This is a genomic window from Enterobacter sp. RIT418 (assembly GCF_003057745.1).
Lineage (GTDB): Bacteria > Pseudomonadota > Gammaproteobacteria > Enterobacterales > Enterobacteriaceae > Enterobacter.
Window position 1 is genome coordinate 1 of record NZ_QBJD02000018.1, and the last position, 90,950, is coordinate 90,950.

General features: G+C 57.0%; 83 protein-coding genes, 1 tRNA gene and 1 riboswitch. Of the genes, 42 read left to right on the forward strand and 42 right to left on the reverse strand.

What is annotated here, in order from left to right:
- From DBY73_RS18465 to DBY73_RS18480, 5 genes are all read left to right on the forward strand, one after another.
- The coding region (locus tag DBY73_RS18465) for a hypothetical protein (protein ID WP_220092932.1) at window positions 1-370 on the forward strand (370 nt) is incomplete at its 5' end.
- On the forward strand, window positions 325-609 hold the full coding sequence (locus DBY73_RS22130) for a hypothetical protein (protein ID WP_146745793.1): 285 nt from the start codon (window positions 325-327) through the stop codon (window positions 607-609). The genes DBY73_RS18465 and DBY73_RS22130, both read left to right, overlap by 46 nt.
- A 54-nt stretch (window positions 610-663) precedes the next feature.
- Window positions 664-1,038, forward strand: coding sequence for a YadA-like family protein (locus DBY73_RS18470; RefSeq protein WP_146745794.1), 375 nt, complete (start codon window positions 664-666; stop codon window positions 1,036-1,038).
- A 524-nt stretch (window positions 1,039-1,562) separates the two neighbouring features.
- Window positions 1,563-2,891 carry an HNH endonuclease signature motif containing protein gene (locus DBY73_RS18475; protein ID WP_112012511.1) on the forward strand — a complete coding sequence of 443 codons (1,329 nt, stop codon included), beginning with the start codon at window positions 1,563-1,565 and terminating at the stop codon, window positions 2,889-2,891.
- Complete coding sequence (locus DBY73_RS18480; protein WP_112012512.1) at window positions 2,881-3,078, forward strand: hypothetical protein; 198 nt, start codon at window positions 2,881-2,883, stop codon at window positions 3,076-3,078. Before DBY73_RS18475 ends, DBY73_RS18480 begins: the two co-directional genes overlap by 11 nt.
- A gap of 186 nt (window positions 3,079-3,264) precedes the next feature.
- Here the strand turns inward: DBY73_RS18480 and DBY73_RS18485 are convergent, their stop codons facing one another.
- On the reverse strand, window positions 3,265-3,858 hold the full coding sequence (locus tag DBY73_RS18485; RefSeq protein ID WP_112012513.1) for a hypothetical protein: 594 nt from the start codon (window positions 3,856-3,858) through the stop codon (window positions 3,265-3,267).
- 51 nt (window positions 3,859-3,909) lie between these two features.
- Window positions 3,910-4,007: riboswitch (TPP riboswitch) on the reverse strand.
- A 413-nt stretch (window positions 4,008-4,420) separates the two neighbouring features.
- On the opposite strand from DBY73_RS18485, the gene DBY73_RS18490 reads away from it, so the two are divergent.
- The 4 genes from DBY73_RS18490 (at window position 4,421) to DBY73_RS18505 (ending at window position 9,043) form a co-directional block, all read left to right on the forward strand.
- Window positions 4,421-5,389, forward strand: a complete 969-nt coding sequence (locus tag DBY73_RS18490) for a YadA C-terminal domain-containing protein (RefSeq protein WP_181573259.1) — start codon at window positions 4,421-4,423, stop codon at window positions 5,387-5,389.
- 80 nt (window positions 5,390-5,469) lie between these two features.
- On the forward strand, window positions 5,470-5,838 hold the full coding sequence (locus tag DBY73_RS18495) for a hypothetical protein (RefSeq protein ID WP_112012515.1): 369 nt from the start codon (window positions 5,470-5,472) through the stop codon (window positions 5,836-5,838).
- Window positions 5,839-6,181: 343 nt separating this feature from the next.
- Complete coding sequence (locus DBY73_RS18500) at window positions 6,182-7,558, forward strand: diaminobutyrate--2-oxoglutarate transaminase (protein ID WP_112012516.1); 1,377 nt, start codon at window positions 6,182-6,184, stop codon at window positions 7,556-7,558.
- A gap of 18 nt (window positions 7,559-7,576) precedes the next feature.
- Window positions 7,577-9,043, forward strand: coding sequence for an aspartate aminotransferase family protein (locus DBY73_RS18505; protein WP_112012517.1), 1,467 nt, complete (start codon window positions 7,577-7,579; stop codon window positions 9,041-9,043).
- A 33-nt stretch (window positions 9,044-9,076) separates the two neighbouring features.
- On the opposite strand, the gene DBY73_RS18510 is transcribed toward DBY73_RS18505, so the two are convergent.
- Window positions 9,077-9,592, reverse strand: coding sequence for a protein disulfide oxidoreductase (locus DBY73_RS18510; protein WP_112012518.1), 516 nt, complete (start codon window positions 9,590-9,592; stop codon window positions 9,077-9,079).
- A gap of 70 nt (window positions 9,593-9,662) precedes the next feature.
- Entirely contained in the window at window positions 9,663-10,583 is a 921-nt protein-coding gene (locus DBY73_RS18515; protein ID WP_181573260.1) for a LysR family transcriptional regulator, read from the reverse strand.
- Window positions 10,584-10,705: 122 nt separating this feature from the next.
- On the opposite strand from DBY73_RS18515, the gene DBY73_RS18520 reads away from it, so the two are divergent.
- Window positions 10,706-12,484 (forward strand): adenine deaminase C-terminal domain-containing protein, encoded by a 1,779-nt coding sequence (locus DBY73_RS18520; RefSeq protein ID WP_112012520.1) that lies wholly within the window; start codon window positions 10,706-10,708, stop codon window positions 12,482-12,484.
- Between the two features lie 20 nt (window positions 12,485-12,504).
- Window positions 12,505-13,848, forward strand: a complete 1,344-nt coding sequence (locus DBY73_RS18525) for an NCS2 family permease (protein WP_112012521.1) — start codon at window positions 12,505-12,507, stop codon at window positions 13,846-13,848.
- Here the strand turns inward: DBY73_RS18525 and DBY73_RS18530 are convergent.
- The 3 genes from DBY73_RS18530 to DBY73_RS18540 are packed head-to-tail and all read right to left on the reverse strand — an operon-like array spanning window position 13,845 to window position 17,631.
- Window positions 13,845-16,043: a polysaccharide biosynthesis tyrosine autokinase gene (locus DBY73_RS18530; RefSeq protein ID WP_112012522.1), complete on the reverse strand. Its 2,199-nt coding sequence runs from the start codon at window positions 16,041-16,043 to the stop codon at window positions 13,845-13,847. The two genes, DBY73_RS18525 and DBY73_RS18530, sit on opposite strands and share 4 nt — an antisense overlap.
- Window positions 16,043-16,492 (reverse strand): protein tyrosine phosphatase, encoded by a 450-nt coding sequence (locus tag DBY73_RS18535; protein ID WP_112012523.1) that lies wholly within the window; start codon window positions 16,490-16,492, stop codon window positions 16,043-16,045. Before DBY73_RS18535 ends, DBY73_RS18530 begins: the two co-directional genes overlap by 1 nt.
- Complete coding sequence (locus DBY73_RS18540) at window positions 16,492-17,631, reverse strand: polysaccharide export protein (RefSeq protein ID WP_112012524.1); 1,140 nt, start codon at window positions 17,629-17,631, stop codon at window positions 16,492-16,494. Before DBY73_RS18540 ends, DBY73_RS18535 begins: the two co-directional genes overlap by 1 nt.
- Window positions 17,632-18,098: 467 nt before the next feature.
- On the opposite strand from DBY73_RS18540, the gene DBY73_RS18545 reads away from it, so the two are divergent.
- Window positions 18,099-18,431, forward strand: coding sequence for an RcnB family protein (locus DBY73_RS18545; protein WP_112012525.1), 333 nt, complete (start codon window positions 18,099-18,101; stop codon window positions 18,429-18,431).
- Window positions 18,382-18,861 (forward strand): GNAT family N-acetyltransferase, encoded by a 480-nt coding sequence (locus tag DBY73_RS18550; protein WP_112012526.1) that lies wholly within the window; start codon window positions 18,382-18,384, stop codon window positions 18,859-18,861. Before DBY73_RS18545 ends, DBY73_RS18550 begins: the two co-directional genes overlap by 50 nt.
- 76 nt (window positions 18,862-18,937) lie before the next feature.
- On the opposite strand, the gene apbC is transcribed toward DBY73_RS18550, so the two are convergent.
- Window positions 18,938-20,047: an iron-sulfur cluster carrier protein ApbC gene (apbC, locus tag DBY73_RS18555; protein ID WP_112012527.1), complete on the reverse strand. Its 1,110-nt coding sequence runs from the start codon at window positions 20,045-20,047 to the stop codon at window positions 18,938-18,940.
- 137 nt (window positions 20,048-20,184) lie between these two features.
- Here apbC and metG point away from each other — a divergent pair, with 137 nt between their 5' ends.
- A complete protein-coding gene (gene metG, locus DBY73_RS18560) occupies window positions 20,185-22,218 on the forward strand; it encodes a methionine--tRNA ligase (protein ID WP_112012528.1) in 2,034 nt (677 codons plus the stop codon).
- Window positions 22,219-22,324: 106 nt separating this feature from the next.
- Here the strand turns inward: metG and DBY73_RS18565 are convergent, their stop codons facing one another.
- Genes DBY73_RS18565 through DBY73_RS18575 form a run of 3 tightly spaced genes read right to left on the reverse strand, consistent with a single transcriptional unit; the run spans window position 22,325 to window position 25,241 of the window.
- Window positions 22,325-22,795 carry a DUF1456 family protein gene (locus tag DBY73_RS18565; protein ID WP_112012529.1) on the reverse strand — a complete coding sequence of 157 codons (471 nt, stop codon included), beginning with the start codon at window positions 22,793-22,795 and terminating at the stop codon, window positions 22,325-22,327.
- A 47-nt stretch (window positions 22,796-22,842) separates the two neighbouring features.
- On the reverse strand, window positions 22,843-23,562 hold the full coding sequence (gene btsR / locus DBY73_RS18570) for a two-component system response regulator BtsR (RefSeq protein ID WP_112012530.1): 720 nt from the start codon (window positions 23,560-23,562) through the stop codon (window positions 22,843-22,845).
- Entirely contained in the window at window positions 23,556-25,241 is a 1,686-nt protein-coding gene (locus tag DBY73_RS18575; RefSeq protein WP_112012531.1) for a sensor histidine kinase, read from the reverse strand. Before DBY73_RS18575 ends, btsR begins: the two co-directional genes overlap by 7 nt.
- Before the next feature lie 218 nt (window positions 25,242-25,459).
- Here DBY73_RS18575 and mlrA point away from each other — a divergent pair, with 218 nt between their 5' ends.
- Together mlrA and DBY73_RS18585 are read left to right on the forward strand one after the other, a co-directional pair.
- Window positions 25,460-26,200, forward strand: coding sequence for an HTH-type transcriptional regulator MlrA (gene mlrA, locus DBY73_RS18580; RefSeq protein ID WP_112012532.1), 741 nt, complete (start codon window positions 25,460-25,462; stop codon window positions 26,198-26,200).
- A 69-nt stretch (window positions 26,201-26,269) separates the two neighbouring features.
- Window positions 26,270-26,383 (forward strand): protein YohO, encoded by a 114-nt coding sequence (locus DBY73_RS18585; protein ID WP_010433613.1) that lies wholly within the window; start codon window positions 26,270-26,272, stop codon window positions 26,381-26,383.
- On the opposite strand, the gene DBY73_RS18590 is transcribed toward DBY73_RS18585, so the two are convergent.
- From DBY73_RS18590 to bglX, 5 genes are all read right to left on the reverse strand, one after another.
- Window positions 26,358-27,095 (reverse strand): ABC transporter permease, encoded by a 738-nt coding sequence (locus DBY73_RS18590; RefSeq protein WP_112012533.1) that lies wholly within the window; start codon window positions 27,093-27,095, stop codon window positions 26,358-26,360. The genes DBY73_RS18585 and DBY73_RS18590 overlap by 26 nt on opposite strands.
- Entirely contained in the window at window positions 27,079-28,029 is a 951-nt protein-coding gene (locus tag DBY73_RS18595) for an ABC transporter ATP-binding protein (RefSeq protein ID WP_112012534.1), read from the reverse strand. The genes DBY73_RS18590 and DBY73_RS18595 overlap by 17 nt, the downstream gene beginning before the upstream one ends.
- Window positions 28,022-29,179, reverse strand: a complete 1,158-nt coding sequence (locus DBY73_RS18600) for an ABC transporter permease (RefSeq protein WP_112012535.1) — start codon at window positions 29,177-29,179, stop codon at window positions 28,022-28,024. The genes DBY73_RS18595 and DBY73_RS18600 overlap by 8 nt, the downstream gene beginning before the upstream one ends.
- 12 nt (window positions 29,180-29,191) lie before the next feature.
- Entirely contained in the window at window positions 29,192-30,109 is a 918-nt protein-coding gene (locus tag DBY73_RS18605; protein ID WP_112012536.1) for an ABC transporter substrate-binding protein, read from the reverse strand.
- Between the two features lie 139 nt (window positions 30,110-30,248).
- Window positions 30,249-32,546, reverse strand: a complete 2,298-nt coding sequence (bglX, locus tag DBY73_RS18610) for a beta-glucosidase BglX (protein ID WP_112012537.1) — start codon at window positions 32,544-32,546, stop codon at window positions 30,249-30,251.
- A gap of 189 nt (window positions 32,547-32,735) precedes the next feature.
- Here bglX and dld point away from each other — a divergent pair, with 189 nt between their 5' ends.
- Together dld and DBY73_RS18620 are read left to right on the forward strand one after the other, a co-directional pair.
- Window positions 32,736-34,472, forward strand: coding sequence for a D-lactate dehydrogenase (gene dld / locus DBY73_RS18615; RefSeq protein WP_112012538.1), 1,737 nt, complete (start codon window positions 32,736-32,738; stop codon window positions 34,470-34,472).
- Between the two features lie 124 nt (window positions 34,473-34,596).
- The gene (locus DBY73_RS18620; protein ID WP_112012539.1) at window positions 34,597-35,151 is read left to right on the forward strand and encodes a GNAT family N-acetyltransferase; all 555 of its coding nucleotides are present in this window, start codon (window positions 34,597-34,599) and stop codon (window positions 35,149-35,151) included.
- 96 nt (window positions 35,152-35,247) lie between these two features.
- Here DBY73_RS18620 and pbpG read toward each other — a convergent pair whose 3' ends face one another.
- Complete coding sequence (gene pbpG / locus DBY73_RS18625; RefSeq protein WP_112012540.1) at window positions 35,248-36,168, reverse strand: D-alanyl-D-alanine endopeptidase; 921 nt, start codon at window positions 36,166-36,168, stop codon at window positions 35,248-35,250.
- A 166-nt stretch (window positions 36,169-36,334) separates the two neighbouring features.
- Complete coding sequence (locus DBY73_RS18630) at window positions 36,335-36,922, reverse strand: Yip1 family protein (RefSeq protein ID WP_112012541.1); 588 nt, start codon at window positions 36,920-36,922, stop codon at window positions 36,335-36,337.
- Between the two features lie 156 nt (window positions 36,923-37,078).
- Between DBY73_RS18630 and DBY73_RS18635 the strand changes: the two genes are divergently transcribed.
- Window positions 37,079-37,651 (forward strand): DedA family protein, encoded by a 573-nt coding sequence (locus DBY73_RS18635; protein WP_112012542.1) that lies wholly within the window; start codon window positions 37,079-37,081, stop codon window positions 37,649-37,651.
- Between the two features lie 24 nt (window positions 37,652-37,675).
- Here DBY73_RS18635 and mdtQ read toward each other — a convergent pair whose 3' ends face one another.
- Window positions 37,676-39,094, reverse strand: a complete 1,419-nt coding sequence (gene mdtQ, locus DBY73_RS18640; protein WP_112012588.1) for a multidrug resistance outer membrane protein MdtQ — start codon at window positions 39,092-39,094, stop codon at window positions 37,676-37,678.
- A 331-nt stretch (window positions 39,095-39,425) separates the two neighbouring features.
- Window positions 39,426-40,358 (reverse strand): tRNA dihydrouridine(16) synthase DusC, encoded by a 933-nt coding sequence (gene dusC, locus DBY73_RS18645; RefSeq protein WP_112012543.1) that lies wholly within the window; start codon window positions 40,356-40,358, stop codon window positions 39,426-39,428.
- A 178-nt stretch (window positions 40,359-40,536) separates the two neighbouring features.
- Between dusC and DBY73_RS18650 the strand changes: the two genes are divergently transcribed.
- The 4 genes from DBY73_RS18650 to sanA all read left to right on the forward strand — a co-directional run bounded on the left by DBY73_RS18650 (window position 40,537) and on the right by sanA (window position 43,480).
- Window positions 40,537-40,935, forward strand: coding sequence for a CidA/LrgA family protein (locus DBY73_RS18650; protein ID WP_112012544.1), 399 nt, complete (start codon window positions 40,537-40,539; stop codon window positions 40,933-40,935).
- Complete coding sequence (locus DBY73_RS18655; RefSeq protein ID WP_112012545.1) at window positions 40,932-41,627, forward strand: CidB/LrgB family autolysis modulator; 696 nt, start codon at window positions 40,932-40,934, stop codon at window positions 41,625-41,627. Before DBY73_RS18650 ends, DBY73_RS18655 begins: the two co-directional genes overlap by 4 nt.
- A gap of 128 nt (window positions 41,628-41,755) precedes the next feature.
- A complete protein-coding gene (gene cdd / locus DBY73_RS18660; protein ID WP_112012546.1) occupies window positions 41,756-42,640 on the forward strand; it encodes a cytidine deaminase in 885 nt (294 codons plus the stop codon).
- Window positions 42,641-42,766: 126 nt separating this feature from the next.
- The gene (sanA, locus tag DBY73_RS18665; protein ID WP_112012547.1) at window positions 42,767-43,480 is read left to right on the forward strand and encodes an outer membrane permeability protein SanA; all 714 of its coding nucleotides are present in this window, start codon (window positions 42,767-42,769) and stop codon (window positions 43,478-43,480) included.
- A 92-nt stretch (window positions 43,481-43,572) separates the two neighbouring features.
- On the opposite strand, the gene mglC is transcribed toward sanA, so the two are convergent.
- From mglC to DBY73_RS18705, 7 genes are all read right to left on the reverse strand, one after another.
- Entirely contained in the window at window positions 43,573-44,583 is a 1,011-nt protein-coding gene (mglC, locus tag DBY73_RS18670) for a galactose/methyl galactoside ABC transporter permease MglC (protein WP_112012548.1), read from the reverse strand.
- A gap of 15 nt (window positions 44,584-44,598) precedes the next feature.
- On the reverse strand, window positions 44,599-46,119 hold the full coding sequence (mglA, locus tag DBY73_RS18675) for a galactose/methyl galactoside ABC transporter ATP-binding protein MglA (RefSeq protein WP_112012549.1): 1,521 nt from the start codon (window positions 46,117-46,119) through the stop codon (window positions 44,599-44,601).
- Window positions 46,120-46,198: 79 nt separating this feature from the next.
- A complete protein-coding gene (mglB, locus tag DBY73_RS18680) occupies window positions 46,199-47,197 on the reverse strand; it encodes a galactose/glucose ABC transporter substrate-binding protein MglB (protein WP_023312468.1) in 999 nt (332 codons plus the stop codon).
- 295 nt (window positions 47,198-47,492) lie between these two features.
- Complete coding sequence (gene galS / locus DBY73_RS18685) at window positions 47,493-48,515, reverse strand: HTH-type transcriptional regulator GalS (RefSeq protein WP_112012550.1); 1,023 nt, start codon at window positions 48,513-48,515, stop codon at window positions 47,493-47,495.
- Between the two features lie 155 nt (window positions 48,516-48,670).
- Window positions 48,671-49,828 (reverse strand): DUF418 domain-containing protein YeiB, encoded by a 1,158-nt coding sequence (gene yeiB / locus DBY73_RS18695; RefSeq protein WP_112012552.1) that lies wholly within the window; start codon window positions 49,826-49,828, stop codon window positions 48,671-48,673.
- Window positions 49,829-49,846: 18 nt separating this feature from the next.
- Window positions 49,847-50,515 carry a GTP cyclohydrolase I FolE gene (gene folE / locus DBY73_RS18700; protein WP_112012553.1) on the reverse strand — a complete coding sequence of 223 codons (669 nt, stop codon included), beginning with the start codon at window positions 50,513-50,515 and terminating at the stop codon, window positions 49,847-49,849.
- Window positions 50,516-50,617: 102 nt separating this feature from the next.
- Window positions 50,618-51,766: a YbfB/YjiJ family MFS transporter gene (locus DBY73_RS18705; RefSeq protein ID WP_112012554.1), complete on the reverse strand. Its 1,149-nt coding sequence runs from the start codon at window positions 51,764-51,766 to the stop codon at window positions 50,618-50,620.
- A gap of 137 nt (window positions 51,767-51,903) precedes the next feature.
- On the opposite strand from DBY73_RS18705, the gene fghA reads away from it, so the two are divergent.
- Complete coding sequence (gene fghA, locus DBY73_RS18710; RefSeq protein WP_112012555.1) at window positions 51,904-52,737, forward strand: S-formylglutathione hydrolase; 834 nt, start codon at window positions 51,904-51,906, stop codon at window positions 52,735-52,737.
- A gap of 103 nt (window positions 52,738-52,840) precedes the next feature.
- Here the strand turns inward: fghA and cirA are convergent, their stop codons facing one another.
- The 3 genes from cirA to yieE all read right to left on the reverse strand — a co-directional run bounded on the left by cirA (window position 52,841) and on the right by yieE (window position 57,537).
- Window positions 52,841-54,811 carry a catecholate siderophore receptor CirA gene (gene cirA / locus DBY73_RS18715; protein WP_112012556.1) on the reverse strand — a complete coding sequence of 657 codons (1,971 nt, stop codon included), beginning with the start codon at window positions 54,809-54,811 and terminating at the stop codon, window positions 52,841-52,843.
- A gap of 229 nt (window positions 54,812-55,040) precedes the next feature.
- Window positions 55,041-56,510, reverse strand: a complete 1,470-nt coding sequence (locus tag DBY73_RS18720; RefSeq protein WP_112012557.1) for an amino acid permease — start codon at window positions 56,508-56,510, stop codon at window positions 55,041-55,043.
- 160 nt (window positions 56,511-56,670) lie between these two features.
- Window positions 56,671-57,537, reverse strand: coding sequence for a DNA-binding transcriptional regulator YeiE (gene yieE / locus DBY73_RS18725; protein ID WP_112012558.1), 867 nt, complete (start codon window positions 57,535-57,537; stop codon window positions 56,671-56,673).
- A gap of 97 nt (window positions 57,538-57,634) precedes the next feature.
- On the opposite strand from yieE, the gene DBY73_RS18730 reads away from it, so the two are divergent.
- Window positions 57,635-58,681: a YeiH family protein gene (locus tag DBY73_RS18730; protein WP_112012559.1), complete on the forward strand. Its 1,047-nt coding sequence runs from the start codon at window positions 57,635-57,637 to the stop codon at window positions 58,679-58,681.
- A gap of 64 nt (window positions 58,682-58,745) precedes the next feature.
- Window positions 58,746-59,603: a deoxyribonuclease IV gene (gene nfo, locus DBY73_RS18735; protein ID WP_112012560.1), complete on the forward strand. Its 858-nt coding sequence runs from the start codon at window positions 58,746-58,748 to the stop codon at window positions 59,601-59,603.
- 45 nt (window positions 59,604-59,648) lie between these two features.
- Here the strand turns inward: nfo and fruA are convergent, their stop codons facing one another.
- From fruA to fruB, 3 genes are read right to left on the reverse strand one after another with little or no spacing between them, the layout of a single operon-like run.
- Window positions 59,649-61,334: a PTS fructose transporter subunit IIBC gene (fruA, locus tag DBY73_RS18740; RefSeq protein ID WP_112012561.1), complete on the reverse strand. Its 1,686-nt coding sequence runs from the start codon at window positions 61,332-61,334 to the stop codon at window positions 59,649-59,651.
- Window positions 61,335-61,350: 16 nt separating this feature from the next.
- On the reverse strand, window positions 61,351-62,289 hold the full coding sequence (fruK, locus tag DBY73_RS18745; protein ID WP_112012562.1) for a 1-phosphofructokinase: 939 nt from the start codon (window positions 62,287-62,289) through the stop codon (window positions 61,351-61,353).
- A complete protein-coding gene (gene fruB / locus DBY73_RS18750; protein ID WP_112012563.1) occupies window positions 62,289-63,419 on the reverse strand; it encodes a fused PTS fructose transporter subunit IIA/HPr protein in 1,131 nt (376 codons plus the stop codon). Before fruB ends, fruK begins: the two co-directional genes overlap by 1 nt.
- 358 nt (window positions 63,420-63,777) lie before the next feature.
- Here fruB and setB point away from each other — a divergent pair, with 358 nt between their 5' ends.
- Window positions 63,778-64,959: a sugar efflux transporter SetB gene (setB, locus tag DBY73_RS18755; RefSeq protein WP_112012564.1), complete on the forward strand. Its 1,182-nt coding sequence runs from the start codon at window positions 63,778-63,780 to the stop codon at window positions 64,957-64,959.
- Here the strand turns inward: setB and DBY73_RS18760 are convergent.
- Window positions 64,956-65,210, reverse strand: a complete 255-nt coding sequence (locus DBY73_RS18760; protein ID WP_112012565.1) for a YkgJ family cysteine cluster protein — start codon at window positions 65,208-65,210, stop codon at window positions 64,956-64,958. The genes setB and DBY73_RS18760 overlap by 4 nt on opposite strands.
- Before the next feature lie 164 nt (window positions 65,211-65,374).
- Here DBY73_RS18760 and yeiP point away from each other — a divergent pair, with 164 nt between their 5' ends.
- The gene (gene yeiP / locus DBY73_RS18765) at window positions 65,375-65,947 is read left to right on the forward strand and encodes an elongation factor P-like protein YeiP (protein ID WP_006176435.1); all 573 of its coding nucleotides are present in this window, start codon (window positions 65,375-65,377) and stop codon (window positions 65,945-65,947) included.
- A gap of 116 nt (window positions 65,948-66,063) precedes the next feature.
- Here the strand turns inward: yeiP and uxuA are convergent, their stop codons facing one another.
- Entirely contained in the window at window positions 66,064-67,254 is a 1,191-nt protein-coding gene (gene uxuA, locus DBY73_RS18770) for a mannonate dehydratase (protein ID WP_112012566.1), read from the reverse strand.
- A gap of 206 nt (window positions 67,255-67,460) precedes the next feature.
- Here uxuA and DBY73_RS18775 point away from each other — a divergent pair, with 206 nt between their 5' ends.
- The 9 genes from DBY73_RS18775 to yejF all read left to right on the forward strand — a co-directional run bounded on the left by DBY73_RS18775 (window position 67,461) and on the right by yejF (window position 79,100).
- Window positions 67,461-68,927 (forward strand): fructuronate reductase, encoded by a 1,467-nt coding sequence (locus tag DBY73_RS18775; RefSeq protein ID WP_112012567.1) that lies wholly within the window; start codon window positions 67,461-67,463, stop codon window positions 68,925-68,927.
- A gap of 121 nt (window positions 68,928-69,048) precedes the next feature.
- Complete coding sequence (locus DBY73_RS18780) at window positions 69,049-70,029, forward strand: GTP-binding protein (RefSeq protein ID WP_112012568.1); 981 nt, start codon at window positions 69,049-69,051, stop codon at window positions 70,027-70,029.
- A gap of 40 nt (window positions 70,030-70,069) precedes the next feature.
- Entirely contained in the window at window positions 70,070-70,786 is a 717-nt protein-coding gene (locus DBY73_RS18785) for a phosphatase PAP2 family protein (protein WP_112012569.1), read from the forward strand.
- Window positions 70,787-71,198: 412 nt separating this feature from the next.
- Entirely contained in the window at window positions 71,199-71,768 is a 570-nt protein-coding gene (gene mepS / locus DBY73_RS18790) for a bifunctional murein DD-endopeptidase/murein LD-carboxypeptidase (RefSeq protein ID WP_112012570.1), read from the forward strand.
- Between the two features lie 184 nt (window positions 71,769-71,952).
- On the forward strand, window positions 71,953-73,509 hold the full coding sequence (locus tag DBY73_RS18795) for a cyclic di-GMP phosphodiesterase (RefSeq protein WP_112012571.1): 1,557 nt from the start codon (window positions 71,953-71,955) through the stop codon (window positions 73,507-73,509).
- 65 nt (window positions 73,510-73,574) lie between these two features.
- A complete protein-coding gene (locus DBY73_RS18800) occupies window positions 73,575-75,380 on the forward strand; it encodes an extracellular solute-binding protein (RefSeq protein WP_112012572.1) in 1,806 nt (601 codons plus the stop codon).
- A gap of 9 nt (window positions 75,381-75,389) precedes the next feature.
- Window positions 75,390-76,484, forward strand: coding sequence for a microcin C ABC transporter permease YejB (locus tag DBY73_RS18805; protein ID WP_112012573.1), 1,095 nt, complete (start codon window positions 75,390-75,392; stop codon window positions 76,482-76,484).
- Entirely contained in the window at window positions 76,484-77,509 is a 1,026-nt protein-coding gene (locus DBY73_RS18810) for an ABC transporter permease (RefSeq protein ID WP_112012574.1), read from the forward strand. Before DBY73_RS18805 ends, DBY73_RS18810 begins: the two co-directional genes overlap by 1 nt.
- Before the next feature lies 1 nt (window position 77,510).
- Window positions 77,511-79,100, forward strand: a complete 1,590-nt coding sequence (gene yejF / locus DBY73_RS18815; RefSeq protein WP_112012575.1) for a microcin C ABC transporter ATP-binding protein YejF — start codon at window positions 77,511-77,513, stop codon at window positions 79,098-79,100.
- Window positions 79,101-79,103: 3 nt separating this feature from the next.
- On the opposite strand, the gene DBY73_RS18820 is transcribed toward yejF, so the two are convergent.
- The 3 genes from DBY73_RS18820 to rsuA form a co-directional block, all read right to left on the reverse strand.
- Entirely contained in the window at window positions 79,104-79,448 is a 345-nt protein-coding gene (locus DBY73_RS18820; protein WP_112012576.1) for a YejG family protein, read from the reverse strand.
- Window positions 79,449-79,778: 330 nt separating this feature from the next.
- On the reverse strand, window positions 79,779-80,975 hold the full coding sequence (locus DBY73_RS18830) for a Bcr/CflA family multidrug efflux MFS transporter (RefSeq protein ID WP_112012577.1): 1,197 nt from the start codon (window positions 80,973-80,975) through the stop codon (window positions 79,779-79,781).
- A 15-nt stretch (window positions 80,976-80,990) separates the two neighbouring features.
- A complete protein-coding gene (rsuA, locus tag DBY73_RS18835) occupies window positions 80,991-81,698 on the reverse strand; it encodes a 16S rRNA pseudouridine(516) synthase RsuA (RefSeq protein WP_112012578.1) in 708 nt (235 codons plus the stop codon).
- 151 nt (window positions 81,699-81,849) lie between these two features.
- Here rsuA and DBY73_RS18840 point away from each other — a divergent pair, with 151 nt between their 5' ends.
- Window positions 81,850-83,610, forward strand: a complete 1,761-nt coding sequence (locus DBY73_RS18840) for a DEAD/DEAH box helicase (protein WP_112012579.1) — start codon at window positions 81,850-81,852, stop codon at window positions 83,608-83,610.
- Between the two features lie 125 nt (window positions 83,611-83,735).
- Window positions 83,736-84,020 carry a 50S ribosomal protein L25 gene (gene rplY, locus DBY73_RS18845; RefSeq protein WP_112012580.1) on the forward strand — a complete coding sequence of 95 codons (285 nt, stop codon included), beginning with the start codon at window positions 83,736-83,738 and terminating at the stop codon, window positions 84,018-84,020.
- 51 nt (window positions 84,021-84,071) lie between these two features.
- Here rplY and yejK read toward each other — a convergent pair whose 3' ends face one another.
- Window positions 84,072-85,079, reverse strand: coding sequence for a nucleoid-associated protein YejK (gene yejK / locus DBY73_RS18850; protein ID WP_112012581.1), 1,008 nt, complete (start codon window positions 85,077-85,079; stop codon window positions 84,072-84,074).
- 134 nt (window positions 85,080-85,213) lie between these two features.
- On the opposite strand from yejK, the gene DBY73_RS18855 reads away from it, so the two are divergent.
- From DBY73_RS18855 to DBY73_RS18865, 3 genes are all read left to right on the forward strand, one after another.
- Window positions 85,214-85,441, forward strand: coding sequence for a YejL family protein (locus DBY73_RS18855; RefSeq protein WP_112012582.1), 228 nt, complete (start codon window positions 85,214-85,216; stop codon window positions 85,439-85,441).
- A gap of 19 nt (window positions 85,442-85,460) precedes the next feature.
- Entirely contained in the window at window positions 85,461-87,221 is a 1,761-nt protein-coding gene (yejM, locus tag DBY73_RS18860) for an LPS biosynthesis-modulating metalloenzyme YejM (RefSeq protein WP_112012583.1), read from the forward strand.
- A 72-nt stretch (window positions 87,222-87,293) separates the two neighbouring features.
- Window positions 87,294-87,370: transfer RNA gene (locus DBY73_RS18865), tRNA-Pro, on the forward strand.
- A 425-nt stretch (window positions 87,371-87,795) separates the two neighbouring features.
- On the opposite strand, the gene DBY73_RS18870 is transcribed toward DBY73_RS18865, so the two are convergent.
- The 4 genes from DBY73_RS18870 to DBY73_RS18885 are packed head-to-tail and all read right to left on the reverse strand — an operon-like array spanning window position 87,796 to window position 90,826.
- A complete protein-coding gene (locus DBY73_RS18870; RefSeq protein WP_112012584.1) occupies window positions 87,796-88,317 on the reverse strand; it encodes a hypothetical protein in 522 nt (173 codons plus the stop codon).
- A complete protein-coding gene (tssI, locus tag DBY73_RS18875) occupies window positions 88,317-90,281 on the reverse strand; it encodes a type VI secretion system tip protein TssI/VgrG (RefSeq protein WP_112012585.1) in 1,965 nt (654 codons plus the stop codon). Before tssI ends, DBY73_RS18870 begins: the two co-directional genes overlap by 1 nt.
- Window positions 90,282-90,306: 25 nt before the next feature.
- Entirely contained in the window at window positions 90,307-90,588 is a 282-nt protein-coding gene (locus DBY73_RS18880; protein WP_112012586.1) for a type II toxin-antitoxin system RelE/ParE family toxin, read from the reverse strand.
- Complete coding sequence (locus DBY73_RS18885) at window positions 90,578-90,826, reverse strand: plasmid stabilization protein (protein ID WP_112012587.1); 249 nt, start codon at window positions 90,824-90,826, stop codon at window positions 90,578-90,580. The genes DBY73_RS18880 and DBY73_RS18885 overlap by 11 nt, the downstream gene beginning before the upstream one ends.
- Window positions 90,827-90,950 lie beyond the last annotated feature (124 nt).

Here is a 90,950-nt window from a genome sequence, read left to right on the forward strand (position 1 = left end):
GAAGAATTACCTCATTACAAAATCAATATTAAAAAAGAGAGTTATACTAATGAAACCGTCAATAATTGCCGGTGTGATTGCTATTGTTCTTTCTTCAAATGTCGATGCTGTAGAGTATATTGATAACGCTGGTACTGGTGATAATGCTTCTACTGTCATTGGTGAAGAAGATAATGCTTCAACTATCACAGCTTCAAATAATGCGGGTGCAATTGAAAGTGATAATGCAAGCACTGGTTACAATGAAACATCCACTGAGGGTAAAGGTATTGATGATAACGCCAGCACAGGCTACAACGAGACATCTACAGAAGGTAAAGGTGTGTGGGTGATAACGCTTCTACAGGTGAAAGTGATAATGCTTCTGTAGGTGATAAAGATGTTGTTATAGGAAGCGGAGATAACGCCTCTACTTCTACTACTGTAAGCCAAAGTGTAAACAATTACGGCGTTAAAACTAATTCTGCTGGCGTACCAGTAGATAAAACACCCTCTTCTACGCCGTCTAACACATCAGTTACTACGGCTGGCGCATCACATCTTGATAGCAACATAACATATCAGGAACGTGAAGCAGCAAAACAAAAAGAATTGCTTAACCAGTTATAAGCACGAGTTGATAACGGGAAAGATGGCGTAAACGGCGTGAATGGTAAGGATGGTGTGAGCACTACCGTAGTAGATCATGAATCACAAGCCGCTATTCTGTCGCATAGCCATAGCATCAGCACCATGCAAGCACATCAAGAATCATTTGAGCAAAGCACTAACAATCACTTTGCATCAATTGAGAAACAGCAGGATGCAGATCGCAAAGAGTACAGAGCGGGTATTGCTGGTGTAGGCGCTATTGCTGGCTTGCATTACGTTGAAGCTGATAACTCTGTAGCTATCGGTGCTGCAAACTTCCGGGATCAGCAAGGCTATGCTTTGGGCTATCGTCATAAGTTCTCTGATAACGCCGCTGCTACTATCTCTGCTGCTGGTACAACTAATGATGATGAAGTTATAGCTGTGAGTGCTGCAATAGGCTGGTGATAGTTTTTAATTCTATGCCCTTTAATTAGGGCATTTTATTAAGCACTATTGAGAATGTGATTACAGGTTATCCACTGTTCCTATCTAAGAATCTGAATTTTCTGGTTCTACAGTGATTTTTGAATTATCATCGTCGGATATGTTTGATTTGAAGAGGATGATGAATAATTCATGATATAAGAGGATGTAAAGAAAGAGGTTATTTAGCTTCCCTTTGACTAATGTGGTGGTTTGTTGAAGTTTGTCATTACTAGATAGCCTCTTTCTCTATAAGATATAACATGATTAAATATATTATATTAAGCGCCCTACTTTATCTAATCTGCATTTCTTTGGGTTTTATTGCAGGAATTGAGTATTCTGACATGAGTTATGATGTATGCAGTGATGTTATCATTAAGTGATGAAACTAAGCTATCAAGATAAACCATACAAGATATGGTTTTTAAGCCTTTCCCCTTCCTTTTCATAAACCCCTAGATTAAAATTAGAACAACATATCATAGTTGAGGGGTGTAAACGTCATGGCTAAGGCACAGCTAACACGCATGGAGGCAATCAGAGCACATGCAAAAGCTTTACGTGAAGGTTTGCCCCCTGATCCACATGTTATAGCTGTATTGAATGCTACAGATAGTGGTTTGCCTTTTGATGGAGGTAAGAAGCCAACTAGATCAACATCGCATAACACCGTAAAACCTGTATCTAGTCGTGATATATCAATTACAGTTAATAAAAAACAGCCCAAGAAAAATAGAGTTGTTGCTGAAGGTCATATTAAATATACATATAATAATGATTACGTAGGTAAAAGAAAGCGCGTTAAAGCATTAAAAAATTCAAGTCTATACACACCTAAAACCCCTATCAAACATATTCAAGCAGGGGAATCAGGACTAACAGCTATGAATCTTGTTAAATGCCCTGCCTGCTCTATATTCATTAAAGCCGATGCTCTTGATCATCATATGCAACATAATCATAAAAATTATGTTGTAAAACGTGTATTAGAGCCAAAAGAAATTATTGATGTAAGTCATATCATCGATGATATTAAAGCTGAAAGTAAAGAATCCAATAAAGCAGATAATACTAAAGTAATTGTTGAAAAAGCAAAAGAACCTATTAAAACAGAAGAAAAGAAAAAACGTTATTTCAATAAAGATGTTTATCGTAAAGCTATTCTTAAAATGACGCAAAGCGACGCATGGAAGTTAGCGACGGATGAAGAAAGATGTATTGCTTTTCTAACTAAAGATTTCGGCGATTCTATCGAGACTCATTTACATCCAATTACTACAGGCAGCGTATACAGTGTTTTAGAAGCTGCTGAGGTAATAACAGCCCCTTTAGAAGAACCTGTAGAACCTGCAAAACCTATAAAAATCAAAGAAAGCTTAGAAGCCTTAGCCCAAGAATTTCCGCTAGATAACGTGGTTGACGTGAAAGCTACAGGGCGCGTAATTGAAATTACACATAAAGCTAGATCCGCTAGCGATCAAGCAAGCTTTAGAAAGCGTGTGTTAGCTAATTTTAAGGGGAAATGTGCTGTAACTGGTTACGCTCTTCCGGTACTTGAAGCTGCACACATTGAAAACATGTGTGAAGGGCAAGATATGAGTACAAACAATGGATTAGCCTTAGAACCAACTTTACACCGTTTGCTAGATGCTGGTTTGATGGGGATTGATCCTAACGGATTAACGATTCACTTTGCTGTTGAATGTTTCCATAAGGAAGCTTTTGAAGGTAAAACACTACAACCACACATTGTTAAACTTGATACAAACAAATTGTTAGTTAAGTGGAAAGAGTTTTTAACTAATTTAGAGAATAGTAATAATGAAAGGTAAATTAATTAACGCTTTCAAAAAAGTGAATGAAGTGCTTGTTGATTTCTGGGGTTACATTGCAGCTATGGCTTTTATTCTTAAAGCTTTTGAACACACTGATAAGCCTGTACACCCTTTAACATATTTTGCTATATACGTTGCTGTACAGAAATTTGTAGCCATTTGTATAAAGTATAAGATTATTTAAATAAACATCAATTTTATAGAGATAATCGTAATATATATTCCTGTATGGGCTACTACATTGATAGTTATTGCGTTTGCATTTTTCATTATAAAAATGAAATTTCAAATCATTAAGTTAAACGTGAAGACTTTAGAGCTTCAAAGTAAATATAAAAGAGAACATTCTAACTTAGAATACACAGTGCAGTTACGTACCATGCGAATAGCTCTTAAAGGTATTGTCGTCACATTCTAAGCGTTCTTTAACGCTCATTTTGTTGTATGGCGGTTTACGTGCATCTGGTAGCCCTTCAATAAACTCCATTACACGATCCATTACCTTACGGGTAATCTCATATACATTGAAATCATGACCCAATAAGGCTAAGAGAGCTTCAAAAGAACGTTCATTCTTCTTAGCCTGTTCGACGTTCCAACCTTCACCTTTATCAACTTTGTATTGTTTAAAATGTTTCAAGGATTCACCGAGGGATAAGTATTTGACGTTAACTACAGGCTTGTGAACCACCTGAGCAACGTTAGAGGGAACCACGATAAAGGGAGAAGTATTAACTTCACCTACTTTGAGTAAATCATCTATTAAGGTGTTTAATCCTTTTAATGTCAAAGTACCCTTTTTGAATCGCAGTATTTGAGGTGTGATGATGACTATAAGTTCAGACGCTTCACGGAAACTATCAGTGAGTAAAGACTTACGGAAAGGTGCGCTATCCGGTAGCCATACCTGAACATAATAGACGCCAGATCTTTGGAAGGAGTAGCGTAAAGTTTGCTTGTTCACCTAGTACAATTCCTATTACAGCAAGGATTAGAAATTGTGTAAGTGATTAATTTAAATAGAGATTAAAAAATCTACGTTGGCATTATCCAGATCAGATAATACGGGTATTTCTCAGCCTTCATTTAAGAAGGGCACCCCGAGTCAATTGTTGACCATTTGTAGAGTAATACCCTGCTCTTTGCAAGCCCTTATTTCATTCGTTATATTTACTCTTTTATTCTGTGGATATTCTGACCCCTCTCTATTCCGAATGAAAACGGGTCATATATCTTTCGAAAACCAGTCAATCAATATATTGATTTATATGAATTTTTATATTATACAAGATTAATCCCAAGCCAAACAAATCACAAATTTTAGTGATCTGCATCAAGATCTTATTAATGAATCAGAGGGATAGTAACGCCACTTAATTACTCCATATTCTATAAATACGCAGCCGCAATGGTTGTCTTTATCTATGAGTAGAATCTGCCATTTATTTAAAATGGCTGGCGTAATTAAGCCCATATAAATTATAGAGATGATAGCAATGTTACAAACCAATAAGGCCATAATTATTATGGCTTCTTTTAGTGCGTTCAGTGTAAACGCTTCCACTCCGGCTTCGGACGTTTCGCTCAATTCGGGCGGCAATGTCGAAATAGCCATTGATCAGCTTGCAGGTCAACTTTCCGGCCTGTCGAGCGACGTCTATAGCGCTGGGCAAACCGATAAACGCCACGATCTGCAGATCTCAATTGCGCAGGATACGGCTAACGACGCCAGCACCAAAGCGAACGTCGCGCAGCTTAACGCCAGACTGGCCGGTGCTGCGGCTGCTGGGGCGGACAAAACGGCCCACACGGCGCTGGCCGCGGCGGGAAATGCGCAAATCACCGCCGACCTGAACGGTAAAAACATACATGCTAATACCACCAGCATTCTGACGAACGTTGCGGACATCGCTGAAAATAAAAAATCAATCAGCGCCAACACCAGCGCGATAGACGGAAAGGTCGATAAGAGTACGTTTCAGGCGGACCGCGATCGTCAGGATAAGGCGACTCAGAGCGCGGCTGATAAGGCGAACCAGGCGTATAGCAAAGGCGCTTACGCGCAGCAGCTGGCGGTGGATGCACAAACCGTAGCCACCGCTAACCGGGCAGCCCTGGCGCGCGTGCAGTCCCGCAGCCGGGCCAACAGCGATGCGCTGCAGGCGCAGGCGGGCCAGCTGCAGAATCATGAAGAACGTATTACCTCTCTGGAGGGGGCGACCAACGCGCAGTTTGGCGCCCTGAAAAATGAGGTTGAGGAGAACCAAAAAGAGGCCCGAAGCGGCTCGGCGGCGGCCGTCGCGATTGCCTCTATGCCGCAGGTCGAGCAGGCGCAAACGGTGATGTTTTCCGCCGGGGCGGGCACCTTTAAAAGCGAATCTGCGGTGAGCGTCGGCGCCTCTTTCCATGCCGGAAACGCCATCGTCAAAACAGGATTCAGTACCACGACCAACGATGACTTTGCCGTGGGTGCGGGCGTCGGGGTTGGGTTCTGATCGTTAATACGATAAGCACCGATTAATTACCGATTTAAACGGCGGTATTAATCTTTACGCTTTTAAATAGCAGGAAATATATGAACAAGTGGTTAACCGCATTATTTTTTATCCTGACGCTCTCGGGCTGCTCACACCGCGCCCTTAGCGAAGGCGAACGTGCCGCAATGCTGCAGGCCTCTGAGAAACAGGCGCTGGAAAATGCCCGGGCGCAATATCCGGTACAAAAAGCGCAGGCGGCTAAAAAAGCGTTCATAAAGCATTACGATAATATGGAAATTAAGCGCGGCAGCGACGGTATCTTAACCGTAGACGGCAAGCCAGCCGCGGTGATTGAAACCACGGAAAGCGCGACCGTTTACAGCCAGGGGATTTTCGACATCATTGTTTACAAAAGCGGCAAAGTGGCCGTAAACAAGAACGGCGTTTTCGATGGCTTTGCCCGGTAGTTGATCTTATAAACAGCGCGTTAAGGGACTAACGCGCTGCTGCCCCTTTTTTACCCGCGATTTCCCCCGCTTCGCTGGGCCTTTTATTGATTATTTTTGTAACAAACTACGCCCCGACTTCACCGCGCAATTGACTGTTTTTATTCAATGATATTTCTCCAGATTTCACGCGCTTCATGGTGGGGTGCGGTTCCTTTACGTTTGTCATAAAACCGCAAACAAATTAACCATTGAGCCCAACCTCAAAAGGCTCTATATTGGCGGCGTTTTTTCAGGCCCCATCTATTTTTTATACTATTTATTCAATCGTGGCGCATAGCGAAGCCGCGGTTGTAGGAGAGATATGATGACGGATAAAGTCCGTATTGACACTGTAGATGCCCACAAAAGCAACGAAACCTATCTGGCCCGTCAGGCCGAGTTTGAATCTAACGTCAGGAGTTATCCGCGCAAGCTGCCTTTAGCGATTACCAAAGCAGAAGGCGTGTGGATCACCGATGCAGATAATAAAGAATACCTTGACTGTTTAGCCGGCGCAGGCACCCTCGCGCTGGGCCACAATCATCCTGATGTGCTGAAAAGCATCCAAAATGTCATTACCAGCGGCTTGCCGTTACATACCCTCGATTTGACTACGCCGTTGAAAGACGCGTTTTCCGAATATCTGCTCTCTCTGCTGCCAGGCCAGGGCAAAGAGTATTGCCTGCAGTTCACCGGCCCATCCGGCGCTGACGCCGTTGAAGCCGCGCTGAAGCTGGCGAAAAAAGTCACCGGCCGCAGCGGGATTATCAGCTTCTCCGGCGGCTACCACGGCATGACCCACGGCGCGCTGTCCGTGACCGGCAACCTGTCTCCGAAAGAAGCGGTTGACGGCATGATGCCAGAAGTCCAGTTTATGCCTTACCCGCACGAGTACCGCTGCCCGCTGGGCATCGGCGGCGAAGCGGGCGTGAAGGCGCTGACCTACTACTTCGATAACCTGATCAACGACGTTGAAAGCGGCGTGCGTAAACCTGCCGCGGTGATCCTGGAAGCGGTTCAGGGCGAAGGCGGCGTGAACCCGGCTCCGGCCGAATGGCTGCAGCGCATCCGTAAAGTGACGCAGGAACACGGCATCCTGCTGATCCTTGACGAAGTGCAGGCGGGCTTTGCGCGCACCGGTAAATTCTTCGCCTTCGAACACGCGGGCATTGAGCCAGACATCATCGTGATGTCCAAAGCCGTCGGCGGCGGTCTGCCGCTGGCAGTACTGGGCATCAAAAAGCAGTTCGACGCATGGGCGCCTGGCCACCACACCGGCACCTTCCGCGGCAACCAACTGGCGATGGCAACCGGCCTGACCACGCTGAAAATCCTGAAAGACCAGAACATCGCGGGCAAAGTGGCCGCACAGGGCGAATGGCTGAAAGGCCAGCTGAAAGAGATGGCGAAACGCTATCCGGTTATCGGCCACGTTCGCGGTCTGGGCATGATGATCGGCATTGAAATCGTGAAGCCAAACGAAGCGGCTGATCATATGGGCTGCTTCCCTGGCGACGGCGAGCTGTCTGCCCTGATCCAGAAGAAGTGCTTCGAAAACGGTCTGATTCTGGAGCGCGGCGGCCGTAACGGTATCGTTCTGCGCCTGCTGCCGTCCCTGCTGATTAGCGACGACGAGCTGAAGATCTTCCTGGATAAATTCGAGCAGGCGCTGCTTGCTGCGGGCGTTCGCCCGGCGTAACCGGAGTTGTTGATTACGATGTCTGATTCAAACCCAATTTTGTTCTCCTCTGCGCAGAGCATCGACGCTTACCAGCAGGCGATTGAACAAAGCACTCAGGCTGTGATGCAGTGGCTGAAGCAGCCTGAGATGTATCAGGGCAAAACGGTCGCTGAGCTGCGCGACCGCATTACGCTGGATTTCAACCCGAAGGGGCTGGGCAACGAAGCGGCGATTGAACGCGCCGTGGAGTTCTTCCTGAAAGACAGCCTGTCCGTTCATCACCCGCAGTGCGTGGCGCACCTGCACTGCCCAAGCCTGGTCGTGAGCCAGGCGGCGGAAGTGCTGATCAACGCCACCAACCAGAGCATGGACTCCTGGGATCAAAGCCCGTCCGCAACCATCATTGAGATCAAGCTGATCGAATGGCTGCGTACCCGCGTGGGTTATCAGGCTGGCGACGCGGGTGTCTTCACCAGCGGCGGTACCCAGAGCAACCTGATGGGCCTGATGCTGGCGCGCGATGCGTTCTTCGCGCGCCAGGGCCACTCCGTTCAGCAGGACGGTCTGGTCGGCGATCTGCGCAAGATTCGCGTGCTGTGCTCCGAAAACGCCCACTTCTCCGTGCAGAAGAACATGGCGCTGATGGGGCTGGGCTACCAGTCCGTGGTGCAGGTGAAAACGGACGAGTTCTCGCGCATGGATCTCAGCGATCTGGCGGCGAAAATCGAGCAGTGCAACGCCAACGGCGAGCAGATTCTGGCGATTGTTGCGACCGCAGGTACCACCGATGCCGGTGCTATCGATCCGCTGCGCGCGATTGCCGAGCTGGCGGCGAAGCAGAACATCTGGGTGCACGTTGATGCGGCCTGGGGCGGCGCGCTGCTGATGTCCGAGCAGTATCGCCACTACCTGGACGGCATTGAGCTGGTGGATTCCGTTACCCTGGACTTCCACAAGCAGTTCTTCCAGACCATCAGCTGCGGCGCGTTCCTGCTGAAAGAAGCGCGTCACTATGAGCTGATGCGCTATCAGGCGGCCTACCTGAACTCGGAGTTCGATGAAGAAGCGGGCGTGCCTAACCTGGTCTCCAAATCGCTGCAGACGACGCGCCGCTTCGACGCGCTGAAGCTGTGGATGAGCCTGGAAGCGCTGGGCCAGGAGCAGTACGCGGCGATTATCGATCACGGCGTGACGCTGGCGCAGCAGGTTGCGGCCTACGTGAAGGAGCAGCCTGCTCTGGAGCTGGTCATGCAGCCGCAGCTGGCAAGCGTACTCTTCCGCTTCCGCCCGCAGGCGCAGCTGGACGATGCGGGCGTTGCCCTGCTGAACCAGAAAATCGGCGATGCGCTGCTGGAATCCGGTCGTGCCAACGTTGGCGTGACCGAGCACAACGGCATCACCTGCCTGAAGCTTACCCTGCTGAACCCAACCGTGACGCTGGAGGACGTTAAGGTCCTGCTGTCTCTGGTTGAACGTACCGCGCAGGAAGTCATGGCCAAGTAATGTCAGCCCCTCTCCTTACGGAGAGGGGTTATTTTATCGCCCCGCCCACCACATCCGTACTTTCATTCCCCAGTAGCTCGTCCAGCCGGTTGTCGTGCTGACCACCTGCCCTTTTGACACAATCACCAGCGTTGGCGTGACGCTCACCTGCCACTGCTGCGACAGCGCCCCGCGCGCATCGTTAATCACCGGCATCGTAAGCCGTTTCTTTTCCACCCAGCGCGCAAGCTTCGCGTCATCGCCGGAGCGCAGCGCGATGCTCACCACGTTCCCGCCCTCTTTCGCCATCTTATCGACCGCTGGCGTCGTAAAGCGGCAAATGCTGCACCAGGTCGCCCAGACGTAAATCAGCAGCGGCCGCTCCTGGCTGAGCGCGGCGATATCGAACGTCCTGCCGTCGATGCTCTGCATCGGCGTCGCGCTGAAGCTGGCGGGCAAATCAGGTTTGCGGTATTGGTCCACGCCCCACATGACGGCCAGCGCCAGCAGAACGATAATGATCCCTTCTCGCGCCCAGCGGCGGAGCTTAGCGAATGTGCGGTTTTCCATGTTGACCTCGTGAGTAGACGAGGGTCATCTTAGCGAGCATTGCGCCGCCCCGCTGTAAAGAAGTGTCGCGTCAGGTTGCGCGCAGGGTTTCCAGCATCAGCGCAAAGCAGGATTCAATCAGCGGAGGCAGCGCCTGCGGCGCGCGCATCAGGGCCACCGTGCGGGCCAGCGCCGGCTGCTGAAGATGAACGACCTTAAGCTGCGGGTCCTGAAGATGGGTCGTATAAAGCTGGGGCAAAATAGCCACCGCGAGCCGGGAGCGCACCAGCCCGTACAGCGTTTCGATATAATCCACCTGATAGCGCGTGCGTAAAGAGAGGCGGTGGCTCTCCGCCAGCGCGTTGACCAGGCGCTGAATATTGCCTTTCGTGAAGACCGCGATATCACGGCCGGCCAGCTGCTTCCAGGGCAGGTGGGCCGAGGCGGCCAGCGGATCGTCCCGATGGACCACGGCAACAAACGGATCTTCCTGAATCGGAAACACGTCCAGATCGTCGGACACGCTGTTATCGAGCGCGCCTATGCCGAAATCAATCTGCCCTTTCAGCAGCTGCGCCACCAGCCCATCGTTGGTTTGATCGTGAAACTCGACCTTCAGGCGAGGAAACGCCTGCGCCAGCGCCTGCGGAAGCTGCGGGAATAAGATCGAACCGACGGAGGGGATCAGGCCGATCCGCACCGTACCGTCGCCGCCGGCCTGCACGATCCGCTGCATATCCTCGAACGCAAGCTGCGCGACGCTGACCACCCGCTGCGCGTGCGGCAGGATGGCATTGCCCAGCTCGGTTAGCGTCACGGCAGAGGCGGTACGGTTAACCAGCTTGCCGCCCAGCACCGTTTCAATTTGCCGCAGGGCGCTGCTGAGCGCGGGCTGGCTAATCGCCAGCCTGCTGGCCGTATCCGTAAAATGCCGCAGCTCGGCAAGGGTGACAAAGTACTGAAGCTGCCGAAGAGAGAGCGCGGGCAAGCGCTGCCAGGGTTCCGTCATCATTTTCTCTTTCACGCGTCGCAGAATAACCCGCGGTTATCGGGTGATAAATTTTATCAGCTAGGCAAACGTTTGCCGGGTGCATAGAGTAGCGTCATTATTTTGAAGCTGGAACCGTTTATTGCATGACTGCCGAAACCCGACGCCGCGCCGTACAGGCCGCGCGAGGCGAACTGCCTTTTGACCTGCTGCTCACCCAGGCCCAGATTATCGATATGGCGACCGGCGAGATCCGCGACGCCGACGTCGGTATCGTCGGCGAGCTGATTGCCAGCGTACACCCGCGCGGCAGCCGCAGCGATGCGCTTGAGACGCACGATCTCAGCGGGCTTTACCTTTCTCCGGGCCTGATGGACACGCACGTCCATCTTGAAAGCTCGCACCTGCTGCCCGCCCGCTACGCGGAAATCGTGCTGGCGCAGGGCACGACGGCGGTTTTTTGGGACCCTCACGAGCTGGCGAACGTGCTCGGCATTGACGGCGTTCGCTTTGCGATTGAATCCACCCGCAACCTGCCGCTGCAGGTCATGGTCGCGGCACCATCGAGCGTGCCGTCTACGCCCGGGCTGGAGATGTCCGGCGCGGACCTTAACGGCGATGAGATGACGACCCTGCTCGGCTGGCCCGACGTGCGCGGCGTGGCGGAAGTGATGGATATGCACGGCGTGCTGAACGGCAGCCCGCGCATGATCGACATTCTGCAGGCGGGCCTGGAAAGCGGAAAGCTTATCGAAGGGCACGCCAGGGGGCTGAGCGGGGCGGATTTACAGGCCTATCTCGCGGCGGGCGTGACGTCCGATCACGAGCTGACCTCCGCGGACGATGCGCTGGAAAAACTGCGCGCCGGCCTGACGCTCGAAATCCGCGGCTCGCATCCCTACCTGCTGCCCGATATCGTGAAGGCCCTGAAAACTCTGCCGCATCTCTCCTCGCAGATCACGGTTTGTACCGACGATGTGCCCCCCGATATGCTGCTGGAAAAAGGCGGCATTATCGCCCTCCTCAACCTGCTGATTGAGCACGGGCTGGCGGCAACCGACGCGCTGCGCTTCGCCACGCTGAACGCCGCCATTCGCCTGCAGCGCAACGATCTTGGGCTGATCGCTGCCGGACGACGCGCGGATCTGGTCGCGTTTAATTCCCTGGATAAGCTGGCCGCTCGCCGGGTTTACGCCGGGGGCAAGCTGATTGCCCGCAACGGGGCGATGACTGAGCCAGTGATATCCCCCGCGGCCTCATTGCCGCGCGATACCCTGCGGCTGTCTGCGCTCGCGGCTGATGATTTTCAGCTTCGCATCGAAGGTGCCAGCCACGGTATAGCCCGCCTGCGCCACATCAGCGGCGCGCGGTTTACCCGCTGGGGCGAAGTTGAAGTTAACGTCCACAGCGGACGCGTTGAAGTACCGGAAGGATTTAGCCTGATTTGGGTACAGCATCGCCACGGTCGCCATCAGGCCAAACCGCAGATTGCCCTGCTGGAAGGCTGGGGAGAGCTGCGCGGCGCGATAGCCACTAGCTACTCGCACGATGCCCACAACCTGGTCGTGCTGGGACGCTCGCCGGAGGATATGGCGCTGGCGGCAAACGCGCTGATTCAAAGCGGGGGCGGCATGGCGCTGGCGCAGCGCGGGAAGATTATCTCGCACGTCGCGATGCCGATTGCCGGGATGCTGTCCGAACTGCCGCCGTCCGAGCTGGCGCAGCAGTTCCGCACGCTTCGCGATCGCAGCAGCGAGATTGCCGACTGGGAGCCGCCGTATCGCGTCTTTAAGGCGATAGAGGGCACGTGTCTTGCCTGCAACGCCGGGCCGCATTTGACCGACCTTGGATTGACCGACGGCACCACGCGCCAGATTGTCGATCCGCTCATTTCGTACCGGGAAACGCCGGACGCCACGCAATAATACTGAAGGAGAGCCGGATAATGGCCGACAATACCGTTAATACGCCAGCACCAGGGAGCTGGCTTGAGCGCCGTTTCGCACTGCGAGCGCGCGGGAGCACCGTACGAACAGAGTGTCTGGCCGGCATTACCGGCTTTCTGGCGGCCGCGTATCTGCTGGTGGTGATCCCCGGGCTACTGGCCGTGGGCGGAATGGACAAAGGCGCCGCAACGACCGGCACCATTCTGGTATTTGTCGCCGGCACGCTGCTGATGGCGTTTTACGCGAACCTGCCGTTTATCGTCGGGCCGGGCATCGGCGGCTCGGTGCTGGTCGGCGTGACGCTGGCGGGAAGCGAGGGTATTGGCTGGCAAATCGGCCTGGGCATTGCCTGCTGGTCGGGCATTTTGTTCTTTTTGCTGACGCGCTTCGGGCTTCGCGAAGTGGTCACGCGCTCGGTACCCCAGTCCATTAAGCTGGGCCTGACCGCGTCCATCGGACTGTTTGTCGCCGTGCTCGGTTTCAGAAACGCGGGGCTGGTGCTGGCAAACGCGAAAACGAACGCGCTGATGCTCGGGGATTTCCTCTCACCCGCCGCGCTGGTGGCACTGTCCGGGCTGTTTCTGGCCATCGCCCTGCAGGCCCGCCGCATTCCGGGCGCTATCCTGTGGGCCATTCTGTTCGCCACGCTCGTCGGCATCCCAATGGGCGTGACTAAATTACCCGCCAGCCTTATCGATGCCCCCCACTCGCTCACGCCGGTGCTGGGCCAGATCGACATGATCGGCGCGCTTAACATCGCCTTCCTGCCGTTCCTGTTCGTCTTTTTCGCGTCCGAGTTTTTCTCCACCATGGGGACGACGCTGGCCGTGGGCGGCGAAGCGGGTTTGCTGGACGACGAAGGCAATATGCCGCATATCAATCGCCCCTTTATGGTGGACTCTATTGCGGCCGCGATTGGCCCTTGGGTGGGTATTCCGGCCGCAACGGCGCTGATTGAGTCTTCCGCTGCCGCAGAAGCCGGGGGCAAAACCGGCATGACCGCGCTGGCCGCCGCCGTGATGTTCCTGCTGATGCTGCTGTTTACCCCGGTGGCGCTCATGTTCCCTAAAGAAGCGACCGCGCCAGCGCTAATTCTGATTGGGCTGAACATGTTCAGCGGCCTGCGAAAAGTCGATTTAGCGAACTTCACCGACGGCCTGCCGGTGCTGATGATGGTCATGATTACGCTGATTGCCAACAGCTTCGGGACGGGCATCGCGGGGGGACTGCTGTTTTACATTGTGATCAAGGCGATTGCCGGGAAATGGCGCGAAATCCCCGTTGGTCTTTGGGTTCTCGCCATTCCCCTGGTCTACTACTTTGCCACGCTGGTGAGGCACTAGCGCTCGCGTGATTTACGTTCCGGATTATAGCTGTAGTCGTAGTGGCTATTTCCGGAGCTGTAATAAAGCGCGGCAGATTTCACGATATCGTTGAGAAGCATACCGCTGACCCTGGCACCCACCTGCTGCAGGCGTTTTATACTGTTCTCGACCTCTTTCGAACTGGTTTTATCGAAACGGGTGACGAGAATGAGCGTCGCCGCCGCTCTGGCAATCAGGGCGGCATCGGTGACGGCAAGCACCGGTGGCGTATCAACAATGACCATATCGTAATGCTCATCCGCCCATGCCATCACGGCATGTAGCCGCTCGCTCAGCAGCAGTTCAGAAGGAAGATGCGGGTCCGGGCCGCGCGTCATCACGTCAAAACCCCCCTTCTGGTAGCGCTGAATTGCGTCCCGATGCTCGCAGGCTCCTTCAAGCACGGAGGACAACCCGCGCTGGTTGCTGAGGTTAAAAATATTATCCACATAGCCAGCGCGCATGTCGGCGTCGATAAATAGCGTTTTTTTCCCCGCCTGCGCGGCAATCGCCGCCAGCGACGTGCTGACCAGAGTTTTACCACAGTCCTGAGTCGGCCCGGTAAACATCACCACGCTGTTCATGGTGTCCATCATGGTGAAGTGTAGGCTGGTTCGCAGCCCCCGGATTGCCTCAACAAACATATCCGCAGGCCGGTCCACGGGCAGGAAAGGGATATCCGAGGTTTTATGCTGCCAGTGCGAGCTAAAGGGGACCTTGCTGCGCAGGTGCGTTTTTTTCCATAGCCATGCGGATCGCGGCAGCGTTGCCAGAACGGGGATCCCGTGCACCTCAAGCTGTTCAGAGGTGGTGATACCGCGTTTAAGCGCCACGCGCACCAGCACGCCGCCTGCGGAAACCATCGCCCCAAGCAGCACGCCCATCACCACGATCAGCATCTTTCTGGGTTTTATCGGATCGGGTTTGGTGACCGCAGGGTCGATGATGCGCACATTCCCAATCGCGCTGGAACGAGAAATATTGAGCTCCTGCTGGCGCGTCAAAAGCTGCTGGTAGATTTCACGCCCGGACTCTACGTCGCGGCTGAGACGTATAATTTCCTGCTGCGTGGAAGGCATGCTTGAGACGCGACTATTTAATCGCGCCCGTTCCTGCTCAAGCGTCTTGCGTTTGTCCTGCAGTGCGCGATAGGTTGGGTGATCCTTTTTAAACAGCTGCGAGATCTCCGCTTCGCGGAAGGTGAGCTCGTTAAGCTGGTTTTCGACGTTGACGACCCGATCCAGCACCGATTTCGCCTCAAGGGTTAAGTCAACGGAATCGCGCTTTTTCCGGTAATCATTCAGGCGAACCTCTGCCTCATTCAGTTCACCGCTGATTTTGGGCAACTGATGCTGCAGGAAAGCCAGGCTGCGGGCGTCATGTGCCTGCTGGCGGGCAACGTTTTGACGCAGGTAGCTTTCCGCGATCGTATTCAGCTCCAGCGCGATGCTATCCGGATCGTGGCCGGTTAACGTCAGGGTGAGCATGCCGCTCTGCTTCGCCGATTCAGTGACCGTCAGGCGCTTTTGAAGCGAATGGATAACGTCAAGCCGGGGCAACGATTTCAGGGTGAACTGCGTTCCTGGCTCGGCATCAAGCGCTGTCACCAGCAGCGAGACGCCCTCTTTCGCCAGCGGTTTACCTACCGTTCCCTGGGCACGGAGATTTTCACCTTCAAGTAAATACTCCCCCGCACCAAGTGCGGTCAGGATAAGCTCCTGACGCTGCCCTTCCGCCAGAGGAATATGCAGCCCTTCGACCGCAATAGCGCCTTCTTTATGCCCCTGCATCCACTTCCACAGCGGGCCCACAATCGGCAGCATACGCTGGCGTACCTGCCGAGTCAGCCCAAGCTTGTCGACGGTTTCCCCAAGGATCATGCGCGATTTAAGCAGCAATATCTCCGGCGCTACGTCGGGTGAAAGGCCAGAATCAAGCTGGCTTAAACTTTTAAGCAGGCCGTTTTCCTGTTTCGCCTCGATTTGGATCAGGGCATCCGCCTGGTACACGGGCGTTGAAAAACAGGCGTACATTGCGGAAAAAGCGGCAAACAGAAGCGTAATGCTTAAAATGATAACGCGGTGGTCGATCATCTCGCCGAGCAAGCGAATCAGATCGATCTCACCTTTTTGGGATGAGACAGCCCCATAGCTGTCAGTGGTGTAAGACGACATTAATGCTTCATTCCTTGTTGACCCAAACGGCGAGCCCATTCCTGACTGGCTTTGCCCAACTGCTCGAAGACGTATTCGAACGTTTCACGACTTTTACAGTACGGATCGGGGATGTTTTGCTGCTCCAGCCAGTGGCCAAAAAGCAGTGATTTACCCCGGGTTTCCGGTGCGATATCGGCGATATAGCGAAGATGTTCTGACTCCATCACCAGAATAAGATCGGACGTCTGCATCAGGCTGCGCGTTAGCCTGCGCGCCACGTGCCCGTCGAGCGAGATGCCGTGGCGCATGGCAACGTCCCTCGCACCGCTGTCCGCCGGGCGCCCCTCAAGGCCCATCACCCCCGCGGAGGTGACCTGCTTGCCCGGCAGAAGCTGTCGCAACAGCCGCTCCGCGATGGGAGAGCGGCAGATATTTCCGGTGCACACCACCAGTATCGAATTGAACATTACTGCGGCCACGAGCGAATATTGCGGACGGTTTCGGTCAGGTCGTGCACGCCGCTGATGGTTGGAACAAGCTGTGAGATCACGCGATTCCAGCGCGAAAGCGGCGCCGTGGTGACATAGACAATGTCATAGGGTTCCAGCTCAAACTCCGTGCCCATCACCATTGCCGACGCATCTTTGGCGTTAAGCTGGTAGATATTGGCAATTTTGTCCGAACGTTCTTTTTTCGGGATTGAGCGAATGACGAAGATCCCGGTGGCATCGGCCATATCCTGATTCACACCGCCCGCATTGCCCAGCGCCTCCGCCAGCGTCATACCGCTGCGATCCATTTTAAGCGTGCTCTGCTTAACCACTTCCCCCATCACGAAGACCTTCAGCGCATCGTTACGTGGGATAAAGAGGATATCGCCAGGATACAGCAGTTTGTTTTGCGAAAGATCGCCGTGCTGCATTAGCGCATACAGTGAAAGCCGTGCGTCCTTGCCGTTGTGCGTGAGCACGACGTTTCGCCAGTCGGCATCGGCGGAGAGCCCCCCCGCAGCGTTAACCGCATCCATGACCGTCAGCGGGATATTGGTAATGGCCTGCTGGCCCGATTTTGCCACTTCACCGGTGACATATGCTTTTTGAGAACGGAAAGACGCAATGCTGACGTCGACCTGGGGGCTTTCGATAACCCGCTCCAGGCGCGCGGCAATCTCATCGCGGATCTCAGCCACGGTTTTCCCGGCAACGTGCACCTTGCCGACGTAAGGATAAAAGAGCGTACCATCTGCATTAACCCAGTTACCGGCATCGCTTGCGCTACGATATTGTCCTGCAGGCGTGGTGAGCTCCGGGTGGTCCCATACCGTTACCGTCAGGATATCACCCGCGCCGACGCGGTACTCCCACGCTCTGACCTGGTCATCAAGGTTAGGATTTTGCTGAGATTTCAGCATCGGTTTGCGCATTTTTTCAATCAGGCCGGGCGTAATCGGGTAGACGTCGACATGATTATCAATTTGATAATCAGCGGCGCCCGACGAGGCAATATTCTTCCCTGTTACGCTTAAATTTTGCCCGGGAGAAAAAACACAGCCGGTTAACTGACTAATAACGAGAAATATAATCGAAAGTGGCGTTGTGTTTTTCATTTATATAATTAGTTCTATTGTCATTGCGGTCAGTCCTTAACCGACAAGCCAGGAGCAACAGCAATTAAAACCCATGATTATCATTTTAATCAATGATTTACGTGTGAAGAAATAGATATATTCAGCTCCACGGTTCGCAGGTAATGTTACGAGAAATGCTAATGCGGGGGCTGAATGAAATAACGTCAAACATGTATGACGCGCAATTTTAAGTCTTCTGAACAGGGAATGCATTCGCAATATGATATAATTTCGAACGAGCCGTAATTTTTCAGAATTGATTTATATAACGATAATTCTCATCACAAAAATAGAAGTCATCCATTCAGCAAAATAATACCCAACCCCATAATCGCTACACAAAACCGTCCATTTTTGTTACATTTTTTTCAAACACACTACTGCGTGATACTTAAAATAGGCTCACAGCTGTTCCATCTGTCCGTAACGATTTCACTGGAGAAAAAATGGCTAAGCGCAAACTGCTGCTTCTGGGTGTTCTACTGTCTTTAGCGGGTGCTGCCTGCGCTGCTCCGCAAACGGCGTCCGCCCCTTCCGGCATCAAGGCCTATGAAGAACAAGAGTTCATTGCCGACTTCACCAAATTTAAGATCGGCGATACGGCACCTGCTCAGTACCAGACCCCGGAGTACACCATTAAACAGTACCAGCTGCGCAACCTCCCGGCACCGGATGCGGGTACGCACTGGACCTATATGGGTGAAAACTACGTGTTGATTAGCGATACCGATGGCAAAATTATCAAAGCGTACAACGGAGACATCTTCTATCACCGCTGATAACGTTCGGATCCGCCCGTGGCAAGAGAGCGATCGTCCTTTCCTGCGCACGCTCTACCTGCATGCCCGACGCGACGCCTGGCCGTGGCTGGACGGAGATGAATGGCAGCTTGAGGATTTCGATGCGGCGACCCGCGATGAAGAAATTTGGGTTGCCGTTCAGAACGGGCACCGTCTGGGGTTCGCCTCCGTCTGGATGAACGATAACTTTCTTCACAATCTGTTTATCGATCCGCCGTACCAGCGTCTGGGCGTCGGGCGCTTACTGCTTGAACAGGTGCAGAAGACGTTTACCAGCACGGGGTCACTCAAATGTCTGGTGAAGAACAGGCGGGCTGTGGAATTTTACCAGCGGCACGGCTGGCACATTGAGGCGAAGGGTGATTCTCCGGACGGAGAGTATTATCTGATGCATTACCGCTTGCGTTAACGTCGGGTGGCGCTGCGCTCTGCGATAACCCGACCTACAAAACCGTATTTTGCAGGCCGGGTAAGGCCAAGAGAAATTACACCGCGCGGAAGGCAATTTCACCCGGAATCACTTCGCCCTGCCAGTAAAGCTGCGCCGCAACGCGCCCCGCCAGCTGACGATAGATTTCCGCAAACTCGCTGTCCGGACGGCTCACCACCGTCGGCTTCCCGCTGTCGAGATCTTCACGCAGCGTGATGTGCAGCGGCATCTGGCCCAGCAGCTGAGTGTGGTACTGCGCGGCCAGTTTTTCTGCGCCGCCGGTGCCAAAGATAGGCTCATGGTGTCCGCAGTTGCTGCAAATATGCATGCTCATGTTTTCGACGATGCCGAGGACAGGGACTTCCACCTTCTCAAACATCACGATGCCTTTTTTGGCGTCAATCAGCGCAATGTCCTGCGGCGTTGTCACCACAACCGCGCCCGTCACCGGAATGTTCTGCGCCAGCGTCAGCTGAATGTCACCCGTGCCCGGCGGCATGTCCAGCACCAGATAATCCAGATCCGGCCACAGGGTCTCCTGCAGCATCTGCATCAGCGCTTTGCTGGCCATCGGGCCGCGCCAAACCATGGCGTTATCGTCGGTGACCAGATAGCCAATCGAGTTAGTCGCCAGCCCGTGCGCCATAATCGGCGCCATGTGGGTACCGTCCGGCGACGTTGGGCGCTGGTTTTCCGCGCCCAGCATGTTCGGTACCGACGGGCCGTAAATATCCGCGTCCAGAATACCCACCTTCGCCCCTTCGGCCGCCAGCGCCAGCGCCAGGTTTACCGCGGTGGAGGATTTCCCCACCCCGCCCTTTCCGGAACTGACGGCGATGATGTTCTTCACGCCGTTCACGCCAGGCTGGTTTTTTACGCGCTTGAGCGTGGCAATGCTGTGGCTCAGCTTCCAGTCAATCGCCTTTGCGCCCGTGATGCGCAGCAGCTCAGAGCTGGTTTGCTCTTTCAGGGTATCGAACGCGCTGGCCCAGACGAACGGCATTTGCAGTTCGATGTGCAGCGTATCGTCCATCCACGCCACGTGATGCAGCGCTTTCAGCGCGGTGAGATTGTGCTTCAGGGTTGGGTGCTGAAAATTAGCCAGCGTCCCGGCAACCATTGCTCGTAAAGCTTCCGGTGATTTGGCCTGGGATTGAGAACTCATCCCGACTCCTTTGTTCTTGTGAATAAGACCGTAGATGAACAAGTTTACCTGAAAGGCCGTGGTTTGTGCTTACTTAATAATGCCCCATTTGGTAATATCAAAAACCCTTTTCACTGTTAAAAGAAGTAATGCCTACTATGACTCAAGTCGCGAAAAAAATTCTGGTAACGTGCGCCCTGCCGTACGCCAACGGCTCAATCCACCTCGGCCACATGCTGGAGCATATCCAGGCTGATGTCTGGGTCCGTTACCAGCGAATGCGCGGCCACGAGGTCAACTTCATCTGCGCGGACGATGCCCACGGCACGCCGATCATGCTGAAAGCCCAGCAGCTGGGGATCTCCCCCGAGCAGATGATTGCTGAAATGAGTCAGGAGCATCAGACCGATTTTGCCGGCTTTGACATCAGCTATGACAACTATCACTCCACGCACAGCGATGAGAACCGCGAGCTGTCGGAGCTGATCTACACCCGTCTTAAAGAGAACGGTTTTATTAAAAACCGCACCATCTCTCAGCTGTACGATCCGGAAAAAGGCATGTTCCTGCCGGACCGTTTCGTCAAAGGCACCTGCCCGAAATGTAAATCTCCGGATCAGTACGGCGATAACTGCGAAGTGTGCGGCGCGACCTACAGCCCGACCGAGCTTATTGAGCCGAAGTCCGTGGTGTCCGGCGCGACGCCGGTGATGCGTGACTCCGAGCACTTCTTCTTCGACCTGCCCTCGTTTAGCGAAATGCTGCAGGCGTGGACCCGCAGCGGCGCGCTGCAGGAGCAGGTGGCAAACAAAATGCAGGAGTGGTTCGAATCCGGCCTGCAGCAGTGGGATATCTCCCGCGACGCGCCTTACTTCGGCTTCGAAATCCCGAACGCACCGGGCAAATATTTCTACGTCTGGCTGGACGCGCCAATCGGCTACATGGGTTCCTTCAAGAACCTGTGCGACAAGCGCGGCGACACCGTAAGCTTTGACGAATACTGGAAGAAAGATTCCGACGCCGAGCTGTACCACTTCATCGGCAAAGACATCGTTTACTTCCACAGCCTGTTCTGGCCAGCGATGCTGGAAGGCAGCAACTTCCGTAAGCCAACCAACCTGTTCGTACACGGCTACGTGACGGTGAACGGCGCGAAGATGTCCAAGTCCCGCGGCACGTTCATTAAGGCCAGCACCTGGCTGAACCACTTCGACGCGGACAGCCTGCGCTACTACTACACCGCGAAGCTCTCTTCGCGCATCGACGATATCGACCTCAACCTGGAAGATTTCGTGCAGCGCGTGAACGCGGACATCGTCAACAAGGTGGTTAACCTGGCCTCCCGTAACGCGGGCTTTATCGCCAAGCGTTTCGACGGCGTGCTGTCTGCCGAACTGGCCGATCCTGAGCTGTTCAAAACCTTCACCGACGCCGCCGCTGCGGTTGGCGAAGCCTGGGAAAGCCGCGAGTTCGGCAAGGCGATTCGTGAAATCATGGCGCTGGCTGACGTCGCAAACCGCTACGTTGACGAGCAGGCGCCGTGGATTGTCGCGAAGCAGGAGGGCCGCGACGCTGACCTGCAGGCGATCTGCACCATGGGTCTGAACATGTTCCGCGTGCTGATGACCTGGCTCAAGCCGGTGCTGCCTCAGCTTTCTGAACGTGCTGAAGCGTTCCTGAACACCGAACTGACCTGGGACGCGATCCAGCAGCCGCTGCTCGGCCACAAGGTGAACACCTTCAAGGCGCTGTATAACCGCATCGAGATGAAGCAGGTAGAAGCCCTGGTGGAAGCGTCAAAAGAAGAGGTCAAAGCTGCCGCTGCGCCGGTGACCGGCCCGCTGGCTGACGATCCGATTCAGGAAACCATCACCTTTGATGATTTCGCGAAGGTCGATCTGCGCGTGGCGCTGATTGAGAACGCGGAGTTCGTTGAAGGTTCTGACAAGCTGCTGCGCCTGACGCTGGATCTGGGCGGCGAGAAGCGCAACGTCTTCTCCGGCATCCGCTCAGCCTACCCCGATCCGCAGGTGCTGATTGGTCGTCAGACGGTGATGGTAGCCAACCTGGCGCCGCGTAAAATGCGCTTCGGCATCTCTGAGGGGATGGTGATGGCCGCGGGCCCTGGCGGGAAAGATATCTTCCTGTTAAGCCCTGACGAAGGCGCGAAGCCGGGTCAGCAGGTGAAATAATAAAAAAGCCGGATGCATAATCCGGCTTTTTTAATGGCATTTTGTTTTCTGCCTCTCCCCGTGGGAGAGGGTCGGGTGAGGGCAACAGGCCGCACCCATTCCTTCATTACGCCTTCGCGTTATGAACCCGCTGCGTCAGCCCGCGCAGGAAATAGCGCAGAAACTGATCGCCGCACTCGCGGTAGTTTTTATGGTCCGGCGCGCGCATCATGGCGGTGATTTCCGGCATCGAGACGCGGAATTTTTGTTGGGTCATCATCGCCAGGATATCGTCAGTTTTCAGTGAAAACGCAATGCGCAGCTTTTTCAGCACCGTGTTGTTATTCACGCGGCGCTCGAGCGCAAGCTCCGGCGCGGAGTCATCTTTGCCGCGCTTGTCGTAGATAAGCCCGTTCAGAAAGCCGGACAGGATAATATCCGGGCAACGAACAAAGCCCTCTTCATCTTCTTTGGTCGTCCAGGTATCAAAACTCGCGGACGTGGACTCCATGTCGGAAAGCGCAAGAATACGCACCATGTCGTTGTTGTTGGCTTTCAGGGTGTAGCGCAGGCTACGAAGTATGTCGTTACTCAGCATGTGTGCCTTTATCTGTCGATGATGCAATGGCGCGCAGTGTACCAGTTTTACAGGCCGATCGCCTCTTTCAAACTTTTCAGATAGCGGCGGCTAACCGGCACCGTCTGTCCCGCGCGCAGCACCAGCTCGGCCTGCCCGTTTTCTTCCAGCCGAATTTCCTTCAGGTGCGCCATGTTCACCAGATACTGACGATGGCAGCGGATAAGCGGCGTGCGGCTTTCGAGCGTGCGCAGCGTCAGCTCGGTGAAACCTTCATTCCCTTCGGCGCTGGTCACGTAGACGCCGCTCAGGCGGCTGCTGACGAACGCCACGTCGTCCATCTGCAACAGGTAAATACGGCTGTGCCCGGTGCACGGAATGAACTTGAGCGGCTGCTGGTTTTCCGGCAGCAGCGTAACGTCCTGCACGGAGCGCTCCTGGCGCAGGCGGTTGAGCGTTTTGTCCAGCCGCTGCTCTTCAATCGGCTTGAGCAGATAGTCGAACGCATGCTCCTCGAACGCCTTCACGGCGTATTCGTCGAACGCCGTCAGAAAAACGATATACGGCCGGTGCTCCGGGTCAAGCATGCCGACCATCTCCAGCCCGCTGATGCGCGGCATCTGGATGTCGAGAAACAGCACGTCCGGGCGCAGCTTGTGTACCGCCCCGATGGCCTCGATGGCGTTTGCGCACTCACCCACCACCTCGATATCACGCTGCTCCTGCAACAGCACGCGCAGGTTTTCTCGTGCCAACGGCTCGTCATCCACAATCAGCACTCTCAGCATGCGTTTTCCTCCAGCGGCAGTCGTAAGGTAATGCGGGTAAAGCGGTCCGGCTCGCAGGCAACGGCAATGCCACACCCGTCGCCAAAGTGGGCGCGCAGGCGCTTGTCCACCAGGCTCATGCCTAAGCCTCCGGAACCGGTGGGCTCATAAAGCCCGGCGTTATCCTCAATATCCAGCACAAGATGGTGGTTAAACCGGCTGGCGGAAATGGATATCTCCCCTGTCCCCAGCAGCTGCGAGGTGCCGTGCTTGATGGCGTTTTCCACAATCGGCTGCAGGGTAAAGGCCGGAAGATGCTGGTACGCCAGCTCGTCCGGTACGGATAAGGACACCTGCAGGCGCGACTGAAAGCGCGCCTTCTCAATCTGCAGGTAGGCATTGACGTGTTCAATCTCATCGGCCAGGGTCACGATCTCCGACGGGCGCTTGAGGTTTTTTCGGAAAAACGTCGACAGGAACTGCACCAGCTGGGCCGCCTGATCGCTGTCGCGACGAATCACCGCCTTCAGCGTATTCAGCGCGTTGAACAGAAAATGCGGGTTAACCTGCGCGTGCAGCAGCTTAATCTCTGACTGGGTCAGCAGCGCCTTCTGCCGCTCGTACTGGCCGGCCAGAATTTGCGCCGACAGCAGCTGCGCGATCCCCTCTCCCAGGGTGCGGTTGATGGAGCTGAACAGCCGGTTTTTCGGCTCATACAGCTTGATGGTGCCCATCACCCGCTGGTTTTCACCGCGCAGGGGAATGACCAGCGTTGAGCCAAGCTTGCACTGCGGATGCAGCGAGCAGCGGTACGGCACTTCATTGCCGTCGGCGTAAACCACCTCGCCCGTTTCAATGGCGCGCAGCGTGTAGGCGGACGAAATGGGCTTGCCGGGTAAATGGTGATCGTCGCCGGTGCCGGTAAAGGCCAGCAGCTTTTCGCGATCGGTTATTGCTACCGCACCGATATCCAGCTCCTTATACAGCACCTGCGCCACCTTCATGCTGTTCTCTTCATTGAAGCCCTGGCGCAGTATCCCTTCCGTCGACGCAGCCACCTTCAGCGCCGTGGCGGAAAATGCCGAGGTGTATTTCTCAAACATCGCGCGCTTGTCGAGCAGAATACGCATAAACAGCGCGGCGCCGACGGTATTGGTCACCATCATCGGCGCGGCAATGTTGCTGACCAGATGAAGGGCATCTTCAAACGGACGGGCAATCAGCAGGATGATCGCCATCTGCGCCATCTCGGCCACAAAGGTAATCGCCCCCGCGGTGATCGGGCTAAACACCTTGTCCGGGCGGCCGCGCTTGATCATGTAGCTGTGAACCAGCCCGCCGAGCAGCCCTTCGACGATCGTCGAAATCATGCAGCTGAGCGCCGTCATGCCGCCCATCGAGTAACGGTGCAGGCCACCCGTCAGGCCGACAAGCCCGCCCACGACGGGGCCACCGAGCAGCCCGCCCATGACCGCGCCTATCGCGCGCGTGTTGGCAATGGAATCTTCGATATGGAGACCAAAGTACGTCCCCATAATGCAGAAAATAGAGAAGGTTACGTAGCAAAGCAGCTTGTGCGGTAAACGAACGGTAACCTGCATCAGCGGAATAAACAGGCGCGTTTTGCTCATCAGCCAGGCAATGACCAGAAACACGCACATCTGCTGAAGCAACAGCAGCACCAGATTGAACTCGTACATACTCGGGAACCGCACCTTCTAAAAACGCGTAACATACACTGAAGGGGGAAAACTTTCTTTGAAGCAGTCCAAAAAAGCTGAAATTCGTGTCCGCTATCACATCTTTTGCCGAACATCGCGCACGCTTCGTATAATTTGTACAAAAAAGAATCAATTCTTCCTGGTTCGGCAAAGTGGGTCTACAGTTAAGCTGGGGACGCGCAGGCCAGGGGGCGAATATGGCGCTTTACACGATAGGTGAAGTGGCACTCCTTTGTGATATCAATCCCGTCACGCTCAGGGCGTGGCAGCGGCGGTATGGATTACTCAAGCCGCAGCGAACGGACGGCGGACATCGCCTTTTCAATGATGCCGATATCGACAGGATCCGGGAAATCAAAAGCTGGATCGATAACGGCGTGCAGGTAGGCAAAGTGAAATCCCTGCTCTGCCAGGACGATCCCGACACGCAGCGCGTCTGGCGCGAACAGCAAGAAACCCTGCTGCGCCTTCTGCAGGCCGGTAACCTGCAGCGCCTGCGCGCCTGGATTAAGGAGCAAGGGCGCGATCACCCGGCGCAAACGCTGATCGTACAGCTTTTTATTCCCTTACGCCGCCGCCTCCAGTGCCAGCAGTCCACGCTGCAGGCGCTCCTGAGCATGCTCGACGGCGTGCTTATCAACTATATTTCGGTCTGCCTGGCCTCCGCGCGAAACAAGAGCGGAAAAGATGCGCTGGTGGTCGGCTGGAACATTCACGACACCACCCGCCTGTGGCTTGAAGCGTGGATCGCCACCCAAAAAGGCTGGCGTGTCGACGTGCTGGCCCATTCGCTCGCCCAGCTGCGGCCCGAGTTTTTTGACGGCCAGACGCTGCTGGTCTGGTGTGGCGAGGTTCCCACCGCCTCCCAGCAACAGCTGCTGGCCGAGTGGCGGGAGAATGGCTATCCGGTTTACGCCCTGGGGCCGGATGAGTCGTAACGGCATTTAATGGTTCATTAACAGCTGCGCTTCACCGTATAATTGTTCCGTTAACAACAGGAGCACATGATGAAGGCAACCAAACTGGCCGTAATTACCCTTTTCGTTCTGATGGCCGTAAGCGGCATTGGCGGCGTCATGCTGGCGGGCTACTCGTTTATTGTTCGCGGCGGTGTCGGCTGAGATACGCGGCCAATCGTTCGAACAGGCGGTCGACGACGATCGCCGCCAGCGCCACCAAAATCGCCCCCTGCAGAATATAGGCCGTATTAAACCCGCTCAGGCCGATAATAATCGGCGTGCCCAGGGTGTTTGCCCCCACCGTTGACGCGATAGTCGCCGTGCCAATGTTGATAATGACCGACGTGCGGATCCCCGCGATAATGACCGGCGCGGCGAGCGGCAGCTCAACTTTCCACAGCCGCTGGCGGGCGCTCATCCCGACCCCTTCGGCCACGCTCAGCACGGACGGCGGTACCGCCGCTATCCCGGCCAGCGTCCCCTGTAAAATGGGCAGTACGCCGTAGAGAATCAGCGCGACAAGCGCCGGCTCCTGACCAAAGCCCATGACCGGTACCGCAATCGCCAGCACCGCCACGGGGGGAAACGTCTGCCCCATCGCGGCGATGGTCTCGACCAGCGGACGAAATTCCCTGCCCTGCGGCCGCGTGACCGCAATTCCGGCGCCCACGCCGAGCAAAATGGCCATCATGCTGGAGAGTGATACCAGCCAGAAATGGGCCAGCGTCAGGTTAACGAAGCTCTCCTGCTGATAAACCGGGCGCGGCAGCCCGGGAAAGAGCGCGCTAAACAGCCCCGCGCTGTGCGGCATCAGAAACAGCAGGGCAACAAAAAGGCCAATCAGCCAAAGCAACGGATCACGCGCCCACTTCACCCGCCACCTCCCCTGTCAGCAGATCGCGAAAGTGCAGCGCCCCGCAGGTCACGCCCTGCTCGTTTGCCACGGGCAGCACCTCGCACCGTCGGGCGACAAACGCTGATAGGGCATCGCGCAGGCTCATCTGCGCCCGTAGCGGCTCTCCCGCCACCGCCTCGCTTTGCGAGCGCATATACTCCCCGACGGTTCTCAGGGAGAGCAGCCGGACGCCCAGCTCGCTGCGGCCAAAAAATTCGCGCACAAAATCGTTTGCCGGGTGCGTTAGCAGCTCAAGCGGCGAGCCCTGCTGCACCACCTCCCCCTGGTCCATCAGGATCAGGCGATCGCCCAGGCGCAGCGCCTCGTCAATGTCGTGCGTGACCAGCACAATCGTGCGCCCAAGGATGCGGTGAATGCGCGTCATCTCGGCCTGGAGCGCGCCGCGCGTGACCGGATCGAGCGCGCCAAACGGCTCATCCATCAGCAGCACCTGAGGGTTCGCGGCCAGCGCGCGCGCCACGCCCACGCGCTGCTGCTGCCCGCCCGAAAGCTGGTGCGGGTAGCGGTCGCGCAGCGCAGGCTCCAGCCCCAGCAGCGCCATCAATTCGTCCACGCGCTCCTGAATCCTGGCCTTCGTCCATTTTTCCAGCTGCAGCACGGTGGCGATATTCTGCGCGACCGTCCAGTGGGGGAAGAGGCCGATGGACTGAATGGCGTACCCCATGCGGCGGCGCAGCTCCAGCACCGGCAGGCTGCGGATCTCTTCGCCGGCAAAGCGGATCTGGCCGCTGTCGTGTTCCACCAGCCGGTTGATCATCTTCAGCGTGGTCGATTTACCCGAACCGGAGGTGCCAATGAGCACGGAGAAAGCCCCTTCCGCAAAGTGAAGGTTCAGGTGGCTTGCCGCCGGGCGGCCCGCGAAGGTTTTACTGACATCATGAAATTCAATCATTGGCGCTTCTCCTGAGCAGGGCGAGCCACAAGGCAAACAGCGCATCCAGCACGACCGCCAGCGCGATGGTGGGCACTACGCCCAGTAATACCAGGTCCAGCGCGCTGCTGAGCAAGCCCTGGAAGACGAGCGCGCCAAAACCTCCCGCGCCTATCAGCGCGGCGATAACCGCCATGCCGACGGTTTGCACGGTGACCACGCGCAGGCTGCGGACCAGCAGCGGCAGCGCGAGCGGAAGCTGGATTTTCCAGAAGCACTGGCGCGCGCTCATGCCCATCGCGTGGGCGCTTTCCAGCACGTCCGGGGCCACCTGGCCTAGCCCCGCCACCACGCCGCGCACCAGCGGCAGCAGCGCGTAAAGCACCAGGGCGATAAGCGCAGGCGTGAGTCCGGTTCCGGCTACGCCTAGCGATCCCAGCACGGGAAAGGACTTTACCAGCCCCGCGAGCGGCGCAATCAGCAGGCCAAACAGCGCAACGGAGGGAATGGTCTGGATGATGTTCAGCACGGTAAATACGCTGCCCTGCCGCGAGGGATGCCGGTAACACCACATCCCCAGCGGCACGCCGATCAGCAGCGCGGGGAAAAGCGTACCGAGCAGAATGGTTACATGCTGCGCCAGCGCGTCGTCGAACACCTCCTGGCGGTTGGCGTACTCCTTGAGCAGGGAAAGCGCGTTCAGCTCGCCGCTGAACAGCAGCGCAAGCGGCAGGATCCAGATCTGGGCGTTTAGCACCCAGCGCCAGGCGGGCATCGTTACCAGGCGGCGAATCGCGTCGCTGCACGCCAGAAGGCACAGAGCGAGCCAGAGCCACAGGCCGCTGCCAACCGAGGTTCGCGCAAGCGGGCTTTCCGCCGAGGCCATGTGCGTAGCCGCCAGCCCGGCGCTCCAGAACAGGGTAACAAAGAGGAGCTCACAGAGGATAAGCGTCAGCCACAGGGCGGCGCGTCCCGGCAGGAGCGACAGCGCGATCGCTGCCGCCAGCGACATCACGATGGCGACCGGCATGAACGGCCAAATCTCCCACAGCAGGCGCGGTTCGCCCGAGACCAGACGATTGGGCGCAACGTTTACAAACGGAAGCGCGACGGCTGCCGCGGCCACGCAGGCCAGCAGCAGCAGTACGCGATTATGACATTTTATTGGCACAGCCTTTCCCTGTTACTTCACGAGCCCTTGCTGCTTCAGGAAGTCGGCGGCCACTTTTTTGGCGTCCAGCCCCTCAACGGCAATGCTGGCATTCAGCTGCTGCAGCGTTTTCTCATCCAGCTTTTCGAAAACCGGCTTGAGCCATTTATCCATGTCGGGATAGGCTTTCAGCACCGCTTCGCGCACCACCGGTGCCGGAGCATAGATCGGCTGAACGCCTTTCGGATCGCTCAGCGTTTGCAGCCCCAGCGCCGCTACGGGGCCGTCGGTGCCGTAGGCCATCGCGGCGTTCACGCCGGAGGTTTTCTGCGCCGCGGCTTTGATGGTGACCGCCGTGTCGCCCCCGGCCAGCGAAAGCAGCTGCGACTGATCAAGCTTGAAATCGTAGGCTTTTTCAAAGGCAGGCAGCGCGTCGGGGCGCTCGATAAACTCGGCAGAGGCGGCAAGCTTAAAGTCGCCCTTCTCTTTCAGATAGCGGCTCAGATCCTCCAGCGAAACCAGCTTGCCCTTCTCGGCGAGGTCTTTACGCACCGCAATGGTCCAGGTGTTGTTGGCCGGCGCAGGCGTGAGCCAGACCAGCTTGTTCTGCTCGGCGTCGAGCTTTTTGACCTTCTCATAGCCGGCTTTGGCATTTTTCCATGCCGCATCGTTTTCATCCTTGAAGAAGAATGCGCCGTTGCCGGTATATTCCGGGTAGATGTCCAGCTCGCCGGAGGTGATTGCGCCGCGCACCACGGGCGTTGTCCCCAGCTGTACCTTATTGATCGTTTTCACCCCGTGGCTTTCAAGCACCTGCAGGATGATATTGCCCAGCAGCGCCCCTTCGGTATCAATCTTTGAGCCCACCTTCACCGGCTCCGCTGCCTGTAAAGGCAGGCTTAGCGCCGCCAGCAGCACCGCTGAGCCTACTATCCCCTTTGAAATCGTCATCTACTTTCCTCAGTTTTGCCGCCTTTTTCAGAGGCTTGAAAGAAAAGCGTAGCTTAAAACGGCAGGTTTAACCGTCAAAATGCCTTTTTAGCATAAGGTAAGAGGCATCCCCCGGAGCCGGGGGATGCGGGGGAGGAGATTACAGCAGCTCGAACTCGCCTTTGTTGACGCGCGCGGAGTCCACGCCGATAAAGACGTTGAATTTGCCCGGCTCGGCGTCGTACTTCATCTGCTGGTTCCAGAACTTCAGCGCGTTCACGTCAATCGGGAAAGTGACGGTTTTGGTTTCGCCCGGCTTGAGCGTGACCTTATCAAAGCCGCGCAGCTGCTTGACCGGACGGCTCATCGACGCCGTCACGTCCTGAACGTACATCTGAATGACCGTGGCCCCCTCGCGTTTGCCGGTGTTGGTCACCTCCACGCTGGCGGTCACGTTACCGTCACGCTTCATGGTCGGCGCAGACATTTTCACCTCCGAGACCTTGAAGGTGGTGTAGCTCAGGCCGTAACCAAACGGATACAGCGGACCGTTCGCTTCATCAAAGTAGCGCGAAGTGTACTTGTTCGGCTTGTCGGCGTTGTACGGACGGCCGGTGTTCAGGTGGCTGTAGTACACCGGGATCTGCCCGACGGAGCGCGGGAAGGACATCGGCAGCTTGCCGGACGGGTTGTAATCGCCGAACAGCACGTCGGCAATGGCGTTGCCGCCTTCGGTGCCCGCAAACCAGGTTTCAAGAATCGCGTCGGCCTGCTGGTCTTCTTTCACCAGCGCCAGCGGACGGCCGTTCATCAGCACCAGCACCAGCGGCTTGCCGGTGGCCTTCAGGGCCGCAATCAGGTCGCGCTGGCTCTGCGGAATGGTGATATCGGTACGGCTGGACGCTTCGTGCGCCATGCCCTGCGCTTCGCCCACCACGGCAACCACCACGTCAGACTGCTTCGCGGCGCTGACAGCCTCGTCGATCATCTCTTTTGGCGAGCGTGGGTCAACCTTAACCGCCTCTTCGTACTGGTTGAGGAAGGTGACGATATCGTTATCGTCTGTGACGTTCGCGCCCTTGGCGTAAACCACTTTCGCGTTTTCACCCACGGCGTCTTTGATGCCGGTCAGCACGGTGACGGACTGATCGGCCACGCCCGCGGCGGACCAGCTGCCCATCACGTCGCGCTTGCTGTCGGCCAGCGGGCCTACGACGGCAATGGTGCCGGACTTTTTCAGCGGCAGCGTGTCAAGACGGTTTTTCAGCAGCACCAGGCTTTCACGCGCCACCTCGCGCGCCTCTTTGCGGTGCAGGCGGCTTTCGGCGTTGGTGTCCGCCGGGTCAGACTCTTTTGGCCCCAGGTGGCTGTACGGATCGTTAAACAGCCCCATGTCGTATTTCACGTTCAGCACGTGGCGGGTCGCGTCGTCCAGCTCCGCCATCGTCACCTTGCCGCTCTTCACCAGGCCCGGCAGGTATTTGCTGTAGTATTCGTCGCTCATGCTCATGTTGATGCCGGACTTGAGCGCCACGCGCACCGCGTCTTCCGGGTCGGAGGCGGTGCCGTGCTTGATCAGCTCTTTGATCGCACCGTGATCCGAGACGGTAATGCCCTTAAAGCCCCACTGGTCGCGCAACACGTCTTTCAGCAGCCACGAATCGGAGGTCGCCGGCGTGCCGTTCAGCGAGTTCAGCGCCACCATCACCGCGCCGCTCCCCGCGTCCAGCCCCGCCTTGTACGGCGGCATGTAGTCGTTGAACAGGCGCTGCGGGCTCATGTCGACGGTGTTGTACTCTTTACCGCCCTCCACCGCGCCGTAGGCCGCAAAGTGCTTAACGCTGGTCATCACCGAGTAGCGGTCCGCCGGGCTTTTGCCCTGCATCGCTTCCACCATGGTTTTGCCCATCGTGGCCGTTAAATACGTGTCTTCGCCAAAGCCCTCCGAGGCGCGGCCCCAGCGCGGATCGCGGGAGACATCCACCATCGGCGCCCAGGTCATGTTCAGGCCGTCGTCCGCCGCTTCATAGGCGGAAACGCGCCCGACGGTTTTGACCGCGTCGAGGTTAAAGGAAGAGGCTAAACCGAGGCTAATCGGGAAAACGGTACGCTGCCCGTGCAGCACGTCGTAGGCGAAGAAGAGAGGAATTTTCAGGCGGCTGAGCGCCATCGCCTGATCCTGCATTTTGCGGATATCCTGGCGGGTAACGGTGTTAAAGATCGCGCCCACCTGACTTTCTTTGATCATCTCCCGGATGGCCTCTTTCGGGTTGTCCGGGCCGACGCTGATAAGACGCAGCTGGCCGATTTTCTCATCGACCGTCATTTTCTTGAGCAATTCCGTGACGAACGCGTCCCGGGCTTCAGGCGTAAGCGGGTGATTGCCAAACATATCATCTGCCAGCGCGGGCTGCAGCGCCAGGCTGACGGCGACACCTACAGAACATATCCATTTCATGTCGTTTTACTCTCTCATCATTAACCGCCGGAAGAACGCCACCGGACCGTGCGAAAAGCGCAGTGTGCCATAAACCCTCTTTCGCTTGCAGGGTTATTCTCTGATTTTTCTGATGAATAGTAGACCGCTCAACAGTTAATCGCGCTATGCTTTACAGCGAGAAATTTGCCCCACCACAAGGAGTGGAAGATGTCTTCTGTTCGAACTGACGATAACAACGCTTTTATTAACGAACTGTCGCGCCTGGTTGGCTCCTCTCACCTGCTTACCGACCCGGCAAAAACGGCCCGCTACCGTAAGGGCTTCCGCTCCGGCCAGGGCGATGCGCTGGCGGTTGTTTTCCCCGGCACGCTGCTGGAGCTGTGGCGCGTACTCAGCGCCTGCGTCGCCGCCGACAAGATCATTTTAATGCAGGCCGCCAATACCGGCCTGACGGAAGGCTCAACGCCGAACGGCAACGACTACGATCGCGACATTGTGATTATCAGCACGCTGCGCCTCGATAAGCTTCACCTGCTGGACAAAGGCGAGCAGGTGCTCGCCTTCCCCGGCACGACCCTCTATTCGCTGGAGAAAGCGCTTAAGCCGCTGGGGCGCGAGCCGCACTCCGTGATTGGCTCCTCGTGCATCGGCGCGTCGGTGATCGGCGGGATCTGCAATAACTCCGGCGGTTCGCTGGTGCAGCGCGGCCCGGCGTATACCGAGATGTCGCTCTTTGCGCGGATCGACGAGAACGGCAAGCTGACGCTGGTCAACCACCTGGGTATCGACCTGGGCGTGACGCCGGAGCAGATCCTGAGCAAGCTGGATGACGATCGCGTGAAGGATGAAGACGTGCAGCACGACGGCCGCCACGCGCACGATCATGATTACATCACCCGCGTGCGCGACATTGAGGCCGACACCCCGGCGCGCTACAACGCCGATCCGGATCGGCTGTTTGAATCCTCCGGCTGCGCGGGCAAGCTGGCGGTGTTTGCGGTGCGTCTCGATACCTTCCCGGCAGAAAAAAAGCAGCAGGTCTTCTACATCGGGACTAACCAGCCGGAAGTGCTCACCGAAATTCGTCGCCATATCCTGGCCGAATTTACCCACCTGCCGGTGGCGGGCGAGTATATGCACCGGGATATTTACGATATTGCCGAGCGCTATGGCAAAGATACCTTCCTGATGATCGACAGGCTCGGCACCGACAAAATGCCGTTCTTCTTCACCATGAAGGGGCGTACCGACGCGATGCTTGAGAAAGTGCCGCTGTTTAAGCCCCACTTCACCGACCGCTTTATGCAGAAGCTGGGCAACGTCTTCCCGGCACACCTGCCGGAGCGGATGAAAACCTGGCGCGATAAGTACGAACATCACCTGCTGCTAAAAATGGCCGGAGACGGCATCGAGGAAGCGCAGGCCTGGCTGACCGAGTTTTTCAAAACCGCCGAAGGAGATTTCTTCGCCTGTACCCCTGAAGAGGGCAGCAAAGCCTTCCTTCATCGTTTTGCGGCAGCGGGCGCGGCAATTCGCTATCAGGCGGTACATTCCGAAGAGGTGGAAGATATCCTGGCGCTGGATATCGCCCTGCGTCGTAACGATACCGAGTGGTTTGAACACCTGCCGCCGGAAATTAACGATAAGCTGGTGCATAAGCTCTATTACGGCCACTTTATGTGCTACGTATTCCATCAGGATTACATCGTCAAAAAAGGCGTTGATGCGCACGCGCTGAAAGAGGAGATGCTCGCCCTGCTTCACGCGCGCGGCGCGCAGTACCCCGCGGAGCATAACGTTGGCCACCTGTATAAAGCCCCGGAAACGCTTACGCGTTTTTATCGCGAGAATGACCCTACAAACAGTATGAATCCCGGGATTGGTAAAACAACGCGGAAGAAATACTGGAAAGAGGATGTTGAAACCGAGCAGCGCGACGCGTAAGCCCCTGAATCCGGACTACCGCTATATTTGAGAGATTGTTAAGCGCTCCTTAAACGTACTAGAGTAGCAGCCTGTCGCCGGAGAAACGCTTCTCCGGCATTGCATCACGAGGAGCAGGCACATCATGTCGGCTGTTGATACTTTGTCCGAAAGCGGAGTGGTTGTGCGCGATGCCCTTCCCGATGACGTGCATGCCATCTCCGCCATTTACGCGTGGCACGTTCTTCACGGCCGCGCATCGTTCGAGGAAGTTCCTCCTACCGTCGACGACATGCGCCAGCGCATAAAAAACGTCAGCGATAGCGGCCTGCCCTGGCTGGTTGCCCTCTATCGCGGCGTCGTGGTCGGCTATTGCTACGCCACGCCCTATCGTCCACGCCATGCCTATCGCTACACCCTCGAAGAATCCATTTACGTGGATGCCAGCGCCACCGGACGAGGGCTAGGCTCAACGCTGTTAAGCGCGCTGATCGAGCGCTGCGAACAGGGCCCGTGGCGGCAAATGATCGCCGTGGTGGGAGACGGAAACAATAACGCGGGGTCGCTGCGGCTGCATAAAAAACACGGCTTCGTGGTGGTGGGCCAGCTGCGCAGCGTAGGCTACAAAAAAGGCGACTGGCGGGATACGCTGATCATGCAGCGATCGCTCAATGAGGGCGACTGGACGCTGCCGGAATAAACGCTGTGCGGTCTGGTGCCCTCACCCCGGCCCTCTCCCACAGGGAGAGGGAGAAAACATAAAAAACGGTAACCTGGGTTACCGTTTTGCGTTTACCTAATCGTTCTGCGCGGTCGCCATCTGTTCCGCTTTCTGCTTTTTGTACGTCAGCGCCGCGGCCGGCACCGGCTGTACCTTCCCTGTCTCGATCCAGGTGCGCAGGCGGCTGGCATCCGCAAAGTGGGTGTATTTGCCAAAGGCGTCCATCACCACCAGCGCCACCGGCTTGCCGTTGAACACGGTACGCATCACCAGACAGTGGCCCGCCGCGTTGGTAAAGCCGGTTTTGGTTAGCTGTATGTTCCAGTTTTCGCGGTAAACCAGATGGTTAGTGTTGCGGAACGGCAGCGTGTAGGAGGGATTGGCGAACGTCGCCATATCCTCACGGGTGGTGCTGAGCTGGCCGATCAGCGGGTACTGCTTGCTGGCAATCAGCATCTTCGTTAGGTCACGCGCCGTCGACACGTTGTGGATCGACAGGCCGGTAGGCTCAACAAAGCGGGTGTTGGTCATGCCCAGGGATTTGGCTTTGGCATTCATCGCGCGAATAAACGCGTCATATCCGCCCGGATAGTGGTGCGCCAGGCTCGCCGCCGCGCGGTTTTCTGACGACATCAGCGCCAGCAGCAGCATGTTTTTACGGCTAATTTCGCTGTTCAGGCGCACGCGAGAGTAAATTCCCTTCATCTCCGGCGTATGGCTGATATCCACCTTCAGCGTTTCGTCCAGCGGCAGCCGTGCGTCAAGCACCACCATCGCCGTCATTAATTTTGTGATTGAGGCAATCGGTCGCACCAGATCGGGATGGCTGGCGTAGATCACCTTATTGGTGTTGAGATCGACAATCATCGCGCTGCCGGACGCAATTTGCGGTTGAGCAGCCGGCGCGGCGGCTGTCGCGGCTGCCATCGCGGGCACGGCCGCAGACGCACCGAGGATTAGCGCAAGGCTAAGTATAGAGACACGGAATTTCAGCATGGTGAGACTTCTGATAGTGAATCAGGCACGTATTGACGTACGCCGCCTGCGCGTATGAAAAACGCAGGCTGGCCAGGGCATCATAGCGGGCACCGTGAAATGTCGCCAGCGGATAATCATGAACGGATGCTGCGCTGCTGGCAATTGCGCCAGCAGCGCAGTGAGCTTAGAAAAGACGGTATCCGTAGCCCCACAGAATCACCGTCAGCGCCAGCAGCGCCTCCAGAACCAGCACGCCGATAGCCAGCGTTGAGCTGGAGAAGCTCAGGCCCTCTTCTTTATTGATATTCAGGAACGTGGGCACGCCCAGATACAGCAGATACCCCGTGTAAAAGAGCGCAAGCGTACCGATCAGCGCGCACAGCCAGACCAGCGGATAGAGCGCAACAATGCCGCTTAAAAACAGCGGAGTCGCGATATATCCGGCGAAAATCATACAGTTTGCCAGAGACGGACGTTGAGGAAAGTTACGCGCCATCCAGTGGATCACGCGCCCCATTACGGCCACGCCCGCCAGCATGACGCCGTAGAACAGAATGGCCAGGTAGAGCCCGGTAAACCAGGAGAGCTTAACCACGGTGCCATCACCGAAGTTCCAGCCGATTTGCGTGGTGCCAATGAACGCGCAAATCACCGGCACCGCCGCCATCAGCAGCACGTGGTGGGTATAGTGATGCGCAACCGTTTCGTTCTCATTTCTGATCACGTGCATTTCACGATCGGGATGGGAGAAGAGTCCCCAGACATGGTTCATAACGCCCCCTTGTTGTCGGCCCGTCATCGATACCTCAAGTATAATGCAGGCTTTAGATTATTTTATGTACAACGCTAAATTTGCCTCTGATGCCGCGCTATTTATAGATGGGGTGTATCATTAACGGAGGAGAAACAAGGAGACGACGCGTACTTAATGGATATCAACGGTCTGATTGAACAATACGGATACGCTGCGCTGGTGATTGGCAGCGTGGCGGAGGGCGAAACCATCACGCTGTTAGGCGGGGTTGCAGCGCATCAGGGATTGCTCAAGTTTCCGCTGGTGGTTGCCGCCGTAGCGCTGGGCGGCATGATTGGCGACCAGCTGCTCTACTTTCTGGGATTACGCTTTGGGCCTACCCTGCTCAAGCGCTTTTCGAAGCATCGCAAGAAGATTAACCGGGCGCAAAAGCTGATCCAGCGTCACCCTTATCTCTTTGTGATTGGCACCCGCTTTATGTACGGCTTTCGTATCATCGGGCCAATACTGATCGGCGCAAGCCGCCTGCCGCCGAAAATCTTCCTGCCGCTGAATATCCTCGGGGCCATCGCCTGGGCGCTGATTTTCACTACGCTCGGCTACGTCGGAGGCGAAGTGATAGGCCCGTGGCTGCATAAGTTTGACCAGCACGTGAAGCACTGGGCATGGCTGATCCTGGTGGTTGTGGGGGTGATTGCGGTGCGGCTGTGGCTAAAGCACCGGGAGAATAAGCGGGATGGGGATTGAGTAAATCACCACATCCTCCCCTTTTCACCCCTGACGATAACCGCCGCCCAGCGCGGAGGTGAGCTGCAGGGTGGCGTCCAGGTACTGCTCCTTTAAGGCCAAGCCGGCGATCTTTTCCTGAAGCACCGGGATTTTCGCCTCGCTGACGCGCGATCCCGCAATCAGCCCTGCGCTAAAGCGCGCCTGCGCAAGCGCAACCACCCGCGCGGCGTCGCGCTCTACGCGCTGATGCTGCTGACTTTTGCGGGTTAAGGTCTCAACTTCACTGGCGGTGCGCGCCACCTGGTTTACCGCATCCACCACCGCCTTGTTGTAATCCGCAACGCTGAGGTTGTTTTGCGCCTGGGCGATATCCAGCTGCGCGTTGAGGCGACCGCTGTCGAAAATCGGCAGCGTGAAGCCTCCCGTCACGCCCATCTGCTGCGCGGAATGGCGAAACAGATCGCTCAGGTGCAGCGCATCCTGCTGCAAAAATGCCATCAGGTTAACATCGGGGTAGAACGCCGCCCTGGCCGCATCGACGTCATTCATCGACGCTTCGATATACCAGCGGGCTTCCTGAAGATCGGGGCGACGCGCCAGCAGCTCGTAGCCAAGCGTCGTAGGCAAAGACGCCTCAACGGTCGGCAGCTCGCGGCGCGTGAGCGTCACCGATGCCGTATTGGTCAGCGCCTGGAGCCGCGCTTCAATGGCCTTCATCTTGCCCGCGGCGTCGGCCATGCGCTCTTCGGTTTTGCCTGCGTCAATGTCGGTTTCGACACCTTGAACGGACGAGGCGATCCCGTGCTGATACAGCTGTTTATCCGCCGAGATAATATTATTCTGCTCCTGGCGAATATCGCTCAGCACGCCGTAGATTGCCGCCTGCGTTTGCCACTCCCAGTAGAGCCGCGCCACGCTGGTCGCGAGCAGCTGGCGGGTCTGCTCCAGCTCCGCCTTTTGCGCGTTTACTTTACCTATTCGCGCCGCAACCCGGTCGCGGTTTTTCCCCCAGAGATCCAAATCCCAGCCCGCCGTCAGGCCGAACGTGCCGTTGGTGTACCACGGGCCGGTGGTCCCCGCCGCTGGATCGGTCAGCGCAAACGGCCCCATTAAGCCTTCTGCAGACATTTTCTGGCGCTCAACGTCAGCAGAAAAATCAATCTCGGGGCCGTCGGCGGCCATCGCGGCTTTCGCCTGCGCTTCGGCAAGCGTAATGCGCTGCCGGGCAATCGCCATATCCGGCGCATCGCCTAGGGCTTTCGCAACCAGTGAATTTAGAAGAGGATCGTTATAGTCCTTCCACCACGCGCTTTTCGGCCAGTCGGCGCGGTTCAGATGTGCGTTAACGCCAGCGGCAACCGGCTGCGTTTTGATCGCGGTAATCGTGGGATGCTGCGGCGCGCACGCCGCCAGCGTGAAGACCAGAGGCGTCGTCAGGGCTAAAAGAAAAGAACGTTTCATCACGTCAGGCACTCAAAAATGAAAGGCGCAAATTACGCCGGGTGCCATTCTTTTTTTTAGTAACCCGTGGCAATCCACACGTTGTCATACAATCACATAACCGGAAAATTATTTATCAAATCAATCAATAGATTAAACGCATTCTCGGCAATTATGATTTAGCGCGCCGAGGGGCTGCTACACTTTATGTGACAAACATGCACAGGAGAGGCAAATGAAGATATTACTTTGGATTATTTTGATTATTTTTCTGATTGGGCTGTTGGTGGTAACCGGCGTATTCAAGATGATATTTTGAGTGAACGGCCCGGCATTGCGCCGGGCCGTTTCGTTATTTGGACTGGATCACGCTGGCAATATCGGCCGAGGTTTGCAGCGTGCGGATCTCCTGAAAAAGGCCCAGCGCTTCGCTGTACTCCTTACGCAGATAGCTCAGCCACTGCTTAATGCGCGCAACGTGATACAACCCGGTATCACCCTGCTTTTCGAGACGGCTGTATTTCTGCAGCAGCGTGACGACGTCCGCCCACGGCATGCGCGGCTCGTTATATTTCACTACCCTGCTCAGGTTCGGCACGTTCAGCGCGCCGCGGCCTATCATCACCGCATCGCAGCCCGTCGCCTTCAGGCAGGCCTGCGCGCTGTCATAATCCCAGATTTCGCCGTTGGCAATCACGGGAATGGAAAGCCGCTTGCGGATTTCGCCAATCGCCTGCCAGTTAATGCGTTCGGCCTTATAGCCATCTTCTTTGGTACGGCCATGCACCACCAGCTCGGTGGCGCCCGCCTGCTGTACCGCATCGGCAATCTCAAACTGCCGCGCGTCGCTGTCCCAGCCCAGCCGCACCTTAACCGTGACCGGCAGATGAGACGGCACCGCCTCACGCATCGCTTTTGCGCCGCGATAGATAAGCTCCGGATCTTTCAGCAGGGTCGCGCCGCCGCCGCTGCCGTTCACCAGCTTCGAGGGGCAGCCGCAGTTGAGATCGACGCCGTAAGAGCCCAGCTCAACCGCGCGGGCGGCGTTTTCCGCCAGCCATTCCGGATACTGCCCCAGCAGCTGGATGCGCACCAGCGTGCCGGAGGTAGTACGGCTCTGGCGATGCAGCTCCGGGCAGAGCCGATAGAACGATTTTGCCGGCAGTAGCATATCCACCACGCGTAAAAACTCCGTCACGCAGAGATCGTAATCATTTACCTCGGTCAGCAGCTCGCGCACGAGCGAGTCGAGCACGCCTTCCATAGGGGCCAGCAAAACACGCATATCAGTACCTGTAAAAAAAGACGCGCTATAGTTGCATGTAAACTGAACCCTGTCTATTTGTGGAAATGCCCGACGTTCCGTTTTGGAATGTCTGGTATGCTCAAAATTCATGTTGTGATCCGTGGCACATTTCAGGGTTTAATTGTATGATGAATGCGTTTCAGCAAGGACTTTCACCATGAGTAAATCATTGAATATCATCTGGCAATATCTGCGCGCATTCGTTCTGATTTATGCCTGTCTGTACGCCGGGATCTTCCTCGCCTCCCTGCTGCCTATCACCATTCCCGGCAGCATTATCGGGATGCTGATCCTCTTCGTGCTGCTGGCGCTGCAGGTTATTCCGGCGAAATGGGTTAACCCAGGCTGCTTCGTGCTTATCCGCTACATGGCGCTGCTGTTCGTGCCCATCGGCGTGGGGGTCATGCAATATTACGATTTGCTGATGGCACAGTTCGGGCCTATCGTCGTCTCCTGCGCGGTCAGCACGCTGGTGGTCTTCGTGGTGGTGAGCTGGAGTTCGCACATCGTTCACGGTGAACGCAAAGTGGTCGGGCAGAAAGGAACCAAACAATGATGGCTAATATCTGGTGGTCGCTGCCGTTAACCCTGGCGGTATTCTTCGCCGCACGCCGGCTTGCGGCGCGGTTGAAAATGCCGCTGCTTAATCCGCTGCTGGTCGCAATGGTGGTGATAATCCCTTTCCTGCTGCTGACGGGCATCCCCTACGAACGCTACTTTGCCGGAAGCAAAATTCTCAACGATCTGCTGCAGCCGGCCGTCGTGGCCCTGGCGTTTCCTTTATATGAACAGCTGCATCAGATCCGCGCCCGCTGGAAGTCCATCATCACCATCTGCTTCGTGGGCAGCCTCGTGGCGATGGTCACGGGGACATCGGTGGCGCTGCTGATGGGAGCATCGCCGCAGATCGCCGCTTCAATCCTGCCGAAATCGGTCACCACGCCCATCGCCATGGCGGTAGGCGGCAGCATCGGGGGGATCCCCGCCATCAGCGCCATGTGCGTGATTTTCGTCGGCATCCTCGGCGCGGTGTTTGGCCATACCCTGCTTAACGTGATGAAAATCCACACGAAAGCGGCGCGTGGCCTGGCAATGGGTACCGCCTCGCACGCGCTGGGTACCGCGCGCTGCGCCGAAGTAGACTACCAGGAGGGGGCATTTAGCTCGCTGGCGCTGGTCATCTGCGGGATTATCACCTCGCTGATTGCGCCGTTTGTCTTCCCGGTTATCCTGGCGGTAGTGGGCTAAAATTTGCGATGCGTCGCGCAAATTTCATTTTGATTTCATAAGTTGCATAAATTATGTGATTAATATCACAAATAAGACCTTAGCGGCTCCGTACACTACCGATCCATTAACCGTTATGAGGCAATGCCATGCACCCACGTTTTCAATCTGCTTTCGCCCAGCTCGCAGTGAATTTGCAATCAGCCCTGGCCCCGGTTCTGGCGGATGAGCATTTCCCCGCCCTGCTGACCGCTGAGCAGGTCGCGACGCTTAAAGAAGCAACGGGGCTGGACGAAGACGCGCTGGCTTTTGCGCTGCTGCCGCTGGCTGCCGCCTGCGCGCGCGCCGATCTTTCACACTTTAACGTGGGTGCCATTGCACGCGGCGTGAGCGGAACCTGGTACTTCGGCGGGAACATGGAGTTCCTCGGTGCGACCATGCAGCAAACCGTTCACGCAGAGCAGAGCGCCATCAGCCACGCCTGGCTGCGCGGTGAAAAATCCCTGCGCGCCATTACCGTTAACTACACCCCGTGCGGCCACTGCCGCCAGTTTATGAACGAGCTAAACAGCGGGCTGCAGCTGCGCGTTAACCTGCCGGGCCGCGAGCCGCGCACGCTGGGGGATTACCTGCCCGACGCCTTCGGACCGAAAGATCTTGAGATCAAAACGCTGCTGATGGACGAGCAACACCACGGTTTCGCCCTGTCCGGCGATGACCTGAGCGAAGCCGCTATCGCTGCCGCGAATAAGAGCCACACGCCGTACAGCAACTCGCAGAGCGGCGTGGCGCTGCAGTGTCGCGATGGCCGCATCTTCACCGGTAGCTATGCCGAAAACGCCGCGTTTAACCCAACGCTTCCTCCGCTGCAGGGCGCCCTTAACCTGCTGAGCCTCAACGGCTATGACTACCCGGATATTCAGCGCGCCGTTCTGGCTGAAAAAGCCGACGCGCCGCTGATCCAGTGGGATGCCACCGCCGCAACGCTCAACGCGCTCGGCTGTTCAACACTCGAGCGCGTCCTGCTTGCGTAATCCTGTCGGCGGGCAGAAATGCCCGCCCCTGTGATGAAAAACCCTTCAGTTGATTCTCTGTTTCTTGCGCTTACCGGGCGGGTAAAGTAGCCTGAGTGAACTTTCATCCACGAACGAGCCATCTCCATGTTAAAGCGCGTGTTTTACAGCCTGTCTGTCCTGGTCGGCATACTGCTGTTGATCGTGCTTGGCCTCGACCGCTGGATGAGCTGGAAAACCGCACCGTACATTTTCGACGAGCTGCAGGATCTTCCCTACCGCCAGGTCGGCGTGGTGCTCGGCACCGCCAAATACTATCGCACCGGCGTGATTAACCAGTATTACCGCTACCGTATTCAGGGCGCGCTGAACGCCTATAACAGCGGGAAGGTTAACTACCTGCTGCTGAGCGGCGATAACGCCCAGCAAAGCTATAACGAGCCGGTAACGATGCGTAAGGACCTGATTGCCGGCGGCGTCGATCCGGCAGACATCGTGCTTGACTACGCCGGCTTCCGCACCCTGGACTCCATCGTGCGCACCCGCAAGGTCTTCGACACCAACGATTTCATCATCATTACCCAGCGCTTCCACTGCGAGCGCGCGCTGTTTATTGCCCTGCACATGGGCATTCAGGCGCAGTGCTACGCCGTGCCGTCGCCGAAGGATATGCTCAGCGTGCGCGTGCGCGAGTTTGGCGCCCGCTTTGGCGCGCTGGCCGATCTGTATCTCTTCAAGCGCGAGCCGCGCTTTTTAGGCCCGCTGGTGCCGATCCCGGCAATGCACGAGGTGCCTGAAGACGCGCAGGGTTATCCGGCGGTCACGCCCGAGCAGCTGCTGGAGTTGCAGAGGAAACGCTAACCCTACACTCGCGATGCTGTAGGCCCGCTAAGCGCAGCGCCATCGGACAAAAAAGGCCCGCTACGTGAGCGGGCCTTTTCATTTTTAAGCACTTATTTCTTACGCGCGTACTTCAGTGAATCCAGGGCAACCGCGAAGATGATAATCGCGCCCTTGATGATGTACTGCCAGTACGGGTTCACGCCGATGTAGGTCAGCCCGTAGTTGATGACGGTAAAGATAATCACACCGGTCACCACGCCAATTACCGTACCGACACCGCCGCTGAAGGAGACGCCACCCACCACGCAGGCTGCAATCGCATCCAGCTCGTACATGAAGCCAAGGTTGTTGGTCGCCGAACCGATGCGCCCTGCTTCCAGCATCCCGCCGAAGGCGTAGAACACGCCGGACAGGGCATAAATCATCAGCAGGTTCAGCGCAACGTTTACGCCGGACACTTTCGCCGCTTCCGGGTTACCTCCGATGGCGAAGATATTTTTGCCGAAGCGGGTTTTGTTCCACAGCACCCAGACGAAGGCCACCGCAATCAGCGCATAGAACGTAATGTACGACAGGCGGAAGCTGCCGAGCGCCACGAAGCCCTGGGTGAAGGTCGAGAAGCCGCTGTCGAAGCCGGAAATCGGCGACGCGCCCACGAAGTCGTAATACAGGGAGTTGATGCCGTAAACGATAATCATCGTGCCGAGGGTGGTGATGAACGGCGTCACGTTGAGGTAGGCGATGATAATACCGTTGATCAGGCCAATCACCGCGCCGATGGCGCATACGATCAGGATCACCACGAAAATCGGCATGGTCGCCATTTCCGGGAACACCTTGTTGGCATTTTCCATCGACTGCAGCAGCGTGGCGGCGATAACCGCCGCGAGGCCAACCTGACGCCCGGCCGAAAGGTCCGTCCCCTGGGTAACGATAAGCCCCGCCACGCCCAGCGCGATGATAATACGCACGGAGGACTGGGTCAGAATGTTACTCAGGTTCAGCAGGCTTAAGAACGTAGGGTCCTGGAAAATAATAATGGCCAGCAAAACTAAAAGAACGACGTAAATACCGCCTTCTTTCAGATAAGTGAGAAAACTTTTTTTATTTAACGCACTCATGAGGAGCCCCTGATCTTAAAGGTGCAAAGACGCAAGACGCAAAATTTCGTTTTGCGTTGTCGTTTTGGTGTCAACAATACCGGCAACGAGACCATTGCTCATTACCAGAATACGATCCGTGATCCCTAACAGTTCCGGCATTTCGGAAGAGATAATAATGATCCCTTTATTCTTTTTCGCCAGCTCGGCAATCAGCTGGTAAATTTCGAATTTTGCCCCTACGTCGATGCCGCGCGTTGGCTCGTCCAGCATCAGAATTTCCGGCTGGGTTAATAGCCAGCGGCCAATAATGACTTTCTGCTGATTACCGCCGGAAAGAGAGCCAATCTGCGTGCGGTGGCCCGGCGTTTTTACGCGCATTGAGTCAATCACCCACTGGGTATCGCTCTTCATGCGGGAATTATCCAGCAGTCCAATTTTGCTCTTGTAGTTACGAATATTCGAAATTAACGAGTTAAAGTTAATATCCAGATACGCATAAATACCGGTTGAGCGGCGCTCTTCCGTCACCAGCGCAAAACCGTTATTAATGGCTTCGTTGGCGTTGTGGTTATTAATTTTCTTGCCGTGCAGCGTAATCGTGCCGCCGGACTTCTCGCGAATGCCAAACAGGGTTTCGACGATATCGGTACGCTTGGCGCCCACCAGCCCGGCAATACCCAAAATTTCGCCCTTGTGCAGGTCGAAGGAGACGTCGCGAATGGACGGCTGGCGCAGCGAGGTCAGGTTGCGCACCTCGAGGATCACCTCTCCCGGCGTGTTCTCTTTGTCCGGGAAGCGCTGGTTCAGGGAGCGGCCGACCATCATGGCGATGATCTTGTCCATATCCAGCCCTTCCAGCGGCTGGGTAGCAATCCACTGGCCGTCGCGCAGAATGGTGATTTCGTCGCACAGCTGGAAAATCTCTTCCATCTTGTGGGAGATATAAACAATCCCGCAGCCGCGATCCTTCAGCTTGCGAATAATGGTGAAAAGGTGGTTAACCTCTTTTTCCGTTAATGACGAGGTCGGCTCATCCATAATGACGATTTTGGCATCATAGGAGAACGCTTTCGCAATTTCGATCATCTGCATCTGGGAAACGGATAATGTTCCGACGCGGGCGCGCGGATCGATATCAATATCCAGCTCGTCAAAGATGGCTTGGGTGTCGCGGTACATTTTGTCCTGATCGACAAAGACACCTTTGGTTGGATAACGGCCCAGCCACATATTGTCCATAACCGAGCGTTGCAATACCAGGTTTAGCTCCTGGTGAACCATCGAGATACCGTTTTCCAGCGCTTCTTTCGCCGAATGGAAATCGATCTCTTTTCCCTGAAAAAGAATACTGCCAGAATCTTTTTGATAGATCCCAAAAAGACATTTTAATAACGTTGATTTACCGGCGCCGTTCTCCCCCATAAGTGCATGAATAGAGTGGGGACGTACCTTTAAATTAACATTATCAAGCGCCTTAACGCCGGGAAAAGACTTGTTGATACCGCTCATTTCTAACAAGTATTCGCCTGACGACTGAGTAGGTGTGCTGACCATAATTATACCTTGTTGGCCTCGCATATCGCGTTATAAAAGGGCGCAACGAATTGCGCCCAGTGAAGACATTTCAAATAACTTATTTACCGATAAACTCGGCCAGGTTGGACTGGTCTACGCCCACGTAAGGTACGCGAACGATTTTATTTTCAATTTTCCAGCTGGTGCCGTCTGCCGCGCCTTTGCCGTCGGCCAGGTTTTTCGCCAGGTCGAAGGTGGCTTTCGCCTGGTTGTTAGCATCGTTCAGCACGGTACCGGCCATCGCGCCGGATTTCACCAGCGCCAGCGCTTCCGGCAGCGCATCCACGCCGAACACAGGAATAGAAGATTTATTGTGTGCTTTCAGCGCTTCAACCGCGCCCATTGCCATCGCATCGTTGTTGGCGATAACCACTTCGATTTTGTTGGCGTTCGGGCCGGACAGCCATGCGTCCATCTTATCTTTTGCCTGGGCGGTGTCCCACATGGCGGTATCGAGCGCCAGCTGCTGGGTTTTCAGGCCTTTGTCGTTCAGCTCTTTGATCACGTAGGTGGTACGCGCTTCAGCGTCCGGGTGGCCCGGCTCGCCCTTCAGCAGCACAAACTGAATCTGCCCGTCTTTGTTCAGATCCCAGTTCGGGTTCGCCGCCCAGTGTTTCGCAATCAGGTCGCCCTGAATAATGCCGGACTCTTTAGAGTCGGTGCCGACGTAGTACGCTTTATCGTAGCTATCCAGCGCCTTGCGGGAAGGTTCTTTGTTAAAGAAGACGATCGGCACGTTTTGGCCGCGCGCTTTTTCAATTACCGTGCCTGCTGCAGCCGGGTCAACCAGGTTGATTGCCAGCGCTTTCACGCCTTTTGCCAGCAGCACGTCAATCTGATCGTTTTGTTTGGACTGATCGTTCTGGGAGTCATTCATCAGCAGCTGTACGTCTGGCGCCGCTTTCGCATCTTTCTCGATGGCTTTACGCACAACGGACATAAAGTTGTCGTCGTACTTATAGATGGTCACACCAATACGGGTATCCGCGGCGTGCGCAGCGGCACCAAAAAGCATGCTTGCCATAACAGCAGACAGAGTTAACACCTTCTTATTCATGGTATCTCCGGTTTTTTTTATGCAGGGTAGTTCTGATGAATAACGATCGGCGGGCAGATGTTAAAGAAACGTTACCGATCGCCGAAGTTCACTTATAAAATGCTTATCTTCCGTGGTCTGTAACGCTCCAGAAATGCGTTTTTTTGGATGTTTCCGGCACGTTTGCTATGGTCAAAGTGAATAATCACCGTTACATAGCGTTTCAGCCCCTAAAACGCTGACATCATAGTCAGCAGCTTGTTAAGATACTGTGAATTTACTCACAGATTGAAAACGGTTACATCACACCGTGTAATCAGTTAGTGATCGAAACCACAGTTTGCCGAATGGATACCGAATGACGCCGCACTAAAGTCGGCATAAAACAGTGCGTTGCGCCCCGATCCTGCAGCCCTGCCGCCCCCTGTAACGCCAGCTCTGTAGCCAGTTTCGCCATCGAAGCAATCGGGTAGCGCACCGTCGTCAGCTGCGGGTCGGTGTAACGGGCAATGGGGATGTCGTCAAAACCGATCAGCGACAAATGCTGCGGCACCACAATGCCGTTATCCTTCAGCGCGGTGAGCGCCCCTGCCGCCATGCTGTCGTTGTAGGCAAAAACGGCCGTCAGCTGCAGGTTGCGGCCCAGCAGCTCTACCATCGCCGCCTCGCCCCCCTGCATGTCCGGCGTACCGGTTCCCGTCCAGCTCTCAAGCGGCGTGATGCCGTGCTCTTTCAGGGCGGTTTGCCACCCCTCGCGGCGCATGTCATCGTCTTCGATACGGTGGCTGGAGGCCAGATATCCGACGCGCTGATGTCCGTTGTTGATCAGCATCCGCGTCGCCATCATCGCGCCGCTGACGTTGTCCAGCCCCACGCAGCGGTGCGCGTAGCCGGGCACGATGCGGTTGATCAGCACCATGCCGGGGATCTGCTCCATAAAGCCGGAGAGCTCTTCGTCGCTAAGGGCTTTTGAGTGGACGATCAGGGCGTTACAGCGCTGGCGAATCAGCACCTCAATGGCATGCCGCTCTTTTTCAGCCTCGTGGTAGCTGTTGCCGATCAGCACGTACTTTCCGTGCTGCTGGGCAACAACGTCCACCGCCTTAACCAGCGCGCCGAAAAAGGCGTCGGAAACGTCCATCACCACCACGCCAATGGTATCGCTCACCTGCGTGGCCAGCGCCTGCGCGTTGGCGTTGGGCCGATAGCCCAGCTGCGAAACGGCTTTCATCACGGTTTCGCGGGTTTCAGGGCTGACGAGCGCGCTGTTGTTCAGCACGCGAGAAACGGTAGCAACGGAAACGCCCGCCAGACGGGCGACGTCACGAATGGTGATCATATTCACCATCCTTAAAAGAATTGCAGCAACGCACGGACACCCCCTGTGTTTAGCAAGGAGGCTATTCTGGCAGCACGAGAAAAGGGACTGCGTGAAGAAGCTCACACAGATGAAAACGCTTACATCCGTTTTGTTAATGATTGTGATCCAGATCGTTATCTGGATGTATTACGCAATGATACACCCGCAGCACGCGCGGTTAATTGCCGCCACGCCCACTCCAGCGGCCCCTGGCGGAAATAGCGCAGCCAGAAAACGGAAAACAGCACGTTAACAATCCAGACAGGAATAACGAACGCCAGCAGCGCAAGCCGGTTGAATTTCATAAAGAGGCCGAATTGATAAAACAGGGTGGTGCAAATCAGCGTTTGCAGAATGTAATTGCTTAACGCCATGCGGCCCACGCAGGCCACGGCAGCCACCGCGCGCAGGCGGGACAGCTGCGGCCAGAAGCCGTACATCAGCGCCGCGTAGCCTATCGTCTGGAACGGGGCGCTTAGCTCGCGCGGAGCCTGAAGCAAAAACGCGCACCAGCGATAGTCCCAGTGAAGATGCCATTGCGCTATCACCGCCGGAAGATTGATCAGCACGCCGAGCAGCACCAGCCCCGCGCCGACGCGACGGTAGTGCCGCAGGCTAAATTCCCCCTTCAGCCAGCCGGTGCGCATCAGGGATGCGCCCATCAGCATCATCCCCGCAAGCTGCCAGCCGTACTGCGCGCCGAGCGCCAGAAGATTATCCCCCAGCATATCCGCGCGGTTGCTTATCGCTTCCGTTCCACCCTTCAGCTTCCAGAACTGTTCATACTGGAGGTTGGCGGCGTCCGGGACCCACGAGCGGTTCGTTGCATCACCTGAAATCAGCCCAAGCAGCAGCAATACGCCAAGCCCCATGACGTAAAGCATTACGCCGGTGTTAAACAGGCTTTTGACGCTGTGCGCATCGCGTATCAGGCGCCAGCAAATCAGCCCTACCAGGCCGTAGGCCAGCAGAATATCCCCGTCCCAGAAGAACAGGCCATGAATAAACCCGAGGATGACCAGCAGCGTCAGGCGCGACTGGATCCAGCGCGTGCCCCGCTTGAGCAAAAGCTGCAGGCCCGCGCCAAACAGCAGCGCGAAGAGCGTCAGGAATTTGACCTGCGCAAAGAGATCGAGCACCGCCCACGTCCAGGCATCGCTGGGGGTGATGTCGCCATACCAGGCGGGATTAAGATAGGCGGCCTTTGGCAAACCAAAGGCGCTGATATTCAGCAGCAGGATACCGAGAATGGCGACGCCGCGAACAAAATCGAGCGTGACGTTTCGCTCCATGGTCCCTGCCCTGTCTGATTAGTTGTGGTGTCGCACCGCGCGCAGAAATTCCTGGCGGGTATTCTGGCTCGACTTAAACAGCCCACCCAGCGAGGTGGTAGTAGTGGCGCTGGTCGCATCGCGCACGCCGCGCGCCTTCACGCAGTAGTGCACCGCGTCGATAGAGACCGCCACGTTGTTGGTGCCCAGCAGCGTTTGCAGCGCCGTCAGGATCTGCTGCGTCAGGCGCTCCTGCACCTGCGGACGCTGGGCGAAGAACTGCACGATGCGGTTAATTTTGGACAGGCCAATCACCGTATCTTTTGGAATGTAGGCCACGGTCGCTTTGCCGTCGATGGTGACGAAGTGGTGTTCACAGGTGCTGGTGAGCGTGATGTCGCGCACCGTGACCATCTCATCGACCTTCATCTTGTTTTCGATGACGGTGATTTTCGGGAAATTAGCGTAATCCAGGCCGGAGAAGATCTCATCGACGTACATTTTCGCGATGCGATGCGGCGTCTCCATCAGGCTGTCGTCGCTCAGATCGAGATTCAGCAGCTGCATGATCTCGGTCATATGCCCGGCGATAAGGCGCTTGCGGGTTTCATTATCCAAATCCTGAACCGGCGGACGCAGCGGCGTTTCAAGACCGCGCGCAACCAGCGCTTCATGGACCAGGGCAGCTTCTTTACTGAGTGATGACATTCTTTTCTCCTGCAGGTGTGGCGTCTTTTGCCCTCGTTGTGGCAAAAGTGTGCGCTCATTGTGCGTGAGGCGGCGCACATAATCCAGTATTCACGGCGATAATTATTGCAATCGCTGCTGCCTTTCGGGCTGACGGTTCCAGACCAACGCCCCGCCGATAAACAGCGCGAGGCCAGCCAGACCCAGCGCCGGCTCCAGCCGGTGCGTGAGCCAGGTGGAGAGCGCGGAGGTCATTGGGCCAACCAGCTGCCCGATGGCGTAACCGGTGGTCAACAGCCCCGCCATATAGCGGGTATGCTCGGGCGCCAGCTCGCGGCCATACAGCAATGAAAGCTGCACGGCGCAGAGGAAACCGCCGCCGACCAGCAGCCCGCCGGTCAGCAAACCGCCAATTCCAGGCAGCAGCCAGGCGGCCAACACGCCGATGCCCTGAAGCCAGAGCACGATCGCCAGCCTGCGGTTGGACGTTGAGGTATGCCGCAGCGCGATGCTCAGCGCAATCCCCAGCACGGCGGCGGCGCCGAAGAGCGGCCAGACGAACTGGGCAAAGAGGCTGCCGGGAAAACGGGCGACCGCCATCTGCGATAAAAACGTGGCCGGAAGGATATAGCCAAACCCGGCCAGGCTGTAGCTCCACACCAGCCTTTTTAGGTCAGGCGTGAGGTGCAGCGGCTCGGGGGCCGTTCCCGGGCGATGTAGCTGGCCCGCCCGCGGCAGATAGCGCGCCACGACGGCGATCAGCACCAGCGCCAGCACGCCGTAGATTTGCCACGCGGCGCCGGCGGAGAGCGATCTGGCCTGAATATAGACCGCGAGCAGCCCGCTCAGGGCGATGCCTGCCCCCGGCCCGGCGAAGACCGCCGCGCTCAGCCCCGGCTTGCCCAGCTGCCCAAGGCGCTCGTTGGTCCAGGCGGCGATCAGCACCATCGACCAGCCGCTCATGCAGCCAATCACAAAGCGCAGAAGCCCGTGCACAACGGCGTTATCCGCCGCCGCGGACAGCAGCGTCAGCGCGACGGCCCCGATAATGCCGAGCCACAGCCGCGCTTCGACAAAGCGATGGGCGCGCATGGCGTCCCAGGCGCCCGCCAGATAGCCAAGGTAGTTCATCGCGGCCACCAGGCCCGCGCTGGTCAGGGTGAGCTGCCCGGCGGCAATCATCAGTGGAACCTGAGGCGTAAAGGCAAATCGCCCTATCCCCATCGCCACCACCAGAACCACGAAGCCGCTCAGGGCAATACGCAACGCCATGACCTTTCCAATTGTTAAAAATAAGTTAACTGATGATGCAACATCCTTGCGCCCGACGAAAGTGAAAGTTACTCACAGGCCAATGAAAACTCTGTATTATTGATTTAACAAATAGTCATCCGTAAAAGGAGCCCTGCATGGAACTGCTCGAAGAGCACCGTTGTTTTGAAGGACGACAGCAGCGCTGGCGCCACGACTCCAGCACGCTTAACTGTGCCATGACGTTCAGCATTTTCCTGCCGCCTGAAGCCGGAGCGAAGCCGCCCGTCCTGTACTGGCTGTCAGGCCTGACCTGCAACGACGAAAATTTCACCACCAAGGCGGGCGCGCAGCGCATCGCGGCCGAGCTGGGCATCGCGCTGGTGATGCCGGATACCAGCCCGCGCGGTGACGACGTTGCCGACGACGCCGGTTACGACCTTGGAAAAGGCGCCGGTTTTTACCTCAACGCCAGCCAGCAGCCGTGGGCGACGCATTACCGCATGTATGACTACGTCCGTGACGAACTGCCTGCGCTGGTTCAGGCCGAGTTTAACGTGGGCGATCGCTGCGCCATCAGCGGGCACTCGATGGGCGGACACGGGGCGCTGATCCTGGCCTTGAAAAATCCGGGGAAATTTACCAGCGTATCGGCTTTTGCGCCGATCGTGAACCCGACGCAGGTGCCGTGGGGGCAAAAGGCATTCACAAACTATCTGGGTGAAGACACAGAAAAATGGCGGGAATGGGACAGCTGCGCGCTGATGCTGGCCAGCCGTGAAGACGATGCAATCCCAACGCTTATCGACCAGGGCGATGCGGATCAGTTCCTCGCCGCGCAGCTTCAGCCCGCGGTGCTTGCCGAAGCCGCGCGCCAGAAAAACTGGCCGCTGACGCTGCGCATCCAGCCGGGATACGATCACAGCTACTTTTTCATCGCCTCGTTTATTGAGGATCATCTCCGCTTCCACGCGGCGCATTTGCTGCGGTAAGTGCGGCGGGTCTCGCCCGGTGGCGCTTCGCTTACCGGGCCTACAAATTTGTGCTATTGAGTAGGCCGGGTAAGGCGAAGCCGCCGCCCGGCACATTACGCAATCAGAACTTATAATCCACGCCCACGAAGTAGCGGCGGCCGTCTTCGGTATAGCTGTAGTCATCGCGGCTGAGATCTTTATCCAGCAGGTTCTGCACGCCGGCGCGCAGCTTCACGCTTTTTGTTGCCTGCCACGCCGCGCCCGTATTCCAGACTACGTAGCCGCCCGGCGTCGCCGCACCGGAGGTCACCGCGCGTTTCTCACCGGTGTAGTTTCCCTGAACGTAGAACGACCAGTCCTGCGTCGCCTGCCAGTCTACGGTGCCGTTCGCCGTGTGGAACGGCAGCTCGGACAGCGGCTTGTTCCCGCCGTTGCTGATGTCGCGACCGTCGTTGTAGGTGTAGTTCAGCGTCACCTTCCAGTCTTCGGCAACCGGGAACTTCAGCTCGGTTTCCACCCCGCGGATGCGCGCCTTATTGACGTTGTAATAGCGGAAGATAGGTTCCCCGTCGGCGTTCAGGCCCACGTAGTTCGGGTAGCCTTTTGCCTGATCGACGCTCGCCGTGCGGTTGACGCTGATACGATCATCCACGTTGTTCTGGAAGGTAGTGATGCTGGCCTGTACGCCCTCTAACCAGCCCTCTTCGCCGCTGTAGTAGAGGCCAAACTCGAAGCTTTCGCTGGTTTCCGGCTTCAGGTCCGGGTTACCGACAATTTGACAGGCGCCGCGGCAGGAGTTGGACACCCAGTCCGGGCTAAGCTGCAGCAGCGACGGCGCTTTAAACGCGGTTGCCCAGCCTCCTTTCACCGTCACGGTATCCGTCGCGTTATACACCAGGTAAGCACGCGGGCTCCAGTGGTCGCCGTAGGTTTCATGGTCATCCATGCGGATGCCGGTGGTCAGCGCCAGCGGTTCAAAGATACGCCACTCATCTTCCAGGAACAGCGCGTACTGGCTTGCTGACGTATTGCTGCTGGAGCCACCCGTCATGTTTATAGGGTCTTTCAGCTTGTCGTGACGCCATTCGCCGCCGAACGTCAGCATCTGGTTGATTTCGCCCAGCGGCAGCACGTATTTGCCATCAACGGCGTTGCTCTCGGAGGTGATAGCGCTGCTGTTGCCGGGGTTTTTGTTATCCACTTTTTCGCCGTAGAACTTCAGCTCGCTGTTGCCTACGCCCCAGCGGCCATTGTGGCTCAGGGAATAGTTCTGACGCTCAAGGCGGTTTTTATCAAGAGAATCCGAATCGCGATCCTGACGGTCAAAGCCGTAGCCCGCGGTGAAGTCGTGGTCTTCCGTCGGCGTCCACGCAAACTCTACGTTCGCATCGCGGCTGGTAAAACCTTCGATGCGCGGCGTTTGGCCGCTGGCGTCGCTGGATGATTTTTGCTGGTCGTCTTTTTCACGCTTTGAGACGCTGCCGTAGGCCTTCAGCCCCAGCACGCCGTCCACCAGCGGTCCGCTGGTAAAGAACTGGCCGCTATGGGTGTCGCCGCGATCGCGATGCTCCTGAATCGTGCTGTCGGCGCTCAGGGCTCCCGTCCACTTCTGGCCGATTTTTTTGGTGATGATGTTCACCACGCCGCCCAGGGCGTCGGAACCGTAGAGGGAGGACATGGGTCCGCGAACCACTTCGATGCGCTCGATCGCATCCACCGGCACCCAGTTCAGGTCAAAATCGTTATGGCGAAACACGGCGTTACGCGAGCTTACGCGTTTGCCATCGACCAGAATCAGCGTATAGCTGCTGTCCAGACCGCGAATACTTACCCCTTTTCGGTTGTCCCCTTCGTTCGTCAGCTGTACGCCGGGCACGTCCCGCAACACATCTTTGAGGTTCTGAACGGGCTTACGATGCAAATCTTCCTGAGTAATGACGCTAATACTCGCCGGTGCATCCTTCAGGTTTTGCTCGGTAGCCGCTGCCGTTACAACCATTGTGTCGCCGGATTCTGCTGCGATGACAGGCAGAGCGAGGGACATTGCAGACGCGCAGAGTCCTCCCCTGACGATGGGATTCAACCTAAACATTCCATTTCTCCATGAGGTAAATACAGCTAAATCAAATCATTACTGCTCACAGTGCTTTGCACCCCGCCCGCTTCTTCGGCAGGTCGGTCATCTTCTACAAATTTTCGTAACGATAAAGCAAACGATAACTATTATCAATTGAATTGTTAAAAAATATATCTGCACTGCACAGTGTGGAGACAAAAAAAAGCCCGCTCAAATGAGCGGGCCAGAAAGAGAGGAAGTGCGGTTATTGTTTAAATCGTTTCGGAAATTCCATTTCGCTGTAACGAACGAAGTGCGTGCCTTTCACCAGCTTGTAGCCAAACCAGATGACGAGGAACAGCGGAATACCGATGTAGGTCGCCATCACGCCGCCCCAGTCGATGGTGTCAGACAGGAAGGCCTCGTAGTTCTGCCCCAAAGTAATAATCAGACACAGAACGAAGGCAAAAATCGGCCCCAGCGGGAAGAACCCGGAGCGGTACGGCAGGTTGTTAATATCATGGCCCTGCTTCACGTAGCCGCGGCGGAAGCGATAATGGCTGATGGCAATCCCAAGCCAGGCGATAAAGCCCGTCATGCCCGAGGTGTTCAGCAGCCACAGGTATACCGTCTGGTTGCCGAACATGGAGGTCAGGAAACACAGGCCCGCGATGACGGTCGTGGCGTACAGCGCGTTGCGCGGCACCCCGCCGCGAGACAGCCTGGCGAAAATACGCGGCGCTTTACCGTCGCAGGCCAGGGTGTACAGCATGCGGGTTGAGGCGTACATGCCTGAGTTACCCGCAGACAGCACCGCCGTCAGGATAACCGCATTCATGACCGCCGCCGCAGACAGCAGGCCGGCGTGCTGGAACACCAGCGTGAACGGGCTAACGCTGATGTCCTTCACATCGTTGCGCAGCAGGCTTGGGTCGGTATAAGGGATGATCAGGCTGATGATCAGAATAGCGAACACGTAGAACAGCAGGATACGCCAGAACACCTGACGCACCGCGCGCGGGATATTCTTCTCTGGATTTTCAGATTCACCGGCCGCGATGCCGATAAGCTCGGTGCCCTGGAAGGAGAAGCCGACGATCATCGCCACGCCAATCATCGCCGAGAAGCCCCCGGCAAACGGCGCATCGTCAATCGTCCAGTTGCTCCATCCCGCAGGTTCAGCGCCTTTGAAAATACCAACGATCATCGCCACACCGACCACGATAAAGATGATGACGGTTGCCACTTTTATCAAAGAGAACCAGTATTCCGCCTCGCCAAAACCGCGCACGGAGATGTAGTTGAGCAGGAAGATCACGGCGAGGAACAGCGCGCTCCAGATCCAGCCTGGCGTATCCGGGAACCACCAGGTCATTACCAGCTGCGCGGCAACCAGGTCAACGGCAATCGTTACCGCCCAGTTATACCAGTAGTTCCAGCCCAGCGCGAAGCCGAAGCCTTCCTCAACGTATTTTTGACCATAGGTCGAGAACGAACCGGACACCGGCATATACGCCGCCAGCTCACCCAGGCTGGTCATCAGGAAGTACACCATCAGGCCAATCAGGATATAGGAAAAGAGTGCCCCGCCCGGGCCTGCTGCCGAAATTGTTGCGCCAGAGGCAACAAAAAGACCTGTACCGATCGATCCGCCAATGGCGATCATCGTCAGGTGACGCGCCTTCAGTGCGCGACGTAGCGCGGGCGCTTCTGTGGTTTTAGTTTCTGAAACCATGTGAAAATGCTGTCCATTCAATAAATGAGGCGCGATTGTAGCAGACGATCCGCGTTCCTTCCGGCAGAAATGCACTGTTATAAGAGAGCTTCATGACTCGGCCAGGATTATAAGTAAACCCCTCACCCTGACCCTCTCCCCTGTGGGAAGAGGGGCGCCTTTACATCTCGCAGTAGCGCAGAAAACGCTGCAGCGAGCTGGAAAGGTGTTTCTGACGATGGTGGATGCACCACAGCGTGCGCACCAGCTTCGGCAGCGGCACCGGAATTTCAACCAGCGTTCCGCTTTCCAGCTGTTCAGCAATCACGCGGCGCGAAAGGCAGCTGATGCCCAGACCGTGGCGAACGGCGTGCTTGATCGCCTCCGAGTTGCCAAGCTCCATGCCCAGCTGGAACTGCGGCAGATGGGACAGCAGCAGGTAATCGACGATTTCTCGCGTGCCGGAGCCCTGTTCGCGCAGGATCCACTGGGCCTGCGCCAGCCGCTCCAGCGTCACCTCGCCCTGTAATAGGGAGGAGGCCGGAGAGGCAAACACCACCAGCTCGTCCTCCAGCCACGGCTCCGCGATGATATCGACGTTATGGCACGGCCCTTCAATGAGGCCAATATCCACGCGGAAATCGATCACCGCGTTGATCACGTCCTGGCTGTTGCCGACGCTCATCTCCAGCGGCAGGGTCGGAAAATCCCGGCGGTAGCGGGCAATCACTTCCGGCAGGATGTAGTTGCCGATAGTGCTGCTGGCGAAAACGCGGATCGCGCCGTTGTCTTCCCGGAACAGCTGCTCAATTTCAATCGCCTGTTCAAGGAGCGCCAGCGCGCGCGGATAAAGCAGGCGGCCATGTTCGTTAACCACGAGCCGCTTCCCTACCCTGTCGAAAAGCTGAACCCCCAGCTGGCCTTCCAGATCGGTCAGCGCGGCGCTCACCGCAGACTGCGAAAGAGCCAGCATCTGGGATGCCTGGGTGGTCGACCCGCTCTTCAGCACTTCGGCGAACACTTCCAGCTGACGCAATGTAATGTGCATGGTTGCTTACCACTTATAAAGATTGATTATAAATATATAATCAATTTTATTTTTAAACCAGCGCGACGTAACCTTTAGCCAGACAAAGGAGAAGGTTATGTCAGAAATCACCTTACAGCATCATCGAACAGTATGGCACTTCGTGCCGGGGCTTGCGCTCAGCGCCGTCGTAACGGGCGTCGCGCTCTGGGCCGGCAGCATTCCGGCCATCGCCGGAGCCGGGTTTAGCGCCCTCACCCTGGCCATTTTATTGGGTATGGTCGTCGGCAATACCGTCTACCCTAAGCTCTGGAAAGCCTGCGACGGCGGCGTGATCTTCGCCAAGCAGCACCTGCTGCGCCTCGGGATTATTCTTTACGGCTTTCGCCTGACGTTTTCGCAAATTGCGGACGTCGGCGTCAGCGGTATCGCGATCGACGTCCTCACGCTGACCAGCACCTTTTTACTGGCGTGCTTTATCGGCCAGAAGGTGTTCGGGCTGGATAAACAGACAAGCTGGCTGATCGGCGCGGGCAGCAGCATCTGCGGCGCGGCCGCGGTGCTGGCCACCGAGCCGGTCGTAAAGGCCGAATCCAGCAAGGTGACCGTGGCGGTTGCGACGGTGGTGATCTTCGGTACGCTGGCAATCTTCCTGTACCCTGCGATGTATCCGCTGGTCGCGCACTGGTTCAGCCCGGAAACCTACGGGATCTACATCGGCTCAACCATGCACGAAGTGGCGCAGGTGGTCGCGGCGGGACACGCCATTAACCCGGAAGCGGAAAACGCGGCGGTGATTGCGAAAATGCTGCGCGTCATGATGCTTGCACCGTTCCTGATTATCCTGGCCGCGCGGGTAAAACAGCTGGCCCCGGCGGGAAGCGGCCAGAAGAGCAAAATCACCATTCCCTGGTTTGCGATTCTGTTTATCGTGGTCGCGGTGTTTAACTCCTTCCACCTGCTGCCAAAAGCGGTTGTGGATATGCTGGTGACGCTGGATACCGTGCTGCTGGCAATGGCCATGGCGGCGCTCGGGGTAACCACCCACGTCAGCGCGCTGAAAAAAGCCGGGGCGAAACCGCTGCTGATGGCGCTGGTGCTCTTCGTGTGGCTTATCGTCGGCGGTGGCGCAATCAACCTCGCGGTTCACAGCCTGATGGCATAAACCACTACGTCCTCCTCCTGTTAACCCGCTATCATAAGCATTTCGGGTTAACAGGAGTCCCTTTATGAAATATGTTGGAGCGCACGTTAGCGCTGCCGGTGGCCTCGCGAATGCCGCCATTCGCGCCGCCGAAATCGAGGCGACCGCATTCGCCCTGTTCACCAAAAACCAGCGCCAGTGGCGCGCCGCCCCCCTCACGGCTGAAATCATCGACGATTTCAAGGCCGCCTGCGAAAAGTACGGCTACGGGCCAGGCCAAATTCTCCCCCACGACAGCTACCTGATTAACCTCGGACATCCGGTTGAAGAGGCGCTGGAGAAATCCCGCGAGGCGTTTCTCGATGAGGTGCAGCGCTGCGAACAGCTTGGGCTGACGCTGCTGAACTTCCACCCTGGCAGCCACCTGATGCAGATTGACGAAGACGCCTGCCTGGCGCGCATTGCCGAGTCCATTAACATCACGCTGGATAAAACCCAGGGCGTAACGGCGGTGATTGAAAATACCGCCGGCCAGGGCAGCAACCTCGGCTTTAGGTTCGAGCACCTGGCGGCCATCATCGACGGCGTTGAGGATAAATCCCGCGTGGGCGTATGCATTGATACCTGCCACGCGTTTGCGGCGGGGTATGACCTGCGCACCGCCGAAGCCACGAAAAACACCTTCGACGAGTTTGAACGTATCGTCGGCTTCCAGTACCTGCGCGGCATGCACCTGAACGATGCGAAAAGCGCGTTCGGCAGCCGCGTCGACCGCCATCACAGCCTGGGCGAAGGGAACATTGGCCACGACGCGTTCCGCGTTATCATGCAGGACGCTCGCTTCGACGGCATTCCGATGGTGCTGGAAACCATCAATCCGGATATCTGGGCAGAAGAGATTGCCTGGCTGAAGGCGCAGCAAACCGCCGAACAGGCGGCATAAAAAAAGCCGGGTGCTAAGCAACCCGGCTTTTTTATTGCGTTTCGCTTACGCCGCTTTTGCGACCGCTTCCGCTTCCGGGCGCTTCAGCACCGCGTAAGACAGACCCGCCACCAGCGTACCGGCGATAATCGCCAGCAGGTAACCCAGCACCGGAGTGATAGCGCCAGGGATCAGCAGCACGAACAGGCCACCGTGCGGCGCCATCAGCTTCGCGCCAACCGCCATGGAGATGGCGCCGGTAATCGCGCCGCCTACGATGCAGCAAGGCAGTACGCGCATCGGGTCACGCGCCGCGAACGGAATCGCCCCTTCGGTAATGAAGCACAGGCCCAGAACCAGCGCCGCCTTGCCCCCTTCCTGCTGCGCCTTGTCGAACTTACGGCGCGCAATCAGCGTTGCCAGGCCAAGCGCCAGCGGTGGCACCATGCCCGCAGCCATAATGGCCGCCATCGGCGCGTAGGTTTGGGTGCTCAGCAGGCCCACGCCAAAGGCGTATGCCGCTTTGTTCACCGGGCCGCCCATGTCGGTACACATCATGCCGCCCAGGATCGCGCCCAGCAGAACCGCGTTCGCCGTGCCCATGGTTTGCAGCCAGTGCGTCAGCCCTTCCAGGATGCCCGCGACCGGTTTGCCGATCAGGTAAATCATCGCCAGGCCAACCACCAGGCTGGAAATCAGCGGGATGATCAGAATAGGCTTCAGCGCCTCCATGCTCTGCGGCAGCTTCAGCTTCGAGCTGATGAGCTTCGCCACGTAACCGGCCAGGAAACCGGCAATAATCCCGCCGATGAATCCGGAACCGGTGCTCACGGCCAGCATACCGCCGATAAGACCCGGCGTCAGGCCAGGACGGTCCGCAATCGAGAAGGCGATAAAGCCCGCCAGGACCGGCACCATCAGCGCGAAGGCGGATCCACCGCCAATCTGCATCAATGCAGCAGCCAGCGTGCCCTGCTCTTTGAACGCTTCAATACCAAAGGCGAAGGAGAGCGCAATGCACAGGCCGCCCGCCACCACCATCGGCAGCATGTACGACACGCCGGTCAGCAGGTGACGATAGGCGCCAGCAGACTCTTTTTTCCCCTCGGTCGGCGCTTTCGCCGCGCCGCTTGCCTGATACGGCTTGGCTTCCGCCAGCGCCTTATCAAACTCCTGCGCCGTCTTTTTCAGCGCCAGGCCGGTTGAGGTGCGGTACATCGGCTTGCCGGCAAACTTCGCCAGATCCACTTCAATATCCGCGGCGACGATCACCAGATCGGCCTCTGCGACCTCTTCTGGCGTGATGGCATTGCCCGCCCCCACGGAGCCGCGGGTTTCAACCTTCACCCACCAGCCGCGTTTTTTGGCTTCGGTTTCAATTGCTTCAGCCGCCATAAAGGTATGCGCAACGCCCGTTGGGCAAGCCGTAACCGCCACAATGCGTTTTGGCCCCGTGCCCGCAACCGGCGCGGATGCCGCTGGCGCGGTGTACAGCGCAGCGTGGCCTTTCGCCTCGCTCAGGAACAGCTCAGGATGCGCAACGGCGCGATTGATATCGCCCAGCCACACCTTTTTGCCGTTGAGGGCGCTGTCTGCCGGGATGCTATCGCCCAGAACGATGGCCATCTCGGCGTCGCCCGGGTTATCAATAATGTCCAGATGTGCTTTTTGTGCCGCCGCGCCCAGCAGGGTCTTCGCCATGTAGGCGCGAGCCTGTCCAAGACCGGAGTCAATAATCAGCAGCGTTTTCATTGTGCCTCTCCTGCTGTTAGTTAAAAGGTTTCAAGTCAACGCGCGCCATCATCGCGGCCAACTGGGTACGATCGGTAATACCAACGTTGCTCTGGCTCACGGCCAGGGCTGCAACGGCGGTAGCAAGACGTAAAGTATGTTCGCTGGATTCACGCATCAGCAGGCCGTAAATCAGGCCGCCAACCATGGAATCCCCTGCGCCAACGGTGCTAACCACCTCCATTGACGGCGGTTTGGCGATCCACTCGCCGGAGGCGTTAACCCACAGCGCGCCTTCTGCGCCGAGAGAAATCACCACGTGAGCGATCCCCTGTTCGCGCAGCGCGTGCGCCGCTTCAATCACATCGCTTAATTCCGGCAGCTTGCGGCCGGCCCAGATCTCCAGCTCGCGGCGATTAGGCTTCACCAGCCACGGCGCGGCTTTCAGACCGGCGACCAGCGCGTCGCGGCTGCTGTCGAAGATAATGCACGGACACTGGCTGCGCAGGCGTGTCATCCAGTCGGTGAATGCTTCCGGGCTGACGCCGGACGGCAGGCTACCGCTCACGCATACCATGTCGAATTGGCCCAGCCAGCTCAGGGAATCCGTGACAAAACGCTCCCAGTCGGCAGGCGTGACTTCAAAGCCGGAGAAGTTCAGGTCGGTCACTTCACCGTCTTTTTCCGTCAGCTTGACGTTAATACGGGTACGGCCCTGCACTACCTGGAAACGGTTGGCAATGCCCAGCTCGCTGAACAGCTGCTGAAATCCGTCCTGGTTATCTTTACCGAGGAAACCGCCGACGGTGACGTCGATACCCAGATCCTTCAGCACTTTGGCTACGTTAATCCCTTTACCCGCGGCGTGCAGGCCGGTAGTACGCACGAGGTTAACCTCACCACGCTCGATTTCCGGGCAAAAACCGACCAGGTCATAGGCCGGGTTCAGCGTAATGGTCGCGACGCGTCTGCTCATTATGCGCCCTCCCCTAAGCCTGCCGTAATGGCATCGCCAATGGCTTTCAGCGCCTGTTCAGCATCTGCACCCTGTGCGGTGAAGCGCAGGCGGTGGCCTTTCTTCACGCCCAGCGCGACAACTTTCATCAGGCTGCGGCCGTTGGCCGGCTTGCCCGAACCATCCAGGTTGGTCACGGTAATCTCGCTATCAAATTGTTTAATGGTATTCACCAGCATGGTGCCCGGACGGGCGTGCAGCCCGTGCTCGTTACGCACCACGTATTCGGCGCTGAGCACGTCCTCAGTCAGCGCATCGTCGCTGGTCAGCAGAGCCAGGACGGTCGCCGCGTCGGCGTTCAGCAGTTTTTCAGCTTTGTTGTTGAGCAGCAGCTCGCTCAGGCGCTTCAGCACCGCGACGGGCTGGTCATCGGCCATGGCGACGGTCACCAGCAGCGCGGCGCGTTCACCGTCAACGTCAAACGCGGTAGCCGCACGGCTGACGGCGATGGCGCTGCGCAGGTTGCCTTCCGCGCTGTCGTTCAGCCAGATGCCCTGGCCTAAATTCAGCGGCTTGTCGTTGATCGCGCGGGAGACAAATGCGGCCTCAACGGCGCCAGCCTCTTTAAGACGCGCAGCGTTCAGCGCCTGCAGCGTCACCAGATCGACCGCGGCGACGTCCAGCGTCAGCGTGTCGTTATCCAGCTTCAGCGCATCGCTCTGCTTCTCACCCATCAGCAGGGCGCGCAGCTCTTCCGCCGTCGTGGCGGACTTCAGCTGTTCAGCCACCGCATCATCGCTTAACACGTGCGTCAGCTGACGCAGCAGGCCTAAGTGTTCATCGCTGCTGGCGGCAATACCAATCGCCACGTAAGCCACCTGGCCTTCGCCCCACGTCACGCCCTGTGGGAACTGATAAACCTTGACGCCGGTTTTCAGCACCTGGTCACGCGTGTCGGTGGTGCCGTGCGGAATGGCGATGCCGTTGCCGAGGAATGTGGAGGTTTGCAGCTCGCGCGCGAGCATGCCGTCTACGTAGCCTTCCGCCACGTTACCTGCCTCAACGAGCGCGGCGGCAACCTGGCGAATGGCCTCTTCTTTGTTTCCGGCCTGTGCGCCCGGGTGAATATCCTGAACAGATAACTGGAACATGGTTCTCCTCTCCTGCCGAAATTGAATCGTTTCAGCTTTAATGAGAAAAAATGCGCTGACCTGTCCGTCAGTCAAAACAAGCGAGCGCTGAAACGTTTCAATGATTCTTGCCCTTTTCCGCGAATTGTTGCAAGAAAAGTTACATTTCTCATATCAGAAGTTAGATATACAGCACATTTCTCCGCCGTTCAGCTGCGTGGTGCTGACGTTCAGCATTCTGCTTCAGCAAATTCTGGTCACACCGTTAAAATGAAATAGCATTTTGATTTTTTGTAGCAAAACACCCTGCCCTGACTGTTCATTTTCTGACAGGGGGCGTAAACTCCGCGTCTCTTTCAGACACTGCTGATAATGGATCATGCATAACACCCCCGCAGCCGCCTCGCCAAAGCCCTTTGACCTGACGTCATCGGCGTTTTTAATTGTTGCCTTTCTCACCGGCATTGCCGGTGCGCTGCAAACGCCCACGCTGAGCCTGTTTCTGACGAACGAGGTACACGTGCGCCCGGCGATGGTTGGCTTCTTCTTTACCGGCAGCGCGATCATCGGCATCTTCGTGAGCCAGTTTCTGGCCGGACGTTCAGACCGAAAAGGCGACCGCAAAAGCCTGATCGTTTTCTGCTGCCTGCTGGGCGTGTTCGCCTGCCTGCTGTTTGCGTGGAACCGCAACTACTTCATCCTGCTGTTCATCGGCGTTTTTCTGAGCAGCTTTGGCTCCACCGCAAACCCGCAGATGTTCGCCCTCGCGCGCGAGCACGCCGACCGGACCGGACGTGAAGCGGTCATGTTCAGCTCCATTCTTCGCGCGCAGGTGTCGCTGGCATGGGTGATCGGCCCGCCGCTCGCCTACGCGCTGGCGATGGGGTTTGGCTTTACGGTGATGTACCTCAGCGCGGCCGTTGCGTTTGTGATCTGCGGCGCGATGGTGTGGTTCTTCCTGCCGTCGATGCGCAAAGAGTCAAAGATGGCGACGGGCGTGCTTGAGGCGCCGCGCCGCAACCGCCGCGATGCGCTGCTGCTTTTCATCGTCTGTACGCTGATGTGGGGCACCAACAGCCTTTACATCATTAATATGCCGCTGTTTATTATCGACGAGCTGCATCTGCCGGAAAAGCTGGCGGGGATTATGATGGGAACCGCTGCCGGGCTAGAGATCCCGACCATGCTGATTGCGGGGTATTATGCGAAGCGCTTCGGAAAGCGTTTTTTGATGCGCGTGGCCGCCGCCGCGGGGCTGCTGTTTTATATCGGTATGCTGACGGCGCACAGCCCGGCGGTGCTGCTGGCCTTACAGCTGCTGAACGCTATCTACATCGGCATTCTGGCCGGGATCGGCATGCTCTACTTTCAGGACCTGATGCCGGGCCAGGCAGGTTCAGCGACCACCCTTTATACTAATACCACGCGCGTGGGCTGGATTATTGCGGGCTCAATGGCAGGCGTCGTGGCCGAGCTGTGGAACTACCACACGGTATTCTGGATAGCGCTGGCGATGTGCGTCATAACGATTGGCTGCCTGACGCGAATCAAAGACGTCTAGGGCGCGGTGAGCGCCTCCAGCTCAAGAAGATACGTTATCGCCTGCGCGCGCGAGCTGCCGCACATTTCGGCCGCTGGCTGAAGCCCGGAGCAAACCTTCGGGCGAAGGGGCGAGCCGAAAATAAGGCACAGATTGTTTTCCGAAAGCTGGACGCAGCGGGTATTCGCCGGCTTGCCCTGGGGCATTCCTGGAATAGGACTTGAAATAGACGGTGCGGTACAGCACGCGCCGCAGTCTGGACGACAATCCATAAATGCTCTCTTTCGCTGATGAATACCCGCGCAATCGGGCATCGCGCGCACAGTAACACCTTTTATGTATTGATAGCAAAAGCCGCGAATTCCGCTTGCCTGAAAGGCCGCGCGCGAGTAATTTGGCGCGATATTTTTTACCTCCCGTAGACAGGATTAACGCAATGCCAAGAGCGAACGAAATTAAGAAAGGTATGGTACTGAATTACAACGGCAAACTGCTGATTGTGAAAGATATCGACATTCAGGCCCCGAGCGCCCGTGGTGCCGCAACGCTGTACAAAATGCGTTTCGCCGATGTTCGTACCGGCCTGAAGGTGGAAGAGCGCTTCAAAGGCGACGATATCGTGGATACCGTGACCCTGACCCGCCGCTATGTTGATTTTTCCTACATTGACGGCAATGAATACGTGTTCATGGATAAGGAAGATTACACCCCGTACATCTTCACCAAGGACCAGATCGAAGAAGAGCTGCTGTTCATTCCTGAAGGCGGTATGCCTGACATGCAGGTGCTGACCTGGGACGGCGTGCTGCTGGCGCTGGAGCTGCCGCAGACCGTCGATCTGGAAATCGTCGATACGGCGCCAGGCATCAAAGGCGCATCTGCCAGCGCCCGCAACAAGCCCGCTACCCTGACCACCGGCCTGGTTGTCCAGGTGCCGGAATACCTGTCTGCCGGTGAGAAAATCCGCATCCATATTGAAGAAAAACGCTATATGGGTCGCGCTGACTGAATGCGGCATTTATCGGGTGGCGGCCTTGCCCTACCCGACCGACAAAAACAAAAAAACCGGCTCTCAGGCCGGTTTTTTGTAGGACCGCTAAGCGTAGCGCGACCGGGCAACAGAGCTTACAAAAGCTCAGGATATTTGGTCATCTTCAGCGCCAGCTCAACGCCGCGCACTTCCGCCATCCCCTTCAGGCGGCCAATCGCCGAATAGCCCGGGTTGGTTTTCTTGCGCAGATCGTCCAGCATCTGGTGCCCGTGATCCGGGCGGAACGGAATTGGACGCAAATCCCCGGCGCGCTTGCGGCGCGCTTCTTCCGCCAGGATCGCATCTACCACCGCAACCATATTCACATCGCCGCCCAGGTGGGCCGCCTCGTGGAAGGTTTTTGGGTTATCTTCACGGCAGGTGGCGCGCAGGTGCGTGAAGTGAATCCGGTCGCCGAAGGTCTCAATCATCTGCACCAGGTCGTTATCCGCGCGCACGCCGTAGGAGCCGGTGCACATCGTAAAGCCGTTATAGATGCTGTTGACCGTCTCCTTAAGCCATTGCATATCCTCGATGGTCGAGACGATGCGCGGCAGGCCGAGGATAGGACGCGGCGGATCGTCCGGGTGAACCGCCAGGCGCACGCCCGCCTCTTCGGCAACCGGCACGATAGCGCGCAGGAAGTGGGCCATGTTTTCACGCAGCTGGTTTTTATCGATATCACCGTATTCCGCCAGGCGCGCGCGGAACTGATCCAGCGTGTAGCCCTCTTCGGCGCCCGGCAGGCCCGCAATGATGTTGCGGGTCAGCTTTTCGATATCCGCTTCGCTTGCCGCGTTGAACCACTGCAGCGCCTGCTGCTGCTCTTCAGGCGTGTAATCTGCCTCCGCGCCTGGGCGCTTCAAAATATGCATTTCGAACGCCGCAAAAGCGATCTGATCGAAGCGCAGCGCCTTAGAGCCGTCGGCCATCCGGTATTCCAGATCGGTACGCGTCCAGTCCAGAATCGGCATAAAGTTATAGCAGACCGTGTCAATGCCGCAGGCCGCCAGGTTGCGGATGCTCTGCTGATAGTTCGCAATCCAGGTTTCGCAATGGCCGGAGCGGGTCTTGATCTCTTCATGCACCGGAATGCTTTCCACCACGGACCAGGTTAAGCCTTTTTCCGCCAGCAGCGCCTGGCGCTGCTGGATTTCCTCAACCGGCCACACCTGGCCGTTCGGAATATGGTGCAGCGCCGTCACGACGCCCGTCGCGCCAGCCTGACGCACGTCATCAAGAGATACCGGATCGTTCGGCCCGTACCAACGCCAGGTTTGTTCCATTGTCCTGCCCTCGCAAGTTGTTATACCAATATTCGTTAGTGCAATGACGACTACCATACATGTTTGGCGGGAAGGATCAATACGGTGCGCCGCTATTGATTGATCAAACTCACAGAACGGGGATATTTACGGCTCACCAATTTAATTTGTTGTCATATAACTTTACACTGCCATTGTTAATTAATGGTTAATCAGGTGTGTACTTCATGAAGACTATAGCCTCCGCCGCGCTCCCTCCCCTCGTTCAGCAGCCGCATTACGATCGTTCGCGCTTACGTTCGCGCATCGTTCACTTTGGCTTCGGCGCGTTTCACCGCGCGCATCAGGCGCTATTGACCGACCGCGTGCTCAACGCCAAAGGCGGCGACTGGGGAATTTGTGAAATCAGCCTGTTTAGCGGCGACGTGCTGATGAGCCAGCTCCGCGCGCAGGATCACCTCTTCACCGTGCTGGAGAAAGGCGCAGAGGGCAACCGACCGATTATCGTTGGCGCCGTCCATGAGTGCCTGAACGCAAAGCTGGACTCGCTTGCGGCCATTATCGAGAAATTCTGCGAGCCGCAGGTGGCGATCGTTTCGCTGACCATCACTGAAAAAGGCTACTGCATCGACCCGGCGACCGGCAGGCTGGACAGGCAAAACGACCGCATTATTCACGATCTGGCCAATCCGGAGGAACCGCATTCCGCGCCGGGCATTCTGGTAGAGGCCCTGCACCGCCGCCGCGCGCGCGGCCTGCCCGCCTTCACCGTCCTCTCCTGCGACAATATCCCGGACAACGGCCACGTTGTGAAAAATGCCGTACTCGGCATGGCGCACAGGCGATCCGCAGAACTTGCGGGCTGGATTGAAGCGAACGTCAGCTTCCCCGGCACGATGGTCGATCGCATCGTTCCCGCTGCCACCGAGGCCTCGCTGGCTGAAATTACGCAGGCGCTTGGCGTTGAAGACCCGTGCGCCATCAGCTGTGAACCGTTCATTCAATGGGTGGTGGAAGATAACTTTGTTGCCGGACGCCCCGAGTGGGAGGCCGCAGGCGTGCAGATGGTGCGGGATGTGCTGCCGTGGGAGCAGATGAAGCTGCGCATGCTCAACGGCAGCCATTCGTTCCTGGCCTATCTGGGGTATCTCGCCGGATATGCGCATATTAATGAATGCATGGAAGACGCCGACTTCCGCCGCGCCGCGCGCCGGCTAATGCTTGCCGAGCAGGCGCCGACGCTGCGCATCACCGACGTTGACCTCACGGCCTACGCCGATAGCCTGATCGACCGTTTCGCCAACCCGGCGCTACGGCACCGGACCTGGCAAATTGCGATGGACGGCAGCCAGAAATTGCCGCAGCGCATGCTGGACGGTATCCGCGTTCATCTCGAGCGTAAAAGCGCATGGCCGCTGCTGGCGCTGGGCGTCGCGGGCTGGATGCGCTATGCAAGCGGCGTGGACGACGCCGGGAACCCGATCGACGTGCGCGACCCGCTCAGCGACAAAATTCGGGCGATTGTTGCGTCCACCCCCGACGCGGAGCGCGTTAACGCTCTGCTGGGTCTGAGTGAAATTTTTGGCCACGAGCTGACGCAAAATACCGTTTTTGTCGATGCCGTAAGCCAGGCCTACCAGCGCATTGTCCGTCTTGGCGCACGCCGGGCTGTTATCGAGACGTTAAATCTTTAACGATTATTGCCCTTAAGGCGAACGGTATCCGCCTCCGTTCGCCGTGCCTCTTCTCATTACCGCTTTTTTTCGCCAGGATAAGTGATAATTGTTACATCATCACACCTTTCCTGGAGCGCATGTGACCAAAACCAACCTCATCACCGGTTTTCTCGGCAGCGGTAAAACCACCTCGATTTTGCACCTGCTGGCTCACAAAGATCCGGCAGAAAAATGGGCCGTGCTGGTCAATGAATTTGGCGAGGTCGGCATTGACGGCGCGCTGCTGGCGGACAGCGGCGCGCTGGTTAAGGAGATCCCCGGCGGATGCATGTGCTGCGTAAATGGCCTGCCGATGCAGGTTGGGCTCAACACCCTGCTGCGCCAGGGGAAGCCGGACCGGCTGCTGATCGAACCCACCGGCCTGGGGCACCCTAAGCAAATCCTCGATTTACTCACCGCGCCGGTTTACGAGCCGTGGATCGACCTGCGCGCCACGCTGTGCGTTCTCGATCCGCGCCAGCTGCTGGATGAGAAAGCGGTCAACAACGAGAACTTCCGCGATCAGCTCGCCTCGGCGGATATCATCGTGGCAAATAAAGGGGATCGCGCCACGCCGGAAAGCCAGGCCGCCTTCGACGGCTGGTGGCAGCGCTACGGCGGTGAACGCCAGCGCCTTCAGACGACGCAGGGGAAAATAGACGGCGCGCTGCTGGATTCTCCCCGCCGGAACCTGACGGAGCTGCCCGCCAGCGCCGCGCATGTCCACCCGCACAGCGCAAAGCAGGGCCTGGCGGCGTTAAGCCTGCCGGAGCATCAGCGCTGGCGGCGCAGCCTTAACAACGGCCAGGGCCACCAGGCCTGCGGATGGATTTTTGATGCCGACACCGTTTTTGACACCATAGGCATTCTGGAATGGGCAAGGCTTGCGCCGGTCGATCGGGTTAAGGGGATTATGCGCACCCCTGACGGGCTGGTGCGCATTAACCGCCAGGGCGAAGACTTCTTTATCGAAACGCAGAACGTTGCGCCGCCCGACAGCCGTATTGAGCTGATTAGTGCGGTTAACGCCGACTGGAACACGCTTCAGTCGAGCCTGTTGAAGCTTCGTTTAACTTCCTGAGGCTAACGTTGCCCCTGTTTTAACTCTATGCGGAACGATGATGACAACCCGACTTCCCCTGATTTTGCTGTTGAACGCTCTCGGTCTGGCGCTCTTTTTCTCCTGGTATCTGCCGGTAAACCACGGTTTTTGGTTTTCGCTGGATTCCGGGCTGTTCCACTTTTTTAACCAGGAGCTGGTAAAAAGCCGGGCATTTCTGTGGCTAGTCGCCATCACGAATAACCGCGCGTTTGACGCCATTTCGCTGCTGGCCATGGGCTGCCTGATGCTCTCCTTCTGGCTGAAAGCGGACAAATCCGGCCGCCGCCACATTATTATCATGGGCCTGGTGATGCTGCTGACCGCCGTCGTCGTTAACCAGCTGGCGCAGCATCTGATGCCGGTTAAGCGCGCAAGCCCGACGCTCTATTTCACGGATATTTATCGCGTCAGCGAACTGCTGCATATTCCAACAAAGGATGCCTCTAAAGACAGTTTCCCTGGCGATCATGGTATGATGCTGCTTATTTTTTCAGCGTTCATGCTGCGCTATTTCGGCAAAAAAGCCTTCGTGATTGCCCTGATTATTGTTGTGGTGTTTATCCTGCCGCGCGTGATGATTGGCGCTCACTGGCTAACCGATATTGTGGTGGGGTCGCTGACTGCGGTGTTGATTGGTTTGCCCTGGTGCCTGATGACGCCGCTAAGCGATCGCCTGATAGCGATTTTCGATCGTTATCTCCCCGGCAACAGCAACAAAATAAAAACAAACTCCTAACGTAAATTAACCACATCTATCAGGGATCGTTTTCGATCCCTGATGCTGCCCTTCACCCTGTCGATATCCTCTGTCATATTCTCGTCATAACATTCATGATAAAAATGAATCGATTACATGATATAGCGGGAATGTTGACGCTATTTTAGCCGATTGCGCATATTTACTTTCGGTATCACATTTTCTTATAAAAAAAAGGGTATTTTTACTCGCAAAGCCCCTTGCAATCGGTTAATCTCAGACTCGTTTTGCCTCACAGAGATAATTATTATCACGGTGAATAAATTTGTGCGCTACGCCACAGATTTGGTGATAAGGAATTGTCTCATTGTGCGCAGGTTATTAGTCTCGTCACGTTTGGCATTTTTTATAACGATTTTATCGTTAAGGACTTCAAGGGAAAATAAACAAAATGGTCAAATCTCAACCGATTTTGAGATATATCTTGCGGGGCATCCCGGCGATTGCAGTTGCGGTTCTGCTTTCGGCATGTAGTACTACGAACACCGCCAAGAATATGCATCCTGAGACGCGTGTTGTGGGAATGGAAGATTCCTCTTCACTGCAAGCCTCTCAGGATGAATTTGAAAATATGGTACGTAATCTGGACGTTAAGTCCCGCATTATGGACCAGTATGCTGACTGGAAAGGCGTGCGTTATCGCCTGGGCGGCAGCACCAAGAAAGGTATCGACTGCTCCAGCTTTGTACAGCGTACCTTCCGCGAGCAGTTTGGGTTAGACCTTCCGCGTTCAACCTATGAGCAGCAGGAAGTGGGCAAATCGATTTCTCGCACCAAGCTGCGTACAGGTGATTTAGTCCTGTTCCGCGCGGGCTCTACCGGTCGACACGTGGGTATTTATATCGGCAACGACCAGTTTGTTCACGCGTCCACCAGCAGTGGAGTCACGATCTCCAGCATGAACGAGCCATACTGGAAGAAGCGCTACAACGAAGCGCGCCGCGTTTTAACCCGCAGTTGATATGACTGTCGTATCGCTGGTTATCCCTTGGCTAGCGATATGAAGAAAAAAGCACTGCTTCGGCAGTGTTTTTTTTTGCCTGCTATCCGGCATACGCCCTGCTCGATTCCAGGCTATAGTCTTGTAATTACGTAAGTTTGGCCGACCCGTAGACACTCACGGCTTTCCAGGAACAACGACGTCTATGTTCACCCGCTACTTCTCCAGCAACCGGAAAATACTGTTTCTTAGCATTATCACCGGCGTTTTCATTGCCCTGCTGCTGGGCTCCCTGCAATTTCTCTGGAGCTACCACAAGCGGGAAGTCAAATTCGACACGCTAATTACGGATTTGAGCGTCTATATGGAAAACTATTTTGACGAGCTAAAAACCGCCATCGATGTTCTTCAGCCGCTCACCCTGGGAAGCTGTCGCGACGTCAGCGCAGAGCTAACGTCGCGCGCGGCGTTCAGCATTAACGTGCGCGCGTTTTTGCTGGTAAGAGATAAAAATGCCTTTTGCTCATCCGCCACGGGGCCGCTGAATGCGCCGATGGAGGAGCTTATTCCCCAGCTGCACATCAATAAATCCGTGGATATGGTTCTGCTCGAAGGCACGCCCATGCTGCCCGACACGCCGGCGATTGCCATCTGGTACCGCAATCCGCTGGTAAAAGACGGGGGCGTTTTTACGTCGGTCAACATCAACCTGACGCCTTACATGTTCTACACGTCGCGCCAGGAAGAGTTTGCGGGCATCGCGGTGGTCATCGGCAAACGGGCGTTAACCACGATGTCCAGTACCCTGGTTAACGCTGAGGATCTGCATGAAACACCCGCGCGCAGCGCGACGCTCAGGCACATCCCGCTGACCATCAACCTGTACGCCGACACCTGGACCAAAGATGAGCTGCTGCTCGCGCTGCTGTTTGGTCTGGTGTGCGGCATTGCTGCCGGATCGCTCAATTTCTATATCCTGACCATCCGCTTAAACCCTGGAAAAGAGATCTTAACCGCCATCAAGCTCGGCCAGTTTTACGTGGTGTATCAGCCGGTTGTGGATGCGAAAGAGCTCAAAATGCGCGGCGTTGAAGTGCTGATGCGCTGGAAGCACCCGACGATGGGGGAGATCCCGCCCGATGCCTTCATCAATTTTGCCGAGGCGCAGAAGCTGATCGTTCCGCTCACGCTGCACCTTTTTGATCTCATTATTCGCGACGCGCCGAGGCTGCAGGCCGTGCTGCCGCCGGGCGCCAAGCTCGGCATCAACATCGCGCCGGGACACCTGCACGCGGAAAGCTTCAAAGCCGACATGCGCGCGTTTAACGCCTCGATGCCGCCGAATCATTTCCAGACCGTGCTGGAGATCACCGAGCGCGATATGATCAACCAGCATGAAGCCAGCCCGCTGTTTGACTGGCTGCACGATGAAGGGTTTGAAATCGCAATAGATGACTTCGGGACCGGGCACAGCGCCCTCATCTATTTAGAGCGCTTCACCATGGACTACATCAAAATCGATCGCGGCTTCGTCAACGCGATCGGCACCGAAACCGTGACGTCACCCGTACTTGATGCGGTGCTGACGCTGGCAAGACGCCTGAATATGTCTACCGTTGCCGAAGGTGTCGAAACGCCAGAACAGGCGGCCTGGCTGCGCGAGCATGGCGTTAATTTCCTGCAGGGCTACTGGATTAGCCGCCCGATGCCGCTGGAGCAGTTCTGCCAGTGGCGGCCGGACATGTCGCAAGCCGGTGAATAATTTCACAATTGTGGCTGTCTCACTTATTATTCGCACAGCCGAATAAAAGCAGGAACCGCCGGGAGATGTTTATGCGCATCGTGTTAATGCTGTTGACGTTACTGTGCCTGCCCGCATTGGCTCAGGAAATCAAGGAAAACACCGCATTCGCCGTCATCGGCGAGCCGAAGTATGCCATTAACTTTACCCACTTCGATTACGTCAATCCTGCGGCCCCGAAGGGCGGAAACGTCACGCTCGCCGCCATCGGCACGTTTGACAATTTTAACCGCTACGCCCTGCGCGGCGTGGCGGCCGCGCGCACCGAATCGCTTTACGACACCCTTTTTGTCACGTCCGACGATGAGCCCGGCAGCTACTACCCCCTGATCGCCGAGAACGTGCGCTATGCGGACAATTTCGCCTGGGCGGAAATCGCGATTAATCCGCGCGCGCGTTTTCACGACGGGACGCCCGTCCAGGCCAGCGACGTCGCCTTCACCTTCCACAAGTTCATGACCGAAGGCGTGCCGCAGTTCCGGCTGCTGTACAAAGGCACCACGGTGAAAGCCATCGCGCCGCTGACCGTGCGCATTACGCTTGGCCAGCCGAACAAGGAAAACATGCTGAGCCTGTTCTCGCTGCCCGTAATGCCGGAATCGTTCTGGAAGAATCACAAGCTCAGCGATCCTCTCTCTCCCCCGCCGCTGGCGGGCGGGCCGTACCGCATAACGTCCTGGCGCATGGGCCAGTACGTGACCTATTCCCGGGTCAAGGACTATTGGGCGGCGGACCTGCCGGTGAACCGGGGCCGCTGGAACTTTGACACCCTGCGCTACGACTATTACCTCGACGACAACGTGGCGTTCGAAGCCTTTAAGGCTGGCGCGTTCGACCTGCGCGTTGAAAGCGACGCAAAAAACTGGGCCACCCGCTATATCGGCAAAAACTTCGCAAACCATTTCATCATCAAGGAAGAGCATAAAAACGAATCGGCGCAGAACACGCGCTGGCTGGCGTTTAATATTCAACGTCCGGTATTTGCCGACCGCCGCGTGCGGGAAGCCATCACCCTGGCGTTTGATTTTGAATGGATGAACAAAGCCCTGTTTTACGGCGCCTACAGCCGCACGAACAGCTATTTCCAGAACACGGAATACGCGGCGCGCGATTATCCCAACGCTGACGAACTGGTGCTGCTCGCGCCGATGAAGGCCGAACTTCCGCCGGAAGTCTTTACCCGCATCTTCGAACCGCCCGTCTCCGACGGCAAAGGATTTGATCGCAGCAACCTGCTTAAAGCCAGCACGCTGCTGGACGACGCGGGCTGGGTGCTGAAAAATCAAAAGCGGGTCAACGCCAAAACGGGCGCGCCGCTGAGCTTCGAGCTGCTGCTCTCTTCCGGGGCCAATAACCAGTGGGTACTGCCGTTCCAGCAGAATCTTAGCCGCCTCGGCGTTACCCTGAATATTCGCCAGGTCGATAACGCGCAAATCACCAACCGGATGCGCAGCCGCGATTACGACATGATGCAGAACCTGTGGTACGCGCAGCCGTGGCCGAGCTCGGACCTGCAAATTTCCTGGGCCTCCAGCTACATTAACTCCAGCTATAACGCCCCCGGGGTGAAAAGCCCGGTGATTGACGCCCTGATTGCCAAAATCATCGCGGCGCAGGGCGATAAGGCGAAGCTTCTCCCGCTTGGGCGGGCCCTCGATCGGGTGCTGACGTGGAACTACTACATGCTCCCCATGTGGTACATGGGCGAAGATCGCATTGCGCGATGGGATAAATTCTCGCAGCCCGCCGTGCGCCCCATCTATTCGCTGGGTTTTGAAACCTGGTGGTATGACGTCAACAAAGCCGCCAGGCTGCCCCCCGAGCGGCGCTAAGGAAAACCCATGGGTGCTTATCTGATACGCCGCCTGCTGCTGATTATCCCGACGCTGTGGGCCATCATCACCATTAACTTTTTTATCGTGCAAATCGCCCCGGGCGGCCCGGTCGATCAGGCCATTGCGGCGATTGAGTTCGGCCACGCCAGCGGCATGCCGGGCGGCGGCGGCGAAGGCATGGGCGCAAGCCACGCCAGAACCGGCGTGGGCAACATCAGCGACAGCCACTACCGCGGCGGGCGCGGGCTCGACCCCGAGGTGATCGCCGAGATCACCCACCGCTACGGCTTCGATAAGCCGCTCCACGAGCGCTATTTCAAGATGCTGTGGGATTACGTGCGCTTTGATTTTGGCGACAGCCTGTTCCGCAGCGCCTCGGTGCTGACCCTCATCAAGCAGAGCCTGCCGGTTTCCGTCACGCTGGGGCTGTGGGGCACGCTGATTATCTACCTGGTGTCGATTCCGCTGGGCATCCGCAAGGCGGTGTATAACGGCAGCCGTTTTGATATCTGGAGCAGCACGTTCATTATCATCGGCTACGCCATTCCGGCGTTCCTGTTTGCGGTGCTGCTGATCGTCTTTTTCGCCGGCGGCAGCTATTTCGATATTTTCCCGCTGCGGGGATTAGTGTCAGCCGATTTCAGCACCCTGCCGTGGTATAAAAAAATCACCGACTACTTCTGGCACATCACCCTGCCGGTGCTGGCAACGGTGATCGGCGGCTTTGCGGCCCTGACCATGCTCACCAAAAACGCCTTTCTCGATGAGATCCGCAAGCAGTACGTGGTAACCGCCCGGGCAAAAGGCGTAAGCGAAAAGCAGATCATGTGGAAGCACGTGTTTCGCAACGCCATGCTGCTGGTCATTGCGGGGTTTCCCGCCACGTTCATCAGCATGTTTTTTACCGGTTCGCTGCTGATCGAAGTGATGTTCTCCCTCAACGGGCTCGGGCTGCTGGGCTATGAGGCCACCGTATCGCGCGATTATCCGGTAATGTTTGGCACACTCTATATTTTCACCCTGATTGGCCTGCTGCTGAATATCATTAGCGATATCAGCTATACGCTGGTCGATCCCCGAATCGATTTTGAGGGACGCTGATGCCGCGTTTAAGCTCCGTCAATCAGGCCCGCTGGGCGCGCTTTCGCCACAACCGGCGGGGATATTGGTCCCTGTGGATCTTTGCCGTTCTGTTTGTTCTAAGCATGTGTGCAGAGCTGATTGCCAACGACAAGCCCCTGCTGGTGCACTTTAACGACCGCTGGTACGTGCCCGTGCTGGCGAACTACAGCGAAAGCGACTTCGGCGGCCCGTTCGCCACCCCGGCGGTTTATCAGGATCCGTGGCTTCGTGACCAGATTGACCAGCACGGCTGGGCGCTCTGGGCGCCGATTCGCTTTGGCGCGAACAGCATCAACTACGCGACCACCGCCCCCTTCCCTTCTCCGCCCTCGGCACAAAACTGGCTGGGCACCGACGCCAACGGCGGCGACGTGCTGGCGCGCATTCTTTACGGCACGCGGATCTCGCTGCTCTTCGGCATCATGCTGACGTTCTTTTCCAGCGTGATGGGCGTGGTGGCAGGCGCGGTACAGGGCTACTACGGCGGGAAAATCGATCTGTGGGGCCAGCGCTTCATTGAGGTCTGGTCCGGCATGCCGACCCTGTTCTTAATCATTCTGCTGTCGAGCGTGGTGCAGCCCGGCTTCTGGTGGCTGCTGGGGATCACCGTGATCTTCGGCTGGATGGCGCTGGTGGGCGTAGTGCGCGCGGAGTTTCTGCGCACCCGCAACTTTGACTACATCCGCGCCGCCCAGGCGCTGGGCGTGGGTGACCGCGGGATCATCTTCCGCCACATGCTGCCAAACGCGGTGGTCGCGACGCTCACCTTCCTGCCCTTCATTTTGTGCAGCTCCATCACCACGCTCACCTCGCTGGACTTCCTCGGCTTCGGGCTGCCGCTGGGCTCGCCCTCGCTCGGCGAGCTGCTGCTGCAGGGCAAAAACAACCTGCAGGCGCCCTGGCTTGGCATCACCGCCTTCCTCTCGGTGGCGGTGCTGCTTTCACTGTTGATTTTTATTGGCGAAGCCGTCCGCGATGCCTTCGATCCCAACAAGGCGGTATAAGATGACGCAGCCTCTTCTGAGCATTGAAAATCTGTCGATTGCGTTTTCGAAGCAGGGCGAAACGCGCACGGTGGTGAGTGATTTATCGCTGCACATCCAGCGCGGCGAAACGCTGGCGCTGGTGGGCGAATCCGGTTCCGGCAAGAGCGTCTCGGCGCTCTCCATATTGCGCCTGCTCCCCTCCCCGCCGGTGAGCTATCCGCAGGGCGATATTCTGTTCCACGGCCGTTCGCTGCTGCACGCCGGTGAACAGACCCTGCGCGGAATACGCGGCAACAGGATTGCGATGATCTTCCAGGAGCCGATGGTCTCGCTCAACCCGCTGCACACGCTGGAAAAACAGCTCTACGAAGTGCTGTCGCTCCACCGGGGGATGCGCAAAGAGGCGGCCAGAGGCGAGATCCTGGACTGCCTGGAGCGCACCGGCATTCGTCATGCGGCAAAGCGCCTGTCGGATTTCCCGCATCAGCTTTCCGGCGGCGAGCGCCAGCGCGTGATGATCGCCATGGCCCTGCTCACCCGCCCCGAGCTGCTGATCGCCGATGAGCCAACAACCGCGCTGGACGTTACGGTGCAGGCGCAAATCCTGCAGCTTCTTCGCGAGCTGCGCGACGAGCTGGACATGAGCCTGCTGTTTATTACCCACAACCTCGGCATCGTCAGAAAGCTGGCCGACAGCGTGGCGGTGATGCAGAACGGGCGCTGCGTTGAGCAGAATGGGGCACCCGCGCTGCTGGCGGCCCCTCAGCATCCCTATACCCAAAAGCTGCTCGACAGCGAACCCGCTGGCGATCCGGTCCCTCTTGCCGCTGGCGGCGCGCCGCTGCTGAAGGTTGACGGGCTGTCCGTTTCGTTTCCCGTCCGCAAAGGGATCCTGCGCCGCGTGGTCGATCGCAATACCGTACTCAACAATATCAGCTTTACGCTGCGCCCCGGGGAGTCGCTCGGGCTGGTAGGAGAATCCGGTTCGGGCAAAAGCACCACGGGGCTTGCGCTGCTGCGCCTGATCGCCTCGCGGGGGGAGATTATTTTTGACGGCATGACGCTGCACGACCGGAATCGCCGACAGATGCAGCCCGTTCGCCCCCGCATGCAGGTGGTGTTCCAGGACCCTAACTCCTCGCTCAACCCGCGGCTCAGCGTGTTACAAATCGTCGAAGAGGGGCTGCGCGTCCACCGGCCCGGACTTACGGCGCGCCAGCGCGAAGAGGAGGTGATTCAGGCGTTGGCAGAGGTGGGGCTTGAGCCTGAAATGCGCCATCGCTATCCGGCCGAGTTTTCAGGCGGTCAGCGTCAGCGTATCGCCATCGCCCGCGCGCTGATCCTCAAGCCGGAGCTGATCGTGCTTGATGAGCCTACGTCGTCGCTGGACAGAACCGTTCAGGCGCAAATTCTGGCGCTGCTCAAGGGGTTGCAGGAAAAATACCGGCTGGCCTATATCTTCATCAGCCACGATTTGCAGGTCGTGCGCGCGCTGTGCCATCAGGTGATTGTGTTGCGGCAGGGAAAAGTGGTCGAACAGGGAGAGTGCCAGCGCGTCTTTGCTGCGCCAACGCAGAGCTACACGCGCCAGCTGCTATCGGCTGACTAGCACTCAGAAAGGGTATTGGCCGGAGAAAGGCTCCGCTATCGCCACGCCGAAGTTTTTCAACCGGCACGTAGCGGCAAATTCGTCCTGGCTTTTCACAAACAGGCACGGCTCGCCCTCGCACTCCAGCACGGAGCTATCCACTTCGATATCCGACAGCGCCTGGCTGAGGCGCTCCATGACCGGCCACGCCTCGTCATCATTCGGGCTCAGCAGCTTTAGCGCAACCAGGCAATTCTCGCCGCCTGCTCCGCTTTGCGGAATCGGTTCAACCTTCGAGCCTGCAAAACCCGCCGACCAGCGATAGCTCTGGGGCAAGCGATGGACTATAGAGAGTTGTAATGTATTCACGTTCGTTCCCCGGAAGCAAAATTACTTCACAATTTATTTACATTTATAGTAACACATCACGGCTAACCTGCCCCGTTTTTGCGCGGAAAACGCGGTAAGCCGCGCTCTGCGGGCAATTGCGTCTTATTTATCAGGGCTTTTTTTGATGAGTGACAGGCTCGCTTCGGCGCTATATGTACCCGTTTCTGCGATCTAACTCAACCTTTTTAACTACAGTGATGTGACTTTTTACATAAATATATTTTACATAAAAGAAACAAACAAGGGGTAAACGAACGCCATTTTGGTTGATATGGGTCAACAAAAAGGCCCTTTCGGGCCTTTGAGCGCTCAGCGTGCCGTTTTGCTGGGCCGGCTGGCGTAGAGGTAAAACAGAATGGAGCTGGTTGCGCACAGCGCGATGGCCCACAGCATTGGCCAGGCCGTGCTGAACGTGGCAAGCGACAGCAGCGCCCCCACCACGGCACCGATGCCGAAGCGGAACGTCCCCGCCAGGGACGAGGCGGTGCCCGCCATGTGCGGAAACTCGTCGAGGATCACCGCCATGCCGTTAGACGAGACCATCGACACGCAGCCCACAAACGCGGCAACGCCAACCACCAGCGCCCAAAAGCCGACGCCGAGAAACGCCGTCACCACCAGCCAAATCGCCATCACAAACTGGATCCACAGCCCGGCACGGAACATATTGAGCGCCCCGACCCGCCGCACGAACCGGCTGTTAATGATGGTCATGACGAACAGAAACACGATGTTCAGGGCAAAGTAGTAGCCAAAGTGCTGCGGCGAAACGTGATTCAGCTCAATGTAGACAAACGGCCCGGCGCTAAGGAACGAGAACATCCCGGCAAAGCTGAAGCCGCTGGCCAGCATGTAGCTCAGCACGCGCTTGTGGCGAAACAGCGAGGCAAAGTTGCCAAGCGTGGTGCGAATGTGGAATTTCTGCCGACGCTCAGCGGGCAGCGTTTCGTCAATAAAGAAGAAGATCATCGCCGACGCGAGCAGCGCCGCCACGGCCAGGATCCAGAAGATAACGTGCCAGCTAAACCACACCAGCACCGCGCCCCCTACCATCGGCGCAACCAGCGGCGCAATGGTGGTCACCAGCATGACAAACGACATCATGCGGGAGAACTCTTCCTTCGGGTAGACGTCGCGCATCAGGGCGTTAATCACCACGCTCGCCGCCGCGGCCGCCAGGCCGTGCAAGAAGCGCATAACGATGAGCTGGTCTATGGTTTGCGCCAGCGCACAGGCCACCGCCGCCGCGGCAAAAATCAGCGTCCCGCCGAGGATCACCGGCTTGCGCCCAAGGCTGTCCGCCATCGGGCCATACAGAAGCTGGCCAATGGCGAAACCGAGAATATAGGTGCTGAGCGTCATCTGCGCGCTGCCCGCCGGCACGCCAAACTGCGCGGAAATCACCGGCAGCGCGGGCAGATACATATCGATGGACAGCGGCATCAGCATGGCCAGCAGGCCAAGAATAAAGACGATTTTAAACGACGAGTGTGGCCTGGTGGTCACAAGGTTCTCCTGAAATTAGCGCGAGGGCAGGCCGACGCTGGCGATTTCTTCTGCCGTTAACGGGCGGTATTCGCCGGGAGCCAGTTCCGGGTCAAGCTCAATCGCGCCGATACGCTCGCGGTGCAGGCCCACAACGCGGTTTCCTACCGCGGCGAACATGCGTTTGACCTGGTGGTAACGCCCTTCGCTGATGGTAAGACGGACCTCGGTTGGGGTAATCACTTCCAGCACCGCCGGTTTGGTCAGATCTTTTTCATTATGCAGCTGAACGCCTTGGGTGAAGCGTTCTGCCGTGTCATCGGCAACCGGCGATTCCAGCGTCACCAGATAGGTTTTCTCGCAGTGGTGGCGCGGAGAGGTAATGCGGTGTGACCATTGACCGTCGTCGGTCATCAGCACCAGGCCGGTGGTGTCAATATCCAGACGCCCCGCGGCGTGCAGCTTGTGCGCCACCGGCTCGTCGAGAAAATAGAGTACGGTCGGGTGATCCGGGTCGTCCGTTGAGCAGACGTAGCCTTCCGGCTTGTTGAGCATGAAATAGCGCGGGCCGTTCTGCTGGGTGAGCGGATTATCATTGTACTCAACCTGATGTTCAGGCTGGAGTTTGAACGCGCTATCTTTCACAATGTCGCCATCTACGGTAACGCGGCTGGCGCGGATCTCACGCCCGGCAATAGCGCGGCTTACGCCGAGTTGCTGAGCGATAAATTTATCAAGTCGCATGAAATCTTTTTAGCCTTTAGGGTGCTGGAAGTCGGACAACGCGTCCGAAAATGAAGCAGTCAAGAACGGTTCAGTATAATGGTCTGGTTGCGCCACTCAAGGGAAAAAGTTTCGTGGCATACTATGTGTGAGTTAATCAATCTGAGAGCCCATGACTTTTACACTCCGTCCCTATCAGCAGGAAGCCGTTGACGCTACCCTCGCCTGGTTTCGCAAACACCATAAGCCTGCCGCTATCGTGCTTCCGACCGGGGCGGGTAAAAGCCTGGTGATCGCCGAGCTGGCCCGCCTGGCGCGCGGGCGCGTGCTGGTGCTTGCCCACGTTAAAGAGCTGGTGGCGCAAAACCACGCCAAGTATTGTGCGCTCGGGCTAGAGGCCGATATTTTCGCCGCCGGATTAAAACGCAAAGAGAGCCACGGAAAAGTGGTGTTTGGCAGCGTGCAGTCTGTCGCCCGCAACCTGGATCAGTTTCGCAGCGAGTTTTCACTGCTGATCGTCGACGAATGTCACCGCATCAGCGATGACGACGACAGCCAGTATCAGCAGATACTCAATCATCTCAAAGAGGTGAATCCTCACTTACGCCTGCTCGGCCTGACGGCGACGCCGTTCCGCCTGGGCAAAGGCTGGATCTATCGTTTCCACTATCACGGCATGGTCCGCGGTAACGAAAAGGCGCTGTTCAGCGACTGCATCTACGAGCTGCCGCTGCGCTACATGATTAAGCACGGCTACCTGACGCCGCCAGAACGCCTGGATATGCCGGTGGTGCAGTATGACTTCAGCCGCCTGCAGGCGCAGAGTAACGGCCTGTTCAGCGAGGCTGATCTGAACCTCGAGCTGAAAAAGCAGAAACGCATTACGCCGCACATCGTTAGCCAGATTGAAGAGTTTGCGCAGACGCGCAAAGGGGTGATGATCTTTGCCGCCACGGTTGAGCACGCCCGGGAAATCACCGGGCTGCTGCCAGCCGACGACGCGGCGCTGATCACCGGGGAAACGCCCGGCCCCGAGCGCGACAGGCTGATTGAGGCGTTTAAAGCGCAGCAGTTCCGCTATCTGGTCAACGTTTCGGTATTAACCACCGGCTTTGATGCCCCGCACGTCGATCTGATCGCCATTTTGCGCCCCACCGAATCCGTCAGCCTTTATCAGCAAATTGTCGGACGCGGCCTGCGCCTTGCGCCCGGAAAGACCGACTGCCTGATTCTGGACTATGCGGGAAACCCGCACGATCTCTACTCTCCCGAGGTCGGGACGCCGAAAGGCAAAAGCGACAACGTGCCGGTGCAGGTATTTTGCCCTGCCTGCGGCTTTGCCAACACCTTCTGGGGCAAAACCACCGCCGACGGCACGCTGATCGAGCATTTTGGCCGCCGCTGCCAGGGCTGGTTTGAGGACGACGACGGGCACCGCGAGCAGTGCGATTTTCGCTTCCGCTTCAAAAACTGCCCCCAGTGCAACGCCGAAAATGATATTGCCGCCCGCCGCTGCCGGGAGTGCGACGCGGTGCTGGTCGATCCCGACGATATGCTCAAGGCGGCGCTGAAGCTGAAGGACGCGCTGGTGCTGCGCTGCTCGGGCATGGCGCTCCAGCCCGGCGCGGATGAAAAAGGCGAGTGGCTCAAGATCACCTACTACGACGAGGACGGCGCGGACGTTAGCGAGCGCTTCAGGGTCCATACTCCGGCCCAGCGCACGGCGTTTGAGCAGCTATTTATGCGTCCGCACACCCGCACGCCCGGCGTGCCCCTGCGCTGGATAACGGTGGCGGATATCGTTCACCAGCAGGCGCTGCTGCGCCATCCGGACTTCGTTGTTGCCCGCAGGAAAGGTCAGTTCTGGCAGGTACGCGAGAAGGTCTTTGACTATGAAGGCCGCTTTCGTCGGGCAAATGAATTACGCGGCTAGCGGGACTTTTCATTGATGTGAGGGGCAATTGAGTATAAAATGCCGCCCGCTTCACATCCGTGAGGCAGAACACTCACCTGCTGCTGGGTCGCCTGTAGTAGGGTTTTAAATACAGAGAGAAATCAATGTTCACTATCGAAGCAGAAGTACGTAACGTGCAGGGTAAGGGTGCGAGCCGCCGCCTGCGTAACGCTAACAAGTTCCCGGCTATCGTTTACGGTGGCGAAGCTGCTCCAGTTGCAATCGAACTGGATCACGACAAAGTGTGGAACATGCAGACTAAGCCTGAATTCTACGGCGAAGTTCTGACCATCGTTGTTGGCGGTAAAGAAGAAAAAGTGAAGGTTCAGGCCGTTCAGCGTCACGCGTTCAAGCCAAAACTGACTCACATCGACTTCGTTCGCGCGTAATCGCAAACCGGTCGTAAAAAACCCCGCTTCGGCGGGGTTTTTTTATGCCTGCTATTTACCGCCGGACGTGCGGCGCTGCAGCTGATCGCGCAGGTTCGGCGGCGTGCCTTTGATCGTCAGCGTATCGGTGGCCGGGTCCCAAAAGATGCGCTCGCCCAGCAGCATGGCGTCGAAGTTGACCGTCAGGCCCCCGCCGCTGCCGGCAAATTTCGTGAGCTGACGCAGCGTGCTGCGGTCCGCCGGGAAGCTCTCTTCCAGCTCGTAGCCTTTCTCCGCGGTAAACGCCTGGAAGCTGACCTCGCTGACGCCCGCCAGCTCTTTTGACAGCGACTCCAGCTCAATCTCTTCGCCCGCCTGAAGCTGCTCGTTGCAGTAGCTGTAAACCTGCTGACGCACGGTCTGGCGCTCGGATTTATCCAGCTGCGCTTCGGCGGTGAAATCATCTACCGCCTGCAGCAAACCTTTGTTCTGTGCCTTGGCGTTAAGGCCTTCACTGGCCCCGAGGAAATCCATAAAGAAATCGGCCACTTTGCGGCCCACGCGCCCTTTCAGGAAGGTCAGGTAGCGGGTCGATTCCGGGTTGGTTTCCCACTCGGTCAAATCAATTCGCGCCACAATATCCGCATGGTTAATATCCAGATAATGCGTTGAGCTGATATCCAGCTGCTCGTTCACGCGCATGCTGCTTAAGTTATTCAGCACGGTAACCAGCAGATACTCTACCGCCAGGTAGCGATAGTGGCAGAACAGAACGATACCGCCGTCAGCAAACGGATATTTTGCCAGCTCGTCGCGCAGGCGGCCGGTGGCGGCGCGGCTAAAGGCCAGGAAATCCTCTTCACCCTGACGCTGCAGGCGCAGGCTATCCGCCAGCTCGCTCTCGTCGTTGAACAGGCCATAAGCTTTATTTTTTGCGCTGTAGACGCGGTGTAGCTCCGCCATCATTTCCACAACGGTAGGCGTTGGTTCCAGTAATGAATCGCGCAGCACCACTTCAAGGGTTTGCTCATCACGCTTGATAAGCTGGTGCAAGGCAATCTGGTTGATTTCCAGACTCATGATAAACTCTCCTTTTAGACCGGGCGGTATTCAACCACCACCGGGACGTGTGTGCAACAACAGATAAAAAAGGGGAAAAAAAGCTGTTGCTACGGTAATATGTTGCCCTTTCATCAACGAACTGATTTTGATTTATGCCACAACATTCCCGCTATAGTGATGAACACGTTGAACAACTGCTCAGTGAGCTGGTCAACGTACTGGAAAAACACAAAACGCCGACCGATCTTTCCCTGATGGTGTTGGGAAACATGGTCACCAACCTGATCAATACCAGCGTTGCTCCGGCTCAGCGTCAGGCGATCGCCAAATCTTTCGCCCAGGCTTTGCAGTCATCCGTGAGCGACGACAAGGCCCACTAAGGGAAACGAACAACAGTTTATGGTGACGAACCGTCAGCGCTACCGCGAAAAAGTCTCCCAGATGGTCAGCTGGGGGCACTGGTTTGCCCTGTTCAACATGCTGCTGGCCATGGTACTCGGCAGCCGCTATTTGTTTGTGGCAGACTGGCCTACGACGCTCACCGGGCGTATCTACTCCTGGATCAGCGTTGTTGGACATTTTAGCTTTCTGGTTTTCGCCACCTACCTGCTGATCCTGTTCCCGCTGACGTTTATCGTCATGTCACAGCGTCTGATGCGGTTTTTATCCGCGGTCCTCGCCACTGCGGGGATGACGCTGCTGCTTATCGACAGCGAAGTGTTTACCCGTTTCCACCTGCATCTTAACCCCATCGTCTGGGAACTGGTGATTAACCCCGACCAGAACGAAACCGCACGTGACTGGCAGCTGATGTTTATCAGCGTGCCGGTGATCCTGCTGATTGAGATGCTGTTTGCGACGTGGAGCTGGCAAAAGCTCCGCAGCCTGACCCGACGCCGCCACTACGCGAAGCCCGTCGCGGCGCTCTTTTTTGTCTCCTTTATCAGTTCGCACATAATGTACATCTGGGCCGATGCGAACTTCTATCGCCCGGTGACCATGCAGCGCGCAAACCTGCCGCTGTCGTACCCGATGACCGCCCGTCGATTCCTCGAAAAACACGGCCTGCTGGATGCGCAGGAGTATCAGCGCCGCCTGGTCGAGCAAGGTAACCCAGAGGCGGTCAGCGTGCAGTATCCGCTGAGCGACCTGCGCTACCGCGATATGGGACGCGGGCAGAACGTTCTGCTGATCACCGTTGATGGCCTGAACTACTCGCGCTTCGAGAAGCAGATGCCGGCGCTGGCGGAATTTGCGGATAAAAATATCGCCTTCACGCAGCACATGAGCTCTGGCAACTCCACGGACGCGGGCATCTTTGGCCTGTTCTACGGGATCTCGCCGGGCTATATGGACGGGGTACTCTCCGCCCGTATTCCTGCCGCATTGATTACCGGGCTTAACCAGCAGGGCTATCAGCTGGGGCTGTTCTCATCAGACGGCTTCAACAGTTCACTTTACCGTCAGGCGCTGCTGTCTGACTTCTCCCTGCCTGCGGCACAAAGCCAGTCGGACGATCAAACGGCAAATCAGTGGATAAACTGGCTGCAAAACTACGCGCAGGAAGATAACCGCTGGTTCTCATGGGTTGCCTTTAACGGCACAACCCTGGACGACAGCAATCAGAAGGGCTTTGCGCGCCGCTATGCGCGCGCAGCGGGCGATGTCGATGCGCAGATTAGCCGCGTGCTAAACGCCCTGCGCGACGCCGGCAAGCTGGATAATACCGTCGTCATTATTACCGCAGGCCACGGCGTACCGCTGGGTGATGAGAAGAACGACATGGAGTGGTCACGGCCAAATCTTCACGTTCCGCTCGTCGTTCACTGGCCGGGCACGCCGGCGCAGCGCATCAACATGCTCACCGAGCACAAAGACGTGATGACCACGCTGATGCAGCGCCTGCTGCACGTCAGCACCCCGGCAAATGAATACTCTCAGGGGCAAGACCTGTTTAGCGCAACGCGTCGCCACAACTGGGTGACGGCAGCGGGCAATAACACGCTGGTCGTGAATACGCCGAAGCTGACGCTCGTGCTGAACGGCAACGGAAAATACCAGACCTATACTCTGCAGGGTGAAAAGCTGAAGGATCAGAAACCACAGCTCAGCCTGCTGCTGCAGGTGCTGACGGATGAGAAGCGCTTTATCGCTAACTGATTAATTATAAACCAGTTAGCGTTCGCTTCCCCTTGCATTCAGCGGGGAATCGAGTACTATCTTTTTATGCGTCGGCACGTAGCGCAGCCTGGTAGCGCACCGTCATGGGGTGTCGGGGGTCGGAGGTTCAAATCCTCTCGTGCCGACCAAATTTTCACAGAAAGGACAACAACTTACGTTGTCCTTTTTCGTATCTGCGATACGCAGCCTCCTCGCAAAATGTGTCACGTGACACGCGGCGTGACGCGCGCTGTATGCGATTCTGACAGCCTACAATCGCAGGCAAGGCGAACCTAACCTTCTCGCCAGACGCTGGCTATGAGCCAGGCATCTCCGAATTTGGATACCATGACCGCTGCTCGCAGGCTCGCGATGGTGCGCTATCAGGCTGCGCTACGTTCCACAAATTACTCTTTAAATCTCACCGTTTACTACATGGTACGTCGTGGATGGGAACATCACGTTTTCAGACTCATGGAAAAAAAGAAACGCTGAAACGAAGATGTGATTACACGGGCAATTAGCCCCTTCATTTATGCTGAGAGAAAACCATTTTGTTTTCAGCCCCATGCCGCTACAGCCGCTCTGTCCATTTGCTTATCCGCGACTGCGGTTTGCCGCTGGCGTCGATGGCGCGCCCGTCCGGCAGCCAGCGCTCCGCGTCCCCTTTCATCATCCCCTTGTCATAAACCTGACGCGCTGCCCGCGCGCCGTCCGGGTAGAACTGCTCGCTTACCGCGTGCCGTAACCCGTGCTGCCACCGTTCGCGCATCTGTAACTGCCCGGAGGGGTAAAAGCTGCGGCATTCGCCGTGCAGCTGGCCGTCGAGCCAGTTTTCTTCGCGGAGCAACGCGCCTTCGCTTGAGAAGTAGCGGGCCACACCGTTTCGCCTGCCGTCGCGATACGCCTGCTGCACGGCAAGCTGACCGTTAGGGTGCCAGCACTCCATCACGCCGTTTAGTAAGCCCTGCTGATAGCGCAGCACCGACAGCAGGCGACCGTGTTCTTCGATGCGCATTTCGCCGTTAAGCAAACCGTCCGAGAGCTCAGCCTGAAGCCGAGTACTCTCCTGCTGATGTTCCAGCACCTCGCGCATCAGTTGATCTTCACCATCCCGCCCTTGATGGTCAGCATCCCGCCGCCGTCCACGGTCTGGGTGGCGCTGGCCTTGCTGGTGAGGGTGGCTTTCGCTTCATGCGTTATTGTCGCGGCTTTTTGCGTCAGCGAGGCTTTCGCTTCGCTGGCGATGTTCGTGCCGTTAAGCTTAAGGTCGCTGGTCGCGCTGGCGTTCAGCGCCGCCCCGCTCTTCACGTTCAGCGTTTTTCCGCTCTCCAGGGTGAGCGTGCCGCTGACCTTGATGGTCAGATTGCCGTCGACGTTGAGCGTGTAATCCCCCTTCACCTTGTGCGTCTCGTCACCGCCCACGGTGAGTTCCTGATCGCCTTTCACCGACACGCTGCGCTTGTCTTTCACCTCTAGCGTGTCGCTGCCCTTCTCAATATTGACCGTGCGGTTGCCCTTTTTCAGGGTGACGGTTTCGTTGCCCTCTTCAATGGTGCGGGTGCAATCGTTTTTGACGCTGTGGATCTCGTCGTGGCTAATCGTCGTTTTGCTGTCGTTTAGCACGGTGAGCTGGAAGTCTTTCTGCGCCTGCATCGCCAGCAGCTCAGCGTCTTTTTTGTCGTCGAAGCGCAGCTCGTTAAAGCCTTTTTCGCTTTTGGTTTTAATGCCGGACTGGGTCTGATTCGCGGGCAGCGCATACGGCAGGGCATTGGCGCCGTTATACACGCAGCCGGTAATCAGCGGCTTATCCGGGTCGCCGTCGATAAAGCTCACCACCACCTCCTGGCCGATGCGTGGGATAAACTGCGCGCCAAAGCCGTTGCCGCTCCAGGCGGTGGCGACCCGCAGCCAGCAGGAGCTGGTTTCGTCGTTTTTCCCCTCTCTGTCCCACGGGAACTGCACCTTCACCCGCCCGAGCTTATCGGTCCAAACCTCTTCACCGCTTTTGCCGACCACCTGCGCCGTTTGGGTGTGCATAAACGGCTTCGGCGTGCTGCTCTGCGGACGATACGGCGTGGCTTTCGGGATGGCGGTAAAACGGTTGCGATAGCGCTCGCCGTCGTACTCATGGCTGACGGCGATGACCAGCCAGTCGATGTTCAGAGATTTGTCGTCGTGATCGGTGAGCGTAAACCAGTGCCCGGCAGCCAGCGCCGCGCAGTCGCTTTCGCCGACCAGCCGTTTCGCCTGCGCCTTCAGGGCGTTAACTTTCCACGCCGCCAGCGCGTCGCCCTGCGCTTTTTCACTGAATCCGCCGGGATGCGGAGAGTGCATGCCGCCTTTCTTCTCACCCGCCTGGGCAAACAGCGCCGCTTTCGGCTGCTCGTAGTTATAGTCGCTGCTCTGGAAACCCTGCGAAGTCGCCTGCAAACGCAGCTCCGCCGAACGGATCGCGCCGGTTTCCCGCTCGCCGCTCTGTGCCGCCTGATACGTCACCTTTTTCTCACCCGTTATCGGCGGGAAGGCGCTGTTGTCATCCGCCAGCACCAGCGTGTGCTTGCCTGCCTTGTGGGTGAAGAACCAGAAGATCCCCTCCTGCTCCAGCAGCCGCGAGACAAAATTAAAATCGCTTTCGTTGTATTGCAGGCAGTATTCGCGCTTTTGTGATTTGGTTTTGAGCTTGAACTGATAGTCGGTAAATCCGGCATCCTTAAACACCTTCTCGACGATCTCCTGCGCGCTGAGGTTCTGAAACACGCGGTTGTTGCTGGAAAGCGTCAACCACCACAGCCACGGGCGCAGCACAAACTGGTAGCGATCGGCATTGCCGGTCGCCGGAAGCTGGTGCGCTTCGGCAATCAGCCCGTCGTAGTCGGCGTTGTTGATGGTGGCGGTCAGATGGGTTGCCAGCGCGCTATCAAGAGTTAACGGCGCGGAGGTGGTTCCCGCAACGGTGGCGGTGGTCAGGCTGTTAAGCGCCGATTCGGTTTGTGCGGTAGCGGCGGTAAGGCCGGTTAGGGTTGGGGTGGTGAGGTTGATGATGGTGGTGTTGGGCATGGGGAAGTCCTTTTTGAAGGCAGCGCTAGCGCCGGTTAGCCTGATGATAAACCTCATCGCAATCACGTCTGCCTACGGCGACCACAAGAACGACAACCTGTTCGTCCTCGACCTGATAGACCAGACGATACCCGGCACTGCGAAGCTTGATTTTATAACGGTGCAATTTGCCGGAAAGGCGGGCGGCAGGAACATGAGGATTTTCCAGCCGCTCCGTCAGTTTCTTTTTGAACTGCTCGCGTAATGTAGGGGTAAGCTTGCGCCACTCCTTGAGCGCGACATCTAAAAACTCCAGGTTATAGGTCATTTAAAGATACCTTTATTCGCTTTCCGCCTTCACGCTCGTCAGCGATGCGGTTCAGCTCAGCATCTTCTGCCAGCTCCAGCAGATAGGCATAAACCACAGGCGGCACGCAGTAAAATGCTGGCTCGTTGCGATTCAGAATCGCTACCGCTTCACCCTCCCCGGCGTTGACCGTCCCCATCGGGTTACGTTTCAGGTCGGTGATGCTGGCAGCGGTTTTGGTCAGGATATGAAATGGCATAGTGTTTTCCTCAGTAGTGAGGGTTTAGTATAGGCCATTAAAGGTGCCTTTAAAAGCACCTCCAAATGAGCCCTCTTGACTATTAAGAATATGAAGTACTCTTATCTTTTCAAGATCATTACAA

Coding starts and splice junctions, on each gene's coding strand:
- DBY73_RS18475 (WP_112012511.1), top strand. CDS start 1,563: ATGGCTAAGGCACAGCTAACACGCATGGAGGCAATCAGAGCACATGCA.
- DBY73_RS18480 (WP_112012512.1), top strand. CDS start 2,881: ATGAAAGGTAAATTAATTAACGCTTTCAAAAAAGTGAATGAAGTGCTT.
- DBY73_RS18490 (WP_181573259.1), top strand. CDS start 4,421: ATGGCTTCTTTTAGTGCGTTCAGTGTAAACGCTTCCACTCCGGCTTCG.
- DBY73_RS18495 (WP_112012515.1), top strand. CDS start 5,470: ATGAACAAGTGGTTAACCGCATTATTTTTTATCCTGACGCTCTCGGGC.
- DBY73_RS18500 (WP_112012516.1), top strand. CDS start 6,182: ATGATGACGGATAAAGTCCGTATTGACACTGTAGATGCCCACAAAAGC.
- DBY73_RS18505 (WP_112012517.1), top strand. CDS start 7,577: ATGTCTGATTCAAACCCAATTTTGTTCTCCTCTGCGCAGAGCATCGAC.
- DBY73_RS18510 (WP_112012518.1), bottom strand. CDS start 9,592: ATGGAAAACCGCACATTCGCTAAGCTCCGCCGCTGGGCGCGAGAAGGG.
- DBY73_RS18515 (WP_181573260.1), bottom strand. CDS start 10,583: ATGATGACGGAACCCTGGCAGCGCTTGCCCGCGCTCTCTCTTCGGCAG.
- DBY73_RS18520 (WP_112012520.1), top strand. CDS start 10,706: ATGACTGCCGAAACCCGACGCCGCGCCGTACAGGCCGCGCGAGGCGAA.
- DBY73_RS18525 (WP_112012521.1), top strand. CDS start 12,505: ATGGCCGACAATACCGTTAATACGCCAGCACCAGGGAGCTGGCTTGAG.
- DBY73_RS18530 (WP_112012522.1), bottom strand. CDS start 16,043: ATGTCGTCTTACACCACTGACAGCTATGGGGCTGTCTCATCCCAAAAA.
- DBY73_RS18535 (WP_112012523.1), bottom strand. CDS start 16,492: ATGTTCAATTCGATACTGGTGGTGTGCACCGGAAATATCTGCCGCTCT.
- DBY73_RS18540 (WP_112012524.1), bottom strand. CDS start 17,631: ATGAAAAACACAACGCCACTTTCGATTATATTTCTCGTTATTAGTCAG.
- DBY73_RS18545 (WP_112012525.1), top strand. CDS start 18,099: ATGGCTAAGCGCAAACTGCTGCTTCTGGGTGTTCTACTGTCTTTAGCG.
- DBY73_RS18550 (WP_112012526.1), top strand. CDS start 18,382: ATGGCAAAATTATCAAAGCGTACAACGGAGACATCTTCTATCACCGCT.
- apbC (WP_112012527.1), bottom strand. CDS start 20,047: ATGAGTTCTCAATCCCAGGCCAAATCACCGGAAGCTTTACGAGCAATG.
- metG (WP_112012528.1), top strand. CDS start 20,185: ATGACTCAAGTCGCGAAAAAAATTCTGGTAACGTGCGCCCTGCCGTAC.
- DBY73_RS18565 (WP_112012529.1), bottom strand. CDS start 22,795: ATGCTGAGTAACGACATACTTCGTAGCCTGCGCTACACCCTGAAAGCC.
- btsR (WP_112012530.1), bottom strand. CDS start 23,562: ATGCTGAGAGTGCTGATTGTGGATGACGAGCCGTTGGCACGAGAAAAC.
- DBY73_RS18575 (WP_112012531.1), bottom strand. CDS start 25,241: ATGTACGAGTTCAATCTGGTGCTGCTGTTGCTTCAGCAGATGTGCGTG.
- mlrA (WP_112012532.1), top strand. CDS start 25,460: ATGGCGCTTTACACGATAGGTGAAGTGGCACTCCTTTGTGATATCAAT.
- DBY73_RS18585 (WP_010433613.1), top strand. CDS start 26,270: ATGAAGGCAACCAAACTGGCCGTAATTACCCTTTTCGTTCTGATGGCC.
- DBY73_RS18595 (WP_112012534.1), bottom strand. CDS start 28,029: ATGATTGAATTTCATGATGTCAGTAAAACCTTCGCGGGCCGCCCGGCG.
- DBY73_RS18605 (WP_112012536.1), bottom strand. CDS start 30,109: ATGACGATTTCAAAGGGGATAGTAGGCTCAGCGGTGCTGCTGGCGGCG.
- bglX (WP_112012537.1), bottom strand. CDS start 32,546: ATGAAATGGATATGTTCTGTAGGTGTCGCCGTCAGCCTGGCGCTGCAG.
- dld (WP_112012538.1), top strand. CDS start 32,736: ATGTCTTCTGTTCGAACTGACGATAACAACGCTTTTATTAACGAACTG.
- DBY73_RS18620 (WP_112012539.1), top strand. CDS start 34,597: ATGTCGGCTGTTGATACTTTGTCCGAAAGCGGAGTGGTTGTGCGCGAT.
- pbpG (WP_112012540.1), bottom strand. CDS start 36,168: ATGCTGAAATTCCGTGTCTCTATACTTAGCCTTGCGCTAATCCTCGGT.
- DBY73_RS18630 (WP_112012541.1), bottom strand. CDS start 36,922: ATGAACCATGTCTGGGGACTCTTCTCCCATCCCGATCGTGAAATGCAC.
- DBY73_RS18635 (WP_112012542.1), top strand. CDS start 37,079: ATGGATATCAACGGTCTGATTGAACAATACGGATACGCTGCGCTGGTG.
- mdtQ (WP_112012588.1), bottom strand. CDS start 39,094: ATGAAACGTTCTTTTCTTTTAGCCCTGACGACGCCTCTGGTCTTCACG.
- dusC (WP_112012543.1), bottom strand. CDS start 40,358: ATGCGTGTTTTGCTGGCCCCTATGGAAGGCGTGCTCGACTCGCTCGTG.
- DBY73_RS18650 (WP_112012544.1), top strand. CDS start 40,537: ATGAGTAAATCATTGAATATCATCTGGCAATATCTGCGCGCATTCGTT.
- DBY73_RS18655 (WP_112012545.1), top strand. CDS start 40,932: ATGATGGCTAATATCTGGTGGTCGCTGCCGTTAACCCTGGCGGTATTC.
- cdd (WP_112012546.1), top strand. CDS start 41,756: ATGCACCCACGTTTTCAATCTGCTTTCGCCCAGCTCGCAGTGAATTTG.
- sanA (WP_112012547.1), top strand. CDS start 42,767: ATGTTAAAGCGCGTGTTTTACAGCCTGTCTGTCCTGGTCGGCATACTG.
- mglC (WP_112012548.1), bottom strand. CDS start 44,583: ATGAGTGCGTTAAATAAAAAAAGTTTTCTCACTTATCTGAAAGAAGGC.
- mglA (WP_112012549.1), bottom strand. CDS start 46,119: ATGGTCAGCACACCTACTCAGTCGTCAGGCGAATACTTGTTAGAAATG.
- mglB (WP_023312468.1), bottom strand. CDS start 47,197: ATGAATAAGAAGGTGTTAACTCTGTCTGCTGTTATGGCAAGCATGCTT.
- galS (WP_112012550.1), bottom strand. CDS start 48,515: ATGATCACCATTCGTGACGTCGCCCGTCTGGCGGGCGTTTCCGTTGCT.
- yeiB (WP_112012552.1), bottom strand. CDS start 49,828: ATGGAGCGAAACGTCACGCTCGATTTTGTTCGCGGCGTCGCCATTCTC.
- folE (WP_112012553.1), bottom strand. CDS start 50,515: ATGTCATCACTCAGTAAAGAAGCTGCCCTGGTCCATGAAGCGCTGGTT.
- DBY73_RS18705 (WP_112012554.1), bottom strand. CDS start 51,766: ATGGCGTTGCGTATTGCCCTGAGCGGCTTCGTGGTTCTGGTGGTGGCG.
- fghA (WP_112012555.1), top strand. CDS start 51,904: ATGGAACTGCTCGAAGAGCACCGTTGTTTTGAAGGACGACAGCAGCGC.
- cirA (WP_112012556.1), bottom strand. CDS start 54,811: ATGTTTAGGTTGAATCCCATCGTCAGGGGAGGACTCTGCGCGTCTGCA.
- DBY73_RS18720 (WP_112012557.1), bottom strand. CDS start 56,510: ATGGTTTCAGAAACTAAAACCACAGAAGCGCCCGCGCTACGTCGCGCA.
- yieE (WP_112012558.1), bottom strand. CDS start 57,537: ATGCACATTACATTGCGTCAGCTGGAAGTGTTCGCCGAAGTGCTGAAG.
- DBY73_RS18730 (WP_112012559.1), top strand. CDS start 57,635: ATGTCAGAAATCACCTTACAGCATCATCGAACAGTATGGCACTTCGTG.
- nfo (WP_112012560.1), top strand. CDS start 58,746: ATGAAATATGTTGGAGCGCACGTTAGCGCTGCCGGTGGCCTCGCGAAT.
- fruA (WP_112012561.1), bottom strand. CDS start 61,334: ATGAAAACGCTGCTGATTATTGACTCCGGTCTTGGACAGGCTCGCGCC.
- fruK (WP_112012562.1), bottom strand. CDS start 62,289: ATGAGCAGACGCGTCGCGACCATTACGCTGAACCCGGCCTATGACCTG.
- fruB (WP_112012563.1), bottom strand. CDS start 63,419: ATGTTCCAGTTATCTGTTCAGGATATTCACCCGGGCGCACAGGCCGGA.
- setB (WP_112012564.1), top strand. CDS start 63,778: ATGCATAACACCCCCGCAGCCGCCTCGCCAAAGCCCTTTGACCTGACG.
- DBY73_RS18760 (WP_112012565.1), bottom strand. CDS start 65,210: ATGGATTGTCGTCCAGACTGCGGCGCGTGCTGTACCGCACCGTCTATT.
- yeiP (WP_006176435.1), top strand. CDS start 65,375: ATGCCAAGAGCGAACGAAATTAAGAAAGGTATGGTACTGAATTACAAC.
- uxuA (WP_112012566.1), bottom strand. CDS start 67,254: ATGGAACAAACCTGGCGTTGGTACGGGCCGAACGATCCGGTATCTCTT.
- DBY73_RS18775 (WP_112012567.1), top strand. CDS start 67,461: ATGAAGACTATAGCCTCCGCCGCGCTCCCTCCCCTCGTTCAGCAGCCG.
- DBY73_RS18785 (WP_112012569.1), top strand. CDS start 70,070: ATGACAACCCGACTTCCCCTGATTTTGCTGTTGAACGCTCTCGGTCTG.
- mepS (WP_112012570.1), top strand. CDS start 71,199: ATGGTCAAATCTCAACCGATTTTGAGATATATCTTGCGGGGCATCCCG.
- DBY73_RS18795 (WP_112012571.1), top strand. CDS start 71,953: ATGTTCACCCGCTACTTCTCCAGCAACCGGAAAATACTGTTTCTTAGC.
- DBY73_RS18800 (WP_112012572.1), top strand. CDS start 73,575: ATGTTTATGCGCATCGTGTTAATGCTGTTGACGTTACTGTGCCTGCCC.
- DBY73_RS18805 (WP_112012573.1), top strand. CDS start 75,390: ATGGGTGCTTATCTGATACGCCGCCTGCTGCTGATTATCCCGACGCTG.
- DBY73_RS18810 (WP_112012574.1), top strand. CDS start 76,484: ATGCCGCGTTTAAGCTCCGTCAATCAGGCCCGCTGGGCGCGCTTTCGC.
- yejF (WP_112012575.1), top strand. CDS start 77,511: ATGACGCAGCCTCTTCTGAGCATTGAAAATCTGTCGATTGCGTTTTCG.
- rsuA (WP_112012578.1), bottom strand. CDS start 81,698: ATGCGACTTGATAAATTTATCGCTCAGCAACTCGGCGTAAGCCGCGCT.
- DBY73_RS18840 (WP_112012579.1), top strand. CDS start 81,850: ATGACTTTTACACTCCGTCCCTATCAGCAGGAAGCCGTTGACGCTACC.
- rplY (WP_112012580.1), top strand. CDS start 83,736: ATGTTCACTATCGAAGCAGAAGTACGTAACGTGCAGGGTAAGGGTGCG.
- yejK (WP_112012581.1), bottom strand. CDS start 85,079: ATGAGTCTGGAAATCAACCAGATTGCCTTGCACCAGCTTATCAAGCGT.
- DBY73_RS18855 (WP_112012582.1), top strand. CDS start 85,214: ATGCCACAACATTCCCGCTATAGTGATGAACACGTTGAACAACTGCTC.
- yejM (WP_112012583.1), top strand. CDS start 85,461: ATGGTGACGAACCGTCAGCGCTACCGCGAAAAAGTCTCCCAGATGGTC.
- DBY73_RS18870 (WP_112012584.1), bottom strand. CDS start 88,317: ATGCGCGAGGTGCTGGAACATCAGCAGGAGAGTACTCGGCTTCAGGCT.
- tssI (WP_112012585.1), bottom strand. CDS start 90,281: ATGCCCAACACCACCATCATCAACCTCACCACCCCAACCCTAACCGGC.
- DBY73_RS18880 (WP_112012586.1), bottom strand. CDS start 90,588: ATGACCTATAACCTGGAGTTTTTAGATGTCGCGCTCAAGGAGTGGCGC.
- DBY73_RS18885 (WP_112012587.1), bottom strand. CDS start 90,826: ATGCCATTTCATATCCTGACCAAAACCGCTGCCAGCATCACCGACCTG.